The organism is Herbaspirillum sp. BH-1 (assembly GCF_002870055.1).
Classification (GTDB): Bacteria; Pseudomonadota; Gammaproteobacteria; order Burkholderiales; family Burkholderiaceae_D; genus Herbaspirillum; species Herbaspirillum frisingense.
In genome coordinates this window covers 1-112,727 of the sequence record NZ_PKOI01000015.1, presented here as the reverse complement: position 1 = coordinate 112,727, position 112,727 = coordinate 1, and the positions used below count along the sequence as shown (strand labels likewise).

Here is a 112,727-nt window from a genome sequence, read left to right as displayed (position 1 = left end):
ATGATGTCTGCGCCCCGACCCGTATTGCCACCTTACGTGCGCACCTGGCAAACGATCCGCTCGACATCCTCGGCTCTGCGGTATGCCTGATCGATGGCCATGGCCACCAAGTCGGATTGATGCAGTTTCCGGAAAGCCGGGAGCAGATTGTGGCTGCGTTAAAAAGGCGGACTGTTTTCTGCCACCCCGCTGTAGCCATCCGTCGGCAGTTCCTGCTGGAGATGCGCGGCTACCTGGGCGGTTTTCACTCCGAAGATACCGATCTGTGGTTGCGAGCGAGCCGCCACGGAGCACGCATGGCCAACCTCCCAGACGTGCTGCTGTCCTACCGTCTCCATGACAGCCAGTCCATCAGCAGTGGTGCCGGCTACGCCGAAGTCAGTGCACATTGGTTGCGTGAATTCTTGTCCAAGCCCGGCTGGTACACGTTGCAGGGCCTGATGATCGCCTTGGGGAAGGCCGTCTGCAAGCGCTTCCTGCCGCGCGGTGCTGCCTACAGGCAAGGCCCGGAGAAGCAGGAAAGGGAGAGCTGATGCACCAGGGAACAAAGCCCAAGCTGCTCTTCTTCGTTGCCGTCGACTGGTTTTTCTGCTCTCATTTCCTGGAACGCGCAATCGCCGCGCGTGAAGCCGGCTTCGAGGTCATCGTACTCACCCATGTCGACCGGCATGGACCACGCATTGAAGCAGCAGGTCTGCGCCTGATCGCACTGGATATCGACCGCCGCAGCCTCAATCCGCTGGAGGCTGCAAAGACGCTGCTGGCGTTGATACGCATCTATCGTCGCGAGCGGCCTGCCCTGGTGCACCATGTCGCGCTCAAGCCCATCCTCCTTGGCAGCCTGGCGGCGCGCCTGGGCGGTGTGAAGCACATCGTCAACGCCGTCGTCGGCGGTGGGTATGTGCTCATTGCCCAAAGCTGGAAAGCCAAAGCATTGAGGCCGGTGTTGAACATGCTGCTCAAGCTGCTGCTCAACCCCGGGGGTAGCAAGGTCGTGTTCGAAAACGGCGATGACCTCAAGCGCTTCGTGACCACCCGCCTGGTCAGTGCTGCCGATGCCGTGCTGATCCGTGGCGCCGGTGTTGATCCCCGCCAGTATCGCCCCGGCGTGCCAAGTCTGCCGCCGATGGTCGTCATGAGCGCCCGCCTGCTATGGGACAAAGGCCTCGGAGAATTCGTGCAGGCCGCACGCCTGCTGCGTGAACAAGGCGTCGTAGCACGTTTTATCGTGGCCGGCGAGCGCGATCCCGGCAATCGTTCCTCGGTGGACCTGCAGACACTGGACACATGGAAACAGGAAGGCGTTGTCGAATTCTGGGGTTTCCAGGAAGATATGCATGCCGTTCTTGCCCAGGCCAGTATCGCCTGTCTACCTTCGTATCGGGAAGGCTTGCCCAAGGCGTTGCTGGAAGCCATGGCATGCGCCCTGCCCTGCGTGACAACCGATGTCGAAGGCTGCCGCGAAGCGGTACGCGACGGCGACAACGGACTCCTGGTCCCCGCCGCCGACGCCCCAGCGCTGGCCGCGGCCTTGCGCAGACTGCTGGAGGAACCGGCGCTGCGTGTGACCATGGGCAGGCGCGGCCGTGAACGGATCGAGACCGAATTTGCATCCGCGCTGGTTAAGGAACAGACTCTTGCTTTATATGCGGGCCTGTCATCCCCTGGAACGCGTTGATCGGCCATCGCCGTCATGCAAAACGACAACTGCACACCATCGAGTCATACATAAAAAAGGAAAAGACGTGCAAGTCAATTTCTGTCAAGTGGAGCCCATCGGACCAAACGACAGCACAGGAGTATCGCAATGATGCTGCGCATGCTGGACATCCTCTTCTCGTTGCTCGGCTTGTTGCTGACTTCGCCCCTGCTGGTACTGCTGTTCGTCTTGGGCCTGTTCGATACCGGGTCGCCGCTGTTCCGCCAGACCCGGGTGGGGCGGCACCAGCGGCCGTTCGTCCTAGTCAAGTTCCGGACCATGAAGCCCGATACCCAGTCGATGGCGACCCATCTGGCCAGCCCCGCCTCGGTCACCCGCATAGGCAGCATGCTCAGGCGTACCAAGCTCGATGAGCTGCCACAGTTGTGGAACGTATTGACAGGAGAAATGAGTCTTGTCGGGCCGCGCCCCTGCCTGTTCAACCAGACCGAGCTGATTGCCGAACGCGCACAGCGGCGGGTATTCGATGCCCGGCCCGGCATCACTGGTCTAGCGCAGGTCAAGGGTGTCGACATGTCGACACCCCGTCTGCTGGCAGAAATCGATGCGCGCATGCTCGCTGAGATGAACTTGGCCCATTACATCAAATTCATCGTCCAGACCGCAACGGGCTCGGGTCGTGGGGACAGGATCAAAGCGCCATGAACCAAGCACGCTTTCTTCGTCGCAGCTGGCGCCGTGCCTGCTCGGCGCTGGCCCGCCCGGCATTGGCCCTGCCCCGCCCCGTCAAGCGCATCGTCGCGCTGACCATCGACCTCAGTCTTTGCCTGTTCACCGCATGGCTGAGCTTCTACCTGCGGCTGGGTGAATTCATCAGTATCACGCGAGAGTCCGAATGGGGCACTGGCCTGCTGCTGGCCGCAGTGGCTGCCTGCCTCATTGCTTTGCCGATCTTCATCGTCTCCGGCCTGTACCGTGCGATCTTCCGCTACAGCGGCCTGCCTGCGCTGCAAACGGTTGGCCGCGCGGTCGGCGTCTATGGTGTGCTGTACTTCTCGATCTTTACGATCATCGGCATCAATGGCGTGCCGCGCACGGTGGGCATCATCCAGCCCATCCTGCTGCTGTTCATGGTAGGCGCATCACGGGCGCTTGCGCGGGTCTGGTTGAGTGATCAGTATCTTCGCATCCTCAAGCATGCCGCCCGTCCCAAGGTCATGATCTATGGTGCCGGCGAAGCCGGACGCCAGCTGGCAGGCGCCCTGACCAACAGCCACGAAATGCAGGTGGCGGGTTTCCTGGATGACGATGACCGGCTGCACGGCCATGTCCTCAACGGCCTGCCCATCTACAATCCGGCCGACCTGGCGGGGCTGGTGGAGACGTTGAAGATCAACGACGTCCTCCTGGCCATGCCCAACATCAACCGGACGCGACGCAACGCGATTCTGAGTGACATCCGCAGCGCGCACGTTTCGGTGCGCACGCTGCCCAGCGTCATGGACCTGGCGCGCGGAAGGATCAGCGTCTCCGACCTGCGAGAACTCGACATCGACGACCTGCTGGGCCGCGAGCCCGTCCTGCCCAACCATCTTTTGCTGGCCAAGAACATCACCGGCAAGGTGGTCCTGGTGACCGGCGCGGGAGGATCGATCGGCAGCGAGCTGTGCCGGCAGATCCTGGCGGTCTCTCCGGTCAAGCTGCTGCTCATCGAACAGAACGAATACGGGCTCTACGCCATCCATCAGGAACTGGAAGCACAACTGGATGGCCGGGACATCGCCTTGGTGCCGCTGCTGGCCTCCGTGCAGGATGAAGAACGGCTGGGCGAAATCCTCTCCACCTGGCATCCCCATACGGTCTATCACGCCGCAGCTTACAAGCACGTTCCACTGGTCGAGCACAATCCGGCGGAGGGCATCAAGAACAATCTGCTGGGGACGCTGCGCACGGCCCGGGCCGCGATCGAAAACGAGGTCGCGCATTTCGTTCTGGTAAGTACCGACAAGGCCGTTCGCCCGACCAACATCATGGGTGCCAGCAAACGGCTGGCGGAAATGGCCCTGCAGGCGCTTGCCTCGACCCAGCCAGCCACGCGGATTTCCATGGTGCGTTTCGGCAATGTGCTGGGCTCGTCCGGATCGGTCGTTCCCAAGTTCAGGCAGCAGATCCGCAATGGTGAAGCGATCACGCTGACCCATACCGATATCACACGCTACTTCATGACCATTCCCGAGGCTGCTCAGCTGGTCATCCAGGCGGGTGCGATGGCCAAGGGCGGCGATGTCTTCCTTCTGGACATGGGACAGCCAGTCAAGATCATCGATCTGGCACGCCGCATGATCGAATTGTCAGGGCTGACCGTGCGCGACGAAGTCAACCCCGATGGCGACATCGAGATACAGATCACCGGCCTGCGGCATGGGGAGAAACTCTATGAGGAATTGTTGATCGGCGAGGATTCGGAAACCACGCCTCATCCTCGCATCATGAAAGCCCATGAGGACTTCATGCCTTGGCCTGCCTTGCAGGAGAGACTACGGGAACTGATGGCGGCCTTGTCAGCCAACGACGTCAACGCGATCCGCACGATCATGCAACGCCTGGTGTCCGGGTACACGCCCAGCGACGAAATCGTGGACTGGGTCTACATGGAACAGGAAACGGAACTACAGCGCGGCACCTGAGGAGCATTGGGACGGAGCTGGAGCGGGAAAAACGCCCGCTCAACCAGATCACGCGGGTCGCCCTTGCCTGCAACCCGGCTCAGTCGAAATAGTCGGCGCTGGCGAAGGCTACGCCTGCCAGATCCTTCGGCGAAAGCTTGGCCTGATCCTTGGCAATCACCCAGTCAATGGCCAGCTCGGGATCATCCCACGCAATGCTGCGCTCATGCTCGGGCGCCCAGTAATCTGTGGTCTTGTACAGGAATTCTGCCGTTTCCGACATCACGCGGAAGCCGTGGGCAAACCCTTCCGGGATCCACAGCATGCGTTTGTTCTCGGCACTCAGTTCGGCGCAGAAATGCTTGCCGAAGGTGGGAGAGGACTTGCGAAGATCCACGGCCACATCCTGGACGCATCCTGCGGTAACGCGCACCAGCTTCCCTTGCGCCTGGCGGATCTGGTAATGCAGGCCGCGCACGACGCCATAAGCCGACTTGCTGTGGTTATCCTGGACGAATTCCACCTCGCGGCCGATCAACTCATTGAAGCGCCGCTGATTGAAGCTCTCAAAGAAGAATCCGCGATCGTCGCCAAACACCTTGGGCTCGATGATCAGTACCCCTTCCAGGTCTGTCCGTATGGCGTTCACGACGCATCCCCCTGATCGCACAGCCGTTGAAGATAGAGTCCATAACCGCTCTTGACCAGCGGCGCCGCGAGCTTCTGCAACTGCTGGGCGTCGATGTAGCCCATACGATAGGCGATCTCTTCCGGGCATGCCACTTTCAGTCCCTGGCGATGCTCGATGGTCTGGATGAAGTTGCTGGCCTCGATCAGGCTCTCATGGGTGCCGGTATCCAGCCACGCGTAGCCGCGTCCCATCATCTCCACGTTGAGCTCGCCACGTTCGAGATAGAAGCGGTTGACGTCGGTGATTTCAAGCTCGCCGCGTGCCGAAGGCTTGATATCGGCTGCGATGTCACAGACCTGGTTGTCATAGAAATACAGGCCCGTCACAGCGTACCTGCTCTTGGGCTTGACGGGCTTTTCTTCGAGGCTGGTGGCACGGCCTTCGGCGTCGAAGGCGACCACGCCGTAACGCTCTGGATCATGAACATGATAGGCAAACACGGTCGCCCCATCGGTACGGTTGCACGCCTGGTCCAACTTGGACTGCAGATCGTGTCCATAGAAGATATTGTCACCCAGTACCAGCGCCGAGGGTGAATTGCCGATGAAGTCGCGCCCAATGATGAAAGCTTGCGCCAAGCCATCCGGGCTGGGTTGCTGCGCATAGCTGATGTTCATTCCCCAGCCGGCGCCGTCGCCCAGCAGCGTCTGGAAGCGCAATGCCTCCTCCGGCGTAGTGATGATGAGGATGTCACGGATACCGGCCAGCATCAGCGTGCTGAGCGGGTAGTAGATCATCGGCTTGTCGTAGACCGGCAGCAATTGCTTGGAGACGGCCATGGTCACCGGATGCAGGCGTGTACCCGAGCCGCCGGCCAGGATGATGCCCTTGCGGGAAACGTTGGATTTAGTGTTCATGGAGTTCTTTCATCATGCGCTCGACACCGTTCTGCCAGTCCGGCAGGATCAGTCCGAAAGCGGCTTGGAACTTGCTGCAGTCCAGGCGGGAATTGAGGGGCCGCGCAGCCTGTGTGGGGTAGGCGCTGGTGGGGATGGGGACCAGCCGGGCCGGGCCGGAAAGGCCCCCCAGTTGCCCCGCCAGGGCGAACACCTTGCGAGCATAGGCGAACCACGTGGTCTGTCCCGAAGCGGCCAGATGATAAAGGCCCTGGCGCTCAGGGTGGGCCAGGGTCTGGACGATGGCATGCGCGCTGGCATCGGCCAGCAGTTCAGCGCCGGTGGGGGCCCCAGTCTGGTCGTCGATGACATTGAGCTCGTCGCGCTGGGCGCCGAGCCGCAGCATGGTCTTGGCAAAATTGCCACCGCGTGCGGCATAGACCCAGCTGGTACGGAAGATCAGATGCGCACAGCCGCTGGCAACGATGGCCTGCTCGCCTTCGAGCTTGGTACGGCCGTAGACGTTGAGCGGGCCGGTGGCCTCGTCTTCCTTGCGCGCGTGTTCGCCGCTACCGTCAAAGACGTAATCGGTGGAGTAATGCACCAGCAGAGCGCCGCACTGCGCAGCGGCCAATGCCATGGCCCCCGGGGCCTCGGCGTTGACCAGGTGCGCGCACTCGGGTTCGGACTGCGCCTTGTCCACGGCCGTATACGCAGCCGCATTGACCACCACATCCGGACGCAGTGCCGCGATGGTGCGACTGATTCCGGCCAGGTCAGCAAGGTCCCCGCAGTACTGCTCGCTGCGGGCGCTCAAGGAGATGAGCTGGCCCAGCGGCGCCAGACTGCGCTGCAGTTCCCAACCGAGCTGTCCATTGCAGCCGAAGAGCAGGATCTTCATGCCTGGCGTGCAGCGTAATTGGTTTCCAGCCATTCGCGGTAGCTGCCGGAACGGACGTTGGCCACCCACTCCTGGTTGGACAGATACCATTGAACAGTCTTGCGAATGCCTGTCTCGAAGGTCTCGGCCGGCTTCCAGCCAAGTTCGCGCTCGATCTTGCCGGCATCGATGGCATAGCGGCGGTCATGGCCCGGACGATCAGTCACATAAGTGATCTGGCCAGCATAGCTCTGTCCGTCCTCACGCGGACGCAATTCGTCCAGCAAGGCACAGACGGTATTGACGATATCGATGTTGGCCTTTTCGTTCCAGCCCCCGACGTTGTAGACCTCGCCCGGTGTGCCCGCTTCCAGCACGCGGCGAATGGCGCTGCAGTGATCCTTGACGTAGAGCCAATCGCGGATCTGGCGGCCATCGCCGTAGACCGGTAGGGACTTGCCGTCCAAGGCATTGACGATCATCAGCGGGATCAGCTTTTCAGGGAAGTGATACGGACCGTAGTTGTTGGAGCAATTGGTCGTGAGCACCGGTAGCCCGTAGGTATGATGATAGGCGCGTACCAGATGGTCGCTGGCGGCCTTGGTCGCCGAATAGGGACTGTTGGGCTCGTAACGGTTGGTCTCGGTGAAGGCCGGTGCCTGCAGAGACAGCGAACCGTAGACTTCATCGGTGGAAACGTGCAGGAAACGGAATTGCCGGTGCTCCGCCTCATCAAGCTGGCTCCAGTACTCGCGCACGGATTCCAGCAGGTTGAAGGTGCCCAGCACATTGGTCTGCACGAAGGCCTCCGGGCCGTGAATGGAGCGGTCCACGTGGCTCTCTGCTGCAAAGTTGACGACCGCACGCGGGCGGTGCTGCTTGAGCAGATCGGCGACCAGTTGACGGTCGCCGATATCACCCTGAATGAAGATATGGGCCGCGTTCCCTTGCAATGAATCCAGGTTCTGGAGATTGCCAGCATACGTCAGCAAATCGAGGTTGACCACAGGCTCGCCCGTATGGCCGACCCACTCAACGACAAAATTGGATCCGATGAATCCTGCACCGCCAGTCACTAAAATCATTGCTGTCCTGGCATGGGTCGCCACCGCTGGTTACCATGCGTAAAGAATGGAAACCAGGTATTTTACCCGAGCGCACCCGCATTGGATCAGTTCGCACGGGGTGTTTATGCATGGCATCACCGATCCTTCACCTGGCCCCAAGCTCATCAGACATTGCCCATGAGAAATTACATTATCGGAGACCTGCAGGGCTGCCATGCCTCCCTGCAGGATTTGCTGGCAACTCTCCCCCCGTTTGCGTCCGACCGTATCCTCTTCGCCGGCGACCTCATCAACCGCGGCCCCCACTCCCTGCAAACCCTGCGTACGGTCATGCAAATGGGCGACCGTGCCCAAGCCGTGCTGGGCAACCACGACCTGCACCTGCTGGCAGTGGCCTGCGGCATCCGCCCGGCCCACCGGGATGACACGCTCGACGAGATCCTGGCAGCACCCGACCGCGACGAACTGATCGACTGGCTGCGCCATCGTCCGCTGGCCATCCACGAGCAGGGTCATCTGATCGTACACGCCGGTGTACTGCCGCAATGGGACCTGGAACAGGCGCTGTCGCTGGCTGCCGAGGTCGAGGCCATGCTGCAAAGCGAGCAATGGATCGATTTCCTGCGCCACATGTACGGTAACCAGCCTGCGCGCTGGAGCGACGACCTGGCCGGCTACGACCGGCTGCGCTGCGTCATCAACGCCTTCACTCGGCTACGCTTCTGCCAGGCGGACGGGACGATGGATTTTGCGGTGAAGGAAGGTGCGGCCGCCGCACCGGAAGGGCTGATGCCCTGGTTCGAGGTGCCGGGCCGTCGTACCGAAGAGGTAACCGTGGTCTTCGGCCACTGGTCGACACTGGGACTGGTGATGCGCCCCAATCTGATTGCGCTCGATACCGGCTGCGTCTGGGGCGGCAAGCTCAGTGCGGTGCGACTTGAGGATCGGGCGCTGTTCCAGGTGCAGTGTCCGCAGGCGCGCCAGCCGGGCTGAGCGATTCCGGCGAATATCCCAGGCCGGTCGCGATCACCTCACGCGCAGTACGCGCCAGGTCGCGCCGGTGGGCGCCTTCGGTGCTGATGATGGGCAGTTGCTTCAACTGCGCACGCATGCCCCTGGCCTTGAGGATGGTCAGGATGCTCTCGGCAATGGACATGTCGCCAATGAAATCGGCCGCCCCATGCAAATTGCCGGCCGCATCCACGTAGCGCAGCGCATACGGCTGCACCGGCGCCCGGGCATCGATGGCGGCTTCGAACAGGTTGGCGTGGAAGGGTAGCAGCGTACCCTGGGCCGCCGTGGTGCCTTCCGGGAAGAAGGCCACGTGTTCGTCCTTCTCGATGCTTTCCACCAGTCCCTTGAAGATGCGACGCACATCGCTGGCCTTGCCACGCGAAATGAAGATGGTGCCCGTCTTGGCACACAACCAGCCGATCAGCGGCCAGCCACGGATCTCGGACTTGGCCACGAAGCGGCAGGGCTGCAACGAATTGACCACGAAGATATCCAGCCAGCTCACATGGTTGGATACCAGCAGCGAACGCTGCAGCGGCAAGGGACTGTCGATCTCCACGCTGATGCCGCAGATGCGCAGCAGCTTGCGCGACCAGCGCCGGATATGCGCCTCCTGGCCCTTCTTGCCGGTCAACGGAAACAGGAAGGCGCACACCGCCATGCCCTTGAACAGATGCGCGATCAGGCGCAGCAAACGGAAAACGAACATGGCTCGGTCGGCTCTTGGTCGGCTGTAGAAACGATGCAGGTCGGATCAGCGCTCGAAGGCAATATGCCCCGAGACGATGGTGGCCTTGACCACGCCGGGCAGCTCATAACCCAGGAAAGGCGTGTGCTTGCCCTGGCTGGCCAGCGCGCTGCCGTGTACCTTCCACATGGTGTTGGGATCGAACAGGCAGAGGTCGGCCACGTTGCCAACGGCCAGGTTGCCCGCCTTCAGGCCCGCCACCTTGGCGGCGCGATGAGTCACCTTGGAGATCGCCTTGGACAGCACTTCCTTGCCCTCGCCTTCGGTCTCCAGCGCCCACTTCAAGGACAGCGACAGCAACAGTTCCAGACCGGTTGCGCCCGGCGAGGCTTCGCCGAAGGGCAGCAGCTTCTCGTCGTCATCCACCGGGGTATGGTCGGAGCAGACGGCGTCGATGGTGCCATCGAGCAGTGCGGTGCGGATCGCTTCGCGGTCGCGTTGCGAGCGCAGCGGCGGGGTCATGCGGGCATTGGAATCGAAGAAGCCAATATCCAGGTCACACAGATGGATGTGGTGCACGCCCACGTCGCAGGTCACCGGCAGGCCTTCGCTCTTGGCCTGGCGCACCAGTTCAAGACCGGCGGCCGAGGACATGCGACACAGGTGAACCCGCGCGCCCGTCGCACGCATGAGTTCGAACAGCGTGTACAGGGCGATGGTCTCGGACATCACAGGCACGCCCGACAGGCCCAGGCGTGACGCCGCCGGCCCGCTGTGGGCAATGCCCGAGCGGCCCAGGTGTGGGTCCTGCGGTCGCAGCCAGACGGTGTAGTTGAAGGTCTTGGCATATTGCAGCGCCGACAGCAACACGGTGGTATCGGTAATCGGTTCCTCGGCCTGCGAGAAGCCGATGCAACCCGCCTCGGTCAGCTCGGCCATCTCGGTCAGGGCCTTGCCCTTCAGGCCGGCGGTCAGCGCACCCAGCGGATAGACGTGCGCCTGGTTCAGCGAACGGGCGCGATGCTTCAGCATTTCCACAAGACCCGGCTCGTCCAGCACGGGATCGGTATCCGGTGGGCAGATCAGGCTGGTCACACCGCCCTGGATGGCGGCCTGCATCTCGGATTCGAGCGTGGCCTTGTATTCATAGCCGGGCTCGCGCAGGCGCGCCGACAGGTCCACCAGGCCGGGGGTCACCACCAGTCCGGTGGCGTCGATGGTCTTGTTGGCCACGAAGTCGGCCGGAGCCTGGCCGACACCGACGATCTTGCCGGCGGCTACGTACACATCCTGCTGGGCATCGATGCCGTTGGCCGGGTCGATCAGGCGGCCGTTCTTGATATGCAGTTTCATCAGTTCTTGTCTTCTTAACGGATCGTTCAAAACGTCGCTGTGATAGTCGTCGTTACCGCTCAATTCAATTGCCAGCCACGATACTCATGACCGCCATACGCACCGCGATGCCGAAGGTCACCTGCGGCAGGATCACGGCCTGGGCGCCGTCAGCCACGGCCGAGTCGATTTCCACGCCGCGGTTCATCGGGCCGGGGTGCATCACGATGGCGTCCGGCTTGGCCAGGGCCAGGCGTTCCGGGGTCAGGCCGTAGCTCTTGAAGAACTCCTGCGCCGAGGGCAGCAACGCACCGCTCATGCGCTCGTTCTGCAGGCGCAGCATGATGATCACGTCCACGTCCTTCAAGCCCTCTTCCATGTTGTGGAAGACGCGCACGCCCATCTGCTCCAGGCCACTGGGCAAGAGCGTACGTGGGCCGATGGCCCGCACTTCGGGCACGCCCAGGGTGGTCAGCGCATGGATGTCCGAACGCGCCACGCGGCTATGCAGGATGTCGCCCACGATGGCCACGCGCAGGTTGGTGAAATCCTTCTTGTAGTGGCGGATGGTGTACATGTCCAGCAGCCCCTGGGTCGGGTGCGCGTGACGGCCGTCGCCGGCGTTGACCACGTGCACATGCGACTGCCTGGTATCGATCAGGTGCTTGGCGATCAGGAAGGGCGCGCCCGATTGCGCATGGCGCACCACGAACATGTCGGCATGCATGGCCGCCAGGTTGTCGATGGTGTCTAGCAGTGACTCGCCCTTGCTGGTGCTCGACGCCTGGATGTTCAGGTTGATCACGTCCGCCGACAGGCGCTTGGAAGCGATCTCGAAGGTGGTGCGGGTGCGCGTGGAGTTCTCGAAGAAGAGATTGAACACGCTCTTGCCGCGCATCAGTGGCACCTTCTTGACTTCGCGGTCGCCGATGCTGACGAACGAAGAGGCGGTGTCGAGGATGTGCGTGAGAATCGAGCGCGGCAGGCCTTCGATGGTCAGCAGGTGCTGCAGTTCGCCGTTTTTATTGAGTTGTGGATTAAGCATGGACCACCGTGAGTGAGAAGCGGCCGTCGTCGGCGCGTTGCAATTGCAGGTTTTCTTGTTTGCTCAGTTCGACCGAGGTCGCCACGAAATCGGCAGCCACCGGCAGCTCGCGCCCGCCGCGATCGGCCAGCGCAGCCAGCAGCACGCGCGCCGGGCGGCCGTAGTCGAACAGTTCGTTGATGGCCGCGCGCGTGGTGCGCCCGGTGTAGAGCACGTCGTCCACCAGCAGGATGGTGGCGCCTTCGACGTCGAAGGGAATCTGGCTGGGCTTGACGTCCGCGCGCAGGCCCTTCTCGGAAAAGTCGTCGCGATAGAAGGACACGTCGACAAAGCCGAGGCGTTCGGTCAGGCCCAGTTCGGCTGCCAGCCGCTCGGCCAGCCAGGCGCCACCGGAATGGATGCCCACCAGCGCCACGTCGGTCGCGCCCTGCAGGCCGGTCCTGATCTGCTGCACCAGGGTCTGGTACAGCGCTTCTGCATCAAGCTGGGAAGATGTTGTGCTCATGAATGTGCGTCGTCAAAGTATTGCTGCAAAATGATGGCGGCGGCCTGGTCGTCGATCTGCTCGCCGCGCTGGTGCTGGATCACCGCCGAACTGTAGCGTTCATCCACCAGCGTGACCTCGACCCCGTAGCGACCGTGCAGCTGGTTGGCGAAGCGCCGGCAGCGCACGCTCATCTCGTGCTCCGCGCCGTCCGGGTGCAAGGGCAGGCCGACCACGCAGCGCGATGGCTGCCACTCTGCGATCAGGCGTGCGATGGCGGCGAACTTGCCGTCATTGGTGGGCTCGCCGATCACCGCCAGCGGCTGTGCCTGCTTCAGACCGGTATTGCCCACTGCCACGCCGATGCGTTTCAAGCCGAAGTCGAAGGCCAGGATGGTTTCCAAGCGTTTTCCCTATCGTCCTCAGGCCCGCCCGGCGTCGCCGGAGAGCATCACCGGATCGATGCCCAGCAAGGCCAGGGCTGCCGTGAAGCGTTCTTCCACGGGCAGTTCGAAGATGATGGCCGGATCGGCCTTCACCGTCAGCCAGCCATTGCGTCCGATCTCCCCTTCCAGCTGACCCGGGCTCCAGCCCGAGCAACCCAGCGTCACCAGCACGCGCTCAGGGCCGTTGCCATACGCCACCGCTTCCAGCACATCCTTGGAGGTGGTCAGCGCGACATCATCGGTCACCTGCAGGGTGGAGGAATATTTTTCCGAGGTCGAATGCAGCACGAAGCCGCGCTCCACCTGCACCGGGCCACCGAACATGACCGGCCGGCGATACAGCTCCGGCATGGCGTCAGGGGTATCAGGGCGGATTTCCAGCTTGAGGTTGATGCGGTCGAACAGCACGTCCATCGTCATGTCGGTGGGCTTGTTGATGACTACGCCCAGCGCGCCGTTATGGTTGTGTTCGCACAGATAGACCACCGTGCCGCCGAAGACCGGGTCCAGCATGGACGGCATGGCGATCAGGAAGTGATTGGTCAGGTCCAGTTCCAGCGGGGGCCGGGTTTCCTCTTCGGCGCTGTCTTCGCCCGCGGCGGATGCTCCGGATGGTGCGGAAGAGCCAGAAGACCCGGCTTGGGCCGTAGCCGCCTCGCGGCGAGGTGAGTCAGGACGGAAAGGATCGAAAGCGCCAAAGGAATCCATGGATTCATCGAAATCCTCGGCTGAGAAACTGAAGGGAGAATTACGTCGCTTGATCATCCCGCCATTTTAGCAGTTTTGGCCGCCTCCCCATGCGGCTCATGGGGAAAGCGGGGACCAAGGCGGCACAAGCAAGCGACTTCGCCCTGCCCTAATTGCCTGCAAGCATCATCTGCACCGCCTGACGCGCTTGCGCTCCCAGTTCAGCCAGATCCAGCCCGGGAATGACATCTTCCCGCACCACCGCCCTGCCGCCGACCCACATTGCCTTCAGGAAAGGCCTCCCACCGGAAGCCACCGGTCCGATGGCAGGATCATGCAGGCCGAAGTAGCGCGGGTCATCCAGGCGGTACAGCGCAATATCGGCCTGCTGCCCCACCTGCAGGCCGTCCAGCGCCTCCAGCCCCAGCACCCGGGCGCCACCGCTCGTGCCCCAGCGCACCACATCCTCCACCGTGGCCTCGGCCGCGCCTCCCTCGAAGCTGCCACCCCGGAATACCGGCGTCGCTTCCTGGCCGCGCCGGGCGCGCTGCATCAGCCAGGCGGCGTGGGTTTCGGAAATCATGTCAGCTGCCTCGTTGGAGGCCGCGCCATCCACGCCGATCGACACCGGCACGCCGGCTGCCTCCAATGCACGTATCGGCGCAATCCCGCTACCCAGGCGCCCATTGCTCTGCGGACAATGGGCGATGCCGGTGCCGGTGGCGCCCAGCAGGGCAATTTCCTCGGCATCGAGTTTGACCAGATGCGCAAACCACACGTCCGGCCCCAGCCAGCCGATGCGCTCGCAGAACTGTACCGGGCTGCAGCCATGCATGGCATGCGCGCTGTCCTGGTAGCCCACGGTCTCGGAGAGATGACTGTGCAGCCGCAAGCCCATCTCCCGTGCCGCCACGGCCATCTCGCGCAGTTCTTCGGGTGCCGCCGAATAGAGTGGCGTGGTCGGCGCCATCACCACCCTGCGCATGGCCGCTGGCGCCGGATCATGGAAACGCTTGCGCAAACGCGCCATGTCCGCCAGGAAGCCCTCCAGCGTCTCGGGCCGCAAGGCACTCGGCAATTCGGCCTCCAGCTGGCGGGTGCGGGTCGCGGTACCGCGACACAGCACAAAACGCAGGCCCAGTCGCTCGGCCTCCTCGAACAGGATCTCGGAGGTATCGAAGGGCATACCCGGGTAGTACAGGTAGTTGTGGTCGGCAATCGTGCCGCAGCCCGAACGCAGCAGTTCCACCATGCCAATGCGCGCCGCCAGCCGGAACAGCTCGGCATCGAATCTGGCCCGATAGCGATAGGGTGTGGCCGCCAGCCAGGGGGTCAGCGTGGCGTTGATGCCCAGCGGGTCGCCCTTCAACAGAGACTGGAAGAGGTGATGATGGGTATTGACCCAGGCCGGATAGGCCACGCAATCGCTGGCATCGATCACGTCTTCGCCGGCCTGTGCCGCAAGCCGGCCGATGGCGGCGATCACGCCGTCCTGCACCCGGATGTCGGGGCCGACGTGGCGCGCCGCAGCGCCGGGCAAGCCGGTCATGATGGCTTGCAGGTTCCTGATCAGGAAGGTGTTCATGCGCAATCGTCTCCTTGATGTCGCGGGTTCATCCCATTTCGCTTTCATGCCAGCCGGCCAGCGCCGCGCGCGACAGTGCGCTCATCAGCCAGAACAGCAGGATGCCGGTCAGCGTGATCAGCAGCAAGGCCGCAAACAGCCGCGGGATGTTGAGCTGGAAGCCGGCCTGCAGGATCTGATAGGCCAGTCCCGAGCCAGTACCGCCGGTGCCGGCCACGAACTCCGCCACCACCGCGCCGATCAGCGCCAGTCCGCTGGAAATGCGCAAGCCGCCGAAAAAATAGGGCAAGGCACTCGGAATGCGCAAGCGCCTGAGTGTCTGCCAGCGGGTCGCCTTGTTCAGCCGGAACAGGTTGAGCAAGCCCGGATTGACGCTGCGCAGCCCCAGCGTGGTGTTGGAGATGATCGGGAACAGCGCCATGATGGTGGCACAGACCGTCAGCGCAGCCGTGGTGTCCTTGACCCAGATGATGATCAACGGCGCAATCGCCACGATGGGCGTGACCTGCAGGATGATCGCATAGGGAAACAGGCTGACCTCGATGAAGCGGCTCTGCACGAACACGAAGGCGATGGCTACGCCCAGGATCACCGCCAGCACAAAAGCCAGGAAGGTGATCTTCAGCGTCACCAGCAACGAATCAAGCAGCATGCCCCAGTCGGCCACCAGGGTCTTGGCGATCAGCGAAGGCGTCGGTATCAGATAGGGCGGCACCTCCAGCAGCGTGCAGACCACCTGCCACATCAGGAGCAAGGTAATACCGATCGCCAGCGGTGCGGCCACCCGCCAGAAACCGGGACGGTTGACCAGCGGCTCAGTGTTGGGCTTCATGACCGCCTCCCTGCTGGTTGGCCAGCGTCAGGTAATCCGATAGCGTCTTGCAATACTGCATGAAGGGCGCCGAAATGCGGAAGGCCTCGTCACGCGGCCCTGGCGCATCGATGGCCACATCGGCGATGACCCGCCCGGGCCGCGCCGCCATCACGATCACTCGGGAAGACAGGAACACCGCCTCATAGATGCTGTGGGTCACGAAGACCACCGTCAGGTCCTGCTGGCTCCAGATATCGCGCAGGTCGGCATCGAGCTTGTTGCGAGTGAATTCATCCAGGGCACCGAACGGCTCATCCATCAGCAGCAGATTGGGCGAGGTCGCCAGCGCCCGCGCAATCGAGGCACGCATCTGCATGCCGCCGGACAATTCGCGCGGCAGCACCTTGTGGAACTTGTCCAGGCCCACCAGCTTCAGGGCGGCCGCCACCCGTGCATCGGCCTGCGCACGTGGCACGTGGCGCAGGTCAAGCGGCAACCGTGCATTCTGTTCCACCGTGGCCCAGGGCATGAGCGTGGCTTCCTGGAACACCATGGCCAGCGTGCGCTCCGGCGTCCCGACCGTGGCCAGGTTACCGCCCCACCAACGCAGATGCCCATGCGACGGCTCCTCCAGCCCGGCGAACATCTTCAGCAGGGTGCTCTTGCCGCAGCCCGACGGGCCCAGCAAAGAGACGAACTCCCCGCGCCCGATATCGAGCCGCACTTCGTCCAGGGCGCGTGTGCCGTTGCGGTAGGTCTTCTCCACCCGTTGCGCCGACAGCACCGGAGCCTCGCCGGATGCCTCGCCCTGCTGCTCCCATGCCGCGGCCTGCGACATGGCGTGATCATCTCTGTCCATGGAATCTCCTGGCGGGTTCATGCAGCGGGATGGATGCGGAAGACTTCGGATTCGCCATGCTCTTCCAGCAGCTGCAGCAGCATGCGGCGCATGATCAGACCCGGACGGTCCGAGGCCATGTGGAATTCCTGGCGGCGCCGCACGTCGATGCAGGCGTCCGGGTCGGTGGCTTCCAGGATGTCACGGTCTTCCACCAGGATGGGGGCGTCCCAGGCGATCAGCTCGGCCTCGGAGCAATCCTCCTCGGTATCGTTGCGGTACAGCCACTGCGCCAGCATGATGCTGCCATCGTCGATGGGCGTGGCGCAGTTGTAGATGATGTGATGCCGGCCGCTCTCCGGATAGGTGCAACCGAAGCGACGTACGAAAGGCAGGTACCAGCGGTTGAACATGTGGCGCACGGTGGTATCGGCCGTGCTGCCGGTGACGCGGTGGCTGGCCGGCACGTTCTTGATCGGCACGCGTGTCTCGGCCTCGAAGCCGTAGTCGGTTTCCTCGATCTCGTACTTCTCCGGCTTGGGCTGATCGTACAGGCCGAAGGTAGCCCGATGCACGTAGCTGAAATGGGAATTGTCGAAGGAGTTTTCCATCATGCGCAGCGCGCTGGTATCCCAGCGTTCGTAGAACTGGAAGATGCGGCGGTATCCCGGCGCACCATCCTCGGGAAACTCGGGGATGTCGCGCAACGGATCTTCCAGCGCCACCCAGACATAACCGTAGCGCTCCTTGCAGTGATAGGACTTCACGCAGGCACCCGACGGCACGCTGCCGTCCACGCTCTGCGGCACGCGCACGCAGGCGCCCTCACCGTTGAAGGTCCAGCCATGGTAGCCGCAGACGATATTGCCGTTTTCCACAAAGCCCTTGGACAGCCGCGCCGTGCGATGGCAGCAGCGGTCCTGCAAGGCGGCCGGCGTGCCATCTTCCCTGAGCCATACCACCAGCTTCTCGCCCAGCAGCATAAAGGGCTGCGGGCCGTCCTTGAGCTGCGAGATGGGCATGAGCGCGTACCAGAACCTGCGCAAGACTTTTTGTTGAGTTACCAGCATGATGCTGCTCCTTCTGCTTGGACTGCGGACCCGGGGATCCGCAGTGGTCCGGCCGGCGTGCCAACACGGTCGCCTTCGCCGGAAAATCTGACATTCGAAAATTCGGACTTGCTGGCTGCGATGACTCAGTCCACCGCCACCACCCCGAAGGTCTGCCTCACCTTCATGTCCAGGTACTCGCCAATGGTGCAAGGCGCATAACGCGGTGGGCGCTCGGCACTGCAGCAGGTCGGCAGGCAAGCCACCACGGCCGCCTGGTCGCCATCCTGAAAAAAGGGCAGCGAATAGCGCGGCACCGTGCCGGCATTGAGCACGCGATGTGGATTGCTGTGATAGAGGTCATTGCTCCAGCGCTGCAGCAGGTCACCGATGTTGACCACGAAACTGTCCTTGATGGGCGGTGCGCTCACCCACTGGCCCTCTGCGTTGCAGACCTCCAGCCCACCGATGGCATCCTGCGCGAGGATGGTGACCAGGCCCCAGTCGGTATGTGCACCGGCGCCGATCTGGTTGTTGCGCGCACCGTCCGGTTGTGGCGGGTAGTGCAGCATCCGTTGGGTGGCGATGGGCGTTTCCAGCACCGGCTCGAAGAAATCCTCCGGCATTTCCAGCGACAGCGCGATCACGCTGAGCAGACGATGCGAGAGCGCGCGCACGGCTTCGTAATAGCGCCGCGAATGGGCTTCGAATCCGGGCAGGTCCTGCGGCCAGCGGTGGTGGCCATAGCGCAAGAGTCCGCGCTGCACGTAGGCATGATCATGAGCAATGTCGAAGCCGAACTGGAAGCCCTCCTTCAGGTCCGCCGGCGAACCCTCGTCAAGGGCCTGCGCCCCCATGCATTCATAGCCGTAGCCGGAGGGCGAACCCCGCATGTCGATGGCCGCCTTGCTGGCCGCCGGCAGTGCAAAGAAACGGCGCGCCCAGTCGAACTGGCCTTCCACCAGTGACTGCGGGACACCGTGGTTGACGATGTAGAAGAAACCCACGTCACGCGAAATCTTGTGGATTTCCCAGGCCAGCGCTTCGCGCCGGCTTCGCTCGGGGGAAAACGCATCGGCAAGATCGATCACCGGGATGCGGCGTGCTGTCATCGGTGCTGTGTAGGGAATCATGGCGTCCTCACGCGCAAGGTGGACCGCGCCGCCGCACTCACGCAGCGGCGCCCAACGGGATCAGGGCATGACCTTCATGTCCTTGACGAACTGGGTGGTGTAGGCCTTGTGATAATCCGTACCCGCCTTGAGCAGGCCGGTAGCGACCATGACGTCATAGGTCTGCTTCCAGCGTTCATCGGTCATCACGCCGATGCCCAACCGTGCCGCATCGCCACCGGTGACCACCTTGAGCTCCTTGAGCTTGCCCAGGGCATAGGTCAGTTGCTCGTCGCCCATGTTCTTGTTGTCGGCCTTGATGAGGGCATTGGCCGGGGCCGGGTCTTCCAGGTAGCTCTTCCAGCCCTCCGCGGTCGCCTTGACGAAGCGCTGCACCAGGTCGGGCTTGCTGGCCACGGTCTTTTGCAGCGTCACGATGGTGGTGCCATACGGCGGATAGCCCTCGCTGGCAAAGAGGAAGAACTTGCTCTTCACGCCGGCCTTGTCGGCCTGGAACAGTTCGGAGGAAGGATAGGCCTGCTGCGCGATGTTGGGATCGGCGAAGAAAGGCTGCAGGTTGAAGGTGTAGGCCTTGGACTGCGCATCGGTATAGCCATACCTGGACTTGAGCCACGGCCACCAGCTCGACTGGCCGGAGCCCGCCACCAGGATGGTCTTGTTCTTCAGCCCGGCCAGGCTGGTGACATCATCATGCGTCATCATGCCCTGCAGGTCGGACTGGAAGGACGTACCCACGGTCACCAGCGGCAAGCCCTGCTCTATGCCCTTGAGCACCGTGAAGTCATACCCCATGCTGAAGTCGGCCTGCCCCGCCACCAGGATCTGCATGTTGTTGACCTGCGGGCCACCCATCTTGATGGTGACGTCCATGCCGTACTTCTTGTAGATGCCCTTGGCCACGGCCTGGTAGAAGCCGCCATGCTCGGCCTGCGCATACCAGTTCGACAGCAGGGTGACCTTGTCCTCGGCATGGGCCAGGCCGGCCATCTGCAGGGCTGCCGCGCCCAGCCATAGTGCGGCCACACGCCGCATGAAAGTCCGCTTCTGCATCGCTTGCTTCTTCATAGCCTTCCTCTCCAGGTGGGTTGAACTTGCACAGACAAATCGGAACATCACAGATCCAGTACCAATCGCGTTCCTGCACAGCGCGAGACGCAGGGCATCAGCGTGCGACCACTGGCGCGCTCGACGGCCGAGAGCACGCTGTCCCGATGCAAGGGCAGACCTTCCAGCACGGTGCTTTCGCAACTGCCGCAGAATCCCTCGCCGCAGGAGGTGCCGATCACCACGCCAGCCTCGGCGGCGGCCGCGACGATGCTCTGGCCGGGTGACACCGAGCAGCGCACGCCCGAGCGCTGCAAGACCAGTTCGAAGACATGGTGGTCCTGGTCAGTGGCATGGGTGACGGCATGGCTTGCGCCGGTGGGCGCGGCGAACCATTCGAAATGGACATCCTCCTCGCGCCAGCCGGCCTGGCGCGCATGGTCACGCGCCGCCTCAATGAAGGGTGCGGGGCCGCATACATAAAGCGGCGAAGAGCACGGCACGCCGGCCAGCGCGGCGGCAATGGCGCGTCCGGTCTCGGCGCCATCCAGCCCCAGATGTAGCGACATGCCCTGCGAGCAGGCCGCCAGTTCGTGGAAGAAGGCCGCGTGCGCCAGACCGCGTGCAAAATAATGCAGACGGTGGCGTACACCGCGCGCGGCCATGTCGGCGACCATCGCATGGAGCGGTGTGATACCGATACCGGCTGCCAAGAGCAGCGGAACACGTTCATCAACCACCAGAGGAAAGGCATTGACGGGTGCCGCTGCAGTGAGCAGGTCGCCCTCTTGCACCTGGTCGTGCAAGAAGACCGAGCCGCCGCGTGAGGCGGCTTCCTTCTTGACGGCGATCACATAACAGTCGCGCTGTTGCGGCGTATTGCACAGCGAATAGCAGCGTTCCAGCCCCTCCCGCAGTTGCAGGCGCAGGTGCGCGCCCGCGCTCCATGGTGGCAATGGGGCGCCATCTGCAGAGCTCAGTTCGAACAGGCGGATATCGGCAGCAGCCGGGCGTATGGCCCTCACCCGCAGGTGCAGCATGGTGGCGGGATCGGCCGGGGCAACGCTATTAAAGCGTTCAGCGACGGCATTCATCGCGCACCTCGCAGAGAGGCGGGCGATCCTGAGCGTGGCCGGGAAGAGCGTAGAGAGAATGAGAAAGAGAAAAGCGCGCAGGCATCGTGCATGGTCTCGTGTCCTATCAAAAGATGGGGACCATCGGTGGGTTCCGATGGCGTCACGAGCAATGCCCCGCAGGAAGGTAAGTGTCCGTTTTACCGACCGCTAGCCGCTTCTACTCAATCCTTGTCATAGCAAACCGCGTGCCAATGGCGCAAGGCCGGGATCGGCGCGGTATACCCATGTGTTTTGTCGCATACCAATGAAAAAGGGACGGAAAACTCCGTCCCTTGCCGCAAGCGTCCTGCACATCTTGGTGCGCCATGCCTTGATCTGCATCAGACGCGCACCAATAAGAGGCCGGACCTTCAGCGCGTCACGCCACGCCGTGACTCTTGAAGAAAGCCACCACCTTGGCCCAGGCGTCCTTGGCGTCGGCCTCGACATAACTAGGGCGGTAATCGGCATTGAAGGCGTGGCCGGAATTGGCATAGACGTGGAATTCCGACTTGTTGCCGGCCTTCTGCAGGGCTTCCTTCATCTGTTCCACGGTAGACACCGGGATGCCCTGATCCTTGCCGCCGTAGAGGCCAATGACCGGCGTCTTCAGCGTAGCTGCGATATCGATCGGCTGCTGCGGGAACAGCGCGGTCTTGTCACCCACCAGGCGGCCATACCAGGCGGCACCGGCCTTGACCTTGGGATTGTGGGCGCTGTAGAGCCAGACGATGCGGCCACCCCAGCAGAAGCCGTTGATGCCCAGGCGGCTGGTATCACCGCCATTTTCGCCGGCCCATTTCACGTAGGCGTCGATGTCGCCCATCACCTGGGCATCCGGCACCTTGGAAATGATGTCCTTCTGCAACTCGGCAATGGAGGTATAGGCCATGGGATTGCCCTGGCGCACGAAGAAGTCCGGTGCGATGGCCAGATAGCCCAGCTTGGCGAAGCGGCGGGCGATATCGGCGATGTGCTCGTGCACGCCAAAGATTTCCGACACCACGATGATGACCGGCAGCCCGGTCTTGCCCTCGGGCTGGGCACGATAGGCCGGCACGCGCTGGCCGTTGACCTCGATGGAAACCTCGCCGGCGGTCAGGCCGCTGGTGTCGGTCTTGATCATGGTCTGCGCGCAGACCGGCAGCACGGCGGCGGCAAAGCCGGTGCCCAGGGCAGTCTTCAGGAAGGTACGGCGGTCGGCGCTGCCGGACAGGGTGCTCTGTCCCAGCAGGCTGTCGAAATCATTGCGAAGGTCGTTCATCGGGGTTCTCCATCTTGGTGGCACGTGGCCTCGTTGTGGTGGACGTGATGCGGGGAAGGATCGCGGATTTCCTGGCCTCATCCGGAATATCCATATCCAGAAAAAAGCGGCCCTTGCAGGCCGCTTGCCGGCATCCTCGCGGATGCGCTCCGACTTCACCCAAGCCGGAGTCTAACCGCAAACCGGCGCAGACGTTGTTCCCGTCCTATGGGCCATCCTCAGCCCTGCACCGCCAGCACCTGGCCACCGGCCGGCAATTCCGGCGCGCCCGGCGTGACATCGATGACACGCTCGGCACTCGGCGCCGCATAGGATGACGCCACCCTCGCCTGGGCAGCATCGACACGGAACACGCTGACCAGCTGCTGCAGGCCGGCCGCCTGTTCCTGCAGCGAACGGGCCGCCGCAGCCGCCTGCTCGACCAGCGCCGCATTCTGCTGTGTCATGTCGTCGATCTGGATGATCGCCTCGTTGACCTGTTCGATGCCGCTGCTCTGCTCGCGGTTGGCGTGGGTGATCTCGGTCATCACGTCGGTCACGCGGCGGATGCTGGTGACGATGTCGGTCATGGTGCTGCCGGCCTGTTCCACCAGCTTGCTGCCGTTCTCGACCTTGCCCACGGAGTCGCCGATGAGCACCTTGATTTCCTTGGCCGCCGAGGCCGAGCGCTGGGCCAGCGAGCGCACCTCGGAAGCCACCACCGCAAAGCCGCGCCCCTGCTCGCCGGCGCGGGCCGCTTCGACCGCTGCATTCAGGGCCAGGATGTTGGTCTGGAAGGCGATGCCATCGATCACGCTGACGATATCGGCCACCTTCTGCGAAGAGGCATTGATGGACTGCATCGTCTCCACCACCTGCGAGACGATGCTGCCGCCCTGCACCGCGACGTCGGAGGCAGCCAGCGCCAGGTCGTTGGCCTGGTGGGCATTCTCGGCATTCTGCTTGACGGTGGAATTGAGCTGTTCCATCGAGGAAGCGGTTTCTTCGAGGGCGCCGGCCTGCTGCTCGGTACGGCCCGACAGGTCGAGGTTGCCGCGGGCGATTTCGGTGGAGGCGGTGGTGATGGTTTCCGAACCCCGGCGTACTTCGGTGACGATGGCAGCCAGCTTGTCGCGCATGATACGCATGGCGGCCAGCAGGCTGTCGTTGTCGCCGGGGCGGGTATCGATGACCACGGCCAGGTCGCCTTCGGCAATCTGGCCAGCGATCTGCACCGCGTAGTCCGGCTCACCGCCCAGCTTGCGCAGGATCTGGCGGGTCAGCCAGAGTGCCGCCAGGATGGCGGTGACCACGCCGATGGCACTGATGACCAGCATCAGCAGGCGCGCACGCGCATAGGCGGTGGCGCTGGCCTCGGCGGCTTCCTTGTTGAGCCGGTCTTCCAGCGCGGCCAGCGCCTTCAGTTCGACCTGCCAGGACTTCTGCACCGGCAGGTATTGTTCCTTCAGGAATTGCGCCAGCTCGTAGGCTTCACGACGCTTGCCGAACTCCACGGCTTCGCTGATGAGCTTTTCGGCATTGGTGGCCTGGGCGGCGATCTTGGGCAGGGCGGCCTTTTCTTCCTCGGTGGTGTCGGCCGAATCAGTGAAGAGCTGCTGCAGCTTCTGCGCGGCCATCTTGTACTTCAGCGTCTGCGCCTCGATGTACTGCGCCTCGATGTCCACATCCTCGGGAGCGGCCGGCAGCATCAGGTTGCGCAGCGAGATGGAACGCTCCCCCACGGTCTCCAGCATGTCCTTGACCAGCGTGCTCTCGGGGTTCTTCACCTCGACCACGTGGGTGAAACGCCCCTGTACCTGGTGCATGTTGAAGATGCCGAAACCGGTCACCAGCACCAGCAACAGCACCACCCACGCAAACCCGAGTCCCAGGCGCGTGCCCACTTTCATTGCTGACTTCATGACGTCTCCTCCAATGTGTTCATCGGAGGCCGGACGGAAGCGTTGGGGGATGGAAAGACCTGCGCCAATGGCGCAGCCCGCATGCGCGGTGCGTGTCGAAAAACCTGGTGCGTGTCCCCTGCCCTTTCCTGCCCAGCCTCTGCTGCGCCGGACCTTGGTCCGGCTTCACCCAGTGCGTCGTCCCGTCTTCGAATGCCTGCGGTTGCGACGCCAGTCTTCTATTTTTTTCGGTTCTGATTGCGCCGACTTGTCAGTTCGTCAGCTTGTTGCATTGCCAATTCTTATATCCACCATCTGCGCCCGATCCGCTTTCCCTGGCGGCGCGGGCGCCGGTTCCACACGACCGGCGATCATGCGAACCCGGTCACGAACCGGGAACGATGTTGTGCCAGAAACCGGAATTAATGTGAATTAATGTGCTTCGTCCCAATTCTTACCGATTCCTACCTCGGCAAGCAAGGGAACTTTCAGCTCCGCAACATTTTTCATCAATTCGGGCAGCTTTTCACGCACTAGCTCCAGCTCCTGTTGTGGAACTTCCAACACCAGTTCATCGTGCACCTGCATGATCATGCGAGTCTGCATGCCAGTCTTTTCCAGCCAGTCCTGCACCGCGATCATGGCCAGCTTGATGAGGTCGGCGGCGGTACCCTGCATGGGCGCGTTGATCGCCGCCCGTTCCGCTCCCTGGCGACGTGGACCGTTGGGCGAATTGATCTCGGGCAGCCACAGGCGACGGCCGAACACGGTTTCCACATAGCCCCGTGCCTTGGCCTGCAGACGGGTTTCGTCCATGTAGCGCTTCACGCCGGAAAAACGCATGAAGTACTTGTCGATGTACATCTGCGCCGCCGAACGTTCGATGCCCAGGTTGCCGGCCAGACCAAAAGCGCTCATGCCGTAGATCAGGCCGAAATTGATCACCTTGGCATAACGGCGCTGCTCCGACTCGACCTGCTCGGGCGCGATGCCGAAGATTTCGGCGGCGGTCGCCTTGTGGATGTCTTCGTTGTTGGCGAAGGCCTTCAGCATGTTTTCATCTTCCGAGATGTGCGCCATGATGCGCAACTCGATCTGCGAATAGTCGGCCGACACGATCACGCTACCTTCGGGCGCGACGAAGGCTTCGCGGATGCGACGACCTTCTGCAGTGCGGATCGGGATGTTCTGCAGGTTGGGCTCGTTGGAGGCCAGGCGTCCCGTGACCGCCACGGCTTGCGCATAGTTGGTATGCACGCGCCCGGTGACCGGATTGATCATCTTGGGCAGCTTGTCGGTATAGGTGGACTTGAGCTTGGACAGGCCGCGATAGTCCAGCAACACCTTGGGCAGCGGATAGTCCTCGGCCAGCTTCTGCAGCACTTCTTCGTCGGTGGAGGGCGCGCCGGAAGCGGTCTTCTTCACCACCGGCAACTCCAGCTTGCCGAACAGGATCTCGCCCAGTTGCTTGGGCGAATTCAGGTTGAAGGGCTGGCCTGCCAGGTCATAGGCCTGCTGCTCGATCTCCAGCATGCGGCGCCCGAGGTCATGCGATTGCTGGCCCAGGCGTTCACTGTCGATGAGCACACCGTTACGCTCGATCTTCTGCAGCACCACCGAAGTCGGAACCTCGATCTTTTCATAGATGAAGCGCAGCTTGTCGTCATGCTCGATCTGCGGCCACATGGCGCGGTGCAGGGCCAGCGTGACCTCGGCATCCTCGGCCGCGTATTCGGTGGCGCGTTCGATGGCCACTTCATTGAAGCCGATCTGGGACGCGCCCTTGCCGCACACCTCGGCGTAGGTGATGGTCTTGCGCTCCAGGTGACGCGCCGCCAGGCTGTCCATGTCGTGCGGCCGGTGCGACTCGAAGACATAGGATTCCAGCAGCGTGTCGTGCTTCACCCCTGCCAGGCGAATGCCATAGTTGGCGAAGATGTGGCTGTCATATTTCAGGTGCTGGCCCAGCTTGGGCTTGCTGGCGTCTTCCAGCCAGGGCTTGAGTTTTTCCAGCACGTGCTCGCGCGACAATTGCGGCGGCGCATCCTGGTAATTGTGGCCCACCGGGATATAGGCGGCGCGGCCCGGCTCCCAGCACAACGAGATGCCGACCAGCTCGGCCTGCATCGCTTCCAGCGAGGTGGTTTCGGTATCGACGGCGGTCAGCTCGGCTGCATTGATGGCGGCGATCCATTGGTCCAGCTGTGCCTCGGTGAGCACGGTCTCGTACTCCACCGGCGTGGCCGGGGCGAACAAGCCGCCCTGGGCCGGCACTTCCAGCGCGGCCGCAGCCACGGCACCCACCACCGGCGCCTTGCCCACCGCGGCATCGCCGCCATCGGCCAGTTCGCGCAACCAGGTGCGGAAGTTGTAGCGAGTGAAGAGGTCCTTCAGGACTTCCTTGTCCTGCGGCTGCATGGTCAGCGATTCGAGGATGGACTTCATGTGCGCCGACAGGTCGCAATCGGTCTTGACCGTCACCAGCACGCGGCCCTGTGGCAGCCAGTCCAGCGCGCGGCGCAGGTTCTCGCCGACCACGCCGCTGATCTTGTCGGCATTGGCCATCACGCCATCCAGCGAATCGTAGGCGGTCAGCCATTTCACGGCGGTCTTGGGACCGCACTTTTCCACCCCGGGAACGTTGTCCACGGTATCGCCGATGAGGCTGAGGTAATCGACGATACGGTTGGGCGGCACACCGAATTTTGCAGTCACGCCGGCAATGTCGAGAACTTCATTGCTCATCGTGTTGACCAAGGTAACGTGTTCATCGACCAGCTGGGCCATGTCCTTGTCACCGGTGGAGATGATCGTGTCCAGCCCGGCGGCGGTGGCCTGCACCGACAGCGTACCGATGACGTCATCGGCCTCGATGCCCTCGACCATCAGGATGGGCCAGCCCAGCGCGCGCACCGCGGCGTGGATGGGTTCGATCTGCAATGCCAGGTCTTCCGGCATCGACTTGCGGGTGGCCTTGTAGTCGGGATACAGATCATCACGGAAGGTCTTGCCCTTGGCATCGAACACACAGGCAACGTAACTTGCGGGATAATCGTTGCGCAGTCGGCGCAGCATATTGATGATGCCGTACAGCGCACCGGTGGGCGCGCCTTCCGCGTTACGCATATCGGGCAGTGCATGGAATGCGCGATAGAGGTAACTGGAACCATCAACTAACAACAAGGTTTTTTGCATATGGAACAGAGAGGAAAGAATGTCCCGCGCCTGCGGGAAGTGGGAGACATCGAACGCGCGACGGCCAAGAAGGCGCGCGAGTCGTGGCATGTACTCACGATTATGGCAGAATTCATTGAATCGACCGAACGTCTCTCCGAGCTGCGTCCTGCCGTTTCCATCTTCGGTTCTGCCCGTATCCGCCCCGACAATCCCCATTATCAACTGTGTGTGGAGATCGCCCGCCTGATCTCGGATGCCGGCTATGCCGTCATTTCCGGCGGTGGTCCCGGCATCATGGAGGCCGCCAACAAGGGCGCCTACGAAGGCGCCTCGCCCTCGGTGGGCCTGAACATCGAACTGCCGCACGAACAGCACGGCAATGCCTGGCAGGACATTTCGCTGTCCTTCCGTCATTTCTTCGCGCGCAAGGTCGCCTTCGTCAAATATGCCGACGCCTACGTGGTCCTGCCCGGCGGCTTCGGCACGCTCGACGAACTGACCGAAGCACTGACCCTGATGCAGACCGGCAAGTCGCGCATGATGCCGGTGATCCTGGTGGGCAGCGAGTTCTGGGCCGGGCTGGTGGACTGGATCAAGACCCGCCTGGTGGACGATGGCATGATCTCGCCCAAGGACGTCAACCTGCTGCAGGTGATCGACGAGCCGGCCGAGGTCCTGGCGGCGATCCAGAAATTCCACGCCGAGAAATCCAAGCCGGCCGAAACGCAGCAGGAGGCGGAGCGGCAGAGCGGGATGTATCTGTAGGCCGGTCAGTTAAGCGGTCTGCAAGCACGGGCGGAACATGATCACCATGTCCCGCCCGTTCTGCTTTTCAAGGCGAGCATTTTGCCACGAGGCGACAACAGGGCTGCTTCTTACAAAAAATTTTCGAAGATCGTCTTCACTTTGAAGGCTGGCCCGACCTAAACATTGACCGCAGGAAACGTCGCTGAGTACCGTAGCGGATTCTTTTTTGACAAGAGAATCGCTATGGCAACGCGCAAGATTCCGTATTACCGAATGGAGTCATCCCTGATTCCATTTAGGCCGATTCGCTGGCAAGCCTATGCTGGCTCGCGCGGCTGTGTTCCGTTGGCCACCCAGACCGGCGTATCGCTGGAGCGTCCAGCACCGGGCGTCACACCACCTCCGCCACAACCCACACCACCGAAAGTCAAACTGAGCAGGCAAGCAATCAAAGCCCAGAAGGAGGAGGAATGTCTGCAAAAGCACGCGGAAGCGGAAGCAGCAAAAACGGAACGTAACAGCAAACCGCCGATGCAAGCTGATGAACTGGTACTGGAGGAGTGCAAAGATCCACCGGTGTTCGACCTGCAGGACATCCCTGACGCGATGGAGAAGATGGGGTGGCCGGTATCGGCCAAGTTAGCGCGGACGTGGTTTAACGCGCAAAAGCATATCTATGACAATGACCCAAATTCCGTACAGCCCTATGAAAGTACAAGTGTCACCCTCGATTGGGTACTGCGTTTTGGGAAAGTACGGGATATCTACAAAGACCTCATCGAACGGGGTATCTGCAATCGGAATGGCCTGGGAAAGCTGGAACGCATCCTTTCACATCATCTCTCCACCATGTTCATCCATACCAAGTCCTTGGATCTGGATACAGGCGAATTTTTGAAGGATCTACGTCAATTCCACATCGACTGGCAATTTCAGAGGGCGTCCGTATTCAATCAGGACACCATGCAAAGCAATTTTTCCCTAACCGACCTGACCGGCTCTTTGGCAAGGTTCAATCTGTATGCCGCCATCGCCAAAGCCAGTGTCAGAGGTGACAAATATTTTCTCTATGACGATTTTAAGAAAACGAAGACATTTTGTATCAATCCAAAAGTCGAGGTGACTCATGTCTTCGTATACATCAAAGATAGCTATTCATTTAACGATGATCCAGATGGTGTCAAATCCCAATATCTGGGTCATTGGAACAAGACCGGCATCATCATCACGCCACAAAGCGGACTGAGTCAGGCCATTGACGGCAGCCACAAAATATTTGGTCAGAACAGTATCAATGTACGAACCCATTTCGGGGATTATTCAGAAGATCGATCCAGGCTTCACTCACTCTATTTCACCGACGAAGGTCTGGAATTTCTTGTTGATACACGCAAAGGCCTGTTCCAAAAGAACAGGGAGCAGGACATCTACTTTCCGATCTACAACAAGAATTTCAACGCCTGGAGAGAAAAACATGACAGGGGTGGAGATTTCATGATCTACAGCAGACCCAAACTCGTCAAACTCGACAAACCTATCCGACTCCAGTTGCAGCCCATATGCCGACCGCCAGAACCTATGTAACGAAACTTCTTCTCGGAACCGCACTCACCTCGGCATTCCTGATCGCCACGCCGGCCCTGATGATCATCCTCGCCATCGCCTTGCCCGCCTGGATGACCTCGTCACTCGGAGTCTATCTATGGAGAATTGATCCGGATGCTCAAACAGAACTGATACGAGGAACGCTCTTGCCAATCTTGATGGTTGCAGTGATTTTCTTCTTTTGGCGGATGGAGAAATTTGGGAAGGAGTTTTCTCCATCGACGAGAAAGAGGTATCGCCGGATCACCATTACATTTCTCATTCTGCTTTGCTACGTACTGAGCATTCCCATCATCAATCTATCCGGACCAAGTTACAAGAACTGCGCCGGTTATGGCGAGAAGCTTAATGGCGGTCTGAGAACGTTCGACGACCAAACATATCGTATTGAGCTATGCGGTTCAGGTCCCGATGAAACGGGGGCCAATGATCACATAAGGCTGCGAATTTTCGATGATGAGGATGTGGTACAGGCCATCCGCTACTTCAGATTGGATTGGGACGTCAATGCAGAACGAAAATTGGAATACTCCGACCAGCACATCATCTATTTCGACCATGCTGACCAGAATGATCAAATGCAGACAATGTCCATGCCACCGTCTCCGCTCGACTGGTTGCGATCGAGGATTCCCTTGCTGGATTAAGGCCAACACATCCACACCGATTGCAGTATGAGAATAATCGGATCATCCAGTTTGACATCGACGCCAGGACGACTATGAACAGTCTTTCATCATCCCACCCAAAGCCCGAATTCCCTTGCTCGACCGAGTGATTCTCCGGTTTTCCTGCAAATTCCTTGCCAACTCTGCCCCAGCAATGCCGCCCGGCCTCTTCATTTCTCCCTCTCCGCCCGCCATCTTTACACCGATAAGTGTAGAAACGTTCACTTTCCATCACCTTCGTACGATTTGAAAAACAAGTCGACAACTTCATGATGCACGGCACGCAAATGAACTGATTGCACGCCATCGTCGTCATGCCGGTCACCAAAGCCTACGTTATCCAACTCTTCATCGGCACGCTCTACACGCTGGCGCTGGCAGGCATGCTCATCGCCGCGCTGGTCAGCATGCCGGTGATCATTTCACCGGCGATGGGCCAGCAGCTGGGCGTGCTGCCGTGGGACCAGAATGCGCCCTCCGACACCACGCCGCTCTACTGGACCCTGGGCGTGGTGCTGGTCTGTGCGCTGGGTCTGTTCTATCGCGCGCTGATGCGCGTGGTCGCTCCGGCCAAAGCCGCGCTCAAACCCGGCTATCACGCCGTGACCCTGCTCTATCTGCTGGCCATGGCCTACGGGCTGGCAGCCACGGTGACCACCGCGTTCACGCCGCACTATCGCGACTGCGGCATCTACAGCCAGAAGCTCAACGGTGGCTGGCGCCAGTATCGCGGCCAGCAGCTGCGGGTCGAACTGTGTGGCGCCGGTCCGGCCGAGCAGACCCGGCAGGACCGCATCCGGCTGCGTATCTATGGGGAACGGGGCGAACTGCGGGCGCTGCGGCACTTCACGGTGCAATGGGGGCGTGACTTCCCGACCCTGCTGGAATATTCCTCCGACCACCTCAGCTACTTCGATGCCAGCGACGAAGACGATTTCACCCGGCTGGTCGCCATGCCGCCCACCCTGGGCGACTGGATCCATAGCAGGTTGCCATTGCTGGACTAGGTCGCCCGCAAGTCGCCGCCAGATGGCAGAAAGGCGGCCGGATGTTGTCTTCCCGAGCATTCCCGTGAAGAAACGCAGGGGCCGCACCACGATGGTTTGCTACAATGAAGAAAACAACACCATCTTTTTCCTGCATTTTTCCTGTCGATATCATGAAACCATCCAACGTCTGGTTCCAACAGTCCCTGGCCGCCGCCCTGCTGTGCGCATCGGCCAGCCTGGCTGCTCCGCTGGCTTTCGCCCAACCGGCCCCTGCCGGCCTGGCCGCCCAGCCGGCGCCGCCGCCACCCGAACTGGAAAAGCTGGAAGAAGGCGAACCGCCCGCGGTCACCATCCGCAAGCCCGGCGAAGACAGCCGCACCCAGGGCAATAGCATCAAGGAACGCCGCGACCACGGCCAGACCAAGGAAATCGAAGTCAAGTCCGGCCCCAGCACCTATTACGTGCGCCCCAACCCGCAACTGGGCGGCTCCACCCCGGGCGATGCCCAGAGCCCGCCGCCGAGCTCGGCACAATGGAAGGTCGGCGAGTTCGACTGGGGCGTCAAGAAGCCGCAGGAAGGCGATACCGACAGCACCACCAAGAAGTAATCGCTTCGCCACGATGGACGGCTGACCCTGCCGGGTTGGCCAACATCACCCCGGTCGCCCGCCGCGACCGGCCAGGGACAGCCGATGCGGCCCTATGCCGCCGCTGTCACGCCAGTCCCGGCGGTGCCGGCAGGCGTAGCTCGGGATCCCGGTATTTCAGCAAGCTTTACATTCTCAATTTCGCCATGGCAGTCTTTACACCGGTCAGTCTGGAACAGCTCTCGGACTGGATCCAACAATTTCCGCTCGGTCGCGCACGCTCGATCAAGGGCATTTCCTCGGGCATCGAGAACAGCAACTTCTTCATCAGCACCGACAGCGGCGAATACGTCCTGACCCTGTTCGAAAAGCTGCATATCGAACAATTGCCCTTCTACCTGGAACTGATGCGCCACCTGGCGCAGCGCGGTATTCCCGTGCCGGCGCCGGTGGCCAATGACAAGGGCGCCATCGTCACCCTGCTCAACGACAAGCCGGCGGCCATCGTCAGCAAGCTGGAGGGCGAGTCCCAGCTCGATCCGCAACCGTTGCACTGCGCCGCGCTGGGCGACATGCTGGCGCGCATGCACCTGGCCGGCAAGGACTTCAAGATCCTCCAGCCCAATCTGCGCGGCCTGGCCTGGTGGCTGGAAACCACGCCCTCGGTGCTGCCTTTCCTGCCGCCCGAGCTGGCCAGCCTGCTGGCCGATGAAGTGCAGTACCAGAAGGACTTCGCCGCCACCGCCGATTACCGCGCCCTGCCGCGGGGCCCGGTGCATGCCGACCTGTTCCGCAACAATGCGATGTTCGTGGGTGAGCGCCTGTCGGGCATCTTCGATTTCTATTTCGCCGGTTGCGACACCTGGCTGTTCGACCTGGCCGTGACCGTCAACGACTGGTGCGTGGACCTCGATACGGGTGCGCTGGACCTGGCCCGTGCCGAAGCGATGCTGAGCGCCTACCGCGCCGTGCGTCCGTTCTCGCCGGCCGAAGGCGTGGCCTGGCAACCGATGCTGCGCGCGGCCGCCCTGCGCTTCTGGCTGTCGCGCCTGTATGACTTCTACCTGCCGCGAGAAGCAGAGATGCTCACGCCGCATGACCCCACCCATTTTGAACGCATCCTGCGCCTGCGCATCAAGGAAACGCCGCCGGCGCTGTAACCACTGGAGCTATGGAAAAGATTCCCGCACATACCGGCTGGTCCTGGGTCAAGCAAGGCTTCGCGCTGTTCCGCAAGCAGCCGGCCGAGATCTCCACGCTGTTCCTGGCCTACATGTTCCTGATGCTGGCACTGGGCATCATCCCGGTGCTGGGTCAGATGCTGCCGCTGATCCTGATCCCGCTGTTTTCGATGTCGTTCATGCAAGCCTGTGCGCAGATCGAAAAAGGCGAACGGGTCTACCCCAACCTGCTGCTGATCGCTTTCCGCAGCCCGGCCCGCAACACGCTCTTCAAGCTCGGCCTGCTCTACCTGCTGGTGGCCACGCTGGTGGTCGCGGCTTCGGCGCTGGCCGACGGCGGCACCTTCTGGAAGGCCATGATGGGAGGCGGCCTCTCCACCGAGGAACTGCAGAGCGCCGCCGGCAGCATGCGCATCGCCATGCTGGTCGCGGCTGCGCTGTACGTGCCGGCCGCCATGGCCTTCTGGTATGCGGCACCACTGATCATGTGGCAGCAGATGCCGCTCGGCAAGGCACTGTTCTACAGCTTCTTCGCCGTGCGCCGCGCCGGTCGCGCCTTCCTGGTCTACGGCCTGGCCTGGATCGTCATCGCCATCGTCGTCCCCACCGTGATCAGCATGATCATCGCGCTGGTGAGCGGCAGCTTCACGGTGGTGTTCTTCATCCTGTTGCCGATCTCGATAATGTTGACGGTAGTCATGTACTGTTCGTTCTATCCGACCTACACTAGCGTCTTCGGAAAGCCCCGCAGAGGGCCCGACAGCCCGCATCCCGGAGACAATCCCGCCGCCTGAATCTCATCAGGCAAGACATGCGCCAGGCTGTCGCTGCCTGGCGCAGACGGTTCCACGCGTTCGTCAGGGAGAGACGAACGCTGCCCGCCGCGCAGCTTGCGCCCGCCAGCCGGACTTTCCACACACAAGGCTTCTTACACGGGGGTAAAAGATGCGCATGAACATGCCGGTCACCGGAGAAGAGCGTCCGCTCGTCGACGGCAAGGCAATCGTTTCCAAGACCGATCTCAAGGGCAACATCACCTACGTCAATCCCTACTTCATCGAAATCAGCGGTTTCGAGGAAGAGGAATTGCTGGGTGCGCCGCAGAACCTGATCCGCCATCCCGACATGCCGGCCGAAGCCTTTGCCGACATGTGGGCCACCATCAAGGGCGGCCTGCCCTGGACCGGGCTGGTCAAGAACCGCAGCAAGAACGGCGACCACTACTGGGTGCGCGCCAACGTCACGCCCATCCGCGAGAGCGGCCAGGTGATCGGCTACATGTCAGTGCGCACCAAGCCCGAACGAGATGCCGTGGCCGCTGCCGAAAAGCTGTACGCCAGCATCCGCCGTGGCCAGGCCAAGGGCATCGCCCTGCACCGTGGCGAAGTGGTGCGCACCGGTCTGGCCGGCTGGCTGGGCAAGCTGGCGCGCATGCAGCTGAACACCCGTCTGAACCTGTCCATGGGCCTGATGCTGACCATCCAGATCGCCGTGGTGATCGCCGGCATGGCGGCCCTGCATCAATGGTGGATCAGCGCCCTGGCCGCGGCCTCCGCCGTGATCTCCATCGTGCAGTGGATCGCCCTGCGCAACGCCCTCATCAAGCCCCTGCAGCAGGCACTGGAGATCACCCACGCCATCACCGGCGGCGACCTGTCGGTGCGCATCGAAAGCCGTCGCCACGATGAACTGGGGCGCCTGCTGGCCTCGCTGCGGCAGATGAACGTGAACCTGACCGCCATCATCGGCGACGTACGCTCCAACGTGGAAACCATCACCCTGGCCACGCGCGAGATCGCCACCGGCAACATGGACCTGTCACGCCGCACCGAAGTACAGGCCTCCAACCTGGAAGAGACCGCTTCCAGCATGCATCAGCTGGCCGCCACCGTGCGCCAGAACGCCGACCACGCCGTGCAGGCCAACGACCTGGCCGGGACCGCGTCCTCCATTGCCATGCGCGGTGGTGATGCCGTGGCCAGCACCGGCACCACGATGAACGAGATCAGCGAGTCCTCGCGCAAGATCGTGGACATCATCGGCCTGATCGACAGCATCGCCTTCCAGACCAACATCCTGGCGCTCAACGCTGCAGTGGAAGCGGCACGGGCCGGCGAACAGGGGCGCGGCTTTGCCGTGGTGGCCTCGGAAGTGCGCTCGCTGGCGCAACGCTCGGCCGCTGCGGCCAAGGAAATCAAGCAACTGATCGATGCCTCGGTGGAAAAGGTCGATGTCGGCAACCGTCAGGTGGAACAGGCCACCAGCACCATGCGCGACATCGTGGCATCGGTGCAGCGCGTCTCCGGCATCATGGGGGAAATCAAGGAAGCCACCCAGCAGCAGAGCGCCGGCATCAACCAGGTGCATGAAGCCATCACCCAGATGGACGCCAGCACCCAGCAGAACGCCTCGCTGGTGGAAGAAGCCGCCGCTGCGGCGGGCAGCCTGCAGGAGCAGACGGTGCGGCTGTTGCAGGCGATTTCGGTGTTCAAGTTCAATCGTCGCTGAATCAGCGAATCACTGCATCACCGTATCAAGCAACAGGCCGTTCCTGCCAGGTGGGCAAGAACGGCCTGTTGATTTTCAACGGTCATTTTCTTCAGCCTGCGTCCCCATGCAAGGGCGCAAACGGCGCATAGATGTCCCGATAACGCTGCAAGCGCGCCTGCAAGACGGCTCGCCTGTCCGGGTCCGGCTGGTACTGCGCCTGGCGGGCCGGTTTGCGGCAGACCTCCGCCTCGTCGCCGCCATCGGCCAGCCAGGCCAGACGCGCCGCACCGAGTGCGCCGCCGGCTTCGCTGCCGACGTGGGTGACGATGCGTACTTCCAGCGCGTCGGCCAGCAACTGTGCCCAATACGGGCTGCGTGCGCCACCCCCTACCAGCGACAATTCGGCCACGTCGGTGCCGGCGGCACGCAGCGCATCCAGGCCATCGACCATGCCGAAGGCCACCCCTTCCAGCACCGCATAGCCCAATGCGGCGCGCTGGTGTTCCGGCGTCAGGCCATGGAAGACACCGGTAGCGTAGGGATCGTTGTGGGGCGTGCGCTCGCCGGACAGATAGGGCAGGAACAGTGGCGCATTGTCACGCGCTTCCTGGTCCAGCTGTTCGATCTCGGCCAGCAGGCTCTTCTCGTCCACCGAGCAGAGACGGCAGAACCAGCGCAGGCAACTGGCGGCCGAGAGCATCACGCTCATCTGGTGCCAGCGTTGCGGCAGGGTATGGCAGAAGGCATGGATGGCACGTCCCGGGTTGGGACGGAAGCGGTCGTTGACCACGAACAGCACGCCCGAGGTCCCCAACGAGAGGAAACCATCGCCCGGCTTGACCGCGCCGATCCCGACCGCGCTGGCCGCACCGTCACCGGCACCGCCGGCCACGATCACGTCCGCCGCCAGTCCCCAGCGCTGCGCCACCTCCGGCAGCAAGGTGCCGGAGACCGCGCTGCCATCGACCAGCGCCGGCATCTGATCGCGTCGCATGCCGGAGGCCTCCAGTAGCTCATCGGACCAGTTGCGGCCCTCCACATCCAGCCACAGCGTGCCGGCCGCGTCCGAGGGGTCGGAGACCTTGCCTCCGGTCATCTTCAGGCGCAGCCAGTCCTTGGGCAGCAACACGGTGGCGATGCGCGCAAACAGTTGCGGTTCATGACGCGCCACCCACAACAGCTTGGGCGCGGTGAAGCCGGGCATGGCCAGGTTGCCGGCGATGCCGTGCAGGCGCGGTGCGCGGCGCGTGAGTTCAGCGCATTCGGGGGCGCTGCGCGAATCGCTCCACAGGATGGCCGGACGCAATACCTGGTCTTCTTCGTCCAGCAGCACGGCGCCATGCATCTGGCCTGACAGGCCGATGGCGCGAATGCGGCCGAAGCTCTCCTCGCCCAGTTGCGTGCGCAGCTTGTCCACGGTATCGCAGGTGGCCTGCCACCAGTCGGCCGGCGCCTGCTCCGACCAGCGCGGATGCGGGCGCGAGACGTTCAGGGTACTGCCGGCCAGCGCCAGCAGGGCGCCCTGGTCGTCGATGACCACTGCCTTGACCTCCGACGTACCCAGGTCTATCCCAAGATACATGGTGCTCCTCGTTATCGTTATGAATGTGCGGTGTGCTTGCTACGATGGCTGCGATTGCTGCAATCGCCAAGACGGTGAGCGGCAATTCTATGCCGCCTTGGGCCAGATGGGCTGCTTTTAGTTTGCCTGCCCCAGCCAGTCCTGCACGCGCTGCACACCCTCGCGCACCAGCGCCTCCAGCCTTGCATCGCCAGCCAGTTCGCCCCACAGCACCGCGTCGGCGCAGAAGGCCCGTACCGGATCGGCGGCGGCCAGCATGCTGCGCACCGCAGCCGGATCGAAGATGCCGTCCTGGTATTCATAGGGCAGCTGTCCGGCATTCCAGCGCTGCAGAAACACCAGGAACAGCGCCGGCAACATGGCGGTTGCCTGGGGATCGCGGCCGGCGTTCAGGCTCTCCTGCAGGGTCGGGCGGATGAACCCGGGAATCTTGGAATAACCATCCGCGGCCACACGCTGGTTGGTGTCCTGGATGGCCGGGTTGGAGAAACGCGCCAGGGTAGTATCGCGATAGGCCGCCAGATCGATGGGGCTGGGCGTGAGACAGGGGATCACGTCCTGCGTCACGTAGTCGTAGGCCATCTGGCGGATGTCGTCGCGCAGCGTCCCTTCATGGATGTACTGCAGGCCCGCCAGGGTACCGGCCCAGGCGATGCAGCTATGGCTGGCGTTGAGGATGCGGATCTTGGCCTCTTCATAGGGCAGCACCGATTGCACCATCTCCACGCCCGCTTCTTCCAGGCGTGGACGACCGGCCTTGAAGTCATCCTCGATCACCCACTGGATGAAGGACTCGCCCATCAGCGCGCAGGGGTCATCGATGCCGGTGGCTTCCTTCACGCGCTGCGCCACGGACGGCGTGGGGCGCGGCGTGATGCGATCGACCATGGCATTGGGACTGGTGGTATGCGCCTCCATCCACTGCACCAGCGCGCTGTCGCCACGCAGGGTCAGGAACTGGCGCAGGCCATCGCGGAAGCGCTCGCCATTGTGGCGCAGGTTGTCGCAGTTCAGCAGCGTCAGCGCCGCTTGCGGATGCGCCTGGCTGCGCGCCTGCAGGATGGCGGCGATGGCGCCATAGATGGTGCGCGGCGCACCGCTGCCGTCGAGGGCGCATCGCAGGTCATCGGCCAGGTCGGCATTGGCGGTGTCGAGCCGGTGCTGGTGGTCCAGGTAGTAACCGCCTTCGGTGACGGTGAAGGAAATGATGCGGGTGCGCTCTTCGGCACCGGCGGCGATCAGCTGGGTGAGCCTGTCGTCCCAGGGCAGGATGCGGCCGATGGAAGCGATGCGCTGGTAGCTGCGCTCGCCCTGGGGCGTGACGGTTTCCAGCGTGTACTGGCCCTGCTGGCGTGCCAGCGCCTCCAGCAGCGGTCCCATGTCGGCACGGATATTGGCCAGCGCCAGTTGCCAGCGACGGTCGGCGCCGCTCTCACGCAGGGCGTTCAGGTAAACCGCCTGGTGGGCGCGATGGAAGGAGCCGGCGCCGATATGCAGCCAGGTCAGGCTGTCGGCGGCGTCCTGCTCGGTGGAGGTGGCGGTGCGGGTCATGCCGTGTCCTTGTCGATGAGGTGAAGAAGGCGAAGGGTTCAATGGGCGCGCCGGGCGCTCACGCTGGAGACCACACTGGAAACCAGGCGCGGCAGGGCCTGGCCGTCGGCGCCGAACAGGTGGCAGCGGGCCGGATCGGCCGCCAGCTGGAGCACGCTGCCGTGCGGTGGATCGAGGCTGTCCGGCACGCGCAGGATGAGCGCATCGTCGCTGCCCTCGTAGGCCGCGTAGAGGTAGGAAAAATCACCCAGCAGTTCCAGCGCCGTGCAGCGCGCCTGCAGCGCCGCCTGTCCCTGTGCAATATTGAGATGCTCGGGCCGCACGCCCAGCGTGACCTTCTGCCCGACCTGCAGGCTGCTGCCATCCACCGACGCCCACTGCAGGCCACCTGCGGGAAGTTGCACCTGCACGCCATCGCCCTGGATGGCCGCGACCGTACCGTCGATGAAATTCATCTTGGGCGAACCGATGAAGCCGGCCACGAAACGGTTGGCCGGATGGTGATACAGCTGCTGGGGTGAGCCGACCTGTTCGATGCGGCCCTCGGAGAGCACGACGATCTTGTCGGCCAGGGTCATGGCCTCGATCTGGTCGTGGGTCACGTAGATCATGGTGGTCTTGAGGTCGTCATGCAGCTTGGCGAACTCCAGGCGCATCTTCACCCGCAGCGCCGCGTCCAGGTTCGACAGCGGCTCGTCGAACAGGAACACGCTGGGCTGGCGGGTGATGGCGCGGCCGATGGCCACGCGCTGGCGCTGGCCGCCGGAGAGCGCACGGGGCTTGCGATCCAGCAGGTGGTCGATGTGCAGGATCTTGGCCGCGTGCTGCACGGCGGCATCGATCTCGGCCTTGGACTTGCCGGCGATCTTCAGGCCGAAGGCCATGTTGTCGTACAGGCTCATGTGGGGATACAGCGCATAGGACTGGAACACCATCGCCACCCCGCGCTTGGAGGCCGGCACGTCGTTCATGCGGCGGGTGCCAATGTCGAGGTCGCCGTCGCTGATCTCTTCCAGCCCCGCGATCATGCGCAGCAAGGTCGACTTGCCGCAGCCGGAAGGGCCGACGAAGACGACGAATTCGCCATCCTCGATTTCCAGGTTGATGTCGCGCATGACTTCGTTGTCTTCATAGCGCTTGGCCAGGTTCCTGATGCTCACTGCTGCCATGTCTCTCTCCTCGGGGTCTCTTGTTGTGGGTCTGCGGATCTGCGGGCCGCGCTTCAGCGCAGCCAGATCAATTCACAGATCAGTTGCGGGAACTGCTTCATATCCTCGAATACCTGATGCGCGCCGGCCTCGCGCAGGCGCCGTGCCATCGCCTTGCGGTCGTGCGCCACGCCGGTGAAGCCCAGCACATGCATGCCGGCCGCCACGGCGGCGCGCACGCCGGTGACACTGTCGTCGATGGCCACGCAGCGCGCCGGATCGACGCCGAAGCCGGCGGCAGCGGCCAGGTACACATCCGGCGCCGGCTTGGGATGGGCCACATCGTGGCCGCTGTAGATACGGCCGGCAAACTGCGGGTACAGGCCACAGCGCTTCAGGCCGGCTTCGATGCGCGGTGCATCGCTGTTGCTGGCAACCGCGCGCGGCAGCCGGATCGCCTGCAGGGCCTCGACGATGCCCGGCACCGGCTGCGCCTGTTCGCTGCAGGCCAGCGCCACGGTGGCGTGGATGCGCTCCATCTGTGCCGCCTCCAGACCCAGTTCGAACTCCAGGTCCACTTCCGAGAGCAGCACATCGGTGTACATGCCCAGCCGGTTGGCGATGGCGTCGTGCAGTACCTGGCTGCGCTGTTCCTGCAGAGAGGGCGCTTCGTCGGCGTCGGGCCAGGCCGGCAGCAGGGGCAGCAGTTCGCGATGCAGCACACCCAGGGCGATGCTCTCGCTGTCCAGCAGCACGCCGTCGCAGTCGCAGATGAGATGGGTCACTGCCTGACGCGTCATCATCACTTGACCGCTCCGAAGGTCAGGCCCCGCACCAGTTGCTTCTGCGCCAGCCAGCCCAGCGCCATGATGGGCGCAATCGCCAGCAGCGAGGCGGCTGACAGCTTGGCCCAGAACAAGCCCTCGGGGTTGGAGTAGGAGGCGATGAACACCGTCAGCGGCGCCGCGTTGACGCTGGTCAGGTTGAGGCTCCAGAAGGCCTCGTTCCAGGACAGGATGATCAGCAGCAGGGCTGTCGAGGCCAATCCCGGCATGGCGGTGGGCAGGAGCAGGTAGATCATTTCCTGCCAGGCATTGGCGCCATCGATGCGGGCCGCTTCCAGGATTTCCTTGGGCACGTCATTGAAGTAGGTGAAGGCCATCCACACCGCGATGGGCAGGTTGATCAGGGTGTAGATGATCGTCAGGCCGCTGACCGTGTCGAGCATGCCGGTGTTCTTGGCCAGCAGGTAGATCGGGATCAGCACACCCACGGCCGGCATCATCTTGGTCGAGAGCATCCACAGCAGCAGCTTCTGGGTGCGCCCGGTCGGGAAGAAGGCCATCGAGTACGCCGCCGGCACCGCCAGCAGCAGCGACAGCACGGTCGAACCGAGCGAGACGATCAGCGAGTTCTGCACATAGGCCAGGTAGTTGCTGCGGCTGAAGACTTCACGGAAGGTATCCAGCGTGGGCAGGAACACCAGCGAAGGCGTATAGGCCTGGGCCTCGGTCTTGAAGGCTGTCACCGCCACCCAGAAGATGGGGAAGAACAGCACGATGGCGCAGGCCCAGCCCAGCACGGCCACCCACAGGGGGCTTTTCTTTTGATCGCTCATTTTTCGTTGACTCCCTTGAGGTTCCTGGCCAGCATGCGCACCAGGAAGAACGAGACGATATTGGCCAGCACCACGGCGAAGATGCCGCCGGCCGAGGCAATGCCGATATCGAACTGCTGCAGGCCGATGGCATAGACCAGGAAGGTCAGGTTGGTGGTCGCCGTACCGGGACCGCCTGCCGTGGTGGTGAAGATCTCGGCAAACACCGAGAGCAGGAAGATGGTCTCGATCATGATCACCACCGTGATGGCGCGCTTCAGGTGCGGCAGCACGATGTAGAAGAAGATGCGCATCGGACCGGCACCATCGAGCTGGGCGGCTTCCTTCTGGTCGCTGTCCAGCGACTGCAGCGCAGTCAGCAGGATCAGGAAGGCGAAGGGAATCCACTGCCAGGCCACGATGATGATGACCGACAGCATCGGGTACTCGGCCAGCCAGTCGATGGGCTCCAGTCCCAGATGCCGCATGACATAGGCCAGGATGCCGTAGACCGGGTGCATGATCATGTTCTTCCAGATCAGTGCGGCCACGGTGGGCATGACGAAGAAGGGGCCGATCACCAGCAGGCGCGCGATGCCGCGACCACGGAAAGGCTGGTCGAACAGCACCGCCAGGAGGGTGCCGCCGATGACGCTGATGGCCAGCACCGAGCCGATCAGGAGCGCCGTATTGCCGATGGAGGGCCAGAAGGCCGGGTCCTCCAGCAGGAAGACGTAGTTTTCCAGACCGACGAAGCCGGTCTGGTCGGGGGCCATCAGGTTATAGCGATTGACGGAAAAATAGATCGTCATCACCAGCGGCACGATCATCCAGGCCAGCAGGATCAGCACCGACGGGGCCTGCATCAGGCGGATGGGATTGAAGCGTTCCTTGCGCGGAGGACTTTTCTGCCGCGGGCGCGGAAGTGACTTGGATGGACTCTGCATCATGGTGCTCGTGGGCGACGCGCCGGGGGCGGGCGACGCAGGGGTGGAGTGGATCGTGGGCATGACGGCCTCGGCTTCAGTCCGACCGCCATCCTCGCTGGGTGGAGACGGCCGGGAGGACCAGGCGGCAGGCATGTCCCGGTGCTTTACCGGACATGCCGCCGCAACGACAGGAACCACGGCAGGGGCGACGGCGTGCTGCCTGCCCGCTTGCCGGGGGGCTTGCTCTTTACTTGATGTAACGACCCTGGCGCATCATCCGCACCGCCTGTGCCTGGGCGGCATCCAGCGCAGCGTCCGAGCTGGTCTTGCCAGCCAGTGCACCGGCGATGGCCTGACCGGTCACGGTACCGATGGACTGGAACTCGGGAATGGTCGCGAACTGCACACCGGTATAGGGCACCGGTTTCAAGGTCGGCTTGTTGGCGTCCGCCGTCTGGATGGCATCCAGCACGAAGTCCGAGAAGGGCAAAACCTTCTTGTACTCGGCCGAGGCATAGGTGGAGGTGCGGGTACCCGGCGGCACCAGCGCCCAGCCGGAATCCTTGGCGACCAGGTTGATGTATTCCTTGGAGGTCGCCCAGGCGGCGAACTTCTTGGCCGCTTCCGGCGACTTGGAGGACTTCGGCACGGCCAGCGACCAGATCCACAACCAGTGCGAACCCTTGTCGGTGGCCTGTACCGGCGAGGGTGCGAAGGCGGTCTTGTCGGACACCTTGGAATCCTTGCCGTGGTAGAGCATGCCGGCAGCGACCGTGGCATCGACCCACATGCCGCACTTGCCGCTGGAGAACAGCACCAGGTTTTCATTGAAGCCGTTGGAGCTGGCGCCCGGCGGACCGTACTTGCGCAACAGGTCGACGTAGAAGGCGACCGACTTCTTCCATTCCGGCGAGGACAGTTGCGGCTGCCACTGCTCGTCGAACCAGCGGCCACCCCAGGCATTGGCCATGGTGGTGATGATGGCCATGTTCTCGCCCCAGCCGGCGCGGCCGCGCAGGCAGATGCCATAGACGCCCTTGGCCGGGTCGTGCAGTTGTGCGGCCAGCTTGCCGATCTGGTCCCAGGTCGGACGCTCGGGCATGGTCAGCTTCTTCTGCTCGAACAGGTCCTTGCGATAGTAGGTCATCGAGCTTTCGGCGTAGAACGGCAAGGCATACAGCTTGCCGTCCACCGACAGGCCTTCGCGCACAGGCTTGATCAGGTCGGCTTCATCGTAGTCGGCCGGCAGGCCGCTCATCGGCGCCAGCCAGCCCTTCTTGGCCCAGATCGGGGCTTCATAGGCACCGATGGTCATCAGGTCGAACTGGCCGCTGTTGGTGGCGATGTCGGTGGTCAGGCGCTGGCGCAGCACGCTCTCTTCCATCGTGACCCAGCGCAGCTTGATGTCGGGATTGGCCTTCTCGAACTGCGGCGCCAGCTTCTGCAATTCGATCATGTCGGGGTTGTTGATCGAGGCGATGTTCAGCGTCACCGGCTCGGCCTGGACCAGACCGGTGGCGAACAGTGCGGAAATCGCCGCAGCGGCCAGGTTGAAGCGAACACGGGTGATGCCGGACGCACGGGTGCGCGCGAGTTTGGACATGCTTGTCTCCGAATGTTATGTGCCGCCGTGCACGTTTCTTCCTGGGTGGCAGCGGCGGTGAGGCCGGTGCTGACGTGCAGGTTGGGCGGTTGTTGTGAACGACGTTGAGCAAATATTATTTTTATGGGCAAATATTCATCGATTCTCGAATTCGTGTCAAGCATTTGCTTTTCGATTGAGCAATTGCCCATACTAGATGCTCATGACGGGAGCAAAGGCCGTAAAATGGCAGCCCATCGGGAAGACCCCGCACCACCCCACAACCAGATAAGACAGCACAAGCCGGGCGCCGCATGCGCCGGTGGCTGGCGAGGAGAACATGTCTAGCAGCGCATCCAAACTGGATCTGGCGGCGCGTGCCGCGTGGATGTACTACGTGGCCGGCAACACCCAGAACGAAATCGCCGAACGGCTCGGCATCTCGCGCCAGATGGCGCAGCGCATGGTGGCCTATGCGGCCGATGCCAATCTGGTGAAGGTGCAGATCACGCATCCCGTCTCTTCCTGCCTGGAACTGGCACAGGGGCTGCAGCAGCGCTACGGGCTGGAGGTCTGCCGTGTGGTGCCGGGCGCCGGCGGCGCCGACAATCCCAACGAATCGCAGGAAGTACAGCAGATGCTGGCCGTGGCCGGCGCCGAGCTGATGGAGCAGATGCTCAGTTCGGAGGCGCCGCTGGTGGTCAACGTAGGTTCCGGGCGGACCCTCAAGGCGGCCATCGAACGCCTGTCCGAACTGGAAAGACCGCAGCACCAGATCGTCTCCATGATCGGCGCGTTTGCCTCGGACGGCTCGGCCAACCGCTACGACGTGGCGCTGCAGGCCGCCGAGAAACTGGGCGCGCGCTTCTACCTGCTGCCCGCACCCCGCGTGGCCGAGAGCGAGCGTGACCGCCAGCAATGGTGCAACCACCGGGCCTACAAGATCGTGACCGGTCTGGCTGAACGCGCCGACGTGACCTTCCTCGGCATCGGTACGATTGCCCTGCAGGGGGCCATGCACGAGGACGGTTTCATCGACGATGAAGAAGTCGCCGAGCTGCAGCGCCAGGGTGCGGTGGGCGAAATGATCTGCCACGCCTTCGATGTCGACGGCCGGATGCTGTCGTCTTCGCTGTCCTCGCGGGTGACCACGCCCCTGCTGACGGCCAGGCCACAGCGCCCGGTGATTGCCCTCTCTGGCGGCAGCAAGAAGGCCGAGGCGGTGCGTGCCGCCCTGCGCGGCGGCTGGCTCACCGGGCTGGTGACCGATGAGGTCTGTGCACGTCACGCCTTGCAGGACTGAATGGTTTCACCCTGGTGGCTAGGGCCTGGCCCTGGCCCTGCAAGACCATCAGTACCATCGATAGCATCAATAACAACGATCCGAACGGAGACCCAGCATGACCCGACCTGCCGCATTCGTCGTCTTCGGCGAAGCCCTGACCGATTTCATCCGCCAGCCTGATGGCCAGTGGCGCGCCATTCCCGGCGGGGCCTGCTGGAACGTGGCGCGTGCCGCCGCGCGGCTGGGCGTGGCCACCGGCTACGCCGGCAGCGTCAGTACCGATGTGTTCGGCGCCGAGCTGTATGCCCTGACGCAGCAGGCCGGTCTGGACATGCGTTTCACCCAGCAGCACGCCAAGGCACCCCTGCTGGCGATGGTGACCTCCACCACGCCCCCGGATTATTTCTTCATCGGCGATGACAGCGCTGACCTGCATTTCGACCCTGCCCAATTGCCGGCCGGCTGGCTGGACGAGGCGCAGATACTGCACTTCGGCTGCATCAGCCTGGCCCGCGAACCGCTGGCCTCGCGGCTGCTGCAGATTGCCCGGGAAGCGGCCGGGCGCGGGAAAAAGATCGCCTTCGACCCGAACTGGCGCAAGCTGATGGACCAGCCGGCCTATCACGCGCTGTTGCGGGAGCTGCTATCGCTGTCGCATTACGTCAAGGTCTCCGACGAAGACCTGGAACGTCTTTTCCCGGGTGACGGCAATGCTCTGGCGACCCTGCAGGCGCTGGCGCCACAGGCAGAAGTGCTGCTGACGCTGGGCGCACAGGGAATGCGATGGATCAAGGGGCAACAGATCATCGACCAGCCCGCCTATCGCGTCGAGGTGGTCGACACCGTGGGCTGTGGCGATGCCTCCATGGGGGGCTGGATTGCCAGCCAGCTGCGCCAGCCGGATGCACCGGCGCAGATGCACCTGCAATGTGCGGCAGCTGGCGCGGCCATTGCCGCCTCCAAGGCGGGCGCCTATGCCGCGACCTGGGAAGAAGTGCAGGCCATGATCGCCCGCGGCTGAAGACGCCTCTCAGCGCTTGCGGACTGCGCTGTCGCGCAGGTTCTGTGCGAACTCATCATCGCCCGCCACCTGCGCCATCCGCTCTCGCCGCCGGCGCTCCCCTGCCTGGAACTCGGAATGGATGCGCCAGAGTTCCAGGTGGCGGAAATAGGTCACGCCGCTATCGACCCGTCTTACCGGGCCGACGGGGTCCACAGGCAGCACTGCTGTCACGGGATTTCGGGCCATATCCTCTGCTCCAATCTCATGCCGGCATCGTGGCCGGCGCGGTGTCGATCACGATACCATCCCTGCGCGGGACCGCGCCTGGCGGCGCAGCGCGATCACCTGTGCAGTGACACCCACCAGCAGCACCAGCAGCAGCACACCCTGCGCACCCAGGAGCAGCGGCGACTTCAGGTCGGTGACGAAAGGATGTCCGTCCGGGACCCGGCGCAGGGTTTCCGACACCGCCGGCACCAGCAGCAGGAATACCGTCACGGACAAGGCGATGGTCTCGACATACCGCGCCAGACGCCCCAGCCATGATGCAGCAAAGCTCATCCCGAAACCCAGCAGCAGGAACACCAGCGTCAGCACCGCGATGAAGTTGCTTTCCGGTCGCTTCGCCACCAGGAATACCGTCAGGGCACCCACCAGCATGGAGATGAAATAGATCGCCCCCGGCACTGAACGGGCGCGGATGCGCCCGTAGCGGGCGAGCATGTAGATGGCCAGTGGAATGGCCGGCAGGCTGCCGATCGTGTGGACCCAGCCCAGGGAAGAGATACCGAACATTGCATTTCCTTTTCGTTGGTGTTGATCAAGTGTTGCCAGTTGCCTGGCTCAGCAAACATGAATCCTACCTACTAATCGGTAGGATTCGTGGTCAAAAAAGAGGACGCGACGGTGAAATCCCTCGCGTCCCGCGCGCCCGGTGCTTTCTGGTGGGTTCAGGCCGCCAGGCGCTCCAGCATGGGATGCACGATGACCCCGAACATCTTGGGATCGTCGTAGGCCCGGGCCGACAGCATGGCGCCATGGATGGTCGCCAGGAAGCGTTCGGCCTCCACCCGGGGCGCATCGGTCAAGCGCAGGCTGCCCTGGCGTTGGCCGCGCTCCAGCACCGACTCCAACCACAGCGCAAAGAACCTGAAGTGCGCCTTGACCTCCATGGCGATCTCCTGCGGCAGCATGGGCATCTCGGCGGCCAGCATGGCGCACAAGCAGAAGGCAGACTCAGGCTGGGTCATGCAACTTTCCCAGTAACCGGCATAGGCGCGCAACTGGGCAAGCGGGTCGGTGATGTTGCGCTCCATGGCGGCCACGCCATCCTGCGCTGCCTCGCGGTATTGCCGCACCAGCGTCTGCACCAGTACCGCCTTGCTGGCAAAGTGATGATGGATGCTGGCATTGCGGATACCGATGACCTTGCCGATGTCGGCATAGCTGAAACCGTTGTAGCCCCCGGCCACCAGCAAGGCCTGGGCACATTGAAGAATCTTTTCGGAAGTGGTGGGAGCGCTATTCATGGACGCAGTCTACCTTCTAGTAGGTAGCCATGCAAGCGGATAAGCGCATCCTGTTGCGAACCAGATGAAGATTCCCTGTGGACAAGATGAACTGCAGCCGGGAGCAGCACCCGGCCCCCTTCAACTTGCTTTTCGACAATGGCCGTATCAATCCGGGGACATGGGCAAGGTGCGGCTTAGCGCAGGAAATCCACCACCGTCTTGCCCATTTGCGGCAAGGTGCGGCTGCGTTCGATGGCGGCCGGCAAGTCCTCGAAGGGGACCACCGCTGCGACCTGGGACTGCAGGCGACCGGCCGCCACCTGTCGGGCGATATCGGCCAGGCGGGCAGCGTCTGGCTGGTTCATGAACCACAGGCCGCGACGGCCCGCCGGGGTGCTGGCCAGGATGGCAGGGGAAGCGGTACTGACGATGACACCGTCCTCGGCCAGTACACTCCAGGAACGCGCCAGGGTGTCGCCGCCGACGTAGTCGAGTACCAGATCGATATCACTGACCAGGGCCTCGAACTGGGAGGTCTGGTAATCGATGACGTGGTCGGCCCCCAGACCATGCACATAATCCGCGTGACTGCCCAGGGCGGTGGCGCTGACATGGGCGCCGGCCTGGTGGGCAAACTGCACCGCAAAGCCACCCACGGCACCGGCCGCACCGTGGATCAGGATGCGCTGGCCAGCCTTGAGCGGACCGGCCAGATGCAGGCTCTGCCAGGCCGACACGGCCGCCACCGGCAAGGCCGCGGCCTGCACCATGCTCAAACCCTCGGGCAGCACGGCCAGCTTGTCGGCATCGACCGCAACCAGATCGGCATAGGCACCCAGGCCGCCCAGCGGCCCCATGACGCGGTCGCCCACCTTGAACAGGCTGACGTCACTCCCGACCTGCTCCACCACGCCGGCCAGCTCGATGCCGAGCACGGCGGGCAGTGGCAGCGGGAAGGCATCCTTGACGTAGCCTTCGCGCAGCTTCCAGTCCAGGGCATTGACGCCGGCGGCATGCACGCGCACCAGCACTTGTGCGGGACCGGCGACGGGTGCCGGGAGATCGGCGATGCGGACCGTATCCGGGCCGCCGTATTGCATCAGTTGCAGGGAACGAATGGTGTTCATGGTGTGGCTCCTTGTGGGTAAGTGACTGCGGTGGGTTGATGGAACACACGATAAATCGTTTCATGATCGGGACACAGACGATAGAATCGAGACCCACCGGATCATTTTTGAGACACCATGGACATCAACGCCCTCGTCGATCTGCAGCTGGTCGCCACCCACGGCAGCTTCGGCCGCGCCAGCCGGGAAAGTGGCCGCGCCAAGGCCACCTTGTCACGCCGGGTGGCCGATCTTGAACAGGAGCTGGGCGTGCGCCTGGTCGAGCGCGGCACGCAACGGCTCACGTTGACGACTGCCGGCCAGCTGCTGCTCCAGCGCAGTGAGGGTCCGCTACGCGAAATCGAAGAGGCCATGACCCAGGCCAGCGAAGGCAGCACCGCGCCACGCGGCCGCCTGCGCATTGCTGCGCCCTTGGTGTTCTCGCAGCTGGCGCTGGGACGGTTGTCGGCCCTGTTCCGGGCGCAGTATCCGCAAGTGGAGCTGGAGGTAGTCGCAGAAGACCGCATGGTGGACCTGGTGCAGGAGCATTTCGACCTCTGCATCCGCATCAATCCTGATGAAGACAGTAATCTGGTCGGACGCTGCTTTGCCCGTGACAGCCTGGTGCTGGTGGCCGCGCCCACGCTGCCCATGCCGCGTACGCGGGCGGGCCAGACGCAGACCGTCCCGGCCGTGGTGATGCCGAACTATCGTGATGGCGATGTGTGGTCGCTGCGCCAAGGCAAGCTGCTGATTGCACCACAACCGGTGCTGCGCCTGTCGTCACTGATGATGGTCAAGGACGCCGTCTGCGCCGGCGCAGGCGTGGCGCTGCTGCCGTGGTCGGTAGCCGGAACGCTGGTGCAGAGCGGCCAATTGAAGCGATGGGGTGAGATGGGCAACGAAGTCGAACTCTGGGTGCTGCATACCTCGCGCCGCCTGCAGAGTCCCAAGGTACGGGCCTTCGTGGAATTCCTGTGCGCCCAGTATCCGGATGGTCGCTTCATCACCTGACGCAGGCGGGACAGGCTCCAAAAAACTGGCCCTATAATCCGGCACCGTTCACCATCGCATTCCCATGAAGAAGCCCGCACCACATACCGTCAGCATCGTCGACGGCCAAACCGCCACCCGGCTGTCGCCCGCGCAGCAGAGTTTCAACACGCTCATCGACGAAATCGGCAAGCGCCGCGCCCGCCTGCAGGAGTGGGAAACTGCAAGCGACGAATTCCACAAGAAATATTGCGCCCACTACCTGCCGCTGGAGCAGGAACTGCTGGGCCTGAAGCGACAGGCGGTCTACCGCCTGCACGATGCCTGGTCGCACAAGGCACTCGGCAAGGGTGAGCGCATCACCCTGTCCGCCCTCATCGCCGACATGGCGCAGGCGCTGCTGCAGCGGGGCGACGATACCGAGCTGGCGCTGATCTACCAGCAGCACGGCATGCAGGATGTGGTGAATGAGGTGGATGAAGCGAAGGACATCGCGCCGGCCCCGAAAGCACCAGGGTCAGCGGCCGAACCGCAAGAGCGGGAAGACATGGCTGCGGCCGACGACGACTTCACCAGCGGTACGCCCGAGGAAATCATGCAGCGCATGGAAGCCATGCTGGAGCGCCAGGAGCGGGAGCGCATGGCGGCCGCGCAGCAGCGCGATGCGCAACGTGCCAGCCGCAAGAAGCCGCCCAAGCAGCGCGCCGCCGAACAACAGCAGCAAGCACAGCGCATCGAACTGAGCCAGTCCATCCGCGCGGTCTATCGCCGATTGGCCAGCGCCCTGCACCCCGACCGCGAACCCGACGAGGCCGAGCGCGCCCGCAAGACCACGTTGATGCAGCAGGTCAACCAGGCCTATGAAAAGAATGACTTGCTCAAGCTCCTGGAGTTGCAGCTGGAACTGGAACACATCGGCCAACACACCCTCGACACGGTGAGCGAAGCGCGGCTGGCCCATTACAACCAGATCCTGCAGGAGCAGCTCACCGAACTGGATCAGGAAATCGCCCACGTCGAGCGCCAATTCAGGCGCGCCTATGGCCTGGCATCCCAGGCAAGGCTGACGCCGGAAAAGATGATGCGCTACCTCAACCGGGGCATCACGGCGCTACGCCAGGAAGGCCAGGACCTGCGCGCCGCACTGGCGGCGTTCGGGGAGATCGAACAGGTCCGGGCCTGGCTGAAACACGCGCGACGTCAGCGCGCGCAGGGCTGGGAAGACCTGTGAGCCTGAGGCGGTCAGGCCTCGGTGCGATCAGATCTTGTCCAGCTTGGCCACCGACAGGTCCAGCAGCTTCATGCCGAACTTGCCGAAGTTGATCTGCGCCCGTGCCGCACCGCCGCCGCCTTCGATGTTGACGATGACGCCTTCGCCGAACTTGGCATGGGCGACGTTCTGACCGATGCGCCAGCCGGAGTCGGTCTGGCGCGAGAAGCTCTGGGCGATCTTGTTGTTGCCGGCTTCCGGCACCTCATCCCAGGCCGACTTGGGATTGGCAAACCAGTGATGCTGGGCGATCTTGGGCGACAGCCACTTGATGGATTGCTCGGGCAGTTCGTCGAAGAAGCGTGAGCGCATGTTGTAGCGGGTCTGGCCGTGCAGCATGCGGGTCTGCGAGAAGGTCATGAACAGGCGCTTGCGGGCGCGGGTGATGGCCACGTACATCAGGCGGCGCTCTTCTTCCACCCCGCCCTCTTCCTTGGCGCTGTTCTCGTGCGGGAACAGGCCCTCTTCCATGCCGGTGATGAAGACCGCGTCGAACTCCAGGCCCTTGGCCGAGTGCACCGTCATCAGCTGCAGTGCATCCTGGCCGGCCTGCGCCTGGTTGTCGCCGGCTTCCAGCGAGGCATGCGAGAGGAAGGCCGACAGCGGCGACATGATGGTCACCAGCGGCGCGTCGGCATCGATCACTTCCACGCCGTCAGCGGTGGTGATGGCGGTGCCGGCCGTGGCCTGCGCCTGCGGACCGAGGAAGGCCGGCGCATCCAGGCCATAGCCTTCTTCGGAAACGAAGAGCGTGGCCGCACTGACCAGCTGCTCCAGGTTCTCGATGCGGTCGGCGCCTTCCTTCTCGTTACGATAATGCGTGATCAGGCCGGACAGATCGAGCACCACCTTCACCGTCTCCGGCAAGGGCAGATGCTGGGTCTCGAAGCGCGCGCCTTCGATGAGCTTGACGAAGGCATTCAGCGAAGAACCGGCCTTGCCGGCCACGTAAGGCACGGCGGCATAGAGCGAGCAGCCATACTGGCGCGCCGCATCCTGCAGCGACTCCATGGCCTTGGCACCGATGCCGCGGGTGGGGAAATTGACCACCCGCAGGAAGGCCGAGTCATTGTGCAGGTTGTCCATCAACTGCAGGTAGGCGATGGCGTGCTTGATTTCGGCGCGCTCGAAGAAGCGCTGGCCGCCATAGACGCGGTAGGGAATGGCCGAGCTGAACAGCGCATGCTCCAGCACCCGCGATTGCGCGTTGGAACGGTAGAGGATGGCGATCTCGCTGCGCGACCAGCCTTCGGCGATCAGGTCCTTGACCTGTTCGATGATCCACTGCGCTTCCTGCAGGTCGCTGGTGGCCTCGAAGACCCGTACCTGCTCGCCATGGCCGGCGTCGGTACGCAGGTTCTTGCCCAGGCGCTTGCTGTTGTTGGCGATCAGTTCGTTGGCGGCATCCAGGATGTGGCCGTGGGAGCGGTAGTTCTGCTCCAGCTTGATCAGGTTCTCGACGTGGAATTCCTGTTCGAAGGCCGACATGTTGCCCACGTTGGCGCCACGGAAGGCATAGATGCTCTGGTCGTCGTCGCCCACCGCGAAGACCGCGTTGTGGTTGCCGGCCATGAGCTTGAGCCATTTGTACTGCAGGTCGTTGGTATCCTGGAACTCGTCCACCAGGATGTGGCGGAAGCGGCTCTGGTAGTGCTCGCGCAGCGGCTGGTTGCGCGACAGCAGTTCGTAGGTGCGCAACAGCAGTTCGGCGAAATCGACCACGCCTTCACGCTGGCACTGCTGGTCGTAGAGGTCGTAGAGCTCGACGAACTTGCGGTTGTAGTCGTCGTAGGCATCGACGTCCTTGGCGCGCAGGCCCTGGTCCTTGGCGCTGTTGATGAAGTACATCAGGTTGCGCGGCGGATACTTTTCATCGTCCACGTTCATCTGCTTCAACAGGCGCTTGATGGCCGAGAGCTGGTCTTGCGTGTCGAGGATCTGGAAGGTCTGCGGCAGTCCGGCATCCTTGTGATGCGCGCGCAGCAGGCGGTTGCACAGCCCGTGGAAGGTGCCGATCCACATGCCCCGGGTATTGATGGGCAGCATGGCCGACAGGCGCGAGGTCATTTCCTTGGCAGCCTTGTTGGTGAAGGTCACGGCCAGGATGCCGGCCGGCGAGACCTGTCCGGTCTGGATCAGCCAGGCGATGCGGGTGGTCAGCACGCGGGTCTTGCCGGAGCCGGCACCGGCCAGGATCAGGGCGGACTGCGCCGGCAGGGTCACGGCGGCGAGCTGCTCTTCGTTGAGGTTGTGGAGAAGATTTTGCATCCCGCGATTATAAGGCGCTGGCGAGGGCGCCGGGCAGCCGGCGCTGGCGCTATACTGCCGGGCGGCGCTTGCCATGGTCTTTCCGGCGCCCTCATCCGTCCTTCTTCACGGTCCTGCTGCCCATGCTCCCCATGCCGATGTCCCGCCTGCCGATGTCCCGCCTGCTCACCATCCTGGCCACCCTGCTCCTGACGGCCTGTGCCACCACCCCGCCGCCGGCCTCGCGCGCCGATGTCGAACAGTTGCTGACGCTGCAGAAGACGCGCCTGGACGTGGCAGCACCGGTGGCGCGCAGCAAGTGGAATTCGCACGCGCCCATCGACGACCCGGCACGCGAGGCCCTGATCCTGGACGACGTCGCGGCCCGGGCACAAGTCCTCGGCCTGGACGTGGCCTGGACCCGGCGCTTCTTCCAGGGCCAGTTCGATGCCGGCAAGATCGTGCAGCGCGACCTGCATCGCCAGTGGCGGGTGGAACAGCATGCCCCCTTCGCCAATCCGCCCGACCTGGCACGGCAGGTGCGCCCGGTGCTGGACCGTCTCACCCCCGACCTGCTGGCCGCGCTGGTCCGCCTGAAAGGCCACTGGTGTGAGCCGGCCGTGCAACGGGACCTGGCCGAGCTCGAGCCGGAAATCCTCGGGGCCGACTATGCCCCCGCTGTACGTGAACGGGCTACGGCAGCGCTACGCTGCAGCCGTTGACGCGCATCCTGCGGGCAAGCGACGTCGCACAAATGCCACTAAGTTGCTGAATCGACAGGTAAAAATCTTTTGCTGTCCTGCAGCATTTTTGTGACGGGAGTAAAATTCGGACTGCTGTTCACGCGCATCGGCGCGCGCAGCCTCCTCATTCCGAATTCCCCCGCCATGTCCGACGATTCCTGTAGTCCAGGTTCCACACCCGTTTCCGCCGCTGCGCCGGCAGCCGTGCGCGCCCTGCCACCAGTGAAGGTCACGCGCCAGATCATCGCCACCGCCTTCTTCACCTTCCTGGTCTACCTGGCCATCGGCATCCCGATGGCGGTGCTGCCGGGCTATATCCACCTGGACCTGGGCTATAGCTCGGTGGTCGCCGGGCTGGGCATCAGCGTGCAGTATTTCGCCACCTTCGTCAGTCGAGCCAACGCCGGCCGCATGATCGATACCGTGGGCGCCAAGCAGACTGTGATGCGCGGCATGCTGCTGTGCTCGGCCAGTGGTGGCCTGCTGTTGCTGTCAGCACTGGCGCAGCCGCTGCCGTTCCTGTCGCTGGTGCTGCTCTTCACCAGCCGCGCCTTCCTGGGCCTGGGCGAGAGCCTGGTCGGTACCGGCGCCATCATGTGGGGCGTGGGGCGCGTGGGCTCGGAAAACACCGCCAAGATGATTTCCTGGAACGGCATCGCCACCTATGCGGCGCTGGCCATCGGCGCGCCGCTGGGCGTGGTGCTGGATCGTTCGCTGGGCTTTGCCGTGATCGGCCTGGCCGGCATGCTGCTGACGGTACTGGGTTATGTGCTGGCCCGTGGCGGCCCGGTCACGCCGGTGGTGCAGGGCGAACAGCTGTCCTTCAAGCTGGTGCTGCGCAAGGTGTTCGCCTATGGCATGGGCCTGGCCTTCGGCACCATCGGCTTCGGCTCGATCGCCACCTTCATCACGCTGTATTACGCCGACCAGCACTGGAGCGGCGCGGCCTTTGCGCTGACGGCCTTCTCCAGTGCCTTCGTCGGTGCGCGCCTGCTGTTCGCCAATTCCATCACGCGCTTCGGTGGTTACCGGGTGGCGGTGGTCAGCTTCCTGACTGAAGCGGTGGGCCTGCTGCTGCTGTGGAGCGCCACCACGCCGGAACTGGCATTGCTGGGCGCAGGCCTGGCCGGCTTCGGTTTCGCGCTGGTGTTCCCGTCGCTGGGGGTGGAAGCAGTGAACCTGGTGTCGCCCGCCAATCGCGGCGCGGCCCTGGCGGCATACTCCGTCTTCCTCGACCTGGCGCTGGGCATCACCGGTCCGGTGGCCGGTGCCATCGCCGGCCAGCTGGGGTATCCACAGGTCTTCCTGTTCGCGGCCATTGCGGCCATCGGCGCGGTGGCCTTGTCGCTGTCGCTGTATCGCAGCGCGCAGCAACGCGGCAAGCCATGATCTGAATACGACGAGAACAACAAAACGATGGGGCCGATCGATTTTTATCTATCGGCCCCATTGATTTATAGGCCTGCATTGATCGCAGAAATCGATTGAAATCGGGAACGTCGGCCTCACTGTCTTATCAATAGATTGCGTGGCCGCAGCTTGTCCCTGGGCGATTTGCAATAGAATCGCGATGTTGTGTTCACCCACTTACGAAAAACCGAACAGCTAAGGAGCGAAAGATGGCAAAGAAAAACGTAGCAGCCCCCTCGATCAACATCGGCATCAACGACAAGGACCGCAAGAAGATTGCCGACGGCCTGTCCAAGCTGCTGGCCGATACCTACACGCTGTACCTGAAGACCCACAACTTCCACTGGAACGTGACCGGTCCGATGTTCAATACCCTGCACCTGATGTTCGAAGGCCAGTACACCGAACTGGCGCTGGCCGTGGACCTGATCGCCGAACGCATCCGCGCCCTGGGCTATCCGGCACCGGGTTCGTACAAGGAATTCGCCAAGCTGTCCTCGATCCCCGAAGCCGATGGCGTGCCGAACGCCCAGGAAATGATCGCCCAGCTGGTGGCCGGCCAGGAAGCCGTGACCCGCACCGCGCGTTCGCTCTTCCCCGCCGTCGATGCCGCTGCCGACGAGCCGACCGCCGACCTGCTGACCCAGCGCATGCAACTGCATGAAAAGAATGCGTGGATGCTGCGCAGTCTGCTGGAAGGCTGATCCGTATCACTCAATAAAAAAATGCCGTTCTTGCGAACGGCATTTTTTTTCTCGCTACCGTTCGGACTGAGTAGACCCGCAGGGTCGTATCGAAGGCGCAGGACCGTGTGCAAGCGTCTGCGCGCCTTCGATACGCCGCCAGGCGCGCGCTACTCAGTCCGAACGGTCTTCATCGACACCATTCAGAAGCGATAAAGATCGGCCAACTCCCGCGTCTTGCGCTCGGCCACCGGCACCAGATAGACGCTGCTGATGACGGCCACCATGTCGGCCCCCTGTGCCACCAGCGGCGGCGCATTTTCGAGCGTGATGCCACCGATCACCACCACCGGCAGGGCAATCTCGCGTTTGGATTGCGCGATGATCTCCGGCGCGGTGCGGAAGTCATACTTTTTCACCCGCGAGGGATAGAAGCCGCCGAAGGCCACATAGCTGGCGCCATCGCGATGGGCAGCGTGCGCCAGCTCCAGCGTACCGTAGCAGGAAGCGCCGACGATGCGATCCGGGCCGACAGCCTGGCGCACCTCGGCAATGGAGGCATCGGTGCCGCCGACGTGGATGCCGTCGGCATCGATCTCCAGGCACAGGTCCACATGGTCGTTGATGATCAGCGGCACCTCATACTGGCGGCACAGGGCCAGCAAGGCACTGGCCTGGTCGCGCCGTTGGGCGGGGTCGGCCGTCTTGTGGCGATACTGCACCAGTGCGGCGCCGTTCTGCAGGGCCAGCTCGGTGGCCGTCAGCAATTGCGCGGTGTCATCCCAATCCGGGGTGACGATGTAGAGGCCGCGCAGATGTTTGGCGTAGTCGGGTTTCATCTCAGACTCCTGCCGCCGGGGCGGCATCAACAACAGGTTCGAACGCGGGGACACGATTGGGGATGCGCTGCCCGGCGGCGATGGCGTAGGACGTGGACAAGGCATGCTGGGTGTATTGCTGGGCCAGGTCGATGGCTGCGCGCATGGACAGGCCGCGTGCCAGGCCGGCCGACAGGGCCGCCGCCAGCGTGCAGCCGCTGCCGTGGAATTCATCCGGCAGCCGGGTCCAGCGCCAGCGGGCGCTTTCGATGGCCTCCTGCGCAAATTCGGAACGGAACAACTGCCCATACCAGCGATTGACCACATCCTGCTCCTGCGGCCCATGCCCGCCCTTGAGCAACACATGGGCGCAACCACGCTCCATCAGCAGCGCCGCCTGGCGCGCCGGCGAGACATCGCCACACAGACGGCGCGCCTCGTTGAGGTTGGGCGTGATCACGGTGGCCAGTGCGTACAGGGGTTCGATCACCTGCGCCGCATCGTCGCGCGAAAGCTGGTCACCACGACCGTTGGCCAGCACCGGATCAAGCACCACCGGCATCTCCGGATTGCGCTTGCGCAATTGCCGGATCAGCGACGCGATCATCTCTGCATTGGCATGGCTGCCGGCGATACCCAGCTTGACGGCGGCGATGTCGAAACGATCGATCAACACCTGGGCCTGATGCCGCACCAGTTCCGGATCGAGTGCATGCACGGCGAAGACGCTGACGTTGTCCTGCACCGTCAGCGCCGTGGGCACCGACAACGGGTGGCACCCCAGCGCCGTGATGGCCGGGATATCGGCCTGCATGCCGGCCCCGCCACTGGGGTCGGAGCCGGAGAAGACCAGCACGCAGGGCGGCGTAGGACGATAGGCGGCTTGCATCGTCAGGCCACGCGACCCGCCATCGGCGAGGATGGCGAGGCAGCGAACTTGCGCGGGATGCGGCCGGCGAGGAAGGCTTCACGACCTGCTTCCACGGCCAGCTTCATGGCACGCGCCATGCGGATGGGATCGCGAGCGCCGGCAATGGCGGTGTTCATGAGCACGCCATCACAGCCCAGTTCCATGGCGATGGCGGCGTCCGAGGCCGTTCCCACGCCGGCATCGACCAGCACCGGCACGCGCGACTGCTCGATGATCAGCGACAGGTTCCAGGGGTTGAGGATGCCCATGCCAGAGCCGATCAGCGAGGCCAGCGGCATGACCGCCGCCACACCCAGGTCTTCCAGCATGCGCGCCTGGATCGGGTCGTCGCTGCAATAGACCATCACGTCGAAGCCATCCTTGACCAGCGTTCCGGCGGCCTTGAGGGTTTCGGGCATGTTGGGGAAGAGCGTCTTTTCATCGCCCAGCACTTCCAGCTTGACCAGCTTGTGGCCGCCCAGCAGTTCACGCGCCAGTTGCAGCGTGTACACCGCATCTGCGGCGTTGTAGCAGCCGGCGGTATTGGGCAGGATGGTGAATTCGGAGGGCGGCACCGCGTCCAGCAGGCTGGGAGCGTTGGGGTCCTGGCCGATGTTGACGCGGCGGATCGCCACCGTGATGATCTCGGCGCCGCTGGCGACGGTGGCCGCGCGGGTTTCGTCGAGGTCCTTGTATTTGCCGCTACCCACCAGCAGGCGCGAGCGATAGGTCTTGCCGGCGATGGTCAGGCCCGGGTCTTCTTTCTGAAGGGGGGCGTCATTCATGTTCATGTCGTTTCCTTGTCTGTGAGGTGCGCTGCATGGCGATAGGCAGTTAGCCGCCGCCAATGGCACGCACCACATCTACCTTGTCAGCCTCGGCCAGCGCGTGCGTGGGCCAGCGCGCGCCGGGCACCACCTGGCGATTGACCGCCACGGCCACCGCCTTGCCGGCCAGGGAGAGGCCGGCAATGAGCTGTTCCAGCGTGGCGCCGTCGGGCAGCGGGTGAGGCTTGCCGTTCAGTTCGATCTGCATGGCTGCGCTTACTGCTTCGAGTAGATCTCGGCGCCCATCTTGACGAACTCGACCGACTTCACTTCCATGCCCTGCTTCAAGGCGTCGATCTCGGAGATGCCTTCCTTGGCAGCGTAGTCGCGCACTTCCTGGGTGATCTTCATGGAGCAGAAGTGCGGGCCGCACATGGAGCAGAAATGCGCCACCTTGGCCGAGTCCTTGGGCAGGGTCTCGTCGTGGAATTCGCGCGCCTTGTCCGGGTCCAGGCCGATGTTGAACTGGTCTTCCCAGCGGAACTCGAAGCGTGCCTTGGACAGGGCGTTGTCGCGGATCTGCGCGCCGGGATGGCCCTTGGCCAGGTCGGCGGCGTGGGCGGCGATCTTGTAGGTGATGATGCCGTCCTTCACATCCGTCTTGTTGGGCAGGCCCAGGTGTTCCTTGGGCGTGACGTAGCACAGCATGGCGGTACCGTACCAGCCGATCTGCGCGGCGCCGATGCCGGAGGTGATGTGGTCGTAGCCGGGGGCGATGTCGGTAGTCAGGGGGCCGAGGGTGTAGAACGGCGCTTCGTGGCACTGCTCCAGCTGCAGGTCCATGTTCTCCTTGATGAGATGCATGGGCACGTGGCCGGGGCCTTCGATCATGACCTGCACGTCGTGCTTCCAGGCGATCTGGGTCAGCTCGCCCAGGGTGCGCAGCTCGCCCAGCTGGGCTTCGTCATTGGCGTCGTAGATCGAACCCGGACGCAAACCGTCGCCGAGGCTGAAGCTGACGTCGTAGGCCTTCATGATCTCGCAGATGTCCTCGAAGTGTTCGTAGAGGAAGGACTCGCGATGATGCGCCAGGCACCACTTGGCCATGATGGAGCCGCCCCGCGAGACGATGCCGGTCATGCGCTTGGCCGTCAGCGGTACGTATTGCAGGCGCACGCCGGCGTGGATGGTGAAGTAGTCCACGCCCTGCTCGGCCTGTTCGATCAGGGTGTCGCGGAAGATTTCCCAGGTCAGGTCTTCGGCCTTGCCATTGACCTTTTCCAGTGCCTGGTAGATCGGCACGGTGCCGATGGGGACCGGTGAATTGCGGATGATCCATTCACGGGTTTCATGGATGTTCTTGCCGGTGGACAGGTCCATGACGTTGTCGCCGCCCCAGCGGATGGCCCAGGTCATCTTTTCCACTTCCTCGCCGATGGAGGAGGTCACGGCCGAGTTGCCGATGTTGGCATTGATCTTGACCAGGAAATTGCGGCCGATGATCATCGGCTCCACTTCCGGGTGGTTGATGTTGGCGGGGATGATGGCGCGGCCACGGGCGACTTCCTCACGCACGAATTCCGGGGTGATCTCGGCCGGGATCGACGCACCGAAGGATTGGCCCGGGTGCTGGCGGCCCATCAGGTCGGCCAGCTTGTTGCCCATGGGGCCGGAGGCCTTCAGTTGCTCCAGGTATTCCTTGCGGCGCAGGTTTTCGCGGATGGCGATGAATTCCATCTCGGGCGTGATGATGCCGCGACGGGCATAGTGCATCTGCGTGACATTGGCACCCGCCTTGGCACGACGCGGCTTGCGATGCAGGTTGAAGCGCAGCTCGGCCAGGGCCGGGTCGTTCAGGCGCTGCTGGCCGTATTCGGAGGTGGGGCCGGGCAGCTCTTCGGTATCGTCGCGCTCCAGGATCCAGGGCAGGCGCGGCGTGGAGAGACCGGCGCGGATGTCGATCTTGACGTCCGGGTCGGTGTAGGGGCCGGAGGTGTCGTAGACATAGATCGGAGGATTCTTTTCCGAGCCGAACATGGCCGGGGTATCGGCCTGGCTGATCTCACGCATGGGCACGCGGATGTCCGGGCGCGAGCCGGTCACGTAGATCTTGCGGGAATTCGGGAGAGGCTGGACGGCTGCCTCGTCGACGGTGGCCGTCGCGGACAGGAATTTCGGGTTGGCATTCATTTCGGCTCCTTTGCTTGATGACTCATGGCTCGGAGCCAGCAAAGGAGGTTGCGGAAGAGGACGGACGGCGGGGATGGGACGGTGCCGTGGGTACGTCATGCTGCCGGTTGCTTCCCTTCGCTGGCATTATCCAGATCAGGTTCAAGGGTATTTCTCACCCGGCTGCCAGAGCATGTGCTCCGGTGCCAGGACCCCTAGCGATGCGACGCGGGCCACTTGCGCGGACCTTGTCGTGGGCCGGATTCTACTCCAAATACGGCGATGAACAAGGCTTCATTTTGGATGAGCTGGAGGTGCAGCACGGCAATTGAAGCCATCAGGCTGCCTGGCAGCAACATGATGAGGGCCGCCCTTGCGCATTTCTGCCCTGCCCCCAGGGATGCGTCAATTTCGCGCCCGTGGAGGGATTTGCCCTCCCCGTCCCTTATAATGTTGGGTTTCGCAAAAACACACGTCAAATCATGGAATTAGCCAAGTCGTTCGAGCCTGCCGAGATTGAGAAATTCTGGCGCGAGGAGTGGGAAAAGCGCGGTTACTTCGCCGCCACCACCGACGCGGAGAAGCCCTCGTTTTCCATCCAGCTGCCGCCGCCCAATGTGACCGGCACCCTGCACATGGGTCACGCGTTCAACCAGACCATCATGGATGGCCTGACGCGCTACCACCGCATGCGCGGTTTCAACACCGCCTGGATTCCCGGTACCGACCACGCCGGTATCGCCACCCAGATCGTGGTGGAACGCCAGCTGGATGCGCAGAAGGTCTCGCGCCACGACCTGGGCCGTGAAAAGTTCGTCGAGAAGGTGTGGGAGTGGAAAGAGAAATCCGGTTCCACCATCACCGGCCAGATGCGCCGCATGGGCGCCTCCACCGACTGGGCCCGTGAATACTTCACGATGGACCCGAAGATGTCCAAGGCCGTCACCGAAGTGTTCGTGCGCCTGTACGAACAAGGCCTGATCTATCGCGGCAAGCGCCTGGTGAACTGGGACCCGGTGCTGGGCACCGCTGTCTCGGACCTGGAAGTAGTGTCGGAGGAAGAAGACGGCTCCATGTGGCACATCAGGTATCCGCTGGCCGATGGCAGCGGTCACATCGTGGTCGCCACCACCCGTCCGGAAACCATGCTGGGCGACGTCGCCGTGGCCGTGGACCCGACCGACGAGCGCTATGCGCCGCTGGTGGGCAAGATGATCAAGCTGCCGCTGGTGGGCCGCGAGATTCCCATCATCCAGGATGAATACGTCGACAAGGAATTCGGCACCGGCTGCGTGAAGATCACCCCGGCCCACGACTTCAACGACTACCAGGTCGGCGCCCGCCACAACCTGGAAAAGATCAGCGTCTTCACCCTCAAGGCGACCATCAACGAGAACGCCCCCGAGAAGTACCAGGGTCTGGACCGCTTCGAGGCGCGCAAGCAGATCGTGGCCGACCTGGATGCATTGGGCCTCTTGGAACAGGTCAAGCCGCACAAGCTGATGGTGCCGCGTGGCGACCGTACCGGCGTGGTGATCGAGCCGATGCTGACCGACCAGTGGTTCGTGGCCATGAGCAAGCCGGCGCCGGAAGGCACCTACTTCCCCGGCAAGTCGATTGCCGAGACCGCGCTGGAGAAGGTCTCCTCGGGCGAGATCAAGTTCGTCCCCGAGAACTGGACCAATACCTACAACCAGTGGCTCAACAACATCCAGGACTGGTGTATCTCGCGCCAGCTGTGGTGGGGCCACCAGATTCCGGCCTGGTACGACGAGGACGGCGGCATCTATGTCGCCCGTACCGAAGAAGAGGCCAAGGCACAGGCCGGCGGCAAGACCGTCAAGCGCGATGAAGACGTGCTCGACACCTGGTTCTCCTCGGCACTGGTGCCCTTCTCCACCCTGGGCTGGCCAGAAGAAACCCCGGACTACAAGCTGTTCCTGCCGTCCTCGGTGCTGGTGACGGGCTTTGACATCATCTTCTTCTGGGTGGCGCGCATGGTCATGATGACCACGCACTTCACCGGCAAGGTGCCGTTCGATACCGTCTATGTCCACGGTCTGGTGCGCGACGCCTCGGGCCAGAAGATGTCCAAGTCCAAGGGCAATACGCTGGACCCGATCGACCTGATCGACGGCATCGGCGTGGATGAGCTGGTGGCCAAGCGTACGGTTGGTCTGATGAATCCCAAGCAGGCAAGCAGCATCGAAAAGGCCACCCGCAAGGAATTCGCCGATGGCATTCCCGCCTTCGGCACCGATGCGCTGCGCTTCACCTTCGCCTCGCTGGCGACCCTGGGCCGCAACATCAACTTCGACCTGAACCGCTGCGAAGGCTATCGCAACTTCTGCAACAAGCTGTGGAACGCCACCCGCTTCGTGCTGATGAATACCGAAGGCCAGGACTGCGGTTTCGACGGCCACGTCAAGGGCGTGTGCGACAAGGAGCAATTGCAGTTCTCCAAGGCTGACCGCTGGATCGTGTCGCTGCTGCAGCGTACCGAGGCCGAGGTAGAAAAGGGCTTTGCCGACTACCGCTTCGACAACATCGCCACCGCCATCTACAAGTTCGTCTGGGACGAGTATTGCGACTGGTACCTGGAAATGGCCAAGGCCCAGATCCAGAGCGGCAACGAGGCGCAACAGCGCGCCACCCGCCGCACCCTGCTGCGCGTGCTGGAAAGCGTGCTGCGCCTGGCGCACCCGGTGCTGCCCTTCATCACCGAACAGCTGTGGCAGAGCGTGGCGCCGCTGACGGACCGCAAGCCCGATCCGGCCGGCGACTCCATCATGCGCCAGGCCTATCCGCGTCCGGACCTGGACAAGATCGACACCGAAGCCGAAGCCTGGGTCGCCCAGTTCAAGGCCTACACCGATGCCTGCCGCAACCTGCGTGGCGAGATGCAACTGGCGCCGTCGCTGCGCGTGCCGCTGATCGTGGAAGCGGCCGACACCGCTGCGGTGGAGTCCTTCCTGCCCTACCTGCAAGGCCTGGTACGCCTGTCGGAAGCACAGATCGTGGCGCAGCTGCCGGAGTCGCCGGCACCGGTGGCCATCGTCGGCGAAGTCAAGCTGATGCTGAAGGTGGAAATCGATGTGGCCGCCGAGCGTGAGCGCCTGGGCAAGGAAGTCACCCGCCTGACCACAGAGATCGCCAAGGCCAACGGCAAGCTGTCCAACGAGAGCTTCGTGGCGCGTGCGCCCGAGGCGGTGGTGGCGCAGGAGAAGGAACGCGTCGCCAACTTCAGTGCAACGCTGGAGAAAGTGAAGGAACAACTGGCCAAGCTGAAGTAAGCCCGGCCTTTTCCTGCCAAAGCCGTCGTCCCAACCCGGGACGGCGGCTTTTGTTTTTTGTGCTTGCCTTGCAGGGCGGGCTTGTCTAGACTGGATCGAAAAAATTAGAACAATCGTGCTTTTTTATGGCATTCGACTTGATCAACAGGAGACCAGCATGACCCGCACCGCATCCCCCGCCCGCCTGCTCGGGCGCACCCTCCTCATCGCCGGCCTGCTGGCCAGCACCGCCGCCTGGGCCGATGGCTCTCCGCTCGGTCTGTGGAAGAGTATCGACGACTCCACCGGCAAGCCCAAGGCACTGATCCGCATCACCGAGAACAATGGCGAGTTGAGCGGCCGGATAGAAAAGCTGTTCCGCGCCTCCGAGGAAGACCAGAACCCGGTCTGCCAGAAATGCGAGGGCGAGCTCAAGGACAAGCCGGTCATCGGCATGACCATCCTGTCGGGCCTGAAGAAGGACGGGGACGAGTACAACGGTGGGCAAATCATCGATCCGGCCAATGGCAAGGTCTACAAGAGCAAGCTGAGCGTGGTCGACGATGGCCAGAAGCTCAACGTGCGCGGCTATGTCGGCATGCCCATGCTGGGTCGGACCCAGACTTGGCTGCGCGAACAGTAAGCGCGACTCAGGTAGGGCGGCTGGCCTTGAGGACGTAGCGGTCCAGTTCGCGGGCGAAGGCGCGCCCGTCGCTGGTGCTGAAGGCGGCCGGGCCGCCGGTTTCCACGCCGCTGCTGCGCAGTTCTTCCATGAAGTTGCGGGTGCTGAGGTGATGGCCGATGTTCTGGGCGGTATAGAGCTCGCCGCGCGGATTGAGCGCCAGCGCGCCGCGGCCGATGACGTCGGCCGCCAGCGGGATGTCGGCGGTGACCACCAGGTCACCGGGCGCGACCTGGCGGGCGATCTCGCGATCGGCCACGTCGAAGCCAGCCGGGACCACCATGGATTTGATGAAGCGTGAAGGCGGGGTGCGCAGCGGCCGGTTGGCCACCAGCGTGACGATGATGCCGGTACGGTCGGCGACCCGGAACAGCATCTCCTTGATCACGCCCGGACAGGCGTCCGCATCAACCCAGATGGCCAAGATGAAAACGCCGTCCCATGGCTAGACGAAGGACACCGTCAGACCCGGCAGGGTCACGCCGGAGAAAGCGGTGGTCCAGGTCTGGCCCGGTTCGATCGGACAGGCGTCGGTCCAGGTGCCGGTGCTGATGATTTCGCCCGCCTGCAACTGGCGGAAGCGGCTCTGCTTCTGCAACAGCTGGTGCAGGTGCCACAGGGCGTGCAGGGGGCTGTCCATCTCGTCATTGCAGAAGCCGGCGGCACGCAGCACGCTGGAACTCTCGGTATTGCAGGACAGCGAGACGCTGGCGCTGGCCAGGATCTGCGGCAGGTGATGCTTGGTGGCCGAGGAGAGTACATGCGGCTCGCCCACGATCAGGGTGCCGTGCAGGCCGAAGGCGGCAATCGAATCTGCCACCGTGAATTCCCAGTTGGGGAAGGGGCAGACCACGATTTCGAAACCATGCGCCATCCACTCCAGGCAATCGGCCAGTTCATCCAGCGAGGCATCGGGGGCCGGGGTCTTGCCCAGCTTGAGGACGATTTCCGGCTCGATACGCGGTTGCACCGCACCGGCCAGCGATTGCGCCCCGTGGTTGTCCTCGGCAAAGCGCACGGTGGTGTCCCACATCGGTGCCCAGGTGGGGATGCGGGTGTCGTCGATGATGCCGTAACGCTCCCAGTTCTTGCGCACCACGAAGCCGATCTTGCGGCCGATGGGCTGCTCGCCCTGGGCCACGCGGATATTGCGGATGTTGTGGGCGATGTCGTAGGCATCGTCCACCGACAGCGGTTCGGATTCGGAGATGCGCGGGATGATGCGAGACTGGGCGCGCGCATCCAGCAGCTGATGCGCGTATCGAAGGGCTTGGCTCGACATTAGCATGGAGGGCTCACATCGAAAGATAGTGAATAGCTATCCATTGTCGATGACGATTAATTTTTGCACAAGCAAAAACTCGCTTTCTGACGAGATCTGACAAAAATTTCATCTGATTGCCTCGCCACGCGTCATGCTGTTTTTCAGCTGCTGCAAAAGTCACCTAACTGGCGAGAAAACTGAATGTCACGGATGGGTCAGGCGCCCCACAGCTCGCCATTGGGACCGGTGCGCGGGGCTGCCACGCCGAAGTGCTGGTAGGCCGCGCCGGTGGCGATGCGGCCACGCGGGGTACGTTGCAGGTAACCCTGCTGGATCAGGTAGGGTTCCAGCACGTCTTCGATGGTGTCGCGTTCCTCGCCGATGGCAGCGGCCAGGTTGTCCAGCCCCACCGGTCCGCCGCCGAACTTGAAGAGCACGGCCTCCAGCAGCTTGCGGTCCATCAGGTCGAAGCCGACCGGGTCCACATCCAGCATCACCAGGGCGGCGTCGGCCATCTCGCGGGTGATGCGGCCCTGGCCCTTGACCTCGGCATAGTCGCGCACCCGGCGCAGCAGGCGGTTGGCGATACGCGGCGTGCCACGGCTGCGGCGGGCGATTTCCAGCGCGCCATCGTCGACGATGGGGGCGTTGAGCAGTCCGGCGCTGCGGGTGACGATGCGCGCCAGCTCGGGCGGGGTGTAGAACTCCAGCCGGGCGACGATGCCGAAGCGGTCGCGCAGCGGGTTGGTCAGCATGCCGGCGCGGGTGGTGGCGCCGACCAGGGTGAAGGGTTGCAGGTCCAGCCGCACCGAGCGGGCTGCCGGACCTTCACCGATCATGATGTCGATCTGATAATCCTCCAGGGCCGGGTAGAGGATTTCCTCCACCACCGGCGACATGCGGTGGATCTCGTCGATGAAGAGCACATCGTTGGCTTCCAGATTGGTCAGGAGCGCGGCCAGGTCGCCGGCACGCTCCAGCACGGGGCCCGAGGTCTGGCGCAGGTTCACGCCCATCTCGCGGGCGATGATGTGGGCCATGGTGGTCTTGCCCAGGCCGGGCGGGCCGAACAGCAGGGTATGGTCGAGCGGTTCGCCGCGCTTGCGGGCGGCCGAGATGAAGATTTCCAGCTGGGCGCGGACCTTTTCCTGGCCGACGTATTCGTCCAGGTGCTTGGGCCGCAGGGCGCGTTCGATGGCCTCCTCGTTGGCCGAAGCCGGAGTGGCGGCGATGATGCGCTGTTCGGAGAAATCGTCGGTCTGGATGCTCATGCTCTGATCCTTGTCGGCCCTGGCCTAGCCCTTGGAGAGGGCCTTGAGGGCATGCTTGATGCCGTCCGAGACGCTGGCGTCCTTGGGAACCTGCTTCATGGCCAGGCTGGCCTCCTTGTCCGAATAACCCAGTGCCAGCAGGGCGTTGAGGATGTCGGCCGTGGCGTCGCTGTGGACCACGCCGGCCACCGCGCCCAGGTCGGCACCGAGCTTGCCCTTCAGTTCCAGCAACAGGCGTTCGGCGGTCTTCTTGCCGATGCCCGGCACGCGGGTCAGGCGACCGGCCTCCTGCAGCGTGACGGCCTGGGCCAGGTCGGCCACCGACATGCCCGAGAGGATGGCCAGCGCGGTACGGGCACCGACGCCGGAAATCTTGATCAGCTCCTTGAACGTATTGCGTTCCTCGGCGGTCCCAAACCCGAACAGGATGTGGGCATCCTCGCGGATGGCGAGGTGGGTCAGCAGCGTCACCTTCTCACCCAGTCCGGGCAGGTTGTAGAAGGTGCTCATCGGCACCACCACCTCGTAGCCGACGCCCTGGCAGTCGACCAGCAGATTCGGGGGGATTTTTTCTAGAAGAATTCCTGAGAGGCGACCGATCATGGCGTCTTTGATGTGCGTGAGCTGCAGCTTCTGTGATAATCCCGGGATGATACAGCACTGTTCGGATAAACAGTATCCAACGATAACAAGCTTGAATAAAGGACAACCATGGCCGGCAGCGCCTTCTTCGCATTGATCGACGACATCGCCACGGTGCTCGACGATGTTTCCCTGATGACCAAGATGGCGGCCAAGAAGACCGCCGGCGTGCTGGGCGACGATCTGGCCCTCAATGCCCAGCAGGTCAGCGGGGTGCGCGCCGAGCGCGAACTGCCGGTGGTGTGGGCGGTCGCCAAGGGCTCGCTGAAGAACAAGGCCATCCTGGTGCCGGCGGCGCTGGCCATCAGCGCCTTCATTCCCTGGGCGGTGACGCCGCTGCTGATGCTGGGCGGCGCCTTCCTGTGCTTCGAGGGCTTCGAGAAACTGGCCCACAAATACCTGCCGCATGACGAGCGACACCACGAGGTCGCCGCCACCGCGCCCGAGGACGTCGACCCGGTCAGCTACGAGCGCGAGAAGATCAAGGATGCCGTGCGCACCGACTTCATCCTCTCGGCCGAGATCATCGCCATCACGCTGGGGACAGTGGCCGGCGCCCCGCTGCAGCAGCAGATCACGGTACTGGTGGGCATTGCGCTGATCATGACGGCCGGTGTCTATGGCCTGGTGGCGGGCATCGTCAAGCTCGACGATGGTGGCCTCTACCTGGTGCAGCACGCCGGCTCCAGCGCCTGGGGCCGTCTGAAGGCTGCGGTGGGCCGCGCCATCCTGGCGGCGGCGCCGAAGATGATGCGCAGCCTGTCGGTGATCGGCACCATCGCCATGTTCATGGTGGGCGGCGGCATCCTGACCCACGGCCTACCGTTTCCCCATCACGCCATCGAAGCGGCAGCAGTTGCCGTAGAGGGCGTTGCGGTGATCGGCCCGGTACTGGGCGCGATTGCGCCTGCGGTATTGAATGCGCTCTTCGGCGTGGTCGCCGGTGCGGTGGTGCTGGTGATGGTGAAGCTGGCGCAGCGCGTGCTGTCGCTCTTCAAGACGAAAGACTAACCGACCAGCCGCCCGCCGCGCATGCGGATGCCCTTGCGCGCCAGCGCCGGGGCCAGCGCCCCCAGGTCGGACAAGACCCCTCCCCCGTGCGCATGGCAGATCGCCACGCCCAGCGCATCGGCGGCATCGGTGCCGGGCAATCCCGGCAGTTTCAGCAACCGCGCCACCATTTCCTGCACCTGCGCCTTTTGCGCCCGTCCATGGCCGGCCACGGCCTGCTTGACCTGCAGCGCCGTGTATTCGGCCACCGCCAGGTCGGCCGCGACCATGGCGCAGATCGCCGCGCCCCGGGCCTGCCCCAGCAGCAGCGTGGATTGCGGGTTGACGTTGACGAACACCTTTTCGATGGCAGCGCAATCAGGTGCATAGGTCCGCACCACCTCCCCGACGCTGGAGAGGATCACCTTGAGCCGGGACGGCAGATCGCCATCCGGCGTCTTGATGGTGCCGGAAGCGATATAGGACAGCGTGCTGCCCTGCTTGTGGATGACCCCGAAACCGGTGGTGCGCAAGCCAGGGTCGATACCGAGAATTTTCATGCCCGCCAGTCTAACCGATCGGGCCTGCCCAAGCCCGAGAACAGCACGTCCTGACCGGGGTAGGTCGTCTGTTACCGTCCGCGCCGTTACGTGATTGCAACCAGGCCGGTTCGATGATGAACAGGCCAAAGGCGCGTTCGCACTGTGCCGCCTGCGCCAGCGGTTGATGATCGCGCAGGCGCAGGTCGCGCTTGAACCAGACCAGGCCGACCGACATCAGGAGCGCCGCGAGCGCCCTTCCAGGCGCAGGACCAACCGCTGGAGCGCCGGGCGCAGGCGCAGGAAGCCGCGATAGGAGCGCTCCATCAGCCACAGCATCCCGGGCAGGCGCGCCAGGCGGGCCAGCCAGCGCCAGCCCGGCAAGCTCGCCCATAGCTGCACGAAGGCCGCTGCCCCGCTGAAGACCACACCGTCGGCGCGTTGCACATGGAAGCGCGCCAGGAGCTGCTCGCGCGTCAGGCCGGATGGCAAGGCGGAGCCACGATCGGGCTGGCTGATGTCGCAGAAGCGCAGCGGCGCCTGCTCGCCAAGGCGCTGGTACAGACCGATCTCACGGCGGCAGAGCGGGCAGGCGCCGTCGTAGAGCACGGTCAGCGCATCCTTCTGATTCCCGCTGTTGCGTTCCTCGCCGTCAGCCATCGCAGTGGCCCTCCCGCGCCAGCAACTCGGCCGCGTCGCGCAGGCCATGGGTGCTGCGTCGCCACCACTGGGTGAACAGATCGCTGGGCTTGTCCACCGCCGGAAACAGTCCTGGCGTCGCGCTGCATTGCGCCCACAGCGGCAGCCACGGTGCCAGGTGCGGATCGGACTGGCAGCGCACGCTACGTGCCGCCTTCAGGGCGCGTCCCACGCTGGCGGCGTCGCCGTGCCAGCACAGCGGTGCAAGCTCGCGCATGCGCGCGCCGACGAAATCCCAGCGGCGCCGGCTCCACGGCCACAGCAGATGGAAGTCGGAGAGGTACAGCCCCACCACCAGCGTATCGGGTGCGAGATCGGCCGGCAGTTCGCCCAGGCTCCAGGGATGGACCAGCCAGACGTCGCGCCCGGCCACGGCCTGCGGGTCGGGGGCGACGCTATCCAGGCTGGCCGGGGGTGCCGCCAGCAGGGGGGGCTCGGCAATGCGCGGGCAAGCGCGGGCGGAGGCCGCGGGTTCAGGCGCCACCGGATCGGGCTGCAGGGCGATCTGGCCCAGCGCTTCATAGCTGGTGTCGAGTACCGTCCCCGGGCTATGCCAGGGGGCAGGCGCGTACTTGGCCACATTCTCGGCATTGAAGAGATAGGGCTTGTGGCTGCCGGTGCCGGCCACCCACTGCCAGCTCAGGTGATTGCTGGCCAGGTCGCCATCCAGCAGGTGACCGACCATCCAGTCGGCACCGGCGCGCCAGTGCAGCTTGCGCAGATGCACGATATAGCTGGCCAGCCACATGCGGGCGTGGTTGTGCAGGGTCCCGGTGGCATACAGGGTGCGCACGGCCTGGTCGATCACCGGCAGCCCGGTGGCACCCTCGCGGATATCGGCCGGCAACTCACGCGCATAGGCCGACTCCGGCAGCGGACCGGGATGCAGCGAATCGAAGATGCGGGCGCCACGGCGCGCCCAGACATAGCGGTAGAACGCGCGCCAGCCCAGTTCATAGACGAACTTGTGCTGCACCTCCAGCGCATGGCGCGCGCAGACGCCAGCCAGCACCTCGCGCAACGTGACCATGCCATGGGTGAGGTAGGGCGACAGCCCTGTCACGGCGCCCTCCAGGCTGTTGCGGGTGCGGGCGTAGGCCCCCGGGCGCACGGCGGCGATACGCTGGCGGGCAGCGGCCAGGGTAGGCAGCGCAGGGGGCGCCAGGACTTGCGGCGCGGCTTGCGACGCTTCTTCCGGTGACACGGCATCCAGCACCAGGTCGAATTGGTGTTTGCGGTACATGACTCGACTCCTCAGGAACCAGCGTGGGCAGGCTTGCGGCGACAGGCGTCGGAACAGTATTTGACGTCATCCCAGTTCCTGGCCCACTTGCGCCGCCAGGTCATGGGCAAGCCGCAGACGGCGCAGGGCTTGCTGGGCAACTGCGCCTTGTTGCCGCGATGAGCGTTGGCCTGGCGGGTGGATTTTATGACTCAGGATTGTACGCAATAAATGGTTCAACCTTGATTCAAAGCCGCGATTTATCGCCTATAATCTGCGTCATTCCTGATTCAACGAGAGAGATCATGAGCACAGACCAGCCGCAGCAGTCCGCCCCTCCCGCAGACAAACCCGCGACCGAGTCATTGCGCCGCACCGGGGCCGTGGCCCGCATGTTGCGCATGCCGGTGGCGACCCTGCGCGTGTGGGAGCGTCGTTATGCGCTGACCCAGGGCAAGCTCTCGCCCAGCGGGCAGCGCCTGTATTCGGAAGCCGACGTGCGGCGCCTGGCCCTGATCCGGCAGTTGACCGAGCTCGGTCATGCCATCGGCAGCCTGGCCGGGCTGGACATGGAGCAGTTGCAGCAGGTCGCGGCCACCCATGCCGAACTGCACGCCGTGCGCCCCACCCCGCCGCAGACGGTGCAGGGCCAGTGGCGGGTGGCGGTGATCGGCGCCACGCTGGCGCAGCGGCTGGACAAGCCGGGCCTGCTGCAGCGCCTGGGCCGTCCGCTGCAGTTGCTGGGACCCTTCGAGAGCGTCCAGCAGGCCGCCCTGAGCCTGAAACGGGAAGAAGTCGACGCCCTGCTGCTGCACGAGCCGCAGTTGCATGCCGGCTGGCTGGGGGCGCTGGAGAGTTCGGCACCGGCCTTGAGTGGCTTGCCGATGGCGGTGCTGTATGGCTTTGCCAGCGAAGCGGTATGCGAGACGCTGGCAGCGGTAGGCATCAGCCTGCTGCGCGCGCCGCAACCGGACGTGGTGATCCTGCAGTGGCTGCGTGCACTGATGGCGCTGACGGTGCCGGCGCGCAGCGAACCGGCCTGGTCGCAGCAGGCGCAGGTAACACGGCGCTGGAGCGACAATGAACTGATCGCCTTTGCGAACCGCTCCACCACGGTGGCCTGCGAGTGCCCGCGCCATGTGGCCGAGTTGCTGATGCAGCTGTCGCAGTTCGAGCGCTACAGCGCGCAGTGCGCCAATCGCAACGAGGCCGATGCGCAGTTGCATCAGTACCTGCAGCAATTGACGGCGGAATCGCGCCAGCGCTTCGAGATGGCCCTGAGCCGGATTGCGATGCATGAGGGTCTGGTTCCGGAGCAATCCTGAGCGCAGGCGACCGCACAGACAACAGCGCAGGCAAACCGAACCCACCAACAAGAACGCCCGGCAGATGGCCGGGCGTTCCTGTTTAAAGCATGCAGATGATCAGTGACGGAAGTGACGGGTTCCAGTCAGCAGCATCACCACGTCGCGCTCGTTGGCGGCGTCGATCACTTCCTGGTCGCGCATGGAGCCGCCCGGGTGGATGACGCAGGTGGCACCGGCATCGACCACCACGTCCAGGCCGTCACGGAACGGGAAGAAGGCGTCGGAGGCCACGGCAGAACCCGCCAGGGTCAGGCCAGCGTTCTGCGCCTTGATCGAGGCGATGCGGGCGGAGTCGATGCGGCTCATCTGGCCGGCACCCACACCCAGGGTCATGCCATTGCCGCAGAAGACGATGGCGTTGGACTTGACGAACTTGGCCACGCGCCAGGCAAACATCAGGTCCTGCAGTTGCTGCGGGGTCGGCTGCTTCTTGCTGACCACCTTCACGTCGGCCAGCAGCACGTTCTTGGCATCCGGCGACTGCACCAGCAGGCCACCGCCGACGCGCTTGAAGTCGTAGCCGTTCAGGCCATTGCCCAGCGGGATTTCCAGCAGGCGCACGTTCTGCTTGGCGGCGAAGATCTGCCTGGCTTCAGCACTGAAGGACGGGGCGATCAGCACTTCCAGGAACTGCTTGGCCACCGCTTCGGCCGCAGCCGCATCCACTTCGCGGTTGAAGGCGATGATGCCACCGAAGGCCGAGGTCGGGTCGGTCTGCAACGCCTTGCTGTAGGCTTCCAGCGGGTTGGCACCGATGGCCACGCCACAGGGGTTGGCGTGCTTGATGATGACGCAGGCCGCTTCGGTGGCGGGGTCGAAGCTCTTGACGCATTCCCACGCCGCATCGGCATCGGCGATGTTGTTGAAGGACAGTTCCTTGCCCTGCAGCTGGGTGTAGTTGGCCAGGGCGCCCTCGACCTTCTTGATGTCGCGGTAGAAGGCGGCGCTCTGATGCGGGTTTTCCCCATAGCGCATGTCCTGGACCTTCTCAAAGTGAAGGTTCAGGGTAGACGGGTAGGCGCTGCGGGTGGTGTGCTGCTTGTCTTCGCCCAGGGAGGTGAAGTAATTGGTAATGGCGCCGTCGTATTGCGCAGTGTGGGCAAAGACCTTCTTGGCCAGCGCGAAGCGCTTTTCATAGGGCAGGTCGCCGCCCGACTTCAGCTCGGCCAGCACGCCTTCGTAGTCGGTCGGGTCGCAGATGACGATCACGTCCTTGTGGTTCTTGGCCGAGGAACGCAGCATGGCCGGGCCGCCGATGTCGATGTTCTCGATGGCGTCTTCCAGGGAGCACTCTTGCTTGGCAACGGTCTGCTGGAACGGATACAGGTTCACCACCACCATGTCGATGGTGGGGATGCCGTGCTGGTCCAGGGCGGCCACGTGCTCGGGGAAGTCACGACGCGCCAGGATGCCGCCATGCACCTTGGGATGCAGCGTCTTCACGCGGCCATCCAGCATTTCCGGGAAACCGGTGTAGTCGGCCACTTCGGTGACCGGCACGCCATTGTCGGCCAGCAGCTTGGCGGTGCCGCCGGTGGACAGGATGTTGACGCCCATGGCGGACAGCGCGCGCGCGAATTCGAGCACGCCTGCCTTGTCGGATACGGAAATGAGTGCTTGTTTGATCATGGTAGGCAAGACTGGTAAGGGAAAGGAAACCTGAAAAACCGTGGAAGGAAGCTGCACCCCTGCATGAGCCGGCCCCCTGCACTGCGGCGCCGGCCTTGCGCGGGCTACAGCAGGCCGTGCTGCTGCAGCTTCTTGCGCAGCGTATTGCGGTTGATGCCGAGGATCTCGGCGGCCTGGGACTGGTTGCCCTCGGCGCGCGCCATCACGGTCTCGAAGACCGGTTTTTCGACCGTGGCCAGCACCATGTCGTAGACATTGGTGGGGAGTTGCTCTCCGAGATCCCGGAAATATTTTTCCAGGCTCTTCTTGACGACATCCTCGATACTTTCTTTGCTCATGGCGTTGCTGCTTCTGTTTTTTTCCGGTGTGGCCACTGCCGGCGACGCTCGCCGTTGTGAACTGCGCGCCTGCCTGCGTGACCTGCCGTGTTGTTGATCAATTGCGCGCAAGGCGCATCCGATACCCGTTACCCCAAGCCCGATCTCCGTCCCTGCCGGGCGGTCGGGCCATTGCTCGTTCGCTCAGGCGGCCAGGGCCACCTCATCCACCAGACCGTATTGCAGACGCTCGCCGTGCGCTGCCTGGTCGGCGAAGAACTGCCGCACCGCCTGCAACTGCTGGTTGCAGTCTTCGATGCGATTCATGCCGCGACGGAACTGCTCGCCCCCGGCCAGTTCGCGCACATACCAGCCGATATGCTTGCGCGCCGTGCGCACGCCCAGGTACTCGCCGTAGAACGCATAGTGGGCCTGCAGGTGTTCATCCATCAGCTGCACGACCTCGCTCACCAGCGGCGCCGGCAGGTGTTCGCCGGTCTGCAGGAAGTGGTCGATCTCGCGGAAGATCCAGGGCCGCCCCTGTGCGGCGCGGCCGACCATGACGGCATCAGCCCCGGTGATGCGCAGGACCTCGCGCGCCTTCTCGGGCGTGGTGATGTCGCCATTGGCCACCACCGGAATGCTGACGGCAGCCTTCACGGCGGCGATGGTCTCGTACTCGGCATGGCCGCTGTAGCCGTCGGCGCGGGTGCGACCGTGCAGCGTCAGCATGGCGATGCCGGCCGCCTGGGCGCGGGCGGCGATCTTCAGGGCGTTCTTGTTGGCGCGGTCCCAGCCGGTGCGGAATTTCAGCGTCACCGGCACGTCCACCGCCGACACCACCGCATCCAGGATGCGCGCCACCAGTTCCTCGTCCTGCAGCAGGGCTGAACCGCACCAGCTGTTGCAGACCTTCTTGACTGGACAGCCCATGTTGATGTCGATGATCTGGGCGCCGCGCTCGACGTTGTACTTCGCGCAGTCGGCCAGCATGGCGGGATCGGCCCCGGCGATCTGCACCGCCTTGGGTTCCATCTCGCCATCGTGGTTGATACGGCGCGAGGTCTTCTCGCTGTGCCACAGCCGCGGATCGGAAGCCGCCATCTCGGACACGGCATACCCTGCCCCCAGCTGCTTGCACAGCTGGCGGAATGGACGGTCGGTCACGCCCGCCATGGGAGCGACGAACACGTTGTTTCGCAGGGAGTAAGGCCCAATGTTCACGACGTGGATCAGGGGGAGGTACGGGGAAGGGCGCTATTTTAGCGCGATTGACGGCCTCGCCCAACAAGAATCGGGCGCGGTTACATCTTTGGGACTGATTATTTATTGGGCAAAATCAATTGTTGGCAGTATGCCAATCCTGATTGCCATCCTGCAAGAATCCGGGCCGCGTGGCGCGGCCCGGCGTGCGGATTCAGCGGTCGACCTCGTCCAGCGTCTCGCGCTGGAGGTGACCGATCTCGCCCCAGGAACGGATATGGGCGCGTTGGCCATCCCAGTGCAGGCGGTTGACGCTGGCGTTGAAGATGTCGAAGTTGCGCGGCTGGGCGAAGGAGCTCTGGCTGGCCCAGTGATGGATGCACTCCAGCACGCCGCCATGGGTGACGATGGCCACCTTGCGGTACGGGCCCGAGGCCAGTACCCGCTGCACCGCCGCGACCGAGCGCTCGTAGAACTCGCGCATGGTCTCGGCGATACGCTCGCCGGCCGGGTAGCGGAAGTCCGGCTCGCGGGCTTTCCACTGCCGATAGGCCTCGGGATAGCGCGCCTCGATCTCCACATGGCGCAGACCTTCGAAGGCGCCATAGCAGCGCTCGCGCAAGCCGGTATCGATGACTACCTGCCGTCCGCTGGCCTGGGCCACCGCCTGCGCGGTGTCGCGGGCGCGCTGCAGATCGCTGGCGAAGATGGCGTCGATGCCCTCCTCGGCCAGCAGCTCGCCCAGCGCCAGGACCTGGCGCTGGCCGGCCTGGTTGAGCGCAATGTCGATATGCCCTTGCAGGCGCTTGTCCACGTTCCAGTCGGTTTCGCCGTGGCGGATCAGCAGGATGTCGGTCATGCGGGTTTTCAGGTGCGCGGTATGGCGCTGGGGTTGAGGGTGTACAGGCCGGTGAGGGAGGCCTGCGCCAGGACATGGTCGCGTAGCGCCGTCACCACCACCGAGCCTTCGAGGTTGCCGGCCACCGGCAGCTGTTCCACGTCCAGGGCATAGAGGGTGAAGATGTAGCGGTGCACCAGCGCATCGTTCCACGGTGGGCAGGGTCCGTCGTAGCCGAAGTAGTCGCCGCGCATGTCGCCGTCGCCGGCGAACCAGCCGGTGTAGTCGTTGATGCCCTGGCGCGCACCGGGCATGACGTCGCCCAGCACCGCCGGGCCCGGCTTGCCACGTGCGGTCACGCCGTTGCTGAACTGGCCGGCCTTGATCTGGCTGACACTGGCCGGAATGTCCACCAGGGTCCAGTGATAGAAATCCACCCGCGGCAGTTCCAGCGGCACGGTCTTGCCTTCCTGGTTGACGTCGTCGCCACGGGAAGGCACGTCAGGGTCATGCACCACCAGCGCCAGCGACCTGGTGTCGGCCGGCAGATCGCTCCAGGCGAAGTGCGGGTTCCGGTTGGCCGACAGGGCGACGTGGGTCTTGGGGTCCATCACCGCGAAGGCGAACTCGCCGGGGATGTTGCTACCGTCCTTGAAAGAATCGCTCCAGAATTTCATATCACCTCCTAAAGTAAGGCCACATTCAACACGCTTTGCAAATTCATTTGGGGACGTCCGGCCCGGCTTCAAGCCAGACCGAGGTTCATGACACCAAAGCCGGAGGCTTCACCTGCAGCCAGAAAGTGACCGGCCCGTCGTTGGTCAGCGACACTTTCATGTCGGCGCCAAAACGACCGGTGCCGACCTTTTCCTGTCCATGCTGCACCCGCGCCTGCGCCACGAAGTGCTCAAACAGCTGCCGTCCCAGTTCGGGCGCGGCCGCTGGCGTGAAGGAGGGGCGTGTGCCGGAATTGGTATCGGCGGCCAACGTGAACTGCGGAATCAGCAACAGGCCGCCTTGCACGTCGACAACACTACGGTTCATCTTGCCTGCCTCGTCGCTGAAGACGCGATAGGCCAGCAGCTTCTTGAGCAGGGCATCGGCCTGGGCCACGCCATCATGGCGTTCGGCGCAGACCAATACCATCAGGCCGGGGCCGATGGCACCCAGCGTCTGCCCGTCCACCACCACGGCGGCCTGGCTGACCCGCTGCAACAGGGCAATCATGCGCGCACCAGCTTACGCCAGGGTGACGCGGGCAAACTTGCGCTTGCCGACCTGCACCACGCACTGGCCGGCCTCGACCTTCAAACCCTTGTCGCTGATGACAGTGCCGTCGATACGCACGCCGCCCTGCTCCACCATGCGCAGTGCTTCCGAGGTGGAGGCACAGAGGTTGGCCTGCTTGAGCAACTGGCCGATGCCCAGCGGCGCGCCCGACAGCGAGACCTCCGGGATGTCGTCCGGGATGCCGCCCTTGGAGCGGTTGACGAAATCGGCCAGCGCGTCTTCGGCAGCCTGCTGCGAGTGGAAGCGGGCCACGATCTCCTGGGCCAGGGCGACCTTGATATCGCGCGGATTGCGGCCACCCTCGACCTCGGCCTTGAAGGCAGCGATTTCGGCGATGGAGCGGAACGACAGCAGGTCGTAGTAGCGCCACATCATCACGTCGGAAATGCTCATCACCTTGGCGAACATGGTGTTGGCCGGCTCGGTGATGCCGATATAGTTGCCCTTGGACTTGGACATCTTTTCCACGCCGTCCAGGCCTTCCAGCAGCGGCATGGTCAGGATGCACTGCGGCTCCTGGCCGAAGTCCTTCTGCAGTTCGCGGCCCACCAGCAGGTTGAATTTCTGGTCGGTGCCGCCCAGTTCCAGGTCGGACTTCAGGGCCACCGAGTCATAGCCCTGCATCAGCGGGTAGAGGAATTCATGCACCGAGATCGGCGTGCCTTCCTTGAAGCGCTTGGTGAAGTCGTCGCGCTCCATCATGCGCGCCACGGTGTAGCGCGAGGCCAGCTGGATCATGCCGCGGCTACCCAGGGCATCGCACCATTCGGAGTTGTAGCGGATTTCGGTCTTGCTGGCATCCAGCACCAGGCTGGCCTGGGCGAAATAGGTCTTGGCGTTGATCTCGATCTGTTCGCGCGACAGCGGCGGACGGGTGGCATTGCGGCCGGACGGGTCGCCGATCATCGAGGTGAAGTCGCCGATCAGGAAGATCACCTGATGCCCCAGGTTCTGCAACTGGCGCATCTTGTTCAGAACCACCGTATGGCCCAGGTGCAGGTCAGGGGCGGTCGGGTCCAGTCCCAGCTTGATGCGCAGCGGCTGGCCGCTCTGCTCGGCACGCGCCAGCTTCTGCGCGAATTCGCTTTCGATGAGCAGCTCATCGATACCGCGTTTGGTGATGGCCAGCGCCTCCTGGACCTTGTCGGAGAGGGGCAGTTTGGAGGAGGCGGCGGAGGGCGCGGAAGGGGTGGACTGGTCGGCGTTCATCGATATAACTAAAAAATTGGCATTTGTAGGACAAGACCGCTAAAGCGTGTTGCTATAATTCCGACTTTCGTTTTTCTGCTGGGCGCCAGGACGCCGCCTCAGAAGCTCATCAGCAGGAACAATATTCACACCCGTGCGTATGAAGAATTACGCGGGCGCAACACGGCGGGGGGACAGGAAACGCCGCATTGCAGCCGTACCCGCCATCCGCCACGGAAACGTCAGATTTTAACGTATTCGTATTGCATGTTCCCACAAGATAAACTCAAGCACCTCTCGTCCCTGTGCTTCACCGCGTTGCGATCCTGCCACCACAAAGTCGCCGCCTCCTCGCCCAAGACCCGCATCGTCGGCGCCAGCGCCCTGTTCCTGGCGGCCTTTACCATCGGCGCCGCCGGCTTCGCACCGGCCGAGCCCGACCTGAAGGACGCCCCGGTCAACCCGATTTCCAAGGAACTGACCCTGCCCGACCTGCAACAGCAGATCAGCGCACTGGAAGAGCGTTCGCAGTATTACGTGAACGAAGAGAAGGTACGCAGCGGCGACACCCTGGCCACCCTGCTCAACCGCCTGGGCGTGGATGACGACGAGGCCACGGCCTTCATCAAGTCCGACACCCTGGCGCGCACGGTGATGCAGTTGCGCGCCGGCAAGCGTGTGGTGGCCCAGACCGACGACAATGGCGAACTGGTCAAGCTGTCGGCCACCCTCGACGACGGCAGCGACACCCCGAAGAACCTGGTCATCTCGCGCCAGGATGGCAAGCTGACCGCCCAGGCGCAGCCGGCCGTGCTGGAGCGGCGCGTGGAAATGCGCGCCGGCACCATCTTCTCCTCGCTGTTCGCGGCCACCGATGCGGCCCAGATCCCGGACGCCATCGCCATGCAGCTGGTAGACATGTTCGCCACCAACATCAACTTCGCTTCCGACCTGCGTCGCGGCGACCGCTTCAACGTGGTCTACGAGACCTATTACCAGAACGGTGACCTGGTGCGCACCGGTCGCGTGCTGGCCGGTGAATTCGACAATGCCGGCAACCGTTACCAGGCGGTGTGGTTCAGCGACCCGGCCAGCAAGATCGGCGGTGGCGGCTACTACGCCTTCGACGGCAAGTCGCTCAAGAAGGCCTTCCTGAAGTCGCCGCTGGCCTTCACCCGTATTTCCTCGGGCTTCTCGATGCGCCTGCACCCCATCCTGGGCCAGTGGAAACAGCACACCGGCGTGGACTTCGCGGCGCCGACCGGCACCCCGATCCATGCGGCGGCCGATGGCGTGGTCGACTTCGTGGGTCAGCAGAACGGCTATGGCAACATCGTCGTCATCAAGCACTGGAGTGGCTACTCCACCGCCTACGGCCACATGAGCCGCTTCGCGCCCAACATCAAGAAGGGCATGAAGGTCAGCCAGAACGACGTGATCGGTTTCGTCGGCATGACCGGCTGGGCGACCGGCCCGCACCTGCACTATGAGTTCCGGGTCAACAACCAGCCGCGCAACCCGCTGTCGGTGGAAGTGCCCAATGTCCAGGCATTGACCGGCCCGCAGATGCAGCGCTTCCGCACCGTGGCCGACGAGATGCAGCACCGCATGGCCATGCTGCGTGTACCGGGCGCGCCGGATGTGAAACTGGCTTCCATCAAGTAATTCCGGCCGGCATCGTTCCTGCCGGCATGAGCTACGAAGGGCGGTCGCTGTAGAATCAGCGACCGCCCTTTTCTTTTTCCTGCGCCCCTGCCATGAGTTCTTCTTCGTCCCCGTCGTCTTCCCGGCCCCCTTCCCTCTACATCGGCCTCATGTCCGGCACCAGCCTCGATGGCGTCGATGGCGTGCTGGCCGACTTCGACGGCCAGGCCGTCTCGGCCACGCTGGCAGCGGCCTACGTCCCCTTCCCCGACCATCTGCGCGCCGACCTGATGGCGCTGCAGGCAGCCGGCCCCAACGAGATCGAACGCGAAGCCATGGCCGCCAATGCACTGGCGGTGCACTACGCCGACTGCGTGGCGCAGCTGCTGCTGCAATCGGGCAAGTCGGCGGCCGACCTGCGCATGGTGGGGGTACACGGACAGACCATCCGCCATCGCCCGGAACTGGGTTTCACCCGCCAGACCAACAACCCGGCGCTGCTGGCCGAGTTGACCGGCATCGACGTGGTGGCCGACTTCCGCAGCCGGGACGTGGCCGCCGGTGGCCAGGGTGCGCCGCTGGTACCGGCCTTCCACCGGGCCATCTTCGGCGATGCGTCGCAATCGCGGGTGGTGGTCAATATCGGTGGCATCGCCAATGTCAGTATCCTGCCGGCCGGTGAAGAAGGGGCCTATGGCTTCGATACCGGCCCCGGCAATGCGCTCATGGATGGCTGGATACAGCTGCACCTGCAGCGCAGCTACGACGCCAACGGCGACTGGGGCGCCAGTGGCCAGGTACACGCAGGCCTGCTGGCGCAACTGCGTGACGAAGCCTTCTTCCGCGCCGCGCCGCCCAAGAGTTCGGGACGTGACCTGTTCCACCTGGACTGGCTGCAGGCAGCCCTGCAGCGCAGCGGGCAAACCATACCGGCACCCGACGTGCAGGCCACGCTGACCATGCTCACCGCCAGCACGATCGCCGATGCCATCGTGGCCCATGCGCCTGATGCGGGCCAGGTCTATGTCTGTGGTGGAGGGGCTGAAAATGCGCTGCTGATGCGACTGCTGCGTCAGCAATTGCAGGGGCGCGCCGAGGTGCAATCGACGGCCGTGCTGGGTGTGGCGCCCCAACGGGTGGAAGCGCTGGCCTTCGCCTGGCTGGCGCGCCGCTTCGACCTGCGCCTGCCGGGCAACCTGCCGGCGGTGACCGGAGCGCGTGGCCTGCGGGTACTGGGCGCACTCTATCCTGCCTGAGCTGCCTCATCTGCCGGACCAATCCCCCTCTGGCCGCCCACAAGAAAAAGGCCGTCCTGCCTAAGCCGGACGGCCTGAACTTTTGCGCTGGATGACCGGTTTCACCCGACTACCCGGCGCCCTCAAGAACTGTTGAAGACTATTGCACGGCACTGAAGCTGGTGCTGCTCATCTCTGCATGAAACGCTCTTTAGCGATCAGGTGCGATCAGTAGCGCGAGATACGACCGTTATCCAGGCGCACGCGGTCACCGACGCGGAAGTCGGTATTGTCTTCCTGTGCGAAGGTCTGCAAGGAGCCATCATTCATGCGAACGCGGATGTTGTAGACCTGGTGACCGGCGGAATTGTTACGTTGCACCTGGTTGCCGGCATAGGCGCCACCGGCGGCGCCCGCCACGGTGGCCAGTACACGGCCGGTACCGCCACCGACTGCATTACCGAGCAGGCCGCCAGCCACGCCGCCGACCACGGCACCGGCAACACCGTTGCTTTCCTTGTGGGTGACTTCGATGGCCTCGACCACGCCGGTACCGGAATAGGAGGCAACGCGATCATAGTTCTGCGACTGCGGGGCCGCGCCGTAGGGTTGCTGCGGGCTGGCGCAACCGATCAGCAGGCCGGCGAAGCTGGCGCTGACGATGGCCAGCGAAATGTAGTGGTGGCGAGTGGACATGGGGCTCTCCTGATCTGGCGATAGACGATGGATGCAGTGTGCCGCGCCGGCAGCGCGCACGGCATCGGAGAAGCCCGGGAAACGGTGTCAGAGAAATGAGGACGTCGCCGTCAGCAGACAGGCCTCAAAGGATGGGACTCAGTTGAGCCAGCCGCGCCGACGGAAGTACCAGAACGGCGCAATGGCCGAACCGATCATCATCAGGATCGCCAGCGGATAGCCGATGGGCCAGTCCAGTTCCGGCATGAGCTTGAAGTTCATGCCGTAGATGCTGGCAATCAGGGTCGGTGGCAGGAAGGCTACCGACGCCACTGAGAAGATCTTGATGATCTTGTTCTGGTTGATGTTGATGAAGCCGACGGTGGCGTCCATCAGGAAGTTGATCTTGTCGAACAGGAAGGCGGTGTGGCCGTCCAGCGATTCGATGTCGCGCAGGATCTGGCGGGCGTCCTCGAACTGCTCCGAACTCAGGAGCCGCCCGCGCATCAGGAAGCTGACTGCGCGCCGCGTATCCATCATGTTGCGACGGATACGGCCGTTCAAGTCTTCTTCGTGGGCGATGGTGTTCAGGACGTCGGCGGCATCCTGGTCGGACAGGCTCTTCTTGAGCACGCTGGTGCTCACCGCCTCCAGCTTCTGGTAGATGCCTTCCAGGGCATCGGCGGAATATTCGGCATCGGTCTCGTAGAGGTCCAGCAGCACGTCGCGATAGTCGCCGATGGAGCCGGGCCGCGAACGGGCGCGCATGCGCACCAGGCGGAACACCGGCAGGTCTTCGGCATGCACCGAGAAGAGGATGTTGCGGGCCAGGATGAAGGCCACCGTCATGGTGGAAGAGGAATCGTCATCCCCTTCGAACAGGAAGTCGGTGCGCAGGTGCAGGTCGCCGTTCTCGGCCTCGAAGTAACGGGCCGAGGCTTCGATGTCGCTGAATTCATCCTCGTCCGGCAGGGTCACGCCATAGATGCTCTTGACCCAGGCGCGCTCCTCGTCGTTCGGCTCGGTCAGGTCCACCCAGACCGGCGCCGCCTGTTCCAGGTCGGTACGGCTGTCGATGTTGACCTGGCTCAGTCGTCCGTTTTGCAACACGAATACATTGATCATGGGTTCTCGCTGGATGGAACGCGGGTGGGAGTGCGGCGACCCGCTGCCGCCGGTGCAGGCCGGCGCGACCTCAGGCGCGAAACGTGCGCAAGTGTACGTTCAACCCCGGCGCCAGGCAAGCACGACACGGGGCCTGTTGTCAGGCCCGTGCTGGCAGGCTGACGTCATACGCCGGTCATGCGCACGCGGCAAGAAAATCGCTCACTTGTGGGTGGGCGGCAGCGTGGCGGCGTTCATGCGGCGCAGGATCAGCCCGGTACGGGCCGCCAGATAGGCCGAGCCGCGATTGCGGTCGTAGTAGCGCGGACGCGGCAGCATCACCGCCAGCCGCGCGGCCTGCTCCGCACCCAGGCCGGCGGCCGTGGTGCGGTAATAGTGCTGGGCGGCGGCCTCGGCGCCGAATACGCCATTGCCCCACTCCACCACGTTGAGATAGATCTCGAAGATGCGCTGCTTGTCCAGCAGGAATTCCAGCATGTAGGTGATGATGAATTCCTGGCCCTTGCGCAGGTAGCTGCGCTCACCGGAGAGGAACAGGTTCTTGGCCAGCTGCTGGGTGATGGTGGAGCCGCCGGCGACCACCTTGCCCTTCTTCTCGTTCTTTTCGTAGGCCTTTTGCAGGGCTTCCCAGTCGATACCGTCATGCTCGGAGAAATTGGAATCCTCGGAGGCGATGATGGCGCGCTTGAGATTGTTGGAAATGCGCGCATACGGCGTCCAGCGGAATTGCAGCTGCGCGTTGGGATCCTTCTCGCGCAGCAATGACAATTGCTGACGCATGAAGCTGGTGGACTCGGGGTTATGGTCCTTCCACCACCAGATCTGGACGAAGAAATACGCCTGCAACAGCAGCACCAGTGCGATGGGCAGGACGATGATCCAGAAGAGCAGCTTGCGTAGCGATTTCATGTGCCGGTTCTTGTTCTGTGGTTCTCGGGTGTCACGATGCGCAGATTCTCACGCGTGCCGGCCGGGCCGACCCTGGGCGCATGCCCCTCATTGCGCCAGTTGCGCGCGCAGGCTGGCGAACACCTCGGCGGTGGCCGGACGCACGCCGCGCCAAAGGTGGAAGGCTTCGGCCGCCTGCTCCACCAGCATGCCCAGGCCATCGCGCACGCAGGCGCCGTGCTGCTGGGCGCTCTGCAGGAAGATCGTGGGCTGGCGGCCATACATCATGTCGTAGGCCAGGGTGTCGCTGCCGTAGACCGACACCGGCAGCGGTGGCAGGTCGTCGGTGAGGCTGGCCGAAGTGGCATTGACGATGACATCGAATACCCCGTCCAGTTCGGCATAGGCGGCGCTCTTGACCGGGCCGTGCGAGGCGAACTGCGCGGCCAGCTCGGCCGCTTTGGTCTGGGTGCGGTTGACGATCACCAGTTCGGCCGGCTTTTGCTGCAGCAGCGGCAGCAGTGCCCCGCGCGAGGCACCGCCGGCCCCCAGCAGGAGCACGCGACGCCCCGCCAGCGCCTGGCCGGCATTGACCACGATGTCAGTCACCAGGCCGGCACCATCGGTGTTGTCGCCCAGGATGCGGCCGTCTTCGAACTTGAGGGTATTGACCGCGCCGGCCAGACGGGCGCGCTCGGTCAGCTGGTCGGCCAGGGCATGGGCCTCCAGCTTGAAGGGGACGGTGACATTGGCGCCGCGTCCGCCACGCCGCTGGAACACCTGCACCGCCGCCTTGAAGCCATGCAGTGGCGCCAGCAGGCGATCGTAGTGCAGTTGCTGGCCGGTCTGGGCGGCAAACTGTGCGTGGATCTCGGGTGATTTGCTGTGGGCAATGGGATTGCCGATGACGACGTATTCATCCATGGTGGTCCGCCTGCTCCCTTGTTCTCTGTTTTCGTTGAATGATCCGCCAGCGCTCCTGTCCCGCGCCGCTGACCCTCAGTGCGTCAGCCTCTCAGCCGGCCCCCAGTTCGGCCTGCACACCCTGGTCCCGCGTGAAGCGGAAGCGGGTGATGATTTCCCACACATCGTCCTTGCCGCTGGTGCGCATGTTCTCCGGGAAGCGGCCGAACGGCGCCGAGCGGCGCACGATGGCCACCGCCGCCTGGTCCAGTGCGGCATTGCCGGAACTGGACCTGACCACCACGCCGCCATCGCGTTCATAGATGGTGCCGTCCTGGAAGACCGGGATGACGATCAGCAGTTCACCATAGAGCTTCTTGCCGTCCCGGGTCGGGAAGTTCAGGGTTCCGATCTTTTCTATCTTGTCCTGCAGCGTCTTGTAGTACTGGGCATAGCCGACTTCACGGGTGCTGGGCGTGATCTGGGTCTTCTTCGGGCGCTTGTTGTATTGCTCGATGTTCTTTGCGACCTCGGCTTCCATGCGCGCCATGGCCTTGGCCGTCTCGGTCATGTCGTGCGCGTTGGGCTGCGGCGTCTCGACCGGCTTGATCTGGTCGGCGCTGGTCACATGCTGCTGTGCCGCCTGCAGCTGCGCGAGCATCTTGCGCTGCTGCTGTTCCAGCTCGACCACCTTGCGTTGCGCGGCCTTGACGCTGTCGCCGCTCTCGACCCGCTGCATGTCCGGCAGCGGTGACTTGGCGCGGCCGTCCTCGGCATTGCCGCCCCCATCCAGGTTGGCCTGCGCCAGGGCCTGGGCGTTGACCGGCTTCTTGTCGTGCTTGGCGTTGACCAGGATGACTTCCAGTTCCGGGTCCGACGGCTTGAAGCGGAAGGCATCGGGCGCGGCGAAGTGTACGGCCAGCAGCAGGCCGTGCACCAGCAGCGAGAGACCGAGCGCCACGCTGAGCAGGCGATGTTGAGCAAACAGGTTCACGGCAGGCAGGCAAAAGCGACGATAGGGACAGCGGCAATTCTACGCCAGCACCGCCTCATTGCGCCGCTGCGGCGGGCGGGTTTTCGCCATCGGCCGCTGCTTCCGTTTCAGCGGCAGCGTCGGGTTCACCCTCCCCGGCGTCGGTCGCTTCGTCGCTGGAGGCATCCTCCTCGCTGCCCAGCGCAGCCATGCCCTCCAGCAACTCCTCGTCGTCTTCACCCAGATCGGTGGCCAGGGCCTGGGCCGCCGCGGCCGGCACTTCCAGCAGGCGTGCTTCCACGCTGAGATCGACCTCGTCCCAGCGCAGCAGGTCGAGCTTGACCTGCAGGCCGCGCGCCAGTTGCGGCAGGCCGGGCATGCGCAACACCAGCGGGATATCGACCAGGCGCAGGATTTCGTCCTTCAGCACCACCGCTTCCACGGTGCGGGCGTTTTCCTGGGCCAGCCAACGCAGGCACCAGTAGCGCTCCATGGTGGACTGGAAGTCGGCATAGCCGGAATAGGCCGCGTCGAAACCGGAGACGATGGCGAACAGGTCGGCGTCACGCGGCTTGAAGGGCGCCACCAGCGGTGCGGTCACGCCATGCTCGATGCAGGCCAGGATCTGCCACTGGTTGACCAGGTCGGTATAGCGGCGCAGGGGCGAGGTGCTCCAGGCGTACTGGTCCACGCCCAGTCCCTGGTGGGGAGCGGCATGGGTGACCATGCGCACCTGCATCTTGGCGGCCCAGCCGCCGGCACCGCCGCCCTGGGCGCGATAGATGCCCGGCACGCCGTGGTCGGCCATGAGCTTGCCCCAGGTGCTGTTGGCGAAGATCATCAGTTCGGCCACGATCTTGTCCAGCGGCGCGCCACGACGGCGACGGACAATGCTGACCACGTCGTTCTCGACGTAGAAGTTGAAGTCCACGCGGTTGTTCTGTTCCGGCCGCAGGCCGAAGGCCTCGCGCTTGGCCATGCGGCCCTGCTCCAGCAATTGCACCCATTGCCAGAGCAGCGCGATCTCGTCCTTGTGCGGATAGTCGCCGCGATTCTCGGCCAGGGCTTCCTCGGTGACCAGGTCATCGAGGTCGTTGTGGCGCAGGTTGGCGGCAATCGGCACCAGTTCGGCGCGGGTTTCGGTGGCCAGCACTTCCCAGCTGGCCGGGTCCAGCGTGGCATACAGCGACAGCGCCGGGCGGGCGGCGCCGGCATCCAGGGTGTAGGTAGCCACCAGATCGTCGGGCAGCATGGTGATCTTTTCGCCCGGCATGTACACGGTGGACATGCGCGCGCGCGCCATCGCATCGATGGCGTCGCCGCGCTTGATGGCCAGGCCCGGTGCGGCGATGTGGATGCCCACGCGCAGCTTGCCGTCGGCCAGTCGGGTCACCGACAGTGCATCGTCGATTTCGGTGGTGGTGACGTCGTCGATGGAGAAGGCCTGCACATCGGCGGTGGGCAGGTCTGTGGTCGGCGCGGGGATGTCGATGGCCGGGAAGCCCGTGCCACGCGGGAAGAACTCATGAAGGAAGCGCGCATAGTGCAGGTCCTTGGGCGAGGCCACGCCGCCGGCGGCCAGCATCAGGCGCTGCGGGGTGGTCTGCAGTTCCTTGGCGGCGGCGTCCAGGGCCTTGTATTCGATGCCGTTCTTGTCCGGCTTGAAGAGCAATTGCAGGGCGATCGGGCGGAAGGCCTCGGGCAACTTGTGGGCCTTGAGTTCTTCCACATAGGCGGCCTGGGCCAGCAGTTGCTGCTTCTTCTTTTCCAGGCCGGCCAGGGCGGCCTGCAGCGAGGCTTGCGGGGCCGCCTTGTAGCGGCCGCGACCCTTCTTGTAGAAGTAGATCGGCGCGTGATGCAGGCACAGCAGGAGACCCGCAGCCTCTGGTGGCAGGGGCGCGTGGCCGAAGTACTCGGCCGCCAGTTCGGTGAAGCCGAACTCTTCCTCGCCGGCCACTTCCCACAGGAAGTCCAGGTCGACCTCGGCGGCGATGGCCTGCGCCTGCTCCAGCAATTCCTGCGGCGCAGGAGAGGCGAACTGCAGCAGCGCGTCGCGCGACTTGACCTTGGTGCGCTTGCCGGAGGCCATCTCGACCTGGTAGGACTCGCCCTGCTGGGTCATGATGGAGCCGGCCTTGAAGTCGCCGGATTCTTCGAACAGTAAATTCATCTGCTTCTATCGCTTCTCAATCTGGTACATGGGCCGGCACCGGACGCATCAGCGCCTCCAGTGCCGGCAGGAAAACATCGGTGACCATCAATATCCCGCCGCGCCGCGTAAACAGGGAGCGGCGTGCCAGCAGGGTGGTCGGTAGCGGGGTCTGCGGCAGGGCCTGCGCGATGCGGCGCATCAGCGGGTGGCCGGACCTCAGGCGAGCATACTGGATGGGGCGGCGCCCGACCAGCGGATCAAAGAACAGGTTGGCGCCCAGCGGCGTATTGCCCAGCTTGCTGAAGAAAGGCCAGTCGGATTTCACCGAGCCGGTGGACATGACGGTGTGACCGAACACCACCGGCAGGCCGTCGCAATGCAGGATCACGTCGCGCTCGACCACCCGGCTGCGCGCGGGCAAACCCAATGCCTCGTGCTCATCGGCCAGGATCACGGCGGGCCGCTGGCGCAACAGGCGCACGCTGAAGGCGTCGGTACGGGCCTTCAGTTTCAGGGTCATGGAACCGGGGTCGGCCAGCCAGGCACGAACGCAGCGCATGCGCTGGCCCTCGGTGGCCAGCAGCGTTGCCAGCGCCTGCGGGTGCGCCATCCAGCGCGCCTTGCGCGGGACACATCGCATCAACGCAGCACCTTGCCCGCAGGCGCGACACCGCAGAAAGCCAGCACTTCGTCCAGGTAGTCCACGAATTCGGCCATGCCGTGGTCGCTCCCCTGGATGACGATCTGACGCGCACCCGGGTAATGGGCCACCATCTCGCGCCAGTCCAGCACTTCGTCGCCGGTGGCGGCCAACAGCAGGTAGCGCTGCGGGCGGCTGATGGCCGGGACCACCAGCGAGCGCAGTTCGGCGATGTATTCGTGCTTGAATTCGAAGGGTTCGTCGGAGTGATACTGGGTGCTCACGCCGACATAGGATTCCAGGTCGCGTGGCGGCTTGACCGCCGGATTGAGCAGTACGGCGCGGCAACCGAGGTGTTCGGCCAGCCAGGTGGCATAGAAGCCGCCCAGCGAAGACCCGACGACAGTCAGCTGCGCCGGGTCGACACCGGCCACCAGCGCCCCGGCCAGGGCGATGGCTGCGGCGGGCGAAGCCGGCAGTTGCGGGCAGTGGTAGTCGTCCTGCAAGCCCAGCTCGGCCATGCGCTGCCCCATCACCCGCGCCTTGAAGGATTGCGGCGAGGAACGGAAACCGTGCAGATACAGGATCATGCCAGCGCGTCCAGCAGCTTCTGGTGGACGCCGCCGAACCCGCCGTTGCTCATCACCAGCACGTGGTCGCCCGGCTTTGCGGCGGCCTTGACGGCCTGCACCAGGGTAGCGAGCTCATCGAAGGCGGCTGCCTTCTGGCCCAGCGGCGCCAGTGCCTCGGCCAGGTCCCAGCCCAGCGCGTCGCGTCCGGAGCGGGCACCGAAGCCGAACACCAGGTCGGCCTCGGCCAGGCTGCCGGGCAGGGCTTCCTTCATGGTGCCCAGCTTCATGGTGTTGGAACGGGGCTCCAACACGGCCAGGATGCGGGCGTCACCGACCTTCCTGCGCAGGCCGGCCACGGTGGTGGCGATGGCGGTCGGATGGTGGGCAAAATCGTCATAGACAGCCACGCCATTGGCGCTGCCGCGCAGTTCCATGCGCCGCTTGACGCTCTGAAAAGCCCCCAGCGCCTCGATGGCCTGGGCTGCAGGCACACCCACATGGCGGGCGGCGGCGATGGCCGCCAGGGCGTTCATGCGGTTGTGCTCGCCGGTCAGTTCCCAGACCACGGTGCCTTGCAGCTGGCCCTCGAAGAAGACATCGAAGCGCCCGTCCTCGTGGGTCTGCAGCGACCAGCCCGGCTGGTCCTGGGCCACGCCGAAGTCCTCGCGTTCGCTCCAGCAACCGCGTGCCACCACGCGCAGCAATGCCGGTTCGCGGCCATTGACGATGAGCCGGCCGATGCCCGGCACGGTACGCACCAGATGATGGAATTGGGTCTCGATAGCAGCCAGATCGGGGAAGATGTCAGCGTGATCGTATTCCAGATTGTTCAGGATCGCAGTGCGGGTGCGGTAATGGACGAACTTGCTGCGCTTGTCGAAGAAGGCGGTGTCGTACTCATCGGCTTCGATGACGAAGAAGGGCGAAGGTCCCCCCTGGCCGTCGCTGCCCAGGCGCGCCGAGATCCCGAAGTTCATCGGCACCCCGCCGATCAGGAAGCCCGGCTGGTAACCCGCATGCTCCAGCACCCAGGCCAGCATGGCCGAGGTGGTGGTCTTGCCGTGGGTGCCGGCCACCGAGAGGACCCATTTGTCCTGCAGGATGTTCTCGCCCATCCATTGCGGGCCGGAGACATAGGGCAGGCCGCGATTGAGGATCTCTTCCATCAGGGGGTTGCCGCGCGAGACCACGTTGCCGATGACGAACAGGTCCGGCTTCAACTCGACCTGGGACGGTTCGAAACCCTGGATCAGGGTGATGCCCTGGGCTTCCAGCTGGGTGCTCATCGGCGGATAGACATTGGCATCGCAGCCGGTCACGGTATGGCCGGCCTGCTTGGCCAGCACGGCCAGACCGCCCATGAAGGTGCCGCAGATGCCGAGGATATGTATGTGCATAGCGAATCTTGGGGTGTAATCCCGAGATTTTACCTGAGGCGGCGGGCCCCACCGCTAACGAGTATCATGGCGGCCATGTCTGAATTCGAATTCACCTCCCCCACCGAGCAACTGCGCGCCGAGATTGCCGCCGCCGCCGCCCGCATGATCGCCGAGGACGGCGCCGACTATGGCAGCGCCAAGCGCAAGGCCGCCCGCCAGATCCTGGGCAACCAGAAGGCCAGGGGCGAGATCATGCCCGATAACGAGCAGATCGAAGAAGAAGTGCGTATCTACAATGAACTCTTCTTTGCCGACACCCAGCCGGCGCGCCTCTTGCACCTGCGCCGGGTAGCGCTGCAGCTGATGCAAGATCTGCAACATTTCAATCCTTACATCACCGGTGCAGTCTGGAATGGCACCGCAGGTGAACATTCGGACATCCACCTGCAGCTGTTCTCGCCCAGCGCCAAGGATGTGGAAATCTTCCTGCTCAACAAGAATGTGAACTTCGAGGTCGGCGAGACCGCGCACTTCCGCACCGGTCAGGCGGTCGAGACCCTGAGCTTCCTGCTGCCCCAGCGCGGCGCCGATCCGGAACTGGCGCACCTGGCCCTGTACGACGAAAATGATCTGCGCGGCAGCCTGCGCGTGGCGCCTGGAAAACGTGCGGACCGGGGCGATGCCGCCGCCCTGACGCAACTGATCGAGACCACTTCAGAAGAAGACGTGTGATGAAGAAACTGAAAAATGTGATCCTGTTGGCCGTCGTTGCCGTGATTTGCGTGGGTGTGGGCATCTATGCCAGCCATCGCGCCCACCCCGCCGACTCACCCGAGACGCTGGCGCTGAATCAGCTGCTGTCGCAATCCATGCCGGATGCCAGCGGCCAGACCCAGTCGCTGGCGCAGTACAAGGGTCGGCCGCTGGTGGTCAACTTCTGGGCCACCTGGTGCGGCCCCTGCGTGGAGGAAATGCCCGAGCTGACAGCCTTGCAGCAGGAAATCGCGCCGGTGCAAATTCTGGGAATTGGCGTAGATAGTCAGGAAAATATCGCCAAGTTTGCGCAAAAGTACCAAATCCGCTATCCTCTCTTCGTTGCCGGAACCGGCGCCACCGATTTGCTGCGGCAATTCGGCAATCAGGCAGGCGGTCTCCCCTTCACCGCTCTGGTGGGCAAGGACGGCAAAGTCAAGAAGGTCTACCTGGGTCGCATCAAGTTCGATGAACTGCGTGCCGACCTCTCCAAGCTCTGATAGAGCCACGCTGGCGCAAATGCATGCGCGACTGCAAATCCGTGAAAAGAAAGTTTTTCTTGCCAAATGATGCCATTTGACGGCAAAATGCGCGCATCGTCGTCAAACGGAGCTTAATCTCCATGGCAAAACAGCTTCTCCTGCTCAATGGCCCGAACCTGAATCTGCTCGGGACCCGGGAGCCGGAAGTCTACGGATCCACCACGCTGGCTGATATCGAGCAGCGCGCGCAAGACCAGGCCCGGGCCGCCGGTGCGACCCTGGTCGCGTTCCAGAGCAACCATGAAGGTGCGCTGATCGACCGCATCCATCAGGCCCGTCACGAAGGGGTGGACGGCATCATCATCAACCCGGGTGGACTGACCCACACCAGCGTGGCGCTGCGCGATGCGCTGGCCGGGGTGGCGATTCCCTTCATCGAGGTGCATATCTCCAATATCCACCAGCGTGAGCAGTTCCGGCATTTTTCCTACCTGTCCGGCATTGCCCGGGCAGTCCTGTGCGGCTTCGGTGTCGACGGCTATCGCATGGCCGTGGACCATTGGCTGCGTCAATCCTGACGTCGGGCCCGCCCCGTCCCGAACGGATCGTTTCACGTACTGCAAGACCTTGACTGAACCTGCCGGCCGCGACAGAGCGCTGGCGCTTCTCTAATACTACTTATCTACATTCCGAGGGATTCAAATGGATTTACGAAAACTCAAGACGCTGATCGACCTGGTTGCTGAATCGGCGATCGAAGAGCTGGAAGTCACCGAAGGCGAAAGCAAGGTCAGGATCGTCAAGTCGTCCCCGAATGCGCAGAACCAGGTGGTGATGGTGCCGCAACAGCAGGCCTATGCCCCGGCCGCTGCCCCCCTGGCAGCCGCTCCGGTGGCCGCCGCTGCGCCGGCCGCGCCGGCTGCAGCTGCCGTGCCGGAAGGTCATATCGTCAAGTCGCCCATGGTCGGCACCTTCTACCGCTCCTCGGCACCGGGCGCTCCGGCCTTCGTGGAAGTGGGCAAGGAAGTCAAGGAAGGCGACACCCTGTGCATCATCGAAGCCATGAAGCTGCTCAACGAGATCGACGCCGACAAGGGTGGCGTGGTCAAGCAGATCCTGGTGGAAAACGGCCAGGCGGTCGAGTTCGGCCAGCCGCTGTTCGTGCTGGGCTGATCGCATTCAGTCCCTGGCCTGGTCGGCAGGGTCGGTGGTCCTTTCGGATACGGCCCTCCTCCGGAACCTATAACGCTTGAACTGGCGACGTCCCATTCCTGTTATGTTTGAAAAAATCCTCATCGCCAACCGTGGCGAAATTGCCCTGCGCATCCAGCGCGCCTGCCGCGAATTGGGTATCAAGACCGTGGTCGTGCACTCCGAGGCCGACCGCGAAGCCAAGTACGTAAAGCTGGCCGATGAGTCGGTCTGCATCGGCCCGGCCCCTTCCGCGCTGTCCTACCTGAACATGCCGGCCATCATCAGCGCGGCCGAAGTGACTGATGCCCAGGCGATCCACCCGGGCTATGGCTTCCTGTCGGAAAATGCCGATTTCGCCGAGCGCGTGGAACAGTCCGGCTTCGTCTTCATCGGCCCGCGCGCGGAAAACATCCGCATGATGGGTGACAAGGTCTCGGCCAAGCAGGCCATGATCCGCGCCGGCGTGCCCTGCGTGCCCGGTTCGGAAGGCGCGCTGCCGGACAACCCCAAGGAAATCGTCCAGATCGCCCGCAAGATCGGCTATCCGGTCATCATCAAGGCCGCGGGCGGCGGCGGTGGTCGCGGCATGCGCGTGGTGCATACGGAAGCGGCGCTGATCAACGCCGTGACCATGACCAAGACCGAAGCCGGTGCCGCCTTTGGCAATCCGGAAGTCTATATGGAGAAGTATCTGGAAAATCCGCGTCACGTGGAAATCCAGATCCTGGCCGACGAGCACAAGCAAGCCATCTGGCTGGGCGAGCGCGACTGCTCCATGCAGCGCCGCCACCAGAAGGTGATCGAGGAAGCACCGGCACCGGGCATCCCGCGCAAGATCATCGAGAAGATTGGCGAACGCTGCGCCGAAGCCTGCCGCAAGATGAACTACCGTGGCGCCGGCACCTTCGAATTCCTGTACGAAAACGAAGAGTTCTACTTCATCGAGATGAACACCCGCGTGCAGGTCGAGCACCCGGTCACCGAGATGATCACCGGCGTGGACATCGTGCAGGAGCAGATCCGCATCGCGGCCGGCGAAAAGCTGCGTTACCGCCAGCGCGACATCGAGCTGAAGGGCCACGCCATCGAGTGCCGCATCAACGCCGAGGACCCGTTCAAGTTCATCCCCTCGCCGGGCCGCATCACTTCCTGGCACGTGCCGGGCGGTCCTGGCATCCGCGTCGATTCGCATGCCTACTCCGGCTATTTCGTGCCGCCCAACTATGATTCCATGGTCGGCAAGGTGATCGCCTACGGCGCCACCCGCGAACAGGCCATCCGTCGCATGCAGATCGCCCTGTCGGAAATGGTGGTGGAAGGCATTTCGACCAATATCCCGCTGCACCGCGAGCTGATGGTCGATGCCCGTTTCTTCGAAGGCGGAACCAATATCCATTATCTGGAACATAAGTTGTCGGAACGTCCGACGGCGCCGGATGCGGAAAAGTCGCTGAAGAAGTAAGCACGCTCCAATCGCAACAACAAGCAACAACGCGCAACATCATGCAACATCACGCAACAACAAAGGCAGGCACATGGCTTGGGTAGAAATCGTCATCGAAGTGGCGCGGGAAGAGGCGGAGGCACTGTCCGACGCCTTGATGGAATCTGGCGCCCTGTCGGTGTCGGTGGAAGATGCGGACGAAGGGACGGACGCCGAGCGTCCGCTCTTCGGCGAGCCCGGAATGGAGCCGGAGGAAGCCGCATGGGACCGCAGCCGCGTGGTGGCGCTGGCCGGCAAGGATGCCGACCACGCCGCCATCGTGACCGATGCGGCCAAGGCCATCGGCCTGGACTATGCCCTGCCCTTTGCGACGCGTAACGTGGAAGAGCAGGACTGGGTGCGCCTGACGCAATCCCAGTTCGAGCCCATCCACATCGGCCAGCGCATCTGGGTCGTGCCGAGCTGGCACGAAGCGCCGGCCGATCCCGATGCTCTCGTGCTGGAACTGGACCCCGGTCTGGCCTTCGGCACTGGCAGCCATCCGACCACCCGGCTGTGCATGGAATGGCTGGAAAGCAATGCCTCCAGTGCCCGCACCCTGCTGGACTACGGTTGTGGCTCGGGCATCCTGGCGCTGGTCGCGGCCAAGATCGGCGTTCCCCAGGTCATCGGCGTGGACATCGACCCGCAGGCGCTGGAAGCCGCCCACCACAATACCGAACGCAATCACTGCAGCGCGACCTACTATCTGCCAGAACCCTTCGCCCAGGCCTACCCGGAAGGTGAAAAGTTCGACGTCGTGGTCGCCAATATCCTGGCCGGCCCGCTGCAACTGATGGCGCCCATGCTGGCTGGCCGCGTGCGTGCCGGTGGGTCCCTGGTGCTGTCGGGCGTGCTGGCGCGCCAGGCCACGGAGGTCATCGCCGCCTATGCGCCCTACATCACGCTCTCGGTATGGGCGGAGCATGAAGGCTGGGTGGCGCTGGCAGGCCACCTGCCGGAGTAATCCATGGCGTTGGCGACCCAGTGTCCGCACTGCCTGACCATCTTCAGGGTCGCCAGCGACCAGCTCAAGCTGCGTAACGGACTGGTACGCTGCGGCAGTTGCCGCGAAGTCTTCAACGGTAATGAGTTCCTGGTCGAGCCCAGCATCGCCGACGGTCATTACCAGCCGGTTCCGGGCAGCAAGGCGCAGGCCGGCGCACTCCCTGCAGCGACCACTGCATCAGCAGCGCCCGCCATCACAGCCAGGCGCAACCCGCCCTCGGCCTCCCCCTCTTTCCAGCCCCAGCCCGACCCGCTACCCGAGGTCAGGTTGCCGGTGGCACCTGCTGCATCAGAAGCAGCACCACCGATGGCGCAGACCCCAGCGACACCGGCAACTCCGGCGCCCCCGACCACGGCCGCCATTCCGCTGATCGCGGAACCCAAGGTGTTCCGCTCCCCCGCCAGCCCGGGCTATATCCCCGATCTCGGCGCGCCCCTGAAGCTGTCCCAGCCTGTGGACAACGACAAGCCGGATCAGACCGGGCCTGCCGCGGACGAAGACCTCGATACCGGCGCCCTGCTACGTCGCTCCTCCGACCCGGCTGAAGACCTGGCGGCACCGCCCGAGGTTGCGGCCGTCTTCAGGATCGACAATGAAACGCCGCCAGCATCGGCAGATGTCACTCACGACGTCGAGTCCGCGCCGCTCGAGCGCGAAGAGAGCCTGGAAATCGAGGATCGTGCTACCGCCGATGAGCAGCAGGCGGCCGACGAGCCCGGTTTCGTCAAGCGTGCCGAGCGCAAGGCGCGCGTCGGCCATGCGATGAAGATGCTGATGATGGTGCTGGCCGGCGTGATGGTGCCGGTGCTGCTGCTGCAATCGCTCTATTACTGGCGCAACCCGCTGGCGGCCTCGGTGCCGGTGTTGCGCCCCATGCTCAATGGCATGTGCGTCGCCTTGCATTGCACGGTGGGATTACCGGCCGAGATCGACCGGCTCTCGCTGGAATCCAATGAATTGCAGGTGGTGCCGCCCAACCAGAACGTCTATGCGCTGTCCATCGTGATGCGCAATCGCGGCACCAGCGCCCAGGCCTGGCCGCACATCGAACTCACCCTCAACAACGATGACGAGAAGGCCGTGGTGCGAAAGGTCTTCCGTCCACGCGACTATCTCGCCGATGCCGGCCTGATCGACAGCGGCCTGGCCGCTGACAGCGAGCGCCAGATCAAGCTCAACTTCGAGCTCAAGGATGCGCTGGTGTCGGGGTATCGCATCTACCTGTTCTATCCCTGATCCGGCCCTGTCTCCGGCCTGTCCTTGCACCGTGAGGTGCTGCCTGCGTGCCGCTTTTCTTCTACAATGCGGCATCATTCACTTTTCCCGGCGGCCATCTCCATGAGCTCACTGATCTGCGGTTCTCTCGCTTACGACAACATCATGCAATACGAGGGCCGCTTTGCCGAAGCACTGCTGGCCGACCAGTTGCACAAGGTCAACGTATCCTTCCTGGTCCCGACCATGCGTCGCGAATTCGGCGGTTGCGCCGGCAACATCGCCTACAACCTGAAGCTGCTGGGGGGCGAGCCCATCGTGATGGCTACCGTCGGCCTGGACAGCGCGCCCTATATGGAACGCTTCGCGGCACTGGATATCTCTACCCGCTGCGTGCGCCAGATCGAGGACTCGTTCACCGCGCAATGCTTCATCACCACCGATGCCGACAGCAACCAGATCACCGCCTTCCACCCGGGCGCGATGACCTGGTCGCATGAGAACAAGGTCGCCGATGCCGGCCCGGTCAAGTTCGCCATCGTGGCGCCGGATGGTCGCGACGGCATGCTGCAGCACGCACAGCAGGCGGCTGAACTCGGCATCCCGCTGATCTTCGATCCGGGCCAGGGCATGCCCATGTTCGACGGCAATGACCTGAAGAACTTCATCGACCTGGCCACCTATGTTGCCGTGAACGACTACGAAGCCGAGCTGCTGACGGCCCGTACCGGGCTGACGCTGACGCAGATCGCCGAACGGACCAAGGCCCTGGTGGTCACCCGTGGCGAACTGGGCGCGGAAATCTTCGTGGCTGGCCAGAAGTTCGATATCCCCTGCGTGCCGGCTGACCGCATCGCCGACCCCACCGGCTGTGGCGACGCTTTCCGCGCCGGCATGCTGTACGGTCTGACCGAAGGCTATGACTGGGAAACCACCGGTCGCCTGGCCAGCCTGATGGGCTCGATCAAGATCGCGTCGCAAGGTCCGCAGAATCATGCGCCCTCGCGTGCCGAGATCGAAGAGCGCTTCCACAAGGCTTTCGGTTACCGCTTCGGTTGAGACCGGAACGCACGTCGCCTCTGCACAGGCCATTCGCAAGACAGACCAGGAGATCGATCATGCCAGACCATTCATCCTCGCCGCGCCCGGTACGTCTCTTCCTGCGCGGCCTGATTGCCGGCGGCGCGCTGCTGGCGGTGACGCTGGCTTCACCGCTGGCGCTGGCGGCACTCAAACCCGGCGACAAGGCCCCCGAGTTTTCGGCGCCGGCCTCGCTGGGTGGACAGGTCTCGACCTTCTCGCTCTCGGCCGCGCTCAAGAAGGGCCCGGTGGTGCTGTATTTCTACCCGGCGGCCTTCACCTCGGGTTGCACCATCGAAGCCCACCTCTTCGCCGAGGCGGTGGATCGCTACAAGGCACTGGGGGCGACGGTGATTGGCGTGTCCGGTGACGATATCGAGACCCTCAACAAGTTCTCGGTCAGCGAATGCCGCAGCAAATTCGCCGTGGCGGCCGATGTCGACAAGAAGATCATGAAGGCCTATGACGCGCAGTTCATGAAGGTGACCGGTTATGCCAGCCGCACGTCCTACGTGATCACGCCCGACCATGCCATCCTCTACGAATACACCGACATGAATCCGGAGAAGCACGTGGAAAACACGATGCAGGCACTGCAGCAGTGGGCGGACCGGCAGAAACGCTGACCGGGGCAATGACGATGATGCCCGCCGTGTCTTCGATGCCCCGGCGCAGCGCTACAAAACAGAAGAGCCGGACAAGTCCGGCTCTTTTTTCGTCCCAGCGATGATCAACGAGGATCGTCAGACCGCTCCGAACAACAGACCGCTGACCACCCGCACGGCGATCTGCAGCAGGATCAGCAGCACCAGCGGCGACAGGTCCACGCCACCCAGGGGCGGGATGATACGGCGCAATGGGCGCAGCAGTGGTTCGTTGAGCGCGCGCACGAAAGGCGCCAGCGGCGCATAGGGATTGACCCAGCTGAAGATGGCTTCGATGATCAGCGTGGCCATGAAGCCATAGCAGATCCATTCGAAGAAGCGCTCCAGCGCGATGAGCAGGATGAGCTTGAAATCAAAATTGGTCTGCAGTCCGAGGATGGCGATGATGGACAGCAGCACGATGATGAAGGCGCCCAGCAGGGATGCCCAGTCATAGGTCCCACCCGGCAGCACCCGGCGCAGGGGGCGTACCAGCCAGTCCGAGAGCTGGTAGACGAACTGGCCCACCGATTGCGGCGGACGCACGCGCACGACCTGCATCCAGAAACGCAGCAGCATGACACCGGCCAGGATGCTGGCAACGGCATTGACGATCATCGTGAAAATACTATGCAGCACAGGGTTCTCCATCAGTGAGAGGCAGGGCACATACTAGAGTGCATGCGACATCGGTGCAATCCTCACGCCATGCACCGAACCAGCGTCGGGGGCAGAGGCGGGCATGCACGATCCTTCATATATTGTGCCATCCCTCGTGATTGCCAGAGCCTTGCGGCCCGCAATGCGGGTATAAAAAAACCGCTGCATGGCGGCATGCCATACAGCGGCTTTTCGTCTGAAGGACTCAGACGGGACGCGCGCCGATCTTACGGACGGCCAGCGCCGGTCGGGAACGGCCATGCGGCGGCCGGGTTCAGCACGGTCTTGGCGGCCGGTGCTGCAGCTGCCGGCTTGGCGGCTGCCTTCTTCGGAGCGGCGGCCTTCTTGGGGGCTGCCTTCGGAGCTGCTGCCTTCGGTGCGGCTGCCTTCGGAGCTGCAACCTTCTTGGCGGCTGCCTTCGGAGCTGCGACCTTCTTGGCTGCTGCCTTCGGAGCTGCAACCTTCTTGGCGGCTGCCTTCGGGGCTGCGACCTTCTTGGCGGCTGCCTTCGGAGCTGCAACCTTCTTGGCGGCTGCCTTCGGAGCTGCAACCTTCTTGGCGGCTGCCTTCGGAGCTGCGACCTTCTTTGCTGCTGCCTTCGGTGCTGCTGCCTTCTTGGCGGCTGCCTTCGGAGCTGCGACCTTCTTGGCGGCTGCCTTCGGAGCTGCGACCTTCTTGGCGGCTGCCTTCGGTGCTGCTGCCTTCTTGGCGGCTGCCTTCGGAGCTGCAACCTTCTTGGCTGCTGCCTTCGGGGCTGCAACCTTCTTCGCTGCTGCCTTCGGAGCTGCAACCTTCTTGGCTGCTGCCTTCGGAGCTGCAACCTTCTTGGCTGCTGCCTTCGGAGCGGCTGCCTTCTTGGCGGCGGCCTTCGGAGCTGCAACCTTCTTGGCTGCTGCCTTCGGAGCGGCTGCCTTCTTGGCAGCTGCCGGCTTGGCGGCGGCCTTCGCTACGGTCTTCTTGGCAGTAGCCGCGACGACCTTCTTGGTGGTTTCCTTAGCGGCTGCTGCCTTCTTTGCCGCCGGCTTCTTGGCCGCGGGCTTCTTTGCTGCTGTTGCCATTTTGTTTCTCCTTCTTCACGTGAATGGAAAAAATCAAGCTTGATATAAGCAACCCGCAAGCGACATCGCGATGACGCGGGCGGGTTATTCATCGGCACAAGCAGCCTGTCGCTTGCGCTAATGAATTCGGCACCAGCTGAACTGCTGCATCCCCTCACCTATGCAGCGCTTCAGCTATCTTGGCGACGCCCCTCCGGTAGTGCCCGCGCAATGGCGCAGGATGAAGTCGACTACGGGAGCAGGCGCGACACCAAAAAAAACGCCAGCGTGTTCAAACGCTAGCGTCGGAATCGCGTTCCTGAAAAACTTCGGCGTTTTTCAAAGGAAAAGCCGCCTGACCCGACACGATGGGGTTAAGCGGCGATAACAGAGAAGAATGGTTCGGTCTCTGACTGTTCATTAATTTGGCGTATGCCTTTCAGTTTCAGCGGCCGGGTATCTTGCAAGCTACCCGACCACCGTTGTGCATCCTGTCTCGCGGAAGAGTACTTCGAGACTGCACGTCATTCCCAACTCAGCGCGCCCCCGGTTTGGTATTCGATGACTCGGGTCTCGAAGAAGTTGCGCTCCTTCTTCAGATCAATCATCTCGCTCATCCACGGGAACGGATTTTCTTCTTGTGCGAACAGCGGGTCCAATCCGATTTGCTGTGCGCGGCGGTTTGCGATGAATCGCAGGTAGCCCTTGAACATGGTGGCGTTCAACCCGAGCACGCCTCGCGGCATTGTATCCTCTGCGTAACGATATTCCAACTCCACCGCGCGTAAAAACAACGATTTGATCTCTTCACGGAATTCAGGAGTCCACAGGTGCGGGTTCTCCATCTTCACGGTGTTGATCAGGTCGATGCCGAAGTTGCAGTGCATCGATTCGTCACGCAGGATGTACTGGTACTGTTCGGCCGCGCCCATCATCTTGTTCTGTCGACCCAGCGCGAGGATCTGCGTGAAGCCGACGTAGAAGAACAGACCTTCCATGATGCAGGCAAAGACGATCAGCGACTTCAGCAGCTTCTGGTCATTCTCCATGGTGCCGGTCTTGAACTCGGGATCGGTCAGCGTATCGATGAAGGGGATGAGGAACTCGTCCTTGTCGCGGATCGAAGCGACCTCGTGATAGGCGTTGAAGATCTCGGCTTCATCCAGGCCCAGCGACTCGACGATGTACTGGTAGGCGTGGGTGTGGATGGCTTCCTCGAAGGCCTGGCGCAGCAGGTACTGGCGGCACTCGGGTGCGGTGATGTGGCGATAGGTGCCCAGCACGATGTTGTTGGCGGCCAGCGAGTCGGCGGTGACGAAGAAGCCCAGGTTGCGCTTGACCAGACGACGCTCGTCCTCGGTCAGGCCGTTCGGATTCTTCCACAGCTCGATGTCGCGCTGCATGTTGATTTCCTGCGGCATCCAGTGGTTGGCGCAGCCGGCCAGGTATTTGTCCCAGGCCCACTTGTACTTGAAGGGGACCAGCTGGTTGACGTCGGTGTGGCCGTTGATGATGCGCTTGTCGGCAGCGTTGACGCGACGGGTGGTATCGACCGCGTCGGCCTTGCCGGCCATGAGCGCCGGGTTCAGCGCAGCATTGGACTGCTGCACGTTGCCGAAGGCAGGTTGCAACTGCGGCTGCGCCATGTTCGGAGTGCGCGGCGCCTGGGTCGGCTTGGCTTCATCATCCCAAGAAAGCATCTGTGGTTCCTCTTTACTGTGTCGGGAGCTGCCGGCCGGTGGCACTGGCTCGGCGGAGTTCCGGGTATCTATCAGGTGACAACGGCGCATCCGGTGAAGTTCACCGCGATGCGCCGACTAGGTTGGGTGGGGCTGGGGGACAGTGTAGCTGCCGGCATCTCGGACGACCTTGATCATCCTCATCGGCAGGCCATCCCGGCCCCCACCCGGGTTGCTTACTGGCAGGCCTCGCACTCTTCGAAGCCGGCGTCGCCCGGACGCATGGTGCAGACCGGACCATCGGCTTCGATGGAAGCGCCCGGGGTCGGCATCACGTAGGCCGCCGAAGCGCTGGCAGCCGAGGCGATGGGGGCGGCCGGAACCGCATTGCCCGAGGCCGAAGCCATGCTGCCGGCGCCGCCGTCGACTGCCACGGCGTTCAATGCACCCGCGCGGGAAGTGGACTTCTCGGTGTGGGTGGCACCGATGGTGCGCAGGTAGTAGGTGGTCTTCAGACCGCGCAGCCAGGCCAGCTTGTAGGTCTCGTCCAGACGCTTGCCGGAGGCGCCGGCCATGTAGATGTTCAGCGACTGGGCCTGGTCGATCCACTTCTGGCGACGCGAGGCGGCTTCCACCAGCCAGGACGGATCCACTTCGAAGGCGGTGGCGTAGATGTCACGCAGGTCTTGCGGGATGCGGTCGATCTTGGCCAGGCTGCCGTCGAAATACTTGAGGTCGGCGACCATCACTTCGTCCCACAGGCCACGGGCCTTCAGGTCGCGCACCAGGTACTCGTTGATTTCGGTGAATTCGCCCGACAGGTTCGACTTCACGTACAGGTTCTGGTAGGTCGGCTCGATGCAGGCCGACACGCCGATGATGTTGGAGATGGTCGCCGTCGGCGCAATGGCCACGCAGTTGGAGTTGCGCATGCCGTGTTCGGCGATGCGCGCACGCAGGGCAGCCCAGTCCAGGGTCTCGGTGGTGTCGGTTTCCAGGTAGCCGCCGCGCTCTTGCGCCAGCAGCTTCAGGGAGTCCTGGGGCAGGATGCCGCGATCCCACAGCGAACCGCGGTAGGAGGCGTAACGGCCACGCTCTTCAGCCAGTTCGGTGGAGGCCATGTAGGCGTAGTAGCAGACGGCTTCCATGGAGCGGTCGGCGAACTCGACGGCGTCCATCGAGGCGTACGGCACGCGCTTGATGTGCAGACAGTCCTGGAAGCCCATGATGCCCATGCCCACCGGACGGTGACGCAGGTTGGAATCACGGGCCTTCTTGACGGCGTAGTAGTTGATGTCGATGACGTTATCCAGCATGCGCATGGCGGTGCGGATGGTCTTTTGCAGCTTGGCATGGTCCAGCTCGCCATTGACCAGGTGCGCCGGCAGGTTCACCGAACCCAGGTTGCAGACCGCGATTTCGCTGTCGTTGGTGTTCAGGGTGATCTCGGTGCACAGGTTGGAGCTGTGGACCACGCCCACGTGTTGCTGGGGCGAACGGATGTTGCAGGGATCCTTGAAGGTGATCCAGGGGTGGCCGGTCTCGAAGAGCATCGACAGCATCTTGCGCCACAGGTCGTTGGCCTGGACCTTCTTGAAGAGCTTGAGCTCGCCGCGGGCGGCCTTGGCTTCATAGCCGGTGTAGGCTTCTTCGAAGGCACGGCCGAACTTGTCGTGCAGGTCCGGGGTGTCGGAGGGCGAAAACAGGGTCCACTCGCCCTTTTCCATCACGCGCTTCATGAACAGGTCGGGAATCCAGTTCGCGGTGTTCATGTCGTGGGTGCGGCGGCGGTCGTCGCCGGTATTCTTGCGCAGCTCGAGGAATTCCTCGATGTCCATGTGCCAAGTTTCCAGGTAGGCGCAGACTGCACCCTTGCGCTTGCCGCCCTGGTTGACCGCCACGGCGGTGTCGTTGACCACCTTCAGGAAGGGGACCACGCCTTGCGACTTGCCGTTGGTGCCCTTGATGTGGGCGCCCAGGGCGCGCACCGGGGTCCAGTCATTGCCCAGACCGCCAGCGAACTTGGCCAGCAGGGCGTTTTCCTTGATGGCTTCGTAGATGCCGTCCAGGTCGTCGGCCACGGTGGTCAGGTAGCACGAGGACAGCTGCGAGCGCAGGGTACCCGAGTTGAACAGGGTCGGGGTCGAGCTCATGAAGTCGAAGGACGACAGCAGGTCGTAGAACTCGATGGCGCGGGCTTCGCGATCGATCTCGTTGAGCGCCAGGCCCATGGCCACGCGCATGTAGAAGGCCTGCGGCATTTCGATGCGGGTACCGCTGATGTGCAGGAAGTAGCGGTCATACAGGGTCTGCAGGCCGATGTAGCCGAACTGCAGGTCGCGCTCGGGCTTGATGGCAGCAGCCAGCTTGGCCAGGTCGAACTGGGCCAGCTTGGTGTCGAGCAGCTCGGCGTCGATACCCTTCTTGACGTATTGCGGGAAGTATTCCAGGTACTCGGCCGGTGCGTCGGCTTGCGCCACTTCCTTGCCGAAGACTTCCTTGCGGATGGTATGCATCAGCAGACGCGAGGTCACCTGGCTGTAGGCCGGGTCCTTTTCCATCAGCGCGCGGGCAGCCAGGATGGCGGACTTGTACAGCTCTTCGACGGGCACGCCGTCGTACAGGTTCTTGACGGTCTCGGCGAGGATGGCATCCGCATCGACATGACCGTCCAGGCCGACGCAGGCGGCGTCGATCAGGGCACGCACTTCGGCGATCTCCAGCGGGCGGCTCTGGCCATCTTCGGTCACGTGCAGTTGCGGGGCGACCACTTCGGTCTTGTTGGCGGCACCCTGCTGGGCGCGCTCTTCCATGCGCTTGGCACGGTACAGCACGTAGGCGCGGGCCACGTCATGCTCGCCCGAGCGCATCAGGGCCAGCTCGACCTGGTCCTGGATGTCTTCGATATGGAAAGTGCCGCCGGCGGGCTGGCGACGCACCAGCGCCGACACCACGTTGGCGGTCAGTTGCTCGACCATCTCGCGCACGCGCGCCGAGGCCGCGCCCTGGCCACCGTTGACGGCCAGGAAGGCCTTGGTCACGGCGATGGAAATCTTGGAGGGCTCGAAACCGACCACGGCGCCGTTGCGGCGGATGATGCGGTATTCGCCCAGACCAGCGGACTGGGATACGACGGTCTGGCCTTCAGCGGAGCCTTCCAGCTCGGCGGACACGCCAAACGGGGCAGGCGATTTGACGGAAATTTCTTGGGTTGAGCGCACTTAGCCTCCTGGATACATGGAGCAGACGAGCGGGGTGATCGCCTGCGTTGCTAATAACTAAACAATTCAATCCCGGCTGCAGGGATTGGAAAACGACGGAAGCGCCGCACAATGACTATCCCTTGCGTGGACATTCATGCTGACGCAAAAACTGCTTGAACCTGATGAGTGGAACGACGGAAATAAAAGAAGGATGAACCGCGGGCGTTGTCGTACTTGGTTACTGCCTCGTGGGTCTTTCACCTTCTGAAGCACTGCCGAAACGGGCCATCTGTGGATGAAGACCCTTGTACAAAAATAAGTTCACCAGAACACTACATCTAGTATCAAAACATCGATTGGGACTAATTCTAGTGGCGCCACTTTGATGATGCAACCGCTATTTCTAGAATTTTTCGTCCGTGGAAGCTTGACTTTTGTGTAGCCCAAGAGGGAAGCGCAATTGCGCCCCGTTAATGATTTTCATCATTTCCTCCCGATAGCGGTCCCAGTCGAAACAGGGACCGGGATCGGTCTTGCGCACCGGCGCGATGTGTTCGTGACCGGCGACAGAGGTGAGGCCATAGCGGGTGGCCAGGGCCTGGGACAGCTTCGCCAGGACCGGATACTGGGCCTCGGCAAAGGGCTCGAAGTCGGTCCCTTCCAGCTCGATGCCGATGGAAAAGTCATTGCAGCGCTCACGGCCATCGAAGACCGACACCCCGGCATGCCAGGCTCGGCGGTGAGCGGGGACGAACTGCACGACCTCGCCGTCGCGGCGGATCAGGAAATGCGCCGAGACCCGCAACGGCCGCAACTGGTCGAAATAGGGATGGGCATCGAAGTCGAGACGGTTGCAGAACAGGTCTGCTATATAAGGGCCACCGAACTGGCCGGGCGGCAGGCTGATGTTGTGGATCACCAGCAGATCCGTCACCACGCCCGCCGGCCGCTCATCGCAGTTGGGCGAGGGCTCGCGACGGGCTTGCCGGCACCAGCCCTCGTCGTCGATATCCCAGGTATTCCAGGTATCAGCCTCGGTGATGGGCGCGCTCATGGCTCAGAAGGAAGCCAGGCGGCGATGCTCTTCCGAGCAGTAATAGGCGCCCGAGGCATGCACCACCGCTTCCGAGGCGGGGAAATGGATGCCGCAATGGGCGCATTGGACCATGGTCTCGACATTGCTGTCGGTGCGACGCCGGAAACGCGAGGGCTTGGGGCGCGGCATGCCGGGTTCGGCACCCGCCTCGCCCTCGCCGGCCGCGTCATTGCCGGCCAGCATGGATTTCTTGGCGCGCTGGAACCACACCACCACGGCCAGCAACACGACCAGCCAGATCAGATATTTCATGTCAGTACCCGATGCAGCACGACTTCAAGCACGAACCGGCTGCCCACATAAGCCAATAAAAGGATGGCGAAGCCGGCCAGCGTGAAGCTGAGCGCAGTCCGCCCCCGCCATCCCTGCCAGCGACGGCCGGCCAGGAGCAGGCCGAACAGCAGCCAGGACAGCATGGTGAAGACCGTCTTGTGGTCCCACCTGAATGGCGTCCCGAACAACTGCTCGGAAAAGACGACGCCCGATAGCACGGTCAGCGTCAGCAACGCGAAACCGAAGGCAATCAGGCGGAACAGCAATTTTTCCATGGTCAGCAGCGCCGGCAGCCGGTCCAGCGCCAGGCCGAACCAGCTGGCCTGGGCAGTCGGCCCGGGGCGGGTATGCAGGCGCGACTCCTGCAATACCATCAGCACCGCATGGAAGGCGGCAATGGTCAGGGTGCTGTAGGCCAGGATGGAGATGGCGATATGCGCCAGGAACCAGTCCGACTTGCCGGCCAGCGCCACCAGGTTGCCGGGGAAGACGCTGGGCAGGATCACCGACAGTGCCGCCACGGGCAGCACCAGCACGCGCATGCTGTCGAGCGAGAAATTGCGATTTTCCAGCCAGTAGGCGGCCACCGAAATCCACAGCGTGGAAGAAAGCATGACCGCAAATCCCACCCGCACGGCGTCGGGCGCGAACATGTCCGACAGCAGTGCCCCACCATGCAGCATCCAGCCAACCACGATGCCCAGCGAGATCGGCATGCGCCGCTGCGAGGGCATGAAGGCGCATGCCAGGTAGAGCAGCGCAGCCAGGATGAAAAAATAAGTTTGCATCGCCCAAGTTTACACTATCTCGGCCGACGACCCGGTTGCGCCTGGTCAGACAAACCGTGCAGAGGGTCCCCGCAAATGCGACACGGCAGGACTGGCCTGCCGTGTCCAGAGGCGGACCTCGGCCCTCAATCGACGGCCGCGGCCTTCATCTCGGCATTGTGATGGCGCTGCTGCTCTTCCATCACCAACTGGCCCAGCTCACGCTTCAAGGCATTGAAGTCGGGATCGGCCGGATCGCGCAGCCGCGGCAGGTTCACCAGCATGTCACGCTTGACCGTACCGGGACGGTAGGTCATGACCACGATGCGGTCGGCCAGGTAGATCGCTTCCTCGATGCTATGGGTGACGAAGACGATGGTCTTCTTGAACTCGTCCCAGATCCGCAGCAATTCGTCCTGCAGGTTGCGACGGGTCAGCGCATCCAGGGCACCGAAGGGCTCATCCATGAGCATGATGGGCGAATCCAGCGCCAGCACCCGGGCAATCGCCACCCGCTGGCGCATGCCGCCCGACAGGTCCTTGGGGAAACGGGTGCGGAAGTCGATCAGGCCCAGCTTGTCCAGCAACTGGGTCACGCGCTGGACGATCTCGGCCTTGGGCGTTCCTTTGATCTGCAGACCGAAGGCGACGTTCTGCTCCACCGTCATCCAGGGGAAGAGCGCATATTCCTGGAACACCATGCCACGATCCGGCCCCGGCTCGCTGACCACCTTGCCATCGGTGAGGATTTCCCCGGTGGACGGCAGGGCGAAGCCGGCGATGGCATTGAGCAAGGTGGACTTGCCGCAGCCGGAGGGCCCCAGCAGGCAGACGAACTGACCGTCGGGAATGTCCAGGTTGATATCCTTCAAGGCGACGACTTCGCGGTCATCGGTCTTGAAGACCTTGTGCACGCCCTGCACGCGGATGCGGGGCGAAGAATTGGCTTGGTTCATGTCAGTTCTCCAGCCCGCGATGCCAGCGCAGCATGTAATTGTTGAGGCGGCTCATGCCCAGGTCGATGGCCAGGCCCAGCAGGCCAATGGTGATCATGCCGGCGATGATCTTGTCCGACCAGAAATACTCACGCGCTTCCATGATGCGGAAACCCAGGCCATTGCTGACGGCGATCATCTCGGCCACGATCACCACGATGAAGGCCGTGCCGATACCGATACGCACCCCCGAGAGGATGTAGGGCACCGCTGCCGGCAACATCACCCGCAGGAACAGCGTGGACTGGCTGGCGCCCAGGTTGCGGGCGGCACGCAGGTAGATGCTGTCGACCTGGCGCACCCCGGCGATGGTGTTCATCAGCACCGGGAAGAAGGCCCCCAGCGAGATCAGGAACAACGCCGGCGGATTACCCAGCCCGAACCACAGGATGGCCAGCGGGATATAGGCAATCGGCGGAATCGGGCGGATCACCTGGACCGTCAGGTTCATGAGGCCATAGATGCGCTGGCTCGACCCCATCAGCAGGCCCAGCGGCAAGGCCAGGCCGGCGCCGATCAGGAAGCCTGCCACCACGCGATAGAGACTGCCGATGGCGTCCATCACCAGTTCACCCGAGAACACCCAGGCCAGCCAGCTGCCGGCCTCGGGGTCATAGGGCTTCAGCGGCGAGGCGTATTCGCCCCACTTCTTGAGCACCGCCCAGGGCGAGGGCAGGATCTGCGGGTTGATCCAGCCGGCGCGGGAGGCCCCCTCCCACAGGGCGATCACCACCAGCGGCACCAGCAACCCCTGGAGGAAGCTGCCATTCTTGTTCTTTGCCATGCAGGATTCCCCTTCTTACTTGAGGTTCATGCTCTTCTTGGCCTGCTCCAGCAGATCGGTCTTCACCCAATCCTTGGCCACGGGCGGCTTGGCCATCTTGCCGGTACCGTACTTGGCCATGGTGTCGGTGGTGACCTGGATGTGCTCGACGGTGATGTCGTAGGCGTAGGGCGAATTGCCGATGGCGTCGTAGAAGTCTTCCTTGCTGATCTGGTTCTTGAAGATCACTTCACGCACGTACTTCTCGGCCACTTCCGGCTTGTCGATGAAGGTCTTGGTCGCCTCCAGGAAGCAGCGCATGAACTTCTCGGCCAGCGGGCGCTTCTCGGTGTAGAACTTCTCGGTCATCACCATGGTGCGGTAGGGCTCACCGATGGGGGTGTCGTAGGGCTTCATCACTTCCACGCCGAAACCCTTGTTGATGGCCTGCGAGGATTGCGGTTCGCTCTGCATCATGGCGTCGATGTTCTTGCCCAGCAGGGCTTGGTTGAGGTCGGCGAAGGCCAGGTAGACGATGGTCACGTCCTTGGCGGTGAGGCCGTTCTGGCCCAGCTCGGCGTCCAGCAGCACTTCATGGATGCCGCCACGGGTCACGCCGACCTTCTTGCCCTTCAGGTCCTTGACCGACTTGATGCCCGAGTCCTTGCCCGCCACCAGACGCGCACCGCCCTTGGCGAAGCCGGCCACCACATAGATCGGTGCGCCGTTGGCGCGACCCGAGATGGCAGCTTCCGATGCAGTGGTACCCACGTCGAGCTCGCCGGCCAGGATGCCCTGCATCACGTCGGGGCCCTTGGCAAAGACCTTTTCATCGACCTTGATGCCGCACTTGGGCGCGATCTCCTTGATGTAGGACACCGCACCATAATGGGCGAACTTCAGGTTGCCCAGACGGATCACATCGTCTGCGGCATGGCTGGCGGTCGCAAAGCCGGCGCTTGCCAGCAGGGCCAGGGCGATCAGTTTCTTGTGCATTTCCTCTCTCCTCTTGTGTGTATCGTTCTTGATGCGGCGGGCCGGCGGCGGCGATGCCGGGCCGGCTGTCTCGATGGCGTTGGCCGCCGCTGCATGGCGGCTGGCCTTGATTATTATTTGCGCTCGGAAAGTCAGCGCCCATGAGTCAGCGCCCATGTATACACAAAGAGGACGGCCTGTACAAGCTGTTAATTTTACGTAGCAGCCCCATCTGGGCCTGCAGGCCCGCTTGCCGACGCGGGCGCAGCAGGGCTCTTCGGTTAAAATGCAGGATTGCCCGTCGCCTGCGGCGCCACCTTGCCGCTCAAGTCCTGGCCCGCGGCCATCCACTCATTTGCAGATATCACCATGCTAGACAACCTGACCCAACGCCTCGCCAAAGTCGTCAAAACCATGCGCGGCGAGGCGCGACTGACTGAATCCAATACCGCCGAGATGCTGCGCGAAGTGCGCCTGGCCCTGCTGGAGGCCGACGTGGCCCTGCCGGCGGTGCGCGAATTCATCGCCAAGGTCAAGGAAAAAGCCCTGGGTGAGGAAGTCATCGGTTCACTGACTCCCGGCCAGGCCCTGGTGGGCGTGGTACAGCGCGAACTGGCCAGCCTGATGGGCGCCGATCTGGGCCCGGAAGCCTCGCAACTGAACTTCGCCACGCAGCCGCCGGCGATCATCCTGATGGCAGGCCTGCAGGGCGCCGGTAAAACCACCACCGTCGGCAAGCTGGCCAAATACCTGCGCGAAACCACCAAGAAGAAGGTGCTGACGGTATCGGCCGACGTCTATCGCCCGGCCGCCATCGGCCAGCTGCAGACGGTGACCGGCCAGGCCGGCGCCGACTTCTTCCCCAGCCAGCCGACCGACAAGCCGGTCGATATCGCCCTGGCGGCGCTGGACTACGCCAAGAAGCATCACCACGAAGTGCTGATCGTCGACACCGCCGGCCGTCTGGGTATCGACCAGGCCATGATGGACGAAATCCGCGCCGTGCACGCCGCCATCAAGCCCATCGAGACCCTGTTCGTGGTTGACGCCATGTTGGGCCAGGACGCCATCAACACCGCCAAGGCCTTCAGCGACGCCCTGCCGCTGACCGGCGTGGTGCTCACCAAGCTGGATGGTGATTCCCGCGGTGGTGCGGCACTGTCGGTGCGTCACATCACCGGCAAGCCCATCAAGTTTGCCGGTGTGGCCGAAAAGCTGGACGGTCTGGAAGCCTTCGACCCCTCGCGCATGGCCAACCGCATCCTCGGCATGGGCGACATCCTGGCCCTGGTCGAGGAAGCCCGCAAGGGCGTGGACATGGCAGCCGCCGAAGGCCTGGCCAACAAGATCAAGGGCGGCGGCAAGTTCGACCTCAATGACTTCAAGGCCCAGCTGTCGCAGATGAAGAAGATGGGCGGACTCACCAGCCTGCTGGACAAGCTGCCGGCGCAGATGCAGGCCGCAGCCGGCAACGCCAACATGGACCAGGCCGAGAAACAGGTGCGTCGCATGGAAGGCATCATCAATTCCATGACCCCGCAGGAGCGTGCCAAGCCGGAACTGATCAAGGCCACCCGCAAGCGCCGCATCGCCGCCGGCGCCGGCGTACAGGTGCAGGAAGTCAATCGCATGCTGTCGCAGTTCGAGCAGATGCAATCGATGATGAAGAAGCTCAAGGGTGGCGGCATGATGAAGATGATGCGCGGCATGAAGGGCATGCTGCCTGGCGGCATGCGCTGACCGGATCACCGAAATCCCTTGCTGGTGCTGGCTTTGCGGCTGGCGCCAGGCATTTCCCGCACGATCTTCCCGCTACCTTTCCCCGCTGCCCTGCCCCCTCCCCCGCTGTATTCC

At 63.5% G+C, this 112,727-nt stretch carries 106 protein-coding genes, 3 pseudogenes and 1 riboswitch (1 of these 110 running past the window's edge); of the genes and pseudogenes, 37 read left to right on the top strand and 72 right to left on the bottom strand.

Annotated elements, in window-relative coordinates; translation table 11 throughout:
* From HBH1_RS18550 to HBH1_RS18535, 4 genes are all read left to right on the top strand, one after another.
* Nucleotides 1–533 carry the 3' portion of a glycosyltransferase family 2 protein gene (locus HBH1_RS18550; RefSeq protein ID WP_102663925.1) on the top strand. The gene continues 301 nt to the left of window position 1, outside the view, so 533 of the gene's 834 nt are visible here — the last part of the coding sequence; its start codon lies beyond the left edge, outside the window; it ends in the stop codon at nucleotides 531–533.
* On the top strand, nucleotides 533–1,678 hold the full coding sequence (locus HBH1_RS18545; protein ID WP_102663924.1) for a glycosyltransferase family 4 protein: 1,146 nt from the start codon (nucleotides 533–535) through the stop codon (nucleotides 1,676–1,678). Before HBH1_RS18550 ends, HBH1_RS18545 begins: the two co-directional genes overlap by 1 nt.
* A gap of 129 nt (nucleotides 1,679–1,807) precedes the next feature.
* Complete coding sequence (locus HBH1_RS18540) at nucleotides 1,808–2,365, top strand: sugar transferase (protein ID WP_233207654.1); 558 nt, start codon at nucleotides 1,808–1,810, stop codon at nucleotides 2,363–2,365.
* Entirely contained in the window at nucleotides 2,362–4,347 is a 1,986-nt protein-coding gene (locus HBH1_RS18535; protein ID WP_006463707.1) for a polysaccharide biosynthesis protein, read from the top strand. The genes HBH1_RS18540 and HBH1_RS18535 overlap by 4 nt, the downstream gene beginning before the upstream one ends.
* Nucleotides 4,348–4,426: 79 nt before the next feature.
* On the opposite strand, the gene rfbC is transcribed toward HBH1_RS18535, so the two are convergent.
* Genes rfbC through rfbB form a run of 4 tightly spaced genes read right to left on the bottom strand, consistent with a single transcriptional unit; the run spans nucleotide 4,427 to nucleotide 7,818 of the window.
* Nucleotides 4,427–4,975, bottom strand: a complete 549-nt coding sequence (rfbC, locus tag HBH1_RS18530) for a dTDP-4-dehydrorhamnose 3,5-epimerase (RefSeq protein ID WP_006463706.1) — start codon at nucleotides 4,973–4,975, stop codon at nucleotides 4,427–4,429.
* Nucleotides 4,972–5,874 (bottom strand): glucose-1-phosphate thymidylyltransferase RfbA, encoded by a 903-nt coding sequence (gene rfbA, locus HBH1_RS18525; protein WP_006463705.1) that lies wholly within the window; start codon nucleotides 5,872–5,874, stop codon nucleotides 4,972–4,974. The genes rfbC and rfbA overlap by 4 nt, the downstream gene beginning before the upstream one ends.
* Nucleotides 5,864–6,754, bottom strand: coding sequence for a dTDP-4-dehydrorhamnose reductase (gene rfbD, locus HBH1_RS18520; RefSeq protein WP_102663923.1), 891 nt, complete (start codon nucleotides 6,752–6,754; stop codon nucleotides 5,864–5,866). The genes rfbA and rfbD overlap by 11 nt, the downstream gene beginning before the upstream one ends.
* Entirely contained in the window at nucleotides 6,751–7,818 is a 1,068-nt protein-coding gene (gene rfbB, locus HBH1_RS18515) for a dTDP-glucose 4,6-dehydratase (protein WP_102663922.1), read from the bottom strand. Before rfbB ends, rfbD begins: the two co-directional genes overlap by 4 nt.
* Before the next feature lie 159 nt (nucleotides 7,819–7,977).
* Between rfbB and HBH1_RS18510 the strand changes: the two genes are divergently transcribed.
* The gene (locus HBH1_RS18510) at nucleotides 7,978–8,793 is read left to right on the top strand and encodes a symmetrical bis(5'-nucleosyl)-tetraphosphatase (RefSeq protein ID WP_102663921.1); all 816 of its coding nucleotides are present in this window, start codon (nucleotides 7,978–7,980) and stop codon (nucleotides 8,791–8,793) included.
* On the opposite strand, the gene HBH1_RS18505 is transcribed toward HBH1_RS18510, so the two are convergent.
* The 16 genes from HBH1_RS18505 to polA all read right to left on the bottom strand — a co-directional run bounded on the left by HBH1_RS18505 (nucleotide 8,723) and on the right by polA (nucleotide 27,413).
* Entirely contained in the window at nucleotides 8,723–9,523 is an 801-nt protein-coding gene (locus HBH1_RS18505; RefSeq protein ID WP_102663920.1) for a lysophospholipid acyltransferase family protein, read from the bottom strand. The two genes, HBH1_RS18510 and HBH1_RS18505, sit on opposite strands and share 71 nt — an antisense overlap.
* 45 nt (nucleotides 9,524–9,568) lie before the next feature.
* Nucleotides 9,569–10,855 carry a dihydroorotase gene (locus HBH1_RS18500; protein WP_006463700.1) on the bottom strand — a complete coding sequence of 429 codons (1,287 nt, stop codon included), beginning with the start codon at nucleotides 10,853–10,855 and terminating at the stop codon, nucleotides 9,569–9,571.
* Between the two features lie 64 nt (nucleotides 10,856–10,919).
* Nucleotides 10,920–11,879, bottom strand: a complete 960-nt coding sequence (locus tag HBH1_RS18495) for an aspartate carbamoyltransferase catalytic subunit (protein WP_006463696.1) — start codon at nucleotides 11,877–11,879, stop codon at nucleotides 10,920–10,922.
* Complete coding sequence (gene pyrR / locus HBH1_RS18490) at nucleotides 11,872–12,384, bottom strand: bifunctional pyr operon transcriptional regulator/uracil phosphoribosyltransferase PyrR (RefSeq protein WP_102663919.1); 513 nt, start codon at nucleotides 12,382–12,384, stop codon at nucleotides 11,872–11,874. The genes HBH1_RS18495 and pyrR overlap by 8 nt, the downstream gene beginning before the upstream one ends.
* Complete coding sequence (gene ruvX / locus HBH1_RS18485) at nucleotides 12,381–12,767, bottom strand: Holliday junction resolvase RuvX (protein ID WP_006463693.1); 387 nt, start codon at nucleotides 12,765–12,767, stop codon at nucleotides 12,381–12,383. The genes pyrR and ruvX overlap by 4 nt, the downstream gene beginning before the upstream one ends.
* 18 nt (nucleotides 12,768–12,785) lie before the next feature.
* Nucleotides 12,786–13,574, bottom strand: coding sequence for a YqgE/AlgH family protein (locus HBH1_RS18480; RefSeq protein WP_199181622.1), 789 nt, complete (start codon nucleotides 13,572–13,574; stop codon nucleotides 12,786–12,788).
* Between the two features lie 91 nt (nucleotides 13,575–13,665).
* Nucleotides 13,666–15,081 (bottom strand): amidohydrolase family protein, encoded by a 1,416-nt coding sequence (locus tag HBH1_RS18475; protein ID WP_102663918.1) that lies wholly within the window; start codon nucleotides 15,079–15,081, stop codon nucleotides 13,666–13,668.
* Nucleotides 15,082–15,109: 28 nt separating this feature from the next.
* Nucleotides 15,110–15,913: an ABC transporter permease gene (locus tag HBH1_RS18470; RefSeq protein ID WP_077235718.1), complete on the bottom strand. Its 804-nt coding sequence runs from the start codon at nucleotides 15,911–15,913 to the stop codon at nucleotides 15,110–15,112.
* Nucleotides 15,897–16,754, bottom strand: coding sequence for an ABC transporter ATP-binding protein (locus tag HBH1_RS18465; protein ID WP_077235719.1), 858 nt, complete (start codon nucleotides 16,752–16,754; stop codon nucleotides 15,897–15,899). The genes HBH1_RS18470 and HBH1_RS18465 overlap by 17 nt, the downstream gene beginning before the upstream one ends.
* A gap of 17 nt (nucleotides 16,755–16,771) precedes the next feature.
* A complete protein-coding gene (locus HBH1_RS18460) occupies nucleotides 16,772–17,803 on the bottom strand; it encodes an aromatic ring-hydroxylating dioxygenase subunit alpha (protein WP_102663917.1) in 1,032 nt (343 codons plus the stop codon).
* A 125-nt stretch (nucleotides 17,804–17,928) separates the two neighbouring features.
* Complete coding sequence (locus HBH1_RS18455) at nucleotides 17,929–18,915, bottom strand: isopenicillin N synthase family dioxygenase (protein WP_102663916.1); 987 nt, start codon at nucleotides 18,913–18,915, stop codon at nucleotides 17,929–17,931.
* Between the two features lie 60 nt (nucleotides 18,916–18,975).
* Nucleotides 18,976–19,980: an ABC transporter substrate-binding protein gene (locus HBH1_RS18450; protein WP_102663915.1), complete on the bottom strand. Its 1,005-nt coding sequence runs from the start codon at nucleotides 19,978–19,980 to the stop codon at nucleotides 18,976–18,978.
* 47 nt (nucleotides 19,981–20,027) lie between these two features.
* Nucleotides 20,028–21,053, bottom strand: coding sequence for a PDR/VanB family oxidoreductase (locus HBH1_RS18445; protein WP_102663914.1), 1,026 nt, complete (start codon nucleotides 21,051–21,053; stop codon nucleotides 20,028–20,030).
* A gap of 400 nt (nucleotides 21,054–21,453) precedes the next feature.
* Entirely contained in the window at nucleotides 21,454–22,338 is an 885-nt protein-coding gene (locus tag HBH1_RS18440; protein ID WP_102663913.1) for a dienelactone hydrolase family protein, read from the bottom strand.
* Between the two features lie 218 nt (nucleotides 22,339–22,556).
* Nucleotides 22,557–24,239, bottom strand: a complete 1,683-nt coding sequence (locus tag HBH1_RS18435; protein ID WP_102663912.1) for a methyl-accepting chemotaxis protein — start codon at nucleotides 24,237–24,239, stop codon at nucleotides 22,557–22,559.
* 411 nt (nucleotides 24,240–24,650) lie between these two features.
* Nucleotides 24,651–27,413 (bottom strand): DNA polymerase I, encoded by a 2,763-nt coding sequence (gene polA / locus HBH1_RS18430; RefSeq protein WP_102663911.1) that lies wholly within the window; start codon nucleotides 27,411–27,413, stop codon nucleotides 24,651–24,653.
* Between polA and HBH1_RS18425 the strand changes: the two genes are divergently transcribed.
* The 8 genes from HBH1_RS18425 (at nucleotide 27,414) to HBH1_RS18390 (ending at nucleotide 35,680) form a co-directional block, all read left to right on the top strand.
* A complete protein-coding gene (locus tag HBH1_RS18425; protein WP_006463673.1) occupies nucleotides 27,414–28,160 on the top strand; it encodes an LOG family protein in 747 nt (248 codons plus the stop codon).
* Between the two features lie 225 nt (nucleotides 28,161–28,385).
* Nucleotides 28,386–29,726 (top strand): DUF6402 family protein, encoded by a 1,341-nt coding sequence (locus tag HBH1_RS18420; protein ID WP_146012876.1) that lies wholly within the window; start codon nucleotides 28,386–28,388, stop codon nucleotides 29,724–29,726.
* A complete protein-coding gene (locus HBH1_RS18415; RefSeq protein WP_102663909.1) occupies nucleotides 29,702–30,394 on the top strand; it encodes a hypothetical protein in 693 nt (230 codons plus the stop codon). The genes HBH1_RS18420 and HBH1_RS18415 overlap by 25 nt, the downstream gene beginning before the upstream one ends.
* Nucleotides 30,395–30,729: 335 nt before the next feature.
* Nucleotides 30,730–31,422: a hypothetical protein gene (locus tag HBH1_RS18410; protein ID WP_233207653.1), complete on the top strand. Its 693-nt coding sequence runs from the start codon at nucleotides 30,730–30,732 to the stop codon at nucleotides 31,420–31,422.
* Between the two features lie 152 nt (nucleotides 31,423–31,574).
* Entirely contained in the window at nucleotides 31,575–32,012 is a 438-nt protein-coding gene (locus HBH1_RS18405; RefSeq protein ID WP_006463669.1) for a hypothetical protein, read from the top strand.
* A gap of 185 nt (nucleotides 32,013–32,197) precedes the next feature.
* A complete protein-coding gene (locus tag HBH1_RS18400) occupies nucleotides 32,198–33,151 on the top strand; it encodes a homoserine kinase (RefSeq protein ID WP_102663907.1) in 954 nt (317 codons plus the stop codon).
* A gap of 11 nt (nucleotides 33,152–33,162) precedes the next feature.
* Complete coding sequence (locus tag HBH1_RS18395) at nucleotides 33,163–33,966, top strand: BPSS1780 family membrane protein (RefSeq protein WP_006463667.1); 804 nt, start codon at nucleotides 33,163–33,165, stop codon at nucleotides 33,964–33,966.
* A gap of 151 nt (nucleotides 33,967–34,117) precedes the next feature.
* Nucleotides 34,118–35,680, top strand: coding sequence for a methyl-accepting chemotaxis protein (locus HBH1_RS18390; protein ID WP_006463666.1), 1,563 nt, complete (start codon nucleotides 34,118–34,120; stop codon nucleotides 35,678–35,680).
* Between the two features lie 91 nt (nucleotides 35,681–35,771).
* On the opposite strand, the gene xylB is transcribed toward HBH1_RS18390, so the two are convergent.
* From xylB to HBH1_RS18355, 7 genes and pseudogenes are all read right to left on the bottom strand, one after another.
* Nucleotides 35,772–37,244: a xylulokinase gene (gene xylB, locus HBH1_RS18385; RefSeq protein ID WP_102663906.1), complete on the bottom strand. Its 1,473-nt coding sequence runs from the start codon at nucleotides 37,242–37,244 to the stop codon at nucleotides 35,772–35,774.
* A 117-nt stretch (nucleotides 37,245–37,361) separates the two neighbouring features.
* Nucleotides 37,362–38,795, bottom strand: a complete 1,434-nt coding sequence (gene dalD / locus HBH1_RS18380; RefSeq protein WP_102663905.1) for a D-arabinitol 4-dehydrogenase — start codon at nucleotides 38,793–38,795, stop codon at nucleotides 37,362–37,364.
* 38 nt (nucleotides 38,796–38,833) lie between these two features.
* Nucleotides 38,834–39,964, bottom strand: a complete 1,131-nt coding sequence (locus HBH1_RS18375; RefSeq protein ID WP_102663904.1) for an ABC transporter ATP-binding protein — start codon at nucleotides 39,962–39,964, stop codon at nucleotides 38,834–38,836.
* 53 nt (nucleotides 39,965–40,017) lie between these two features.
* The gene (locus HBH1_RS18370) at nucleotides 40,018–40,746 is read right to left on the bottom strand and encodes an HAD family hydrolase (RefSeq protein ID WP_102663903.1); all 729 of its coding nucleotides are present in this window, start codon (nucleotides 40,744–40,746) and stop codon (nucleotides 40,018–40,020) included.
* A pseudogene (locus tag HBH1_RS18365) lies at nucleotides 40,746–41,507 on the bottom strand (carbohydrate ABC transporter permease); the annotation flags it as partial. The gene HBH1_RS18370 and the pseudogene HBH1_RS18365, both read right to left, overlap by 1 nt.
* 50 nt (nucleotides 41,508–41,557) lie before the next feature.
* Nucleotides 41,558–42,550 (bottom strand): carbohydrate ABC transporter permease, encoded by a 993-nt coding sequence (locus HBH1_RS18360; RefSeq protein WP_102663902.1) that lies wholly within the window; start codon nucleotides 42,548–42,550, stop codon nucleotides 41,558–41,560.
* A gap of 166 nt (nucleotides 42,551–42,716) precedes the next feature.
* A complete protein-coding gene (locus HBH1_RS18355; RefSeq protein WP_102663901.1) occupies nucleotides 42,717–44,072 on the bottom strand; it encodes an ABC transporter substrate-binding protein in 1,356 nt (451 codons plus the stop codon).
* A 319-nt stretch (nucleotides 44,073–44,391) separates the two neighbouring features.
* Between HBH1_RS18355 and HBH1_RS18350 the strand changes: the two genes are divergently transcribed.
* Nucleotides 44,392–45,354: a sugar-binding transcriptional regulator gene (locus HBH1_RS18350; RefSeq protein WP_006463657.1), complete on the top strand. Its 963-nt coding sequence runs from the start codon at nucleotides 44,392–44,394 to the stop codon at nucleotides 45,352–45,354.
* 97 nt (nucleotides 45,355–45,451) lie between these two features.
* Nucleotides 45,452–46,357 (top strand): carbohydrate kinase family protein, encoded by a 906-nt coding sequence (locus HBH1_RS18345; protein WP_102663900.1) that lies wholly within the window; start codon nucleotides 45,452–45,454, stop codon nucleotides 46,355–46,357.
* A 9-nt stretch (nucleotides 46,358–46,366) separates the two neighbouring features.
* Here the strand turns inward: HBH1_RS18345 and HBH1_RS18340 are convergent, their stop codons facing one another.
* From HBH1_RS18340 to HBH1_RS18325, 4 genes are all read right to left on the bottom strand, one after another.
* On the bottom strand, nucleotides 46,367–46,585 hold the full coding sequence (locus HBH1_RS18340; protein WP_102663899.1) for a hypothetical protein: 219 nt from the start codon (nucleotides 46,583–46,585) through the stop codon (nucleotides 46,367–46,369).
* A gap of 48 nt (nucleotides 46,586–46,633) precedes the next feature.
* On the bottom strand, nucleotides 46,634–47,134 hold the full coding sequence (locus HBH1_RS18335; protein WP_102663898.1) for a hypothetical protein: 501 nt from the start codon (nucleotides 47,132–47,134) through the stop codon (nucleotides 46,634–46,636).
* Between the two features lie 155 nt (nucleotides 47,135–47,289).
* Nucleotides 47,290–47,868 (bottom strand): TetR/AcrR family transcriptional regulator, encoded by a 579-nt coding sequence (locus HBH1_RS18330; RefSeq protein WP_102663897.1) that lies wholly within the window; start codon nucleotides 47,866–47,868, stop codon nucleotides 47,290–47,292.
* A gap of 176 nt (nucleotides 47,869–48,044) precedes the next feature.
* Nucleotides 48,045–48,977, bottom strand: coding sequence for an NADP-dependent oxidoreductase (locus HBH1_RS18325; RefSeq protein ID WP_102663896.1), 933 nt, complete (start codon nucleotides 48,975–48,977; stop codon nucleotides 48,045–48,047).
* A 117-nt stretch (nucleotides 48,978–49,094) separates the two neighbouring features.
* Between HBH1_RS18325 and HBH1_RS18320 the strand changes: the two genes are divergently transcribed.
* Nucleotides 49,095–49,970 carry a LysR family transcriptional regulator gene (locus tag HBH1_RS18320; RefSeq protein ID WP_102663895.1) on the top strand — a complete coding sequence of 292 codons (876 nt, stop codon included), beginning with the start codon at nucleotides 49,095–49,097 and terminating at the stop codon, nucleotides 49,968–49,970.
* Nucleotides 49,971–50,034: 64 nt separating this feature from the next.
* Nucleotides 50,035–51,180 (top strand): J domain-containing protein, encoded by a 1,146-nt coding sequence (locus HBH1_RS18315; protein ID WP_102663894.1) that lies wholly within the window; start codon nucleotides 50,035–50,037, stop codon nucleotides 51,178–51,180.
* A gap of 27 nt (nucleotides 51,181–51,207) precedes the next feature.
* Here HBH1_RS18315 and HBH1_RS18310 read toward each other — a convergent pair whose 3' ends face one another.
* Nucleotides 51,208–53,487 (bottom strand): UvrD-helicase domain-containing protein, encoded by a 2,280-nt coding sequence (locus tag HBH1_RS18310; protein WP_006463649.1) that lies wholly within the window; start codon nucleotides 53,485–53,487, stop codon nucleotides 51,208–51,210.
* Nucleotides 53,488–53,609: 122 nt separating this feature from the next.
* Here HBH1_RS18310 and aroQ (HBH1_RS18305) point away from each other — a divergent pair, with 122 nt between their 5' ends.
* From aroQ (HBH1_RS18305) to HBH1_RS18295, 3 genes are all read left to right on the top strand, one after another.
* Entirely contained in the window at nucleotides 53,610–54,188 is a 579-nt protein-coding gene (gene aroQ, locus HBH1_RS18305; protein ID WP_102663893.1) for a gamma subclass chorismate mutase AroQ, read from the top strand.
* A gap of 165 nt (nucleotides 54,189–54,353) precedes the next feature.
* Nucleotides 54,354–55,598 (top strand): MFS transporter, encoded by a 1,245-nt coding sequence (locus tag HBH1_RS18300; RefSeq protein WP_039875518.1) that lies wholly within the window; start codon nucleotides 54,354–54,356, stop codon nucleotides 55,596–55,598.
* A gap of 230 nt (nucleotides 55,599–55,828) precedes the next feature.
* Nucleotides 55,829–56,323, top strand: coding sequence for a Dps family protein (locus HBH1_RS18295; RefSeq protein WP_006463646.1), 495 nt, complete (start codon nucleotides 55,829–55,831; stop codon nucleotides 56,321–56,323).
* Between the two features lie 182 nt (nucleotides 56,324–56,505).
* On the opposite strand, the gene thiE is transcribed toward HBH1_RS18295, so the two are convergent.
* From thiE to thiC, 5 genes are read right to left on the bottom strand one after another with little or no spacing between them, the layout of a single operon-like run.
* Complete coding sequence (gene thiE / locus HBH1_RS18290; RefSeq protein WP_102663892.1) at nucleotides 56,506–57,141, bottom strand: thiamine phosphate synthase; 636 nt, start codon at nucleotides 57,139–57,141, stop codon at nucleotides 56,506–56,508.
* Between the two features lies 1 nt (nucleotide 57,142).
* Nucleotides 57,143–58,009: a bifunctional hydroxymethylpyrimidine kinase/phosphomethylpyrimidine kinase gene (locus tag HBH1_RS18285; RefSeq protein ID WP_102663891.1), complete on the bottom strand. Its 867-nt coding sequence runs from the start codon at nucleotides 58,007–58,009 to the stop codon at nucleotides 57,143–57,145.
* A 2-nt stretch (nucleotides 58,010–58,011) separates the two neighbouring features.
* Entirely contained in the window at nucleotides 58,012–58,821 is an 810-nt protein-coding gene (locus tag HBH1_RS18280; protein ID WP_102663890.1) for a thiazole synthase, read from the bottom strand.
* 43 nt (nucleotides 58,822–58,864) lie between these two features.
* A complete protein-coding gene (gene thiS / locus HBH1_RS18275; RefSeq protein ID WP_006463642.1) occupies nucleotides 58,865–59,065 on the bottom strand; it encodes a sulfur carrier protein ThiS in 201 nt (66 codons plus the stop codon).
* Nucleotides 59,066–59,073: 8 nt separating this feature from the next.
* A complete protein-coding gene (gene thiC, locus HBH1_RS18270) occupies nucleotides 59,074–60,987 on the bottom strand; it encodes a phosphomethylpyrimidine synthase ThiC (protein ID WP_102663889.1) in 1,914 nt (637 codons plus the stop codon).
* Nucleotides 60,988–61,082: 95 nt separating this feature from the next.
* Nucleotides 61,083–61,193: riboswitch (TPP riboswitch) on the bottom strand.
* A 255-nt stretch (nucleotides 61,194–61,448) separates the two neighbouring features.
* Between thiC and HBH1_RS18265 the strand changes: the two genes are divergently transcribed.
* Nucleotides 61,449–64,259, top strand: coding sequence for a valine--tRNA ligase (locus HBH1_RS18265; protein ID WP_102663888.1), 2,811 nt, complete (start codon nucleotides 61,449–61,451; stop codon nucleotides 64,257–64,259).
* A gap of 157 nt (nucleotides 64,260–64,416) precedes the next feature.
* Nucleotides 64,417–64,881 (top strand): DUF2147 domain-containing protein, encoded by a 465-nt coding sequence (locus HBH1_RS18260; protein ID WP_102663887.1) that lies wholly within the window; start codon nucleotides 64,417–64,419, stop codon nucleotides 64,879–64,881.
* Nucleotides 64,882–64,888: 7 nt separating this feature from the next.
* Here the strand turns inward: HBH1_RS18260 and HBH1_RS18255 are convergent, their stop codons facing one another.
* From HBH1_RS18255 to ruvA, 4 genes are all read right to left on the bottom strand, one after another.
* Nucleotides 64,889–65,344 (bottom strand): YaiI/YqxD family protein, encoded by a 456-nt coding sequence (locus HBH1_RS18255; protein ID WP_102663886.1) that lies wholly within the window; start codon nucleotides 65,342–65,344, stop codon nucleotides 64,889–64,891.
* A gap of 21 nt (nucleotides 65,345–65,365) precedes the next feature.
* Entirely contained in the window at nucleotides 65,366–66,208 is an 843-nt protein-coding gene (locus HBH1_RS18250) for a 2-keto-4-pentenoate hydratase (protein ID WP_199181621.1), read from the bottom strand.
* Nucleotides 66,209–66,399: 191 nt separating this feature from the next.
* Nucleotides 66,400–67,455, bottom strand: a complete 1,056-nt coding sequence (gene ruvB / locus HBH1_RS18245; protein ID WP_006463636.1) for a Holliday junction branch migration DNA helicase RuvB — start codon at nucleotides 67,453–67,455, stop codon at nucleotides 66,400–66,402.
* Nucleotides 67,456–67,479: 24 nt separating this feature from the next.
* A complete protein-coding gene (gene ruvA, locus HBH1_RS18240) occupies nucleotides 67,480–68,058 on the bottom strand; it encodes a Holliday junction branch migration protein RuvA (protein ID WP_077235750.1) in 579 nt (192 codons plus the stop codon).
* A 108-nt stretch (nucleotides 68,059–68,166) separates the two neighbouring features.
* Between ruvA and HBH1_RS18235 the strand changes: the two genes are divergently transcribed.
* Entirely contained in the window at nucleotides 68,167–69,108 is a 942-nt protein-coding gene (locus tag HBH1_RS18235) for a DUF808 domain-containing protein (protein WP_102663884.1), read from the top strand.
* On the opposite strand, the gene ruvC is transcribed toward HBH1_RS18235, so the two are convergent.
* Genes ruvC through HBH1_RS18210 form a run of 5 tightly spaced genes read right to left on the bottom strand, consistent with a single transcriptional unit; the run spans nucleotide 69,105 to nucleotide 71,756 of the window.
* Nucleotides 69,105–69,647, bottom strand: coding sequence for a crossover junction endodeoxyribonuclease RuvC (gene ruvC / locus HBH1_RS18230; RefSeq protein ID WP_102663883.1), 543 nt, complete (start codon nucleotides 69,645–69,647; stop codon nucleotides 69,105–69,107). The two genes, HBH1_RS18235 and ruvC, sit on opposite strands and share 4 nt — an antisense overlap.
* A gap of 10 nt (nucleotides 69,648–69,657) precedes the next feature.
* Nucleotides 69,658–69,864, bottom strand: a complete 207-nt coding sequence (locus HBH1_RS25480) for a deoxyribodipyrimidine photo-lyase (protein WP_233207651.1) — start codon at nucleotides 69,862–69,864, stop codon at nucleotides 69,658–69,660.
* Nucleotides 69,864–70,286, bottom strand: a complete 423-nt coding sequence (locus HBH1_RS18220; RefSeq protein WP_006463631.1) for a thiol-disulfide oxidoreductase DCC family protein — start codon at nucleotides 70,284–70,286, stop codon at nucleotides 69,864–69,866. The genes HBH1_RS25480 and HBH1_RS18220 overlap by 1 nt, the downstream gene beginning before the upstream one ends.
* The gene (locus tag HBH1_RS18215; RefSeq protein ID WP_102663882.1) at nucleotides 70,279–71,568 is read right to left on the bottom strand and encodes an FAD-binding domain-containing protein; all 1,290 of its coding nucleotides are present in this window, start codon (nucleotides 71,566–71,568) and stop codon (nucleotides 70,279–70,281) included. The genes HBH1_RS18220 and HBH1_RS18215 overlap by 8 nt, the downstream gene beginning before the upstream one ends.
* Before the next feature lie 11 nt (nucleotides 71,569–71,579).
* Nucleotides 71,580–71,756: a DUF2256 domain-containing protein gene (locus HBH1_RS18210; protein WP_102663881.1), complete on the bottom strand. Its 177-nt coding sequence runs from the start codon at nucleotides 71,754–71,756 to the stop codon at nucleotides 71,580–71,582.
* Nucleotides 71,757–71,852: 96 nt separating this feature from the next.
* Here HBH1_RS18210 and HBH1_RS18205 point away from each other — a divergent pair, with 96 nt between their 5' ends.
* A complete protein-coding gene (locus HBH1_RS18205) occupies nucleotides 71,853–72,872 on the top strand; it encodes a MerR family transcriptional regulator (RefSeq protein WP_102663880.1) in 1,020 nt (339 codons plus the stop codon).
* 99 nt (nucleotides 72,873–72,971) lie between these two features.
* Here the strand turns inward: HBH1_RS18205 and purH are convergent, their stop codons facing one another.
* The 7 genes from purH to tyrS form a co-directional block, all read right to left on the bottom strand.
* A complete protein-coding gene (gene purH / locus HBH1_RS18200) occupies nucleotides 72,972–74,543 on the bottom strand; it encodes a bifunctional phosphoribosylaminoimidazolecarboxamide formyltransferase/IMP cyclohydrolase (RefSeq protein ID WP_102663879.1) in 1,572 nt (523 codons plus the stop codon).
* Nucleotides 74,544–74,647: 104 nt separating this feature from the next.
* Nucleotides 74,648–74,881 (bottom strand): Fis family transcriptional regulator, encoded by a 234-nt coding sequence (locus tag HBH1_RS18195; protein ID WP_006463627.1) that lies wholly within the window; start codon nucleotides 74,879–74,881, stop codon nucleotides 74,648–74,650.
* A 183-nt stretch (nucleotides 74,882–75,064) separates the two neighbouring features.
* Nucleotides 75,065–76,084, bottom strand: a complete 1,020-nt coding sequence (dusB, locus tag HBH1_RS18190; RefSeq protein ID WP_102663878.1) for a tRNA dihydrouridine synthase DusB — start codon at nucleotides 76,082–76,084, stop codon at nucleotides 75,065–75,067.
* Between the two features lie 193 nt (nucleotides 76,085–76,277).
* Nucleotides 76,278–76,922, bottom strand: coding sequence for a histidine phosphatase family protein (locus HBH1_RS18185; protein ID WP_102663877.1), 645 nt, complete (start codon nucleotides 76,920–76,922; stop codon nucleotides 76,278–76,280).
* 8 nt (nucleotides 76,923–76,930) lie between these two features.
* Complete coding sequence (locus tag HBH1_RS18180; RefSeq protein ID WP_102663876.1) at nucleotides 76,931–77,578, bottom strand: YbhB/YbcL family Raf kinase inhibitor-like protein; 648 nt, start codon at nucleotides 77,576–77,578, stop codon at nucleotides 76,931–76,933.
* A gap of 85 nt (nucleotides 77,579–77,663) precedes the next feature.
* A complete protein-coding gene (dtd, locus tag HBH1_RS18175) occupies nucleotides 77,664–78,128 on the bottom strand; it encodes a D-aminoacyl-tRNA deacylase (protein WP_102663875.1) in 465 nt (154 codons plus the stop codon).
* A 12-nt stretch (nucleotides 78,129–78,140) separates the two neighbouring features.
* A complete protein-coding gene (gene tyrS / locus HBH1_RS18170) occupies nucleotides 78,141–79,400 on the bottom strand; it encodes a tyrosine--tRNA ligase (RefSeq protein WP_102663874.1) in 1,260 nt (419 codons plus the stop codon).
* A 246-nt stretch (nucleotides 79,401–79,646) separates the two neighbouring features.
* Between tyrS and HBH1_RS18165 the strand changes: the two genes are divergently transcribed.
* Complete coding sequence (locus HBH1_RS18165; RefSeq protein WP_102663873.1) at nucleotides 79,647–81,044, top strand: M23 family metallopeptidase; 1,398 nt, start codon at nucleotides 79,647–79,649, stop codon at nucleotides 81,042–81,044.
* A gap of 92 nt (nucleotides 81,045–81,136) precedes the next feature.
* On the top strand, nucleotides 81,137–82,279 hold the full coding sequence (locus tag HBH1_RS18160) for an anhydro-N-acetylmuramic acid kinase (RefSeq protein WP_102663872.1): 1,143 nt from the start codon (nucleotides 81,137–81,139) through the stop codon (nucleotides 82,277–82,279).
* Nucleotides 82,280–82,486: 207 nt separating this feature from the next.
* On the opposite strand, the gene HBH1_RS18155 is transcribed toward HBH1_RS18160, so the two are convergent.
* The 9 genes from HBH1_RS18155 to mpl all read right to left on the bottom strand — a co-directional run bounded on the left by HBH1_RS18155 (nucleotide 82,487) and on the right by mpl (nucleotide 91,583).
* The gene (locus HBH1_RS18155) at nucleotides 82,487–82,954 is read right to left on the bottom strand and encodes a glycine zipper 2TM domain-containing protein (RefSeq protein WP_006463619.1); all 468 of its coding nucleotides are present in this window, start codon (nucleotides 82,952–82,954) and stop codon (nucleotides 82,487–82,489) included.
* Between the two features lie 138 nt (nucleotides 82,955–83,092).
* The gene (gene corA, locus HBH1_RS18150) at nucleotides 83,093–84,058 is read right to left on the bottom strand and encodes a magnesium/cobalt transporter CorA (protein ID WP_006463618.1); all 966 of its coding nucleotides are present in this window, start codon (nucleotides 84,056–84,058) and stop codon (nucleotides 83,093–83,095) included.
* A gap of 201 nt (nucleotides 84,059–84,259) precedes the next feature.
* A complete protein-coding gene (gene mtgA / locus HBH1_RS18145) occupies nucleotides 84,260–84,967 on the bottom strand; it encodes a monofunctional biosynthetic peptidoglycan transglycosylase (protein WP_006463617.1) in 708 nt (235 codons plus the stop codon).
* 87 nt (nucleotides 84,968–85,054) lie between these two features.
* Nucleotides 85,055–85,870 carry a shikimate dehydrogenase gene (gene aroE / locus HBH1_RS18140; protein ID WP_102663871.1) on the bottom strand — a complete coding sequence of 272 codons (816 nt, stop codon included), beginning with the start codon at nucleotides 85,868–85,870 and terminating at the stop codon, nucleotides 85,055–85,057.
* A 91-nt stretch (nucleotides 85,871–85,961) separates the two neighbouring features.
* Nucleotides 85,962–86,843, bottom strand: coding sequence for a TonB C-terminal domain-containing protein (locus HBH1_RS18135; RefSeq protein ID WP_199181620.1), 882 nt, complete (start codon nucleotides 86,841–86,843; stop codon nucleotides 85,962–85,964).
* Between the two features lie 55 nt (nucleotides 86,844–86,898).
* The gene (locus HBH1_RS18130; RefSeq protein ID WP_102663869.1) at nucleotides 86,899–88,992 is read right to left on the bottom strand and encodes a ribonuclease catalytic domain-containing protein; all 2,094 of its coding nucleotides are present in this window, start codon (nucleotides 88,990–88,992) and stop codon (nucleotides 86,899–86,901) included.
* Nucleotides 88,993–89,008: 16 nt separating this feature from the next.
* A complete protein-coding gene (locus tag HBH1_RS18125; RefSeq protein WP_102663868.1) occupies nucleotides 89,009–89,614 on the bottom strand; it encodes a chorismate--pyruvate lyase family protein in 606 nt (201 codons plus the stop codon).
* On the bottom strand, nucleotides 89,614–90,204 hold the full coding sequence (locus HBH1_RS18120; protein WP_102663867.1) for a YqiA/YcfP family alpha/beta fold hydrolase: 591 nt from the start codon (nucleotides 90,202–90,204) through the stop codon (nucleotides 89,614–89,616). The genes HBH1_RS18125 and HBH1_RS18120 overlap by 1 nt, the downstream gene beginning before the upstream one ends.
* Nucleotides 90,201–91,583: a UDP-N-acetylmuramate:L-alanyl-gamma-D-glutamyl-meso-diaminopimelate ligase gene (mpl, locus tag HBH1_RS18115; RefSeq protein WP_102663866.1), complete on the bottom strand. Its 1,383-nt coding sequence runs from the start codon at nucleotides 91,581–91,583 to the stop codon at nucleotides 90,201–90,203. The genes HBH1_RS18120 and mpl overlap by 4 nt, the downstream gene beginning before the upstream one ends.
* Nucleotides 91,584–91,649: 66 nt before the next feature.
* On the opposite strand from mpl, the gene HBH1_RS18110 reads away from it, so the two are divergent.
* From HBH1_RS18110 to HBH1_RS18070, 9 genes are all read left to right on the top strand, one after another.
* On the top strand, nucleotides 91,650–92,297 hold the full coding sequence (locus tag HBH1_RS18110) for a hypothetical protein (RefSeq protein WP_102663865.1): 648 nt from the start codon (nucleotides 91,650–91,652) through the stop codon (nucleotides 92,295–92,297).
* Nucleotides 92,297–92,818, top strand: coding sequence for a TlpA family protein disulfide reductase (locus tag HBH1_RS18105; RefSeq protein WP_102663864.1), 522 nt, complete (start codon nucleotides 92,297–92,299; stop codon nucleotides 92,816–92,818). Before HBH1_RS18110 ends, HBH1_RS18105 begins: the two co-directional genes overlap by 1 nt.
* A gap of 122 nt (nucleotides 92,819–92,940) precedes the next feature.
* Nucleotides 92,941–93,378, top strand: a complete 438-nt coding sequence (gene aroQ / locus HBH1_RS18100; RefSeq protein ID WP_102663863.1) for a type II 3-dehydroquinate dehydratase — start codon at nucleotides 92,941–92,943, stop codon at nucleotides 93,376–93,378.
* Between the two features lie 124 nt (nucleotides 93,379–93,502).
* The gene (gene accB, locus HBH1_RS18095; protein WP_102663862.1) at nucleotides 93,503–93,973 is read left to right on the top strand and encodes an acetyl-CoA carboxylase biotin carboxyl carrier protein; all 471 of its coding nucleotides are present in this window, start codon (nucleotides 93,503–93,505) and stop codon (nucleotides 93,971–93,973) included.
* A 103-nt stretch (nucleotides 93,974–94,076) separates the two neighbouring features.
* Nucleotides 94,077–95,456: an acetyl-CoA carboxylase biotin carboxylase subunit gene (gene accC / locus HBH1_RS18090; protein WP_006463606.1), complete on the top strand. Its 1,380-nt coding sequence runs from the start codon at nucleotides 94,077–94,079 to the stop codon at nucleotides 95,454–95,456.
* Between the two features lie 73 nt (nucleotides 95,457–95,529).
* Nucleotides 95,530–96,444, top strand: a complete 915-nt coding sequence (gene prmA, locus HBH1_RS18085) for a 50S ribosomal protein L11 methyltransferase (protein WP_102663861.1) — start codon at nucleotides 95,530–95,532, stop codon at nucleotides 96,442–96,444.
* A 3-nt stretch (nucleotides 96,445–96,447) separates the two neighbouring features.
* Nucleotides 96,448–97,722 carry a DUF3426 domain-containing protein gene (locus HBH1_RS18080; protein WP_102663860.1) on the top strand — a complete coding sequence of 425 codons (1,275 nt, stop codon included), beginning with the start codon at nucleotides 96,448–96,450 and terminating at the stop codon, nucleotides 97,720–97,722.
* Between the two features lie 102 nt (nucleotides 97,723–97,824).
* Complete coding sequence (locus tag HBH1_RS18075) at nucleotides 97,825–98,760, top strand: carbohydrate kinase family protein (RefSeq protein WP_102663859.1); 936 nt, start codon at nucleotides 97,825–97,827, stop codon at nucleotides 98,758–98,760.
* Between the two features lie 59 nt (nucleotides 98,761–98,819).
* On the top strand, nucleotides 98,820–99,407 hold the full coding sequence (locus tag HBH1_RS18070) for a peroxiredoxin (RefSeq protein ID WP_102663858.1): 588 nt from the start codon (nucleotides 98,820–98,822) through the stop codon (nucleotides 99,405–99,407).
* Between the two features lie 117 nt (nucleotides 99,408–99,524).
* Here the strand turns inward: HBH1_RS18070 and HBH1_RS18065 are convergent, their stop codons facing one another.
* Nucleotides 99,525–100,064, bottom strand: a complete 540-nt coding sequence (locus HBH1_RS18065; RefSeq protein WP_006463601.1) for a YggT family protein — start codon at nucleotides 100,062–100,064, stop codon at nucleotides 99,525–99,527.
* 248 nt (nucleotides 100,065–100,312) lie between these two features.
* Nucleotides 100,313–100,804, bottom strand: a pseudogene (locus HBH1_RS25660) (histone H1-like repetitive region-containing protein); the annotation flags it as partial.
* Nucleotides 100,805–100,849: 45 nt separating this feature from the next.
* Here HBH1_RS25660 and HBH1_RS25655 point away from each other — a divergent pair.
* Nucleotides 100,850–101,191: pseudogene (locus tag HBH1_RS25655) on the top strand (hypothetical protein); the annotation flags it as partial.
* 455 nt (nucleotides 101,192–101,646) lie between these two features.
* Here HBH1_RS25655 and HBH1_RS18055 read toward each other — a convergent pair.
* The 8 genes from HBH1_RS18055 to HBH1_RS18020 form a co-directional block, all read right to left on the bottom strand.
* On the bottom strand, nucleotides 101,647–102,822 hold the full coding sequence (locus HBH1_RS18055; RefSeq protein WP_006713240.1) for a ribonucleotide-diphosphate reductase subunit beta: 1,176 nt from the start codon (nucleotides 102,820–102,822) through the stop codon (nucleotides 101,647–101,649).
* 215 nt (nucleotides 102,823–103,037) lie between these two features.
* A complete protein-coding gene (locus HBH1_RS18050; RefSeq protein WP_006713238.1) occupies nucleotides 103,038–106,022 on the bottom strand; it encodes a ribonucleoside-diphosphate reductase subunit alpha in 2,985 nt (994 codons plus the stop codon).
* Between the two features lie 385 nt (nucleotides 106,023–106,407).
* The gene (ampD, locus tag HBH1_RS18045; RefSeq protein ID WP_102663856.1) at nucleotides 106,408–107,058 is read right to left on the bottom strand and encodes a 1,6-anhydro-N-acetylmuramyl-L-alanine amidase AmpD; all 651 of its coding nucleotides are present in this window, start codon (nucleotides 107,056–107,058) and stop codon (nucleotides 106,408–106,410) included.
* A 3-nt stretch (nucleotides 107,059–107,061) separates the two neighbouring features.
* A complete protein-coding gene (locus tag HBH1_RS18040; RefSeq protein WP_006713235.1) occupies nucleotides 107,062–107,352 on the bottom strand; it encodes a PP0621 family protein in 291 nt (96 codons plus the stop codon).
* Complete coding sequence (locus tag HBH1_RS18035; protein ID WP_006713233.1) at nucleotides 107,349–108,161, bottom strand: cytochrome C assembly family protein; 813 nt, start codon at nucleotides 108,159–108,161, stop codon at nucleotides 107,349–107,351. The genes HBH1_RS18040 and HBH1_RS18035 overlap by 4 nt, the downstream gene beginning before the upstream one ends.
* 125 nt (nucleotides 108,162–108,286) lie before the next feature.
* On the bottom strand, nucleotides 108,287–109,096 hold the full coding sequence (locus tag HBH1_RS18030) for an ABC transporter ATP-binding protein (protein ID WP_006713231.1): 810 nt from the start codon (nucleotides 109,094–109,096) through the stop codon (nucleotides 108,287–108,289).
* A 1-nt stretch (nucleotide 109,097) separates the two neighbouring features.
* Nucleotides 109,098–109,919, bottom strand: coding sequence for an ABC transporter permease (locus HBH1_RS18025; RefSeq protein WP_006713230.1), 822 nt, complete (start codon nucleotides 109,917–109,919; stop codon nucleotides 109,098–109,100).
* A gap of 15 nt (nucleotides 109,920–109,934) precedes the next feature.
* Nucleotides 109,935–110,894: an ABC transporter substrate-binding protein gene (locus HBH1_RS18020; RefSeq protein WP_102663855.1), complete on the bottom strand. Its 960-nt coding sequence runs from the start codon at nucleotides 110,892–110,894 to the stop codon at nucleotides 109,935–109,937.
* Between the two features lie 348 nt (nucleotides 110,895–111,242).
* Here HBH1_RS18020 and ffh point away from each other — a divergent pair, with 348 nt between their 5' ends.
* Nucleotides 111,243–112,613: a signal recognition particle protein gene (gene ffh, locus HBH1_RS18015; protein WP_077235900.1), complete on the top strand. Its 1,371-nt coding sequence runs from the start codon at nucleotides 111,243–111,245 to the stop codon at nucleotides 112,611–112,613.
* Nucleotides 112,614–112,727 lie beyond the last annotated feature (114 nt).

Excerpts from the sequence above, each read along its gene's own strand:
- dtd (WP_102663875.1), bottom strand. The coding sequence starts at position 78,128 with ATGATTGCCCTGTTGCAGCGGGTCAGCCAGGCCGCCGTGGTGGTGGAC.
- tyrS (WP_102663874.1), bottom strand. The coding sequence starts at position 79,400 with ATGAACGCCGACCAGTCCACCCCTTCCGCGCCCTCCGCCGCCTCCTCC.
- HBH1_RS18425 (WP_006463673.1), top strand. The coding sequence starts at position 27,414 with ATGGAACAGAGAGGAAAGAATGTCCCGCGCCTGCGGGAAGTGGGAGAC.
- rfbA (WP_006463705.1), bottom strand. The coding sequence starts at position 5,874 with ATGAACACTAAATCCAACGTTTCCCGCAAGGGCATCATCCTGGCCGGC.
- thiS (WP_006463642.1), bottom strand. The coding sequence starts at position 59,065 with ATGCAGATCGAACTGAACGGCAAGCCTCACCCGCTGCCCGACGGCGCC.
- HBH1_RS18375 (WP_102663904.1), bottom strand. The coding sequence starts at position 39,964 with ATGGCAGCAGTGAGCATCAGGAACCTGGCCAAGCGCTATGAAGACAAC.
- aroQ (WP_102663893.1), top strand. The coding sequence starts at position 53,610 with ATGCTCCCCATGCCGATGTCCCGCCTGCCGATGTCCCGCCTGCTCACC.
- HBH1_RS18435 (WP_102663912.1), bottom strand. The coding sequence starts at position 24,239 with ATGAAGTCAGCAATGAAAGTGGGCACGCGCCTGGGACTCGGGTTTGCG.
- HBH1_RS18360 (WP_102663902.1), bottom strand. The coding sequence starts at position 42,550 with ATGCCCACGATCCACTCCACCCCTGCGTCGCCCGCCCCCGGCGCGTCG.
- HBH1_RS18510 (WP_102663921.1), top strand. The coding sequence starts at position 7,978 with ATGAGAAATTACATTATCGGAGACCTGCAGGGCTGCCATGCCTCCCTG.
- rfbD (WP_102663923.1), bottom strand. The coding sequence starts at position 6,754 with ATGAAGATCCTGCTCTTCGGCTGCAATGGACAGCTCGGTTGGGAACTG.
- HBH1_RS18130 (WP_102663869.1), bottom strand. The coding sequence starts at position 88,992 with ATGAATTTACTGTTCGAAGAATCCGGCGACTTCAAGGCCGGCTCCATC.
- HBH1_RS18120 (WP_102663867.1), bottom strand. The coding sequence starts at position 90,204 with ATGATCCTGTATCTGCACGGTTTCCGTTCCTCGCCGCAATCCTTCAAG.
- HBH1_RS18040 (WP_006713235.1), bottom strand. The coding sequence starts at position 107,352 with ATGAAATATCTGATCTGGCTGGTCGTGTTGCTGGCCGTGGTGGTGTGG.
- HBH1_RS18450 (WP_102663915.1), bottom strand. The coding sequence starts at position 19,980 with ATGAAGAAGCAAGCGATGCAGAAGCGGACTTTCATGCGGCGTGTGGCC.
- HBH1_RS18340 (WP_102663899.1), bottom strand. The coding sequence starts at position 46,585 with ATGGCCCGAAATCCCGTGACAGCAGTGCTGCCTGTGGACCCCGTCGGC.
- HBH1_RS18105 (WP_102663864.1), top strand. The coding sequence starts at position 92,297 with ATGAAGAAACTGAAAAATGTGATCCTGTTGGCCGTCGTTGCCGTGATT.
- HBH1_RS18410 (WP_233207653.1), top strand. The coding sequence starts at position 30,730 with ATGCCGGTCACCAAAGCCTACGTTATCCAACTCTTCATCGGCACGCTC.
- aroE (WP_102663871.1), bottom strand. The coding sequence starts at position 85,870 with ATGGATGAATACGTCGTCATCGGCAATCCCATTGCCCACAGCAAATCA.
- HBH1_RS18505 (WP_102663920.1), bottom strand. The coding sequence starts at position 9,523 with ATGTTCGTTTTCCGTTTGCTGCGCCTGATCGCGCATCTGTTCAAGGGC.
- HBH1_RS18300 (WP_039875518.1), top strand. The coding sequence starts at position 54,354 with ATGTCCGACGATTCCTGTAGTCCAGGTTCCACACCCGTTTCCGCCGCT.
- HBH1_RS18400 (WP_102663907.1), top strand. The coding sequence starts at position 32,198 with ATGGCAGTCTTTACACCGGTCAGTCTGGAACAGCTCTCGGACTGGATC.
- HBH1_RS25480 (WP_233207651.1), bottom strand. The coding sequence starts at position 69,864 with ATGTCGGTCGGCCTGGTCTGGTTCAAGCGCGACCTGCGCCTGCGCGAT.
- HBH1_RS18155 (WP_006463619.1), bottom strand. The coding sequence starts at position 82,954 with ATGTCCACTCGCCACCACTACATTTCGCTGGCCATCGTCAGCGCCAGC.
- HBH1_RS18320 (WP_102663895.1), top strand. The coding sequence starts at position 49,095 with ATGGACATCAACGCCCTCGTCGATCTGCAGCTGGTCGCCACCCACGGC.
- HBH1_RS18280 (WP_102663890.1), bottom strand. The coding sequence starts at position 58,821 with ATGAACATGAATGACGCCCCCCTTCAGAAAGAAGACCCGGGCCTGACC.
- HBH1_RS18260 (WP_102663887.1), top strand. The coding sequence starts at position 64,417 with ATGACCCGCACCGCATCCCCCGCCCGCCTGCTCGGGCGCACCCTCCTC.
- HBH1_RS18540 (WP_233207654.1), top strand. The coding sequence starts at position 1,808 with ATGATGCTGCGCATGCTGGACATCCTCTTCTCGTTGCTCGGCTTGTTG.
- HBH1_RS18445 (WP_102663914.1), bottom strand. The coding sequence starts at position 21,053 with ATGAATGCCGTCGCTGAACGCTTTAATAGCGTTGCCCCGGCCGATCCC.
- HBH1_RS18330 (WP_102663897.1), bottom strand. The coding sequence starts at position 47,868 with ATGAATAGCGCTCCCACCACTTCCGAAAAGATTCTTCAATGTGCCCAG.
- HBH1_RS18165 (WP_102663873.1), top strand. The coding sequence starts at position 79,647 with ATGTTCCCACAAGATAAACTCAAGCACCTCTCGTCCCTGTGCTTCACC.
- xylB (WP_102663906.1), bottom strand. The coding sequence starts at position 37,244 with ATGTATCTTGGGATAGACCTGGGTACGTCGGAGGTCAAGGCAGTGGTC.
- prmA (WP_102663861.1), top strand. The coding sequence starts at position 95,530 with ATGGCTTGGGTAGAAATCGTCATCGAAGTGGCGCGGGAAGAGGCGGAG.
- thiE (WP_102663892.1), bottom strand. The coding sequence starts at position 57,141 with ATGAAACCCGACTACGCCAAACATCTGCGCGGCCTCTACATCGTCACC.
- HBH1_RS18355 (WP_102663901.1), bottom strand. The coding sequence starts at position 44,072 with ATGTCCAAACTCGCGCGCACCCGTGCGTCCGGCATCACCCGTGTTCGC.
- HBH1_RS18030 (WP_006713231.1), bottom strand. The coding sequence starts at position 109,096 with ATGAACCAAGCCAATTCTTCGCCCCGCATCCGCGTGCAGGGCGTGCAC.
- HBH1_RS18460 (WP_102663917.1), bottom strand. The coding sequence starts at position 17,803 with ATGCTGGTAACTCAACAAAAAGTCTTGCGCAGGTTCTGGTACGCGCTC.
- accC (WP_006463606.1), top strand. The coding sequence starts at position 94,077 with ATGTTTGAAAAAATCCTCATCGCCAACCGTGGCGAAATTGCCCTGCGC.
- HBH1_RS18195 (WP_006463627.1), bottom strand. The coding sequence starts at position 74,881 with ATGAGCAAAGAAAGTATCGAGGATGTCGTCAAGAAGAGCCTGGAAAAA.
- HBH1_RS18415 (WP_102663909.1), top strand. The coding sequence starts at position 29,702 with ATGCCGACCGCCAGAACCTATGTAACGAAACTTCTTCTCGGAACCGCA.
- HBH1_RS18350 (WP_006463657.1), top strand. The coding sequence starts at position 44,392 with ATGTCTAGCAGCGCATCCAAACTGGATCTGGCGGCGCGTGCCGCGTGG.
- purH (WP_102663879.1), bottom strand. The coding sequence starts at position 74,543 with ATGATCAAACAAGCACTCATTTCCGTATCCGACAAGGCAGGCGTGCTC.
- ruvC (WP_102663883.1), bottom strand. The coding sequence starts at position 69,647 with ATGAAAATTCTCGGTATCGACCCTGGCTTGCGCACCACCGGTTTCGGG.
- HBH1_RS18070 (WP_102663858.1), top strand. The coding sequence starts at position 98,820 with ATGCCAGACCATTCATCCTCGCCGCGCCCGGTACGTCTCTTCCTGCGC.
- HBH1_RS18020 (WP_102663855.1), bottom strand. The coding sequence starts at position 110,894 with ATGCACAAGAAACTGATCGCCCTGGCCCTGCTGGCAAGCGCCGGCTTT.
- HBH1_RS18215 (WP_102663882.1), bottom strand. The coding sequence starts at position 71,568 with ATGTACCGCAAACACCAATTCGACCTGGTGCTGGATGCCGTGTCACCG.
- mtgA (WP_006463617.1), bottom strand. The coding sequence starts at position 84,967 with ATGAAATCGCTACGCAAGCTGCTCTTCTGGATCATCGTCCTGCCCATC.
- HBH1_RS18220 (WP_006463631.1), bottom strand. The coding sequence starts at position 70,286 with ATGGCTGACGGCGAGGAACGCAACAGCGGGAATCAGAAGGATGCGCTG.
- HBH1_RS18055 (WP_006713240.1), bottom strand. The coding sequence starts at position 102,822 with ATGCTTTCTTGGGATGATGAAGCCAAGCCGACCCAGGCGCCGCGCACT.
- HBH1_RS18335 (WP_102663898.1), bottom strand. The coding sequence starts at position 47,134 with ATGTTCGGTATCTCTTCCCTGGGCTGGGTCCACACGATCGGCAGCCTG.
- HBH1_RS18315 (WP_102663894.1), top strand. The coding sequence starts at position 50,035 with ATGAAGAAGCCCGCACCACATACCGTCAGCATCGTCGACGGCCAAACC.
- HBH1_RS18455 (WP_102663916.1), bottom strand. The coding sequence starts at position 18,915 with ATGATTCCCTACACAGCACCGATGACAGCACGCCGCATCCCGGTGATC.
- HBH1_RS18180 (WP_102663876.1), bottom strand. The coding sequence starts at position 77,578 with ATGAAATTCTGGAGCGATTCTTTCAAGGACGGTAGCAACATCCCCGGC.
- HBH1_RS18035 (WP_006713233.1), bottom strand. The coding sequence starts at position 108,161 with ATGCAAACTTATTTTTTCATCCTGGCTGCGCTGCTCTACCTGGCATGC.
- HBH1_RS18075 (WP_102663859.1), top strand. The coding sequence starts at position 97,825 with ATGAGCTCACTGATCTGCGGTTCTCTCGCTTACGACAACATCATGCAA.
- HBH1_RS18405 (WP_006463669.1), top strand. The coding sequence starts at position 31,575 with ATGAAACCATCCAACGTCTGGTTCCAACAGTCCCTGGCCGCCGCCCTG.
- ampD (WP_102663856.1), bottom strand. The coding sequence starts at position 107,058 with ATGAGCGCGCCCATCACCGAGGCTGATACCTGGAATACCTGGGATATC.
- HBH1_RS18390 (WP_006463666.1), top strand. The coding sequence starts at position 34,118 with ATGCGCATGAACATGCCGGTCACCGGAGAAGAGCGTCCGCTCGTCGAC.
- accB (WP_102663862.1), top strand. The coding sequence starts at position 93,503 with ATGGATTTACGAAAACTCAAGACGCTGATCGACCTGGTTGCTGAATCG.
- thiC (WP_102663889.1), bottom strand. The coding sequence starts at position 60,987 with ATGAATGCCAACCCGAAATTCCTGTCCGCGACGGCCACCGTCGACGAG.
- HBH1_RS18500 (WP_006463700.1), bottom strand. The coding sequence starts at position 10,855 with ATGAAACTGCATATCAAGAACGGCCGCCTGATCGACCCGGCCAACGGC.
- HBH1_RS18110 (WP_102663865.1), top strand. The coding sequence starts at position 91,650 with ATGGCGGCCATGTCTGAATTCGAATTCACCTCCCCCACCGAGCAACTG.
- dalD (WP_102663905.1), bottom strand. The coding sequence starts at position 38,795 with ATGACCCGCACCGCCACCTCCACCGAGCAGGACGCCGCCGACAGCCTG.
- ffh (WP_077235900.1), top strand. The coding sequence starts at position 111,243 with ATGCTAGACAACCTGACCCAACGCCTCGCCAAAGTCGTCAAAACCATG.
- HBH1_RS18310 (WP_006463649.1), bottom strand. The coding sequence starts at position 53,487 with ATGCAAAATCTTCTCCACAACCTCAACGAAGAGCAGCTCGCCGCCGTG.
- HBH1_RS18395 (WP_006463667.1), top strand. The coding sequence starts at position 33,163 with ATGGAAAAGATTCCCGCACATACCGGCTGGTCCTGGGTCAAGCAAGGC.
- HBH1_RS18440 (WP_102663913.1), bottom strand. The coding sequence starts at position 22,338 with ATGAACGACCTTCGCAATGATTTCGACAGCCTGCTGGGACAGAGCACC.
- corA (WP_006463618.1), bottom strand. The coding sequence starts at position 84,058 with ATGATCAATGTATTCGTGTTGCAAAACGGACGACTGAGCCAGGTCAAC.
- HBH1_RS18235 (WP_102663884.1), top strand. The coding sequence starts at position 68,167 with ATGGCCGGCAGCGCCTTCTTCGCATTGATCGACGACATCGCCACGGTG.
- HBH1_RS18185 (WP_102663877.1), bottom strand. The coding sequence starts at position 76,922 with ATGACCGACATCCTGCTGATCCGCCACGGCGAAACCGACTGGAACGTG.
- HBH1_RS18465 (WP_077235719.1), bottom strand. The coding sequence starts at position 16,754 with ATGGACAGAGATGATCACGCCATGTCGCAGGCCGCGGCATGGGAGCAG.
- HBH1_RS18125 (WP_102663868.1), bottom strand. The coding sequence starts at position 89,614 with ATGCGATGTGTCCCGCGCAAGGCGCGCTGGATGGCGCACCCGCAGGCG.
- HBH1_RS18475 (WP_102663918.1), bottom strand. The coding sequence starts at position 15,081 with ATGAACACCTTCCTGATCAGGAACCTGCAAGCCATCATGACCGGCTTG.
- ruvA (WP_077235750.1), bottom strand. The coding sequence starts at position 68,058 with ATGATCGGTCGCCTCTCAGGAATTCTTCTAGAAAAAATCCCCCCGAAT.
- HBH1_RS18205 (WP_102663880.1), top strand. The coding sequence starts at position 71,853 with ATGAGCACAGACCAGCCGCAGCAGTCCGCCCCTCCCGCAGACAAACCC.
- HBH1_RS18545 (WP_102663924.1), top strand. The coding sequence starts at position 533 with ATGCACCAGGGAACAAAGCCCAAGCTGCTCTTCTTCGTTGCCGTCGAC.
- HBH1_RS18535 (WP_006463707.1), top strand. The coding sequence starts at position 2,362 with ATGAACCAAGCACGCTTTCTTCGTCGCAGCTGGCGCCGTGCCTGCTCG.
- HBH1_RS18285 (WP_102663891.1), bottom strand. The coding sequence starts at position 58,009 with ATGCAAGCCGCCTATCGTCCTACGCCGCCCTGCGTGCTGGTCTTCTCC.
- HBH1_RS18265 (WP_102663888.1), top strand. The coding sequence starts at position 61,449 with ATGGAATTAGCCAAGTCGTTCGAGCCTGCCGAGATTGAGAAATTCTGG.
- pyrR (WP_102663919.1), bottom strand. The coding sequence starts at position 12,384 with ATGAGCACAACATCTTCCCAGCTTGATGCAGAAGCGCTGTACCAGACC.
- HBH1_RS18160 (WP_102663872.1), top strand. The coding sequence starts at position 81,137 with ATGAGTTCTTCTTCGTCCCCGTCGTCTTCCCGGCCCCCTTCCCTCTAC.
- HBH1_RS18470 (WP_077235718.1), bottom strand. The coding sequence starts at position 15,913 with ATGAAGCCCAACACTGAGCCGCTGGTCAACCGTCCCGGTTTCTGGCGG.
- polA (WP_102663911.1), bottom strand. The coding sequence starts at position 27,413 with ATGCAAAAAACCTTGTTGTTAGTTGATGGTTCCAGTTACCTCTATCGC.
- mpl (WP_102663866.1), bottom strand. The coding sequence starts at position 91,583 with ATGCACATACATATCCTCGGCATCTGCGGCACCTTCATGGGCGGTCTG.
- HBH1_RS18345 (WP_102663900.1), top strand. The coding sequence starts at position 45,452 with ATGACCCGACCTGCCGCATTCGTCGTCTTCGGCGAAGCCCTGACCGAT.
- aroQ (WP_102663863.1), top strand. The coding sequence starts at position 92,941 with ATGGCAAAACAGCTTCTCCTGCTCAATGGCCCGAACCTGAATCTGCTC.
- HBH1_RS18080 (WP_102663860.1), top strand. The coding sequence starts at position 96,448 with ATGGCGTTGGCGACCCAGTGTCCGCACTGCCTGACCATCTTCAGGGTC.
- HBH1_RS18295 (WP_006463646.1), top strand. The coding sequence starts at position 55,829 with ATGGCAAAGAAAAACGTAGCAGCCCCCTCGATCAACATCGGCATCAAC.
- ruvB (WP_006463636.1), bottom strand. The coding sequence starts at position 67,455 with ATGAGCATCCAGACCGACGATTTCTCCGAACAGCGCATCATCGCCGCC.
- HBH1_RS18250 (WP_199181621.1), bottom strand. The coding sequence starts at position 66,208 with ATGCTAATGTCGAGCCAAGCCCTTCGATACGCGCATCAGCTGCTGGAT.
- HBH1_RS18370 (WP_102663903.1), bottom strand. The coding sequence starts at position 40,746 with ATGATGACGCGTCAGGCAGTGACCCATCTCATCTGCGACTGCGACGGC.
- HBH1_RS18480 (WP_199181622.1), bottom strand. The coding sequence starts at position 13,574 with ATGATCAAGCGACGTAATTCTCCCTTCAGTTTCTCAGCCGAGGATTTC.
- HBH1_RS18325 (WP_102663896.1), bottom strand. The coding sequence starts at position 48,977 with ATGAACACCATTCGTTCCCTGCAACTGATGCAATACGGCGGCCCGGAT.
- HBH1_RS18025 (WP_006713230.1), bottom strand. The coding sequence starts at position 109,919 with ATGGCAAAGAACAAGAATGGCAGCTTCCTCCAGGGGTTGCTGGTGCCG.
- rfbB (WP_102663922.1), bottom strand. The coding sequence starts at position 7,818 with ATGATTTTAGTGACTGGCGGTGCAGGATTCATCGGATCCAATTTTGTC.
- HBH1_RS18495 (WP_006463696.1), bottom strand. The coding sequence starts at position 11,879 with ATGCTTAATCCACAACTCAATAAAAACGGCGAACTGCAGCACCTGCTG.
- HBH1_RS18420 (WP_146012876.1), top strand. The coding sequence starts at position 28,386 with ATGGCAACGCGCAAGATTCCGTATTACCGAATGGAGTCATCCCTGATT.